Below are 114334 nucleotides of genomic sequence, written 5' to 3'. Positions count from 1 at the left end.
CCACATCACGCCATCCAGCAGCAGTAGCGCGGCGACAAACAGCAGGCTGTTACGCCATCCTCTGAGCACCGCCTGAAGGTAGATCCCATTCATCACCGCGCCAGACAGGCTGGCCGCCAGCCAGGCGGCGGTAAAACCAATGTGCTCTGAGAGCGCCAGCAGCACCAGGTAAAACAGCACCAGCGATAAGCCCACCAGCAGATATTGCATCGGATGCAGGGGACGACGGGTCAGGCTCTCGAACACGAAAAAAGCCATAAAGGTCAGCCCGATTAACAGGATGGCATATTTTGTCGCCCGATCGGTTAGCTGGTACTGGTCGGCAAGGGACATCACATCGGCACTGAACGCCGGCAGTCGCGACCACGGGATCTCCATATCATCCTTGAAATAGCTCCCCATATCGTTGGCGAACCAGCTGCTTTGCCAGTGGGCGCGATAGCCGGCAGCACTCACTTCCCGTTGCGTTGGCAGGAAGCTGCCGAGAAAACCGGGATGCGGCCAGTTACTGGTCAGCTGCAGCTCGCTGTTACGCCCGAGCGGCACCAGTGAAAACTCTCCCGTCCCGTTCAGATCGAGTGAAAAGGCAATCTCAAGCGGCTTGTTGTCCTCCGCCAGCGCAGGCATTGGCATATGAATACCTGCGCCATCGCCGCTTATCCCCAGCCCCGGCTCCACGCTTAATACGTTACCGTTGACCTCCGGGGCATGGATGGCGCCAATGCCGCGGGCATCGCCGACGCTCACCACCAGCCGCGGCTGGCCTAAGACGATATTCGTTTTTCTCAGCGCCGCCAGACGCAGCGGATCAAACGAGGCCTTAATCTGCAAGGCGTTATGCCAGACCTGGCCGCTGTAGATGCCCACCCTCCTCGACTCCACGGTCTGTTTGCCGGTGACCGCCAGCGACTCCGGCAGCCAGTAATACACCCAGTTCCGCTGATAGTTGACCTCTTTTTGGTTCTCCATGCGGGTCAGGGTCTCGGTTATCGGAATAGCGATCAGCGGTCCGGCGAGTTTTTGCGAGCCGCTGGTGCTTTGCTCAATGGCGTCCACCACTTCGCTACGATAATCCGCTCGCTCATTAATAAGCTCCCTGACCATCATTAACGGCAAAGATAGCAGCACAATACAGCCTATTAACGTGGTGATTTTCCAGAATAACGGTGATTTCAACATAGCCTTTCTCCCTATCGTGATGGCCTCACAATAGGACGGCTGTGTGGGGAGAATTTGAAGCTATGTGAAGGGACGGTGAAGTCGCAGCGTGGCGACCACGCCGCCTTCGGGCCGATTGTGCAGATTGATATCGCCGTGATGCAGGCGCGCGACTTCACGAACGAACGCCAGCCCAAGGCCGCTGCTCTTATGGCCGTCTTCGCGCGGCAGCGAATAGAATCGCTCAAAGATTCGTTCCAGGGCATAGTCCGGAATACCGCACCCGTTGTCGATAACGCTCAATTGCACCTCTTCATTTCGCTTCTCCGCAGCCAGGGCGATCTCACCGCCTTGGGGGGTAAAGTCAATCGCGTTGTCGAGCAGATTACCCAGCGCCTGGGCCAGCAGCTCGCCATCGCCATTGACCAGCATCCCACTCTCCCGCCAGCGCAGGGTGATAGCTTTCGCCGCCAGAGCGATGTTGCGCTCCTCCGTCAGCCGTTGGTATAGCGCATCTATCGACACCGGCTGCTGCTTTATCTCCAGCCTGCTTTCCAGTCGCGCCTGCTGGAGCAGCCGCTCCACCAGCAGTTGCATCCGGGAGTTTTGCGCGAGGATATTATCAGTAAACCGCGCCGCCACCTCAGGCGGCGGCCCTTCGCGCAGGATCTCCGCCGCGCCGCGGATGGCCGCCAGCGGGCTTTTCAGTTCATGGGTCAGGTCATAGACATAGTTTTCGATGGCATTCTTACCTTCGAGCTTTACCCGCATGCTCTCCAGAGCCTGGGCCAGCTTGCGCAATTCGCTGCTGCCAACCTCCGGCAGCGGCAGCGGGCGCTCAGCGGTCACCGAGTCCGCATAGCGCACCAGCTTGCCGATAGAGAAATTGATCCACCAGACGACGCCGCCGCCAATCAACAGCGCAATGCCCAGCAGGGCGCCGCCGGCCCAGAGGATCCGCCGCTCGCTGCGCTTAATGACCGGCGTCATCGCCAGGTTGGGTTTACCGACGCTCAGCACGCCGATAATCCGCCCCTTATCCATCACCGGCGCGGCGATATACATCACCGAGCTGGCTTCATCATGCGGATCGCTGCGCGTACTGCGCGCGCCGTACTGGCCGCGCAGGGTGAGCCAGACATCGTTCCAGCGCGAATAGTCCTGCCCTGTCGCCTGCCCGCTGGAGTCAAACACCACCTTGCCCCGGGCATCGGTCAGATAGACGCGGTACTCATTACGTACCTTTTTAATTCCGCCAATATTGGCGTTGAGCGGCTGCTGGTTGAGCTGGTGAAAGGCCTGCGCCAGCCTGCCCTGCTGCGGGTTTGCCGCCAGCAGATCCTCACGCGCCAGCGCCGCCAACAGGGTAGCGGTATCATTGAGGGTCCCCTCTGTCGCCCGGCGCACGCCCGGCTTCACTTCCTGGACAAAGATCGACAGCACAAACCACGCGGCGATCGCGACGATAAGAAAATAGCCCAGCAGCAGGCGCATGCCGATACGCATCAGCCGCGCCCCAGGCTGTAGCCCATACCGCGATGGGTATTGATTGGCGCCTTTTCAGGATTCACAGCCCGCAGCTTAGCGCGCAGGGTTTTGATATGGGTATCGACGGTACGGTCGAGGCTTTCCCAGGCATCGATCCACACCAGCTCCATCAGCTGCTGACGGGAGAAGACGCGACCGGGCGCGTGAAGCAGGGTTTTCAACAGCAGAAATTCGTAGCGCGTCAGATTCAGCGGCTGGCCGAACCAGCTGATCGCCGCCGCCTGCTCATCGAGCACAAACTCGCCGACGCGTACCACCGGCGATGGCGCGGCAAACTTCTGCAGCCGCCGCAGTACGGTTCGCACCCGCGCGCAGACTTCGCGTGGTGAAAACGGCTTGGCGATATAATCGTCAGCGCCGATTTCCAGCCCCAGCAGCTTATCGACCTCGTCGCTACGCGCCGTCAAAAACAGCACCGGCAGCGCCGGATAACGCGTCAGCAGACGCCGACAGAGCTCGAAGCCGCTGATATCCGGCAAGCCGACGTCGAGGATGGCGACATCTGGCGCCTGATGCGCCGCCGCCTCCAGCGCGGGCAAACCGCGGCCAAAGACGCTGACCTGGAAGCCCTCCTGCTGCAGCATGTAAACCAGGGTATCAGCGATACTCTGTTCATCCTCAACTAACCAAATCCGTGGCTGCTGCATGCGCACTCCCGTTTATTTATTCCATGGCATGATCGGCACGGCGCTGATGGCGTTCTTCGGCGAGCCATCAACCACTTTATCCGAGTAGGTCAGATAGACCAGCGCATTGCGCTTCGCATCATAGAAACGCACGACCTGCAGTTTTTTAAACACCAGCGAGGTGCGCTTCTGGAACACCACGTCGCCCTGGCTTTTACCGTTTTTGATTTTGTCCGTTAGCTCAATCGGCCCGACCTGCTGGCAGGAAATCGCCGCGTCAGAGGTATCTTCCGCCAGCCCCAGCCCGCCTTTGATGCCACCGGTTTTCGCCCGGCTGATATAGCAGGTCACGTTCTGTACATCCGGATCGTCAAAGGCTTCGACGACGATTTTGTGATCCGGCCCTAACCATTTGAAGACCGTATCCACGGAACCAATCTGCTCCGCCTGAGCCAGCTGGCTACCGGCCAGCAGGAGCAGCCCCATCGCAAACTTCTTGTATTTCATATTGTTACCATTATTAAAAAATATAGCTGAGTGATTATCACGCACTTAGCAGAAAAGGTTTATAGATCACAGCTTTACAAAATTATCGTTCAAATCCCCTGACCTACCGCATTTAAAAGCAAAAAAAACACTGAATGCTAAAACATCAAAAAATGCTATTATCCGCTACTTTAATATCAGGCACCTGTGTTTAAGGATGGGGACATTTTATGGATCAAGCAGGGATTATTCGCGATCTCCTTAGCTGGCTGGAAGGTCACCTGGATCAGCCGCTTTCTCTGGATAATGTGGCGGCGAAGGCAGGTTATTCCAAGTGGCATTTGCAGCGAATGTTTAAGGATGTCACCGGCCATGCCATCGGTGCCTATATTCGCGCGCGCCGCTTGTCGAAATCTGCTGTCGCATTACGCCTGACCGCCCGTCCAATCCTTGATATTGCGCTGCAGTACCGTTTCGACTCCCAGCAGACCTTCACCCGAGCGTTTAAGAAACAATTCTCGCTGACGCCGGCGCTCTACCGCCGCTCGCCGGACTGGAGTTCGTTCGGTATGCGCCCGCCGCTGCGTCTTGGCGAATTTACCCTGCCGAAACATGAGTTTATCACTCTGCCCCCTACTCAGCTGCTTGGCGTGACCCAGAGCTATACCTGTAAGCTCGAGGAAATCTCCGATTTTCGTAACCAGATGCGGGTCCAGTTCTGGCGAGACTTCCTCGGCAACTCACCGTCAATCCCCCCGGTGCTCTACGGGCTGCATGAGCCGCGTCCGAGCCTGGAAAAAGACGATGAGCAGGAAGTATTCTATACCACCGCGCTGACGCCGGAGATGGCTAACGGCCACCTGCAGCATGCCCATCCAGTGACCCTGGAGGGCGGCGAGTATGTCATGTTTACGTATGAAGGGCTGGGTACCGGTCTGCAGGAATTCATCCTGACCGTCTACGGCACCTGCATGCCGATGCTGAACCTGACGCGTCGCAAGGGGCTGGATATTGAACGCTTCTACCCTGAAGATGAAAGCCGGGATCAGGCCACGCCGATTCAGTTGCGCTGCGAGTATCTGATCCCGATCCGCCGTTAACGCTGCAGCTCGTCCATTGCGGGGGCGTCAAGATGCGAGACGTCGCCCGCCGTTTCCACCACCCAGCCGGAAGCCAGCCACGGGCTTTGCTGATAGTCGACGCGCGAAATAGAGCAGTTGCGCAGCCGCAGACGACGCTCAGCGTACGCCGGCAGCCCTAATATCGTGCTCACCAGGCAGCCCAGCGCGATCCCATGACTCACCAGCAGCGGCCGGCTACCGGCGGGTAATTCCAGACAGGATGCCAGCGCCGCATGCATACGCTCGCTGAGCTCCTGCATCGATTCGCCCTGCGGAATACGACCGTCCGGTGTGCCGTTGACCAGCTGGCGACGCCAGCCTTCTTCTTCTTCGCTGAGCGAGTCGATATGGCGCTTCTCCAGCACCCCCATATCCAGTTCGCGCAGGCGCGCATCGGCGATCACGCTGCAGCCGCAGGCTTCGGCGATAATCTCTGCTGTGCGGCGGGTTCGCCCCAGATCGCTGGTAATGATATGGGTGATCCCCAGCGTTCTGGCGCGCTCGCCCACCTGCCAGGCCTGGCGCTCACCATGGGCGGTCAGCGGGCTGTCGGACTGACCCTGAATACGTCGCTCGGCGTTCCACTGCGTTTCACCGTGGCGAACAAGGTATACTTGTAACATGCTTTTTTTCCGTTCTGGACTCGTTATCAACCGCTTTCGGGCATTACCGCCTGCCCTCGGGGTGATTTAGAGTATACTGCGATGACGTTAGTTTATTCTGAGTTGTTTTGATTATGCACCATGTTGTCTCAGCGACCACTAATCCCGCCAAAATTCAGGCAATTCTGCAGGCTTTTGACGAGATTTTCGGCGAAGGATCCTGCCACATTGAGTCCGTCGCCGTCGAGAGCGGCGTGCCGGAACAGCCCTTCGGCAGCGAGGAAACGCGCGCTGGCGCACGAAATCGCGTCGCCAATGCGCGCCTTGCCCAGCCAAATGCCGATTTCTGGGTAGCCATCGAAGCCGGTATCGACGATGACAGCACCTTTAGCTGGGTGGTCATCGAAAGCGCCAGCCAGCGCGGAGAAGCGCGCTCAGCCACGCTGCCGTTGCCTGACGTTATTCTTGAGCAGGTTCGCGCTGGCGAAGCCCTCGGCCCGGTCATGTCGCAGTATACCGGCATCGATCAGATCGGTCGTAAAGAGGGGGCGATTGGGGTTTTCACCGGCGGCAGATTAACCCGCAGCAGCGTTTACCACCAGGCGGTCGTGCTGGCGCTAAGCCCGTTCCATAACGCTATTTATCGCTAGCCAGCAGCGTCTGCTCCAGCCACTGGCGCAGCTCTACCGGCGCCGATTTCAGGCTGTTCGACCCGCGGGTAATGGTCGCAATTCCGGCGCCGAGCTCATTTTTCAGCTCACGCTGGCTCATCTCGCCGCGCAGCAACTCTTCGATAATGCGCACCCGGGTACCCAGGGCTTCGCGCTCGTCGGGCGTCAGCATCAGCTGCAGCAACGGCAGATGCAGATCCTCAGCATAGGCCTGCTGAAGCAGGGCAACAAAGCGCAGCCACTCCTGATGACGTTGTTCGGCAACGGCCGCGGAATAGGGAGATTGTTGGGTCATATCGCGCCACCATATTGAGACGGGCAGCTTACGCTGCCCGTCGAATGTACTCTTCAACGAGTACAAAGCATAACATACTTCCCGGCGATCAGTAACGCTGGCGCCACTCCGCATCGCTGAGGATCTTATCCTGCTGCCCCATAAAGTAGCGGTAGTAGGCGTCATAGGAGAGGACATTCTTCACGTAGCCGCGGGTTTCCGAAAACGGAATACTCTCGACAAACGCCACGGCGTCGATCCGTCCGGCGCTGTTCCCCTGCCAGCTGCGTACCCGGCCCGGCCCGGCGTTATAGGCCGCTGAGGCGTAGATACGGTTATTGCCGAACTGCTGATAAACGTACTGCAGATAGCTGGTGCCGATGTTGATGTTGGTTTCCGGATCCAACAGCTGCGACGGGCCGCTGTAGCCGGGAATGCTGAACATACTGACGGTATGCGTCGCGGTGCCCGGCATAATCTGCATCAGTCCGCTGGCGCCGACCGGCGAGCGCACTTTCGGGTTCCAGGCGCTCTCCTGACGGGCAATCGCCATCGCGTAGCTCTGCGGAATATCTTTGCCGCTAACATAGCGGGCAAACAGGTCGTTATAGGCCAGCGGGAAACGTTCTTCCAGCTGATCCCACAGCTTACCGGCGATCGTCGCCTGCACGCTCAGATCCCACCAGTGCTGATCGAAGGCATAGCGCGCCAGCTGCGCCTGCTGGGATTTGGTGCGACTAGTGACCAGGTTGGCCCATTCGGTGCGCGCGGTGTTATCCATATTCCAGTACATCAGCTCACGTACCCGCGCCATCTCCGGCCCGGAGGCCAGCGCCGGATCGATGGTGCCCGAGGCTTTATCGATGCGGAAGGTATACTCCTCGCCAAGACGCTGCGCGGCGACCATCGGGTAGAAGCCTCGCTGTTGCATCAACGAGCGAAGGATCGCCTGCGCCTCCTCATCCCTGCCGCGCTCCAGCAGCAGATCCGCCTGCCAGTAGCGCCATTCGTCTTTCTCTTTCGCCTCCATCGGCAGACGCGCCAGCCAGGTGTTGAGGCCATGGCGATCGCCCGTCCCCAACGCCATCCGTACCCGCCGCTCCACCAGCGGCGTGGACTGCGAACGCATGATTGCGTCATCGCGCCAGATGGCCTGCTCTTCGGTTACATCGCTACCCATCAGGCGCCAGGCGACAATATCGCGCAGTTCCTGGGTCTGATCCTCATTGAGCTGCTGAGCCTGTACCAGCGAAGGGATCATCAGGCGGGCATTTTCCACGTCCTGGCGGGCGACGCTGGCGAAGGCGACGGCGGCCATCTGACGGGTAAAGTCCGTCGCCCCGGTGGTGCGGGCGAAGGTGAGGACGCTGTTTGGATCGTTAGCCAGGGCGACCACGGCGCTGGCGATGCTCTGGTAGTTGGCGGGCATTTGCTGGGCCAGCGATTTCACCAGCCCGATATTGCCGGCCTTCATCGCCAGGCGGATCCGTTCGAGATAGGCCAGCGGATCCTGCTGACCGGAGTCGCGCCAGGCGCTGAACAGCGGTTCACAGGCGCCGGGCTGATTCTTGCCCGTCAGCCACAGCTCTTTCGCCCCGCTCCAGGCCTCCTGCGACTGCCCCACGCTCAGCTTGGCGTAGTAATAGTTGCACTGCGCCTCGGTGCTGGTCGGCTTATCCGGGCTAAACGCCAGCAAGCCGCGCCAGTCGCTGCGCCGGGCCAGTTCATTCACGAAGCGCGAACGTAATGAACGCGCAGGGGGCAGCGTCGGATTGGCGTCAATAAAGTTTTTCACCACCAGCGCCGGCTGGTTCATCAGATCGTCGGTGATCTGTCGGTACTGCAAATAGGGATAAAGGGGATAGGTGCTTAACGTGGGCATCAGCTGGTCGACTACATCCATCTGCCGGTTATCCCACGCCTGCTTAATTTGTGCGTAGCGGCTGCGCTGTTCATCCAGTGAATCCGCATGCGCCAGCTGACTCAACGTCAACAAACCAACGCTGGCAGCCAAAAGATGCCACGCCATTTTTTTGGCTTTTTCCACAAGCTCTTCCTCTTTCCGGTGCATTTTCGCAGCATCGTGCCGCTTAAAAACCCCTGCCGGTTCGGCAGGCGGCTTTACTTATGCTAATCAGACAACGCTAAACGCGCCATGTCCTGGACATTTTTTTACGCTTCTGTGAATCCTGTCGCCTCGCTGGGATTAGCGCGCGAAAAAGGCTACACTTCGGCTTTGAACTATCTATCAAAATAGAAAGAGGCGAAGTCCAACGTGGCTCAATTCGTTTATACCATGCATCGTGTCGGCAAAGTGGTACCGCCGAAACGTCATATTTTGAAAAATATCTCCCTCAGCTTTTTCCCTGGCGCGAAAATCGGTGTGCTCGGTCTGAACGGCGCCGGTAAATCTACCCTGCTGCGCATCATGGCCGGTATCGACACCGAGATCGAAGGTGAAGCGCGTCCGCAGCCCGGCATCAAAATCGGCTACCTGCCGCAGGAGCCGCAGCTCAACCCGGAACACACCGTGCGCGAGTCCGTGGAAGAAGCGGTCGCCGAAGTGGTTAACGCGCTGAAGGGGCTGGACGAAGTCTATGCCAAATACGCCGAGCCGGATGCGGACTTCGATAAGCTTGCCGCACAGCAAGGCAAGTTCGAAGAGATTATCCAGGCGCACGACGGCCACAACCTGAACGTCCAGCTGGAGCGCGCGGCCGACGCCCTGCGCCTGCCGGACTGGGATGCGAAAATCGCTAATCTTTCCGGTGGTGAACGCCGCCGCGTCGCGCTGTGCCGTCTGCTGCTGGAAAAACCGGATATGCTGCTGCTCGACGAACCGACCAACCACCTCGACGCCGAGTCCGTCGCCTGGCTGGAACGCTTCCTGCACGACTTCGAAGGCACCGTGGTGGCGATTACCCACGACCGTTACTTCCTTGATAACGTCGCCGGCTGGATCCTCGAGCTTGACCGCGGCGAAGGTATTCCGTGGGAAGGCAACTACTCCTCCTGGCTGGAGCAGAAAGACCAGCGTCTGGCGCAGGAAGCTTCTCAGGAAGCCGCACGCCGCAAATCTATCGAGAAAGAACTCGAGTGGGTTCGCCAGGGCGCGAAAGGCCGTCAGTCTAAGGGCAAAGCCCGCCTGGCGCGCTTTGAAGAGCTTAACAACGTTGAATATCAGAAACGTAACGAGACTAACGAACTGTTCATTCCGCCAGGCCCGCGTCTGGGCGATAAAGTTCTGGAAGTCAGCCATCTGCGCAAATCCTACGGCGACCGCGTTCTGATTGACGATCTGAGCTTCTCGGTACCGAAAGGCGCTATCGTCGGCATCATCGGTCCGAACGGCGCGGGTAAATCCACCCTCTTCCGCATGATGTCCGGCCAGGAACAGCCTGATTCCGGCACCATCACCCTGGGTGAAACCGTTAAGCTGGCTTCCGTCGATCAGTTCCGCGACGCGATGGACAACAGTAAGACCGTGTGGGAAGAAGTGTCTGGCGGCCTGGATATCATGAAGATCGGCAACACCGAGATGCCGAGCCGCGCCTACGTGGGCCGCTTTAACTTCAAAGGCGTCGACCAGGGTAAACGCGTTGGCGAGCTGTCCGGCGGTGAACGTGGTCGTCTGCACCTGGCGAAACTGCTGCAGGTCGGCGGTAACGTCCTGCTGCTCGATGAACCAACCAACGACCTGGATATCGAAACCCTGCGCGCGCTGGAAAACGCCCTGCTGGAGTTCCCGGGCTGCGCGATGGTTATCTCGCACGACCGCTGGTTCCTTGACCGTATTGCCACCCACATTCTGGATTACCAGGATGAAGGTAAGGTTGAGTTCTTCGAAGGTAACTTTACCGAGTACGAAGAGTACAAGAAACGCACTCTCGGCGCCGACGCGCTGGAGCCGAAGCGAATCAAGTACAAACGTATCGCGAAATAAAACGCAAAAAGGCAACGCAAGTTGCCTTTTTTAATGTTTGCTCCCTCTCCCATTGGGAGAGGGTTGGGGTGAGGGCAACAGCCCGCAGAGCCCCTACCCCTGCTCGCCCATCAGCTGTTTCACCAGCTCGACGCAGCGCAGGAACCGGGCATCGTAGTCCGACTCCTTCACATGGACGAATTCGATCTCGTTCTCTTTCAGCAGCGATACCAGCAACGACTGAAACTCTTTACGATCCACCGAGCTCCCAAGACTGCGCAGTCCATCGGCCACCCACGGGGTATTGTTCTCCAGCAGGATCACCAGGTCGAAACGGTATTCATCAATCAGCGCCTGCACGAACGGGTGCTCACGCCCCTCGTACTTCAGGCAGAAGGCCTGAGTGCTGACGAAGTCGGTATCGATAAACGCCACCTTGTTGGCGTATTTCACTGCAAAATCAATATACTGCGCATGCCCGAGGGCAATTTTATCGTAATCCGAATACTGGAGCGCCATCTCATCACCGCCGAGATGCGAAAAGACATAATCGCGGCCATACTCCCAGGCGCTGGTGGTGTTGAAGATATTGGCGAGCTTATTGACCAGCGTCGATTTACCGCTCGACTCGCCGCCGAGGATCGCCACCGTCCGCACAAAGAACGGTTTCACTTCCGTCGGAATATATTCCCAGTAGCGGAACGGGTTCTCACGGATCTGCCCGCCGCTAATATTCATAAAGGTCCGCTTAGGATCGATAAGCACCGTCTCGATCCCCAGATGCTCAAGGTACTGCGGCGCATCGGCCTCTTCCGAGGTATAGATCCGGTTCGGCTCAATCCCTTTTTCACTCATGAACGCGCGGATCCCATGGCTCCAGACATCCCAGCCGTGCGGATAGGGCTCCATCCCCTCTTCATTGAAGGCGTGGATGCGAATATTCTTCTGATATTTAAAGGTCTGCAGCAGCCAGCGCAGGCGGTCAGGCACCGTCGGCTGCTGCGACATGGCGCTCTCTTCGAACAGCTCGCGGTCGCGGGTATCGTCATAGCCCATAATGATATGCAGCTCGTCGACCTGGCTACAGGCGCGCTGTATCAGATAGATATGCCCGGTATGCAGCGGGTAAAACTTACCAAACACCACCCCGACGCTTTTCTGTCGGCGGGGAAACTCCAGCCCGAGGAAACGATGCAGCGCTTCAAGCTTCTGCGCGCTCGGGCTTTTGATTTTGGCATTCAGCAACTGGCTGAGATACCCCTTGGTCATTCCGCTGGCTTCCGCCACCTGCTGCAGGGTACAGCCTTTCTGCTTAATGGCGCTTTTTAAATAGTCAAATGACGACATCGCTAATCTCCTTTTAACTTATTATAAGTCGTCAAAAACGCTTAGCGCGTCTGAAAGCTTTTTCACGCCAAAGATTTGCATGCCTTCCGGCACTTTTTTCGGCACATTGGCCGCCGGGACGATGGCGCGGCGGAAGCCGTGCTTCGCCGCTTCGGAGATACGCTCCTGACCGCTCGGTACCGGGCGAATTTCCCCGGCCAGCCCCACTTCGCCAAAGACCACCAGATCCTGCGGCAGAGGACGGTCGCGCAGGCTGGAGACCATCGCCAGCAGCAGCGCCAGGTCGGCGCTGGTTTCCGTGACCTTCACCCCGCCGACCACATTGACGAAGACGTCCTGATCGGCCATCTGTAGGCCGCCGTGACGGTGCAGCACCGCCAGCAGGATCGCCAGACGGTTCTGTTCCAGCCCCACCGCAACGCGGCGCGGGTTGGACATCATTGAGTGATCGACCAGCGCCTGGATCTCCACCAGCAGCGGGCGGGTCCCTTCCCAGACCACCATCACCGAGCTACCGGAGGTGATTTCATCTCCCCGGCTGAGGAAGATAGCGGACGGGTTGCTCACTTCGCGCAGGCCCTGCTCGGTCATGGCGAAGACGCCCAGCTCGTTCACCGCGCCAAAGCGGTTTTTATGGCTGCGCAACGTGCGGAAGCGGGAGTCGGCATCCCCGTCCAGCAGCACCGAGCAGTCGATACAGTGCTCCAGCACCTTCGGACCGGCCAGCGAGCCGTCTTTGGTGACGTGGCCGACCATCACAATCGCCACGCCGCGAGTTTTAGCAAAGCGCGTCAAATAGGCCGCGGTTTCCCGTACCTGGGCGACGCTGCCCGGCGACGACTGCACGTCGGCCATATGCATCACCTGGATGGAGTCGATCACCATCAGCTGCGGCTTTTCTTCATCGGCGATCTGACAGATCTGCTCAATGCTGGTTTCCGAGAGCATGTTCAGGTTGGCCGTTGGCAACCCGAGACGATGGGCGCGCATCGCCACCTGCTGCAGGGACTCCTCCCCGGTGACGTACAGGGTTTTCATCCCTTCCGCCAGTTTGCAGAGGGTTTGCAGCAGCAGCGTCGATTTGCCCGCGCCGGGGTTGCCGCCAATCAGGATCGCGCTGCCCGGCACCACGCCGCCGCCCAGCACGCGGTCAAATTCTTTAAAGCCGGTGGAGAAACGCGGCAGCGCCTCCAGGCTGATATCTGACAGCTTCTGCACCTTCGACACGCCGGCGTTACCGGCATAGCCTGAAAGACGCTCGTTTCTCGCCACCTGCGGCGACGCGGCGATGCGCATCTCGGTGATGGTGTTCCAGGCATGGCAGGCGCTGCACTGCCCCTGCCAGCGCGGATAATCCGCACCACATTCATTACAGACAAATGCGCGTTTTGGAGCTTTCGCCACGTTTACCTCTTACTTTTGGTTCATGCTGCCCGAGAGAATACAGAATACCCCCATCAGGTCAGCGTGGCGGATAGTCACTTCCGCCTGTTCATTCACTTTGGGCTTCGCGTGAAAGGCGATGCCAAGCCCTGCTGCCTTAATCATCGGCAGGTCGTTGGCGCCATCGCCGATAGCCACGGTTTGCGCCGTTGGGATCTCATACTTTTCCGCCAGCTTGCGCAACGTATTGGCTTTATATTTCGCATCGACGATATCGCCGAGCACGTTGCCGGTGAGCTTGCCGTCGCGGATCTCCAGCTCATTGGCGAATACCGCGTCGAGATGCAGTTTGTCGCGCAGATACTCGGCAAAGAAGGTGAAACCGCCGGAGGCGATCGCCACTTTCCAGCCCAGCGTTTCCAGCTTGAGCACCAGCTGCGCCAGGCCCGGCATCAGCGGCAGCGCGTCGCGAACCTGCAGCAAAATACTGGCATCGGCGTCTTTCAGCGTCGCCACGCGCTGGCGCAGGCTGGCGGTGAAGTCCAGCTCGCCACGCATCGCCCGCTCGGTCACTTCCGAGACCAGCTCGCCGGTGCCGGCCAGTTTCGCGATCTCATCGATGCATTCGATCTGAATCGCCGTGGAGTCCATGTCCATCACCAGCAGGCCCGGGGTGCGCAAATGGGGAATTTTACCCAATGGCGCGACGTCCAGCCCCGCCTCATGCGCCAGTCGCGTCGCACGGGGAGTCAGCGAACCGGCCAGACGGATCACCTGGTAATCCTCGACCACCCAGGAGGCAACGATCACTAACGCGGCGCCCAGCTCACGCTGCCACGCCGTCAGCCGACGTTTATCCAGACCGCGACCATACAGCAGCCAGCCGCTGCGCCCGGCGTGATAATCCAGCGGCATGACCTCGTCGCCGCTCAGGGAAAGCGGCAACCCAGGCCACAGGGAAACGTCTTCAGGCAGGTCGCACCAGGTCAAACTGTTAGGCATTACGGCTCCACATCTCTTCATTCAGGCGAGGAAAATAACGCATGAGGCTACCTTGTAACCAGCGCTTCTGGCAACATTAAGCTGCAAATTTTCAAAGGTGGAATATGGTTCGCGCAAAACTGAAATTCCGGCTGCATCGTGCGGTCATTGTTCTTATCTGTCTCGCCCTGCTCGTCGCGCTGATGCAGGGCGCTTCGTGGTTCAGTCAGAACAGTCAGAAACAACGCAATCCGCAGCTGGAAGAGCTGGCCCGCACGCTGGCGCAGCAGGTGGTGCTGAATCTCGCGCCGCTGATGCGCAGCGAGACGCCTGACGAGAAGCGCATCAATCAGCTGTTGACCCAGCTAACCCATAACAGCCGCGTCCTGGACGCCGGCGTATATGACGAACAGGGCGACCTGGTGGCGCGCTCTGGCGAAAGCGTCGAGGTTCGCGACCGGCTGGCGCTGGATGGTAAAAAAGCCGGCGGCTACTTCAACCAGCAGATTGTCGAACCGGTGCCAGGAAAAAACGGCCCGCTGGGCTACCTGCGTCTGACCCTAGATACTCATACCCTGGCGACCGAGGCGAAGCAGGTGGATAATACCACCAATATCTTACGCCTGATGCTGTTACTGTCCCTGGCTATCGGCGTGGTGCTGACCCGCACGCTGCTGCAGGGCAAACGCACCCGCTGGCAGCAATCTCCCTTCCTGCTCACCGCCAACAAGCCGGTTGAGGATGAAGACGATGAAAAGAAAGGAAATCTATAATGTCCACATTGCGCCTCCTGCTCTCTGACTCTTACGACCCGTGGTTCAACCTGGCGGTCGAGGAGTGCATTTTCCGCCAGATGCCCGCCACCCAGCGGGTGCTGTTCCTGTGGCGCAATGCCGATACCGTGGTCATCGGCCGCGCGCAGAACCCGTGGAAGGAGTGTAATACCCGCCGCATGGAAGAAGACCATGTGCGGCTGGCCCGTCGCAGCAGCGGCGGCGGCGCGGTGTTCCACGACCTCGGCAATACCTGCTTTACCTTTATGGCAGGCAAACCGGAGTACGACAAAACCGTCTCCACCGCTATTGTGCTGGCGGCGCTTAATTCACTCGGCGTAACCGCCGAAGCCTCCGGGCGCAACGATCTGGTGGTCAAAACCGACAGCGGCGACCGCAAAGTCTCCGGCTCCGCCTATCGTGAAACCATGGACCGCGGTTTTCATCACGGCACCCTGCTGCTCAACGCCGATTTAAGCCGTCTCGCCAACTACCTCAATCCGGACCAGAAAAAGCTGCAGGCTAAAGGCATTACCTCGGTGCGCGGACGGGTGGCGAACCTGGTTGAGCTGCTGCCGGGCATTACCCATCAGCAAGTTTGCGAGGCGATCCAGGAAGCATTCTTCAGCCATTACGGCGAACGGGTGGACGCCGAGGTGATCTCCCCGGACAACACGCCGGATCTACCAAATTTTGCTGAGACCTTCGCCCGTCAGAGCAGCTGGGAGTGGAACTTCGGCCAGGCGCCGGCCTTCTCTCATCTTCTGGACGAGCGCTTTCGCTGGGGCGGCGTTGAGCTGCATTTTGACGTCGAAAAAGGGCATATCACCCGCGCGCAGGCCTTTACCGATAGCCTGAACCCGGCGCCGCTGGAGGCCCTGGCGGCACGCTTAGTCGGCTGTCAGTATCGGGCAGAAGTATTACAGCAGCAGTGCGAGGCGCTGGTCGGCGATTTCCCGGAGCAGGAAGCGGAACTGAAAGAACTGTCGGCGTGGATTGCCGGCGCAGTGCGCTGATAAAAAAAGCCCGCTGCGCTTAGCGGGCCTGGAAAACCGTAGGCCGGGTCAGACGAAGCCGCCACCCGGCACAACAGCTCTTACTCTTTATCGCCCAGCAGCACGGATTCCAGCGCGATTTTGATCATGTCGTTGAAGGTCGTCTGACGTTCAGCGGCAGTGGTCTGCTCGTGGGTACGGATGTGGTCGGAGACGGTGCAGATGGTCAGCGCTTTCGCGCCGAACTCCGCCGCCACGCCGTAGATACCCGCCGCTTCCATTTCCACGCCCAGAATGCCGTATTTTTCCATCACGTCGAACATGGACGGGTCCGGCGTATAGAACAGGTCTGCGGAGAAGATGTTGCCGACGCGCGCGTCAACGCCTAGTGCTTTCGCCGCGTCTACCGCATTACGCACCATGCCGAAATCGGCAATCGCCGCAAAATCATGGTCTTTGAAACGCAGACGGTTCACTTTAGAGTCGGTGCACGCGCCCATGCCGATCACCACGTCACGCAGTTTGACATCTTCACGCACCGCGCCGCAGGAGCCCACGCGGATGATTTTCTTCACGCCGAAATCGGTGATCAGCTCTTTGGTGTAGATAGAGCAGGACGGGATACCCATCCCGTGGCCCATCACGGAGATTTTGCGGCCTTTATAGGTACCGGTGAAGCCCAGCATGCCGCGCACGTTGTTCACTTCACGCACGTCTTCGAGGAAGGTTTCTGCAATGTGCTTCGCGCGCAGCGGGTCGCCCGGCATCAAAACGACGTCAGCGAAATCGCCCATTTCTGCGTTAATGTGAGGAGTTGCCATCTTCAGTTCCTTTTACATTGTTGTTTTTGCCGGGTGGCGGCTACGCCTTACCCGGCCTACAAATCGTAGGCCCGGATCGCTGTGCGCCACCGGGCAATGACCTCAGAACATGGCTTTGCCATATTCCATGTCAGACGTACCAAAGTATTTCGCAATAGTCTGGCCGATGTCCGCGAAGGTTTCACGGTGACCGAGCGAACCTGGTTTCACTTTCGGGCCGTACACCAGCACCGGGATATGCTCGCGGGTGTGGTCAGTACCAGTCCAGGTCGGGTCGCAGCCGTGGTCGGCGGTAAGGATCAGGATGTCGTCCTCACCAACCAGCTCCATTAGCTCCGGCAGACGGCGGTCGAACAGCTCCAGACCCGCCGCATAGCCAGCGACGTCACGACGGTGGCCCCAGGAGGAGTCAAAATCGACGAAGTTAGTGAAGACGATAGTCTCGTCGCCCGCTTCCTTCATCTCTTTGATGGTCGCGTCGAACAGCGCGTCCAGCCCGGTGGCTTTCACTTTCTTAGTGATACCGCAGTTGGCATAGATATCGGCGATTTTACCCACGGACACCACGTGGCCGTTTTTCTCGTCGACCAGCTTCTGCAGCACGGTCGGCGCCGGCGGCTCTACCGCCAGGTCGTGACGGTTACCGGTACGCTGGAAGTTACCGGCTTTGTCGCCCACGAAAGGACGAGCAATCACGCGACCAATGTTATAGCCGCCTTCGGTCAGCTCTTCACGCGCGATTTCGCACAGCTCATACAGCTTGTCGAGGCCAAAGGTCTCTTCGTGACAGGCGATCTGGAACACCGAGTCAGCGGAGGTATAGAAGATCGGTTTCCCGGTTTTCATATGCTCTTCGCCGAGCTGATCGAGGATCACCGTCCCGGAGGAGTGGCAGTTGCCGAGATAGCCCGGCAGGTTGGCGCGTTTCACCAGCTTATCCAGCAGCTCCTGCGGGAAACTGTTTTCCTGGTCGCTGAAGTAGCCCCAGTCAAACAGCACCGGCACGCCGGCGATTTCCCAGTGGCCGGACGGGGTATCTTTACCGGAAGAAAGTTCATGCGCCCAGGCATAGGCGCCAATCACTTCGGCATTGCCATCCATACCCGCGGCAATTTTACCGGTGGAGCCTTCATGCGCTTTCACCAGACCCAGACGGGTCAGGTTCGGTAAATTCAGCGGGCCTTTGCGGCCGTGGTCAGCCTCGCCTTTGGCGCAGGCTTCTGCAATGTGGCCCAGCGTATCGGCGCCGACGTCGCCAAAGCGGTCTGCGTCTTCCGTTGCGCCAATCCCAAAGGAGTCCAGCACCATGATAAATGCACGTTTCATCTTGTTCTCCATACATCTTGCGCTGCAAAAAAGCGATCAGATCAGTATATCGCTATTCAGTGATACGGCGATAGACTGTCGGTGTAATTTCCGGGGCTTTATCGTCCAGTTTAATGGCCGCTTTGACCGCTTTCGCGGCCTCCTGCCAGCTGTTCTCGTCTTTGGCATGGATCACCGCCAGCGGACGCTGTCCGTCGACGCGGTCACCCAGACGCGCCATCTCGGTAAAGCCAACGCTATAGTCAATGGTGTCCGATGCCTGACGGCGGCCGCCGCCCATAGAAACCACTGCCATGCCCAGCGCGCGAGTATCCATCGCGCTGATAAAACCTTCGGTATCAGCATAGACTGCTTTGCTCAGCATCGCCGTCGGCAGATAATTAGCATAATTCTCGACAAAGTCGCTCGGCCCTTTCTGCGCCGCGACCATGCGGCCAAACACTTCCGCCGCTTTACCGTTATCCAGCACCGCCTGCAGCTTCGCGCGCGCCTCGGCATCGTCCGCCGCCAGCTTGCCGGAGATCAGCATTTCCACACACAGCGCCATTGTCACGTCGAACAGGCGCGGGTTGCGGTATTCGCCGGTCAGGAACTGCACCGCTTCGCGAACTTCAACGGCGTTGCCGGCGCTGGAGGCCAGTACCTGATTCATATCGGTCAGCAGCGCGGTGGTGCGCACGCCGGCACCGTTAGAGACGCCAACAATCGCTTCGGCAAGCGCTTCTGAAAGCTCATAGGTCGGCATAAAGGCGCCGCTGCCGACTTTAACGTCCATCACCAGCGCGTCCAGCCCTTCCGCCAGCTTCTTCGCCAGAATCGAGGCGGTAATCAGCGGGATGGAGTCCACCGTCGCGGTAATATCGCGGGTGGCATAGAAACGTTTGTCGGCCGGGGCAAGGGAGCTGGTCTGCCCGATAATTGCCACGCCAACATCTTTTATAATCTCGCGGAAGCGGTTGTCGTCCGGGAAGATATCGAAGCCCGGGATCGCTTCCAGTTTGTCCAGCGTACCGCCGGTATGGCCGAGGCCGCGGCCGGAGATCATCGGTACGTAACCACCGCAGGCGGCCACCATCGGCCCCAGCATCAGCGAAGTGACATCCCCGACGCCGCCGGTAGAGTGTTTATCGACGATCGGACCGTTAAGGTTGAGGCTTTTCCAGTCCAGAACGGTACCGGAATCCCGCATCGCCATGGTCAGCGAAACGCGCTCCGGCATAGACATATCGTGGAAGAAGATAGTCATCGCCAGCGCGGCGATCTGCCCTTCAGAGATAGTATTGTCGCGGATGCCGTTGATGAAAAAGCGGATCTCTTCATCGCTTAATGCCTGACCATCACGTTTTTTACGAATAATTTCTTGTGCGAGAAACACGGTAACCTCCCAAAGAGAATAAATTGCCGGATGACGGCGCGAGCGCCTTATCCGGCCTACAGGCATCAATTCGTAGGCCGGATAAGCGCAGCGCCATCCGGCAAATCAAGGGATTAGTAGCTGCTGGCGCTCTTGCCGTCGCCGTGACCCAGGGCTTTCAACAGGCTAGCCAGCAGGCTGGATGCGCCAAAACGATAGTGACGAGAATCGGCCCAGTCGGCGCCGAACAGTTCATCAGCGATCGCCAGGAACTGCTGCGCGTCTTCCGCGCTGCGCACGCCGCCCGCCGGTTTGAAGCCAACGGTTTTCTCAACGCCCATATCGCGGATCACTTCCATCATGATGCGCGCGCTTTCCGGCGTGGCATTCACCGGCACTTTACCGGTCGAGGTTTTGATGAAATCGGCCCCAGCTTTGATAGAGATTTCAGACGCTTTACGGATCAGCGCTTCTTCTTTCAGCTCACCGGTTTCGATGATCACTTTCAGCAGCACGTTAGCCGCCGCACAGGCTTCCTTACAGGCTTTCACCAGCTCGAAACCGACCTGCTCGTTGCCGGCGATCAGCGCGCGGTACGGGAAGACCACGTCCACTTCATCTGCTCCGTAAGCGATCGCCGCGCGGGTTTCCGCCAGCGCAATGTCGATATCGTCATTCCCGTGCGGGAAGTTGGTGACCGTGGCGATGCGAATATCCGGCGTCCCCTGCTCATTCAGCGTCTTACGGGCGATCGGGATGAAGCGCGGGTAGATGCAGACCGCCGCGGTGTTACCCACCGGCGTTTTCGCCTGATGACACAGGGCAATGACTTTCTCATTGGTGTCGTCGTCATTCAGAGTGGTCAGGTCCATCAGTTTTAACGCGCGCAGGCTGCTTGCTTTTAAATCAGTCATTTCATACTCCGCCGGCGTCATGCCGGATCAATAGTTTGTTCACCTTGCGAGTCTGTTACTATTGTAACATTCGCTCGTCGTTACACTTCGACATTCATCACAGTTAATGAAAACTACTTACTAATTTGCATTACTGTAACGTGATTAAAATCACAAATTAGCACTCAATACCGCAGCAATTATCGTTAGTCCCCTCTTAAGCATAATCGATACTATACCGCCGATGAGAATGTGATAATTCTAACACACAATAACAGATGCACTCGATAGCGTGGCGCACATTTTGCCCAACTTACGGGCAATAAAAACGCTACAAATTGAAATATAAACTATTTTTCAAAAAAGAGAGAGGTGATGGAATTATCACATTTACAGCAACACCAGCGGCACGGTGGCCGCTGGTTCAGGAGACAGGCTTACAGGGCGAGAAAAACCCCGGCGATGGTGGCGCTCATCAGGTTGGACAGCGTCCCCGCCGCTACCGCACGTAGCCCAAGCTGAGCGATATCCTGCCGCCGGTTGGGCGCCATTCCCCCGAGTCCGCCAATCAGAATGGCGATCGATGACAGGTTGGCAAAGCCGCACAGCGCGAAAGAGATAATGGCTTTGGTGTGATCTGAAATGACCTGCAGCCCGGCCGCCGCCACTTCGGCATCCGCCTTTAAATATTCGCCAAAGTTCATGTAGGCCACGAACTCGTTAATGATCAGCTTCTGGCCGATAAACGACCCCGCCACCGTCGCTTCGTGCCACGGCACGCCAATCACCCACGCCAGCGGTGAGAAGATCCGGCCGAGGATCATCTGCAGCGACAGCTCAGGATGGTTAAACCAGCCGCCGACGCCGGAGAGTATGCCGTTCAGCAGGGCGATCAGCGCAATAAACGCCAGCAGCATCGCGCCGACGTTGAGCGCCAGTTGCATACCAGACGCGGCGCCGGAGGCGGCAGCATCCAGCACGTTGGCCGGTTTATCCGCGTCAGCGCTTTGGCTGTCATGAGCCGGGTTATCGTCCGGTTTTTCCGTTTCCGGTACGATAATTTTGGCAAACAGCAGGCCTCCCGGCGCCGCCATAAACGACGCGGCAATAAGGTACTCCAGCGGAACGCCCATCTGCGCATAGCCCGCCAGTACCGAGCCCGCCACCGAGGCCAGGCCGCCGCACATGACCGCAAACAGCTCCGAGCGAGTCATGGTGGCGATATAAGGACGCACCACCAGCGGCGCTTCGGTCTGGCCAACAAAGATGTTCGCCGTGGCCGACAGCGATTCGGTACGTGAGGTCTTCAGCACTGCCCGCAGCGCGCCGCCGAGAATGCGAATGACCAGCTGCATAATGCCCAGGTAGTAAAGCACGGCAATCAGCGACGAGAAGAAGACGATCACCGGCAGCACGCGCAGGGCAAAGACGAAGCCGCCGCCGCCAAACACCTCGAACATTTTATCGGAGACCAGCCCACCGAAGATAAAGCTGATCCCTTCGTTACCATAGGCGATTACGCTGGCGACGCCATTCGACATCGCTAGCAGCGCCGAGCGCCCGGCCGGTACATATAATATCAATGCGCCGATACCCACCTGGATTATCCAGGCGCCGAGCACGGTGCGCAGGTTAATGGCTTTTCGGTTATTGGAGAGCAGCACAGCAATGGCCAACAGCACCACCATGCCGATAAGTCCCATGAGGATTTGCATACAGATTCCCTGTGTTTCGATAGTCCAGTACTAACGGCGTGATTATATCGGCCGGAAACTATCCTGCCCGTCTGGCTTCACACATTTTAAGCAAATCAATGATATGGATGGACAATTATGAGAAATTGATCACCATACAGAGACCGGGGGAAGGGAAAACAAGGCGAGCGTATTGTGCATGATCCCTTCTTCTATGGCTGCCGGCGACTCCGGACGCAGTTCACACAGCGCCTCAAATACCCGTGCAGCTTGTTCCGGTCGATTGGGCTGTCCCTGAAAGCCATTTAGCGGCATATCCGGCGCATCGGTCTCCAGCAGCAGAGCGGAAAGCGGCAGACGCGCCATCACTTCACGGGTTTTACTGGCGCGGGGATAGGTAATGGTGCCGCCAACGCCGATCTTATAGCCAAGCTGAACGAAGCGCTCGGCCTGCTGCAGGCTGCCGGCAAAGCCATGGATGACTCCGGTACGCGGCAGGGCATGTTTTTTCAGCAGCATCGCCAGCTTATCGTGGGTGCGTCTGGAGTGGAGGATCACCGGCAGATCGTAACGCTTCGCCAGCCTCAGCTGCGCTTCCAGCAGCGCCTGCTGACGATCAAACTGCGGATCGTCGCGATAAAGATCGAGGCCAATCTCTCCCACCGCCACCAGTTTAGGCGGCCGCTGCGCCATCAAGGCTTCCAGCTGCGCCAGTCCCTCATCAGTATGCTCTTCGATGACGATCGGATGCATACCCAGCGCGGCGTACAGCGCTTCGTGCTGAGCTGCCAGCGCCAGCACGCGGCTAAAACGCTCAGCAGAGATGGCTGGAACGATAATTCGCCCGACGCCGGCCTGCGCCGCACGCGCCAGGCTGGCGACCTCATCTGCCGCAAAGGGGGGAAAATCAAAGTGACAGTGGGTATCGATAAAACGGTGCGTCACGCCAGATCCTCATGATCAAAACTGGGGTCATTCGCCTGGGGCGCAGGAATGATGGTCGCCTGGGGCGCTTCATTGGCCACCGGCACCGGCGGCACCACCACCGGCGCGGGCCGGGCAATACGCGGCGCGTGGCGCAGCAGCGGCGGCTGGTCGGCCAGTAGTTTACCCACCGTTGCCAGGAAATAACGGCCGCACTGGCGCCCGGTTTTGTAGTCCTCCAGCAGCGCCGGTAGTCGGCTGCCAAGCGCCATGCTGCGCAGCGGCCGCTGCGGATAGATTTCGAAGATCCGCAACTTACCCGGCGGTTTCTCGATGAACTGCTGGATGGCGCGGTAGGTGGTTTCGTGATGATGCACCAAATTGACCAGCGGTTGCAGACTACTCTCTCCCAGCCAGCGCTCCATCCGCTTGAACCACTGCGGGGTATAAAACATCTGCGAAGGGACGGTACGGATCACCACGATGGTCTGGGCGCCGCGGCGGGCCGCCTCCTGCACCGGGATCGCATCGCTGACGCCGCCGTCCAGGTAGCTAACGCCGTCGAGCAACACGCCGCTGCGATAAAAGCCGGGGATGGCGCTGGAGGCGCGGATCAGATCCAGCCACGTTTGCGGCGTCGGCGAAAAATAGCTGGCGGAGTAATCGTCACCGCGGCAAGCGCATAGCCACAGCTCTTTGCCCAACGCGAACTGCGCTTCGGCATAGTTCATGGCAAGCGGCATTTGCTGCGAAGTGGCCTCAACCAGCCAGTCGAGATCGATAAGGTTGCCGCCGCGCACAAAGCGCATCGGATCGAAAAACTGGCGTGAAGTGGTGTAGCGGGTGATAACTTTGCGGGCATAGCCTTGCTGATTACACATGTAGGCGGAGAGGTTTTGCGCGCCGGCGGAAGTACCCAGCATCAGGTCAAAGGGGTTAAATCCGGCGCGCATAAATTCGTCCAGCACCCCGGCAGTAAAAATCCCTCGCTGTCCTCCGCCTTCGCATACCAGCGCCAGCTTGCCTGGTCGGAAGGGTTTAACCGCCAGCGGGGCGATATTGCCCAGCGTGACGGGAATGCGTTGCCCCACCCTGCTTTCCTGTTCGATTGATCTTCTCCTGACAAGGTAACGCAATTTGCCCGCCGCTTAAACCGCGAAAGCCAGTCCTCAGGACTGGCTTTGTGTAAGATGACGTGTCAGTAAAAATGCTTAGGCTTCAGTATCGCCCGCATCGCGGGCCGCCTAAGGACGTCTGCGTCCTGTAAACAGGCTCACCAGGAACAAGATAATCCCGACGACAAAGACGATTTTCGCAGCGCCAGCGGCCGTACCCGCCAGACCACCAAAGCCCAGAGCCGCAGCAATTAATGCAATGACCAGAAAAATAATTCCCCATCGAAACATACTTTTCTCCTTACCATAATGGACGGTGAACAGCGGTTTGCGCACCCTTTCTGTATAGCTCATCGCCCAGTGGATGCTGCTATTCGTTCGGCAACCTTGGCCAGACAACACTTTTGTTAATAACTCGGTTTACTTAACGCTAAGATCGTTGCGCACGCTTTTCACACCGGAGACCGCTTTCGCAATCTCTGCGGCACGCTCCGCCTGCGCCGCGGAAGCCACCGTACCGGTCAGATGTACCGCGCCGGCGTTGGTTTCGACTTTCACATTGCGCGAAGGGACAATGTCATCCGCCAGCAGCTTGGCTTTCACTTCGCTGGTAATGGCGGTATCCCCGGCATAGCCTTTCAGCGTCGCCGTCTCGCTCGATGATTTATGATGGACCGTCAGCTTGTCGTTAACGTGTGAGACGCCTTTGACCTCTTTCGCTACGCTCAGTGCCTGACTTTTCTGTTCAGCACTGGTGACGTCGCCGCTGAGGGTGACCACTTTATTCTCCGTTTTCACCGAAATATCGCCGGAGTTAATATCTTTATGGTCGATCAGCGCCGCTTTTACCCGTGCGGTAATGGTACTGTCATCCATAAAATCGCCGACTTTGTTAATCGAATTATCTACCGCCTCTCCCGCATTGCTGGCAGCCGACTTCGCACTGTCTACCGTTGTTTTTTCCGTCTCTGCCGAGGCGTTCAACGCGGCTAAGCCTAAGAAGAGCGCCAGCAACATATTGGCATTCTTTAGTCTGGTCATCGTTATGTCCTCGTTTTTTCACCAGCGCTGGCGTCTTATCGCAGTGAATTACGCCAGCATTTTTAAAAACACGAATTAAATATAGTAGACAGACGAAGGGGTTGCGGAGGATATGGATAAAAAACAGACGAATTAGCGGTGTTTTAAGAACTTTCCAGAAGGAAGGGAACGGGGGCGTAATCAGAAAAAAGCGCGGCCTGCGCCGCGCTTCGTCAGGGATTAGTGCTCGCGCGTTTTGCGGAACACCACGTCAGGGTAACGCTCCTGCGTCAGGTTCAGGTTGACCATTGTCGGGGCGATGTAGGTCAGGTTATCGCCGCCATCCAGCGCCAGCTGAACTTCATTTTTCCGCTTGAACTCTTCGAACTTCTTCACGTCAGTAGATTCAACCCAGCGCGCGGTGGCCACGTTGACCGATTCGTAAATCGCTTCCACGTTGTATTCGCTTTTCAGACGCGCTACCACCACGTCAAACTGCAGCACGCCGACGGCGCCAACGATCAGATCGTTATTAGCGATCGGGCGGAAGACCTGGACCGCGCCCTCTTCAGAGAGCTGAACCAGCCCTTTCAGCAGCTGTTTCTGCTTCAGCGGATCCTTCAGGCGAATACGACGGAACAGTTCCGGCGCGAAGTTCGGAATACCGGTGAACTTCATCATCTCGCCCTGGGTAAAGGTATCGCCAATCTGAATGGTGCCGTGGTTATGCAGGCCGATGATATCGCCTGGGTACGCTTCTTCAACGTGCGAGCGATCGCCCGCCATAAAGGTCAGCGCGTCGGAAATCACTACGTCCTTGCCGATACGCACCTGACGCAGCTTCATGCCTTTTTCATATTTGCCGGACACCACCCGCATGAAAGCCACGCGGTCGCGGTGTTTCGGATCCATGTTGGCCTGAATTTTAAACACGAAGCCGGTGAATTTCTCTTCCGTGGCGGTGACTTCACGCGTGTCGGTGTTGCGCGGCATCGGCGCCGGGGCCCACTCCACCAGGCCATCCAGCATATGGTCAACGCCGAAGTTACCTAACGCGGTTCCGAAGAAGACCGGGGTGATTTCCCCGGCCAGGAACAGATCTTTGTCGAACTCATTCGACGCTCCCTGCACCAGCTCCAGCTCGTCACGCAGCTGCTGCGCCAGGTCTTCCCCCACCGCCGCGTCGAGATCCGGGTTGTTGAGCCCCTTCACGATACGCACTTCCTGGATGGTGTGGCCTTTACCGGTCTGATACAGGTAGGTTTCGTCTTTGTAGAGATGATAAACGCCTTTGAACAGCTTGCCGCAGCCGATAGGCCAGGTAATCGGCGCGCAGCCGATTTTCAGCTCGTTCTCGACTTCATCCAGCAGCTCCATCGGATCGCGGATATCACGGTCGAGTTTGTTCATAAAGGTGAGGATCGGCGTATCGCGCAGACGGGTGACTTCCATCAGCTTACGGGTCCGATCTTCGACGCCTTTTGCCGCGTCAATCACCATCAGGCAGCAGTCCACCGCCGTCAGGGTACGGTAGGTATCTTCGGAGAAGTCTTCGTGCCCCGGGGTATCCAGCAGGTTCACCAGGCAGTCATGATACGGGAACTGCATTACCGAGGTGGTGATCGAGATACCACGCTGCTTTTCCATCTCCATCCAGTCGGATTTCGCGTGCTGGCTGGAACCACGACCTTTTACTGTACCGGCGGTCTGAATCGCCTGTCCGAACAGCAGCACCTTTTCGGTGATGGTGGTCTTACCGGCATCCGGGTGAGAAATAATGGCAAAAGTGCGGCGTTTGGCCACCTCTTGCAGATAAGGAGACAACGTCATAATTAATCTTCTAAGTAAACGCGGCCATGGGCCACGCATGTGGAATACGAAAAATTGCGGCTATTTTACCCATCAACGGGGGGGAGGCAATCAGTGTTTACACAGGAGCTGCTCCAGTTCGCTTAACGAGGTCACCGTCCAGTCCGGCTCGAGGTCCGCCGGCAGCTCGCGCTGATGCGCATTGAGCCAGCAGGTCGCCAGTCCGGCGTTCACGCCGCCGCGAATATCCGACTCGGCGGTATCGCCGACCATCAGCACCCGCGAGCGCGGTGGGTTACCCGCCTGCGCCAGCGCATAATCGAAAATACGCGCATCCGGCTTGGCGACACCCACCTGTTCAGAAATAATCAGCAAATCAAAGTGATCGCGTAAACCTGTCCGCTCCAGACGAGTCTGCTGCAGCGAGGTAAAGCCGTTGGTGATGATGCCCATTCTGACCTTGCCCTGCAGCGCGTTGAGCAGCGAGACCGCACCCGGCAACGGGGCACAGATTTCCGCCATCGCATTCATAAACGCGTCGTTGAGTTCCCCGGGCGGCACATTCAAACGTTCCGCCCAGCTATCAAAACGCTGATGCTGTAATTGTAGCGAGGTGATGGCGCCGTTTTGGTAATCCACCCATAGCGGCTTGTTCACGGCCTGATAGTCCTGAAAATCTTCGGCGGTAAAGGTCACGCTGTAGTCGAGAAACATCCGCTGCAAGCCGCTGAAAGAATCAAACGTAAACAGCGTTTCATCGGCATCAAAGAAAATCCAGTCCCATTTCATCGTATCACCTTGTGTTACATACTGATTGGCAGAGCCATAATAATGGCGTCTTCGCGTCCGTCGGTCGTAGGATAGTAGTTGCGGCGGATGGTTGCCTCATTGAAGCCTACGCTCTCATACAGCGCGATGGCGGCAACGTTGGATGCTCGCACCTCCAGCCACAGCGTGACGACGCCGAGTTTTTCGACTTCATCAATGACATGCTCCAGCAGCACTCGCCCCAGGCCGCGGCGCTGGTACGCGGGATCGACGGCGATATTGAACAGCGTCGCCTCATCCAGCACCACTTGCGTAATGGCGAAAGCCGCCATTTCGCCATCTACCGACAGCTGATAGTTGCGATAGCGCTCCCCCTGGTTAGTGGCCAGAGTCTGTTCGCTCCACGGGAAAGCGTGGGCGCGTTTTTCGATGTGCCAGGCTTTGGTTAAATCAGCCGTGCTGAGGGTAGAAATCGTGTTCATGTGCGCAGATTTGTTGCCAGAGCGCCCTGCGAGCCGGCGCGCTGGTCTGGAGTTCATCAAAAGCGGGGGTGGACACCTGGGCGCCCGCCAGCGGCAGCGACGCCTCTGTGCCCAACCGCCAGCTGTTGCAGCGGCTGTCCTGCGGCAGCATCGCCACCCACTCCGGGGTCAGCTGCAGGACCTGATCTGGCGTCACGGCCAGCGCGCGTAATATGTCGCCAATCAGCGGCTCTGTCAGCGACGGCGGGGTTTCCGCCACCATCACCAGACGAATATGGTCAGGAAGCGAGATAGCGATTTCGCCCTGCAACGCCCCCGGTCGGCGCAGCGACCACTGGGTAATGCCCAGCTGCTGTAATTGCCAGTCTCGTCGGGATGTCATAGCGAAACACTCCTGTTAAACAAGCGCGCAATATAGCAAATCCGTCGTATCTGCGCCAACAAACTACTATAATCGGCGCCAGTCTTAATGAAGGAGTGTTTCATGTCCGCTTTTACCCCGGCAAGTGAAGTCTTGCTGCGCCACAGTGATGATTTCGAGTCCGCCCGCGTTCTGTTTGCCGGTGACCTGCAGGATGACCTGCCTGCGCGTCTGGATACCGCGGCCAGCCGCGCCCACACCCAACAGTTCCACCACTGGCAGGTCCTCAACCGCCAGATGGGTGACACCGTCCGTTTTAGCTTAGTGGCTGAGGCCGCTGACGTCGCCGAATGCGACACCCTGATCTACTACTGGCCAAAGAACAAACCAGAGGCGCAGTTCCAGCTGATGAACCTGCTCTCTCTGCTGCCGGTGGGAAGCGACATTTTCGTCGTCGGTGAAAACCGCAGCGGCGTCCGCAGCGCGGAGCAGATGCTGGCTGAATACGCGCCATTAAACAAAGTGGATAGCGCCCGCCGCTGTGGCCTCTATCATGGCCGTCTGGAAAAGCAGCCGACCTTCGACGCCGACGCATTCTGGGGCGAATACACACTGGATAATCTGACGATAAAAACCCTGCCGGGCGTCTTCAGCCGCGACGGTCTGGACGTCGGCAGCCAGCTGCTGCTCTCCACCCTCGAGCCGCATACCAAAGGGAAAGTGCTCGACGTCGGCTGCGGCGCGGGCGTGCTGGCCGCCGCGCTGGCCAGCCATTCACCGAAAGTGCGCCTCACCCTGTGCGACGTCAGCGCCCCGGCGGTCGAAGCCAGCCGCGCGACGCTTGCCGCCAACGGCCTGGCTGGCGATGTGTTTGCCAGCAACGTCTTCTCCGAGGTCAATGGTCGCTTCGACATGATCATCTCCAACCCGCCATTCCATGACGGCCTGCAGACCAGTCTCGAAGCCGCCCAGGCGCTGATCCGCGGCGCAGTTCGCCATCTGAACAGCGGCGGCGAGCTGCGCATTGTCGCCAACGCCTTCCTGCCGTATCCGCAGGTGCTGGATGAGACGTTCGGCTTCCATGAGGTGATCGCTCAGACCGGGCGCTTTAAGGTCTATCGCACCATTATGACCCGTCAGGCGAAAAAATAATCGTCTTTTCACGCCGGCGGCCCGCTCCTGGTACCGCTGGCGCTTCCCGCGGGCAAATCCGCCCATTTTTGCAGCAATCGATACAACCTGCATAATTAACTATTGACGTGTCGCCGAAAACCACTAGAATGCGCCTCCGTGGTAACGATACTTTCAGAGTATCGATGGTATGCGAAGGTGGCGGAATTGGTAGACGCGCTAGCTTCAGGTGTTAGTGTCCTTACGGACGTGGGGGTTCAAGTCCCCCCCCTCGCACCAATATTCTTCCCTCTCCCGGCATTATCCTCTCAGTTTAATATCCACAATCATCAGCATTATTCCGCCAATCAATGCGACGCACGATGGCAGCAGGATAAAATGGCGCAATTGACGATGCCAGATCATCGCCGCGGACATCAGCATGCCCACCGCGACCAGTACCCGCCATACGTCAGCCGACACTCCGGCATACCCGAGAGCGACAATTAGCGCGCCGGGAATCATCACTCCCCAGCCGCTTCCTAATGCTCGCTGCAGCATGGTTTCACCTCTCACAACGATAATGATAACCAATATCATATGATAATCTTTATCATTTGTCATTTGCGACGTGCTCTGCCCCTTTTTCTTTACGTTCGCGGTAATGACATACATTCATGAAGGTGATAAATTAAGCGGATTATCGATATATATTAAATATTTTGCTTATTTTGCAAATAACCTTTTTTGCACATTGTTATCAGACTCTTCATTTTTGGCTTTCATCATTTTGAAATTTAACGACTAATAATGATTCTTCCGATATGACTGCACAAACCTGGCGAGCACACTACGCACAAAAATATCAATATTCCTTACGGCTTTTTTTACTGCTTAATTTCATTTCTTCCTCGCTGTCGCTGGTCACCCCCCTATTTACGGTAGTTCGTTTTACGCTGCCCTGCGCCCTGATCGTCGTCTGCAGCGGGCTGCTGCTGCTCTGGCACTGGAAATGGCCGCAATCGAAAATAAATATTCCCACTATCTCGTTGTTATTTGGCATGCTATGGGCATGGCACGTAGTGACAAAAGCGATGCTATTGACACCGCCGCATTTTAACTATCTGGTGATCGCCCTATTAAGCATTCTGTTTATCGGCACCATCGCTTTTTCCAATAATATCACTGCCTTTACCCTCCACTCTTTACCAACTTTCCTTGCCTGCCTGATAATGGCGGAGGGGGAACAATGGTTGCGTATGACTTACTGCTTTATGCTGCCTATAGCCGGTATTACCCTGCAAAATATTATCCAGAAGCGCAGCGATGCCTTTACGCAGGGTTTAATGGATAAACTGATGCATGAACGCAATACGCTCAACGATCTCAGTATGCTCGATCCCCTGACCGGTTTGTATAATCGCCGCGGACTGCAGAACCGCCTCGATACCCTGCTGGCGCTGGACGGCGACAACCACTACGTGCTGCTCCTCGATATCGATCACTTCAAGGCCTATAACGATCACTATGGTCATATGATGGGTGACCAGGCGCTTATTCGCGTCTCTGCTGCCATTCGCAACGCTGTACGCTCACGCGATATTGTCGCCCGCTTTGGTGGAGAGGAGTTTATGGTGCTGCTGACCAATAGCAGCGAAGAAACGGCCTGGAAGACAGCCGAACGTATACGTCAGCGGGTCTATGACCTGAAGATCCCGCATATGTTTAATGAAAGCGTCGCCACCAACGTCACCATCAGTATTGGCCTGACGCCGCTCATTAATGACAACATTGAACAAGCGCTGGCGCGCGCCGACGGCGCACTCTATGAGGCCAAAAATAAAGGCCGCAACATTATTCTTGCCAGTTGACCTGCGCGCGCTGCGACATCGCGGCGCCGATAAAAGCCTTGCCATGCCGCCTGCAAGCAACTAATATCAGTAATCATTATCATTTAGATTTGTATCTGGAAATCGAATGGCCTGGCGTTCCCTTCCTCTCAGCGATGAACTTATCTGGCGGGCTCCTTTGCCGACGGCTGAGCATGCCCTGGCGGAGAGTATTCGGGAAAAAATCGCCACCCTGCGTCCACACCTGCTTGATTTCCTGCGACTTGACGAACCCGCCCCACGGCACGCGTTAACGCTTGCCGAATGGTCGCAACCCATCGCCTTGCGCTCCCTGCTGGCCACCTGGTCCGATCATATCTATCGTCATCAGCCGACGCTGCCTCGGGAACAGAAGCCTCTGCTCTCGCTCTGGGCGCAATGGTATATCGGTCTGCTGGTGCCGCCGCTGATGCTGGCGCTGCTCAATGAACCGCAAGGCCTCAGCCTGGCGCCAGAACATTTCCATGTCGAATTTCATGAAAGCGGCCGGGCGGCCTGCTTCTGGATTGATGTGCATAGCGATGCCGACATCGAGAGGCTTTCACCGCAGGCGCGAATGGATGCCCTGGTAACGCGCACCCTGCAGCCGGTTGTTGAGGCGCTGGCAGCGACGGGCGAAATCAATAGCAAACTTATCTGGAGCAATACCGGCTATCTGATTAACTGGTATCTTGGGGAAATGCGCGCGCTGCTGGGTGATGAGCGGCTTGCCGCGCTACGTCAGCACTGTTTTTTTGAAAAACAACTCGCCGATGGCCAGGATAACCCGCTGTGGCGAACGGTGATGCTGCGTGAAGGGCAGTTAGTCCGACGCACCTGCTGTCAGCGCTATCGCCTGCCGGATGTCCAACAGTGCGGCGACTGTACGCTTAAATAATTACCACTTACCTGAAAAGTAACGGGCGGCCTTTACCGCCCGTTGCTATTTATGCGGTCTGTTGACTCTCCTGCTCCGCCCGCTCGGCCTCTTCCGCTTCCTGAGCAAGCAGCTGTTTCTCATATACCTTAAAGAATGGGAAGTAGATGATTGCCGACACGCAGGCCAGAACAATGACCAGAATCGCCGCCCGGAAATCCCAGCCCAGCGCCCAGGCGCCGCCAATTGGCGCTGGCGCCGTCCATGGTACGACGGAGATGACGCGGCCAATCAGATCCAGCTTCATTGCCGCCCAGGCCAGCACCGCGTTCACCATCGGCGCCAGCAGGAACGGAATAAAGAACACTGGGTTCATGACGATAGGCGTCCCAAAGATCACCGGCTCGTTGATATTGAACAGGCTTGGCACCACGCTCAAACGACCAATGGAGCGCAAATGCGCTGAACGGCTGCGCAGATAACAGAACACCAGTCCCATGGTCGCCCCGGAACCTCCGACCACGATAAAGAAGGTCCAGAACGCCTCCATAAAGATATGCGGCAGAGGCGCGCCCTGGGCCAGCGCCTGCTGGTTCATACCGAGGTTAGTCAGCCAGAACATCTGCAGCATCCCGGACACGATCGCCGCACCGTGGATCCCGGCAAACCACAGCAGGTGGCCGATCAGCACCGCCAACAGAATTGCCGGCAGAGAGTCGGCTGCCGAAACCAGCGGCTTGAAAATGGCCATAATGGCCTGCGGGATCAGCATGTCAAAATGGTGCTGGATAAACAGGCTCAGCGGATAGAGCGTCAGCACGACCACCAGCACCGGGATCAACAGATCAAACGAGTTTTTGATCATCGGCGGAACCTGGTCCGGCAAGCGGATCCCAATGTTGTGCGCTTTCAAGAAACGCATCATCTCCACGCAGTAGATCGCCACCAGGATGGCGGTAAAGATCCCGGTCCCCCCGAGGCTATCCACCGGCAGCGTGCCATTGGTCTTCGGCGCGGCAATCAGCAAAAAGGCCATGATCGACAGCATTGCGCACATAAAGGGATCGAGCTGATTGGATTTCTCGTAATGCTTACCGAGGTTATAGGAGATTGCCGCGCAAATGTAGATCGACATGATCCCCATCGTCATATCAAAGGGGGTCAGAATACGCCCCTCAAACTCTTTCGCCAGATCCAGCCAGGCGCGGGCAAAACCCCAGGTGGTATCCGGTGAGAACGGTGGATAAGCAAACACTAACAGGAACGATCCGACGATCATAAACGGCATCGCTGAGATAAATCCGTCACGGATAGCCATGACGTGGCGCTGCGACGAGATCCGCCCTGCTATGGGGCTTATGTAATTTTCTACAAAGCGAAATATCAAATTAAACGCAGCATGGTTAGCAGACATAGTAGCCCTCCTGACAGGCTATTGATACTGGCCCAACAACGATTACCCTGCCGTTACGATGACCGCTTTTTGACGCAGCAGGCCGCTGGCGGATTGTGCAACCGGCTATACTGCTCATGAGGCAACGATTCATACACGGCTCTTTTGTTATAAATAAAAGGAGAAGTGACTGTTCCAGTATTCATCTCAATGCAGATAACCGCAACCGGTTACAGTAACCGGTTACGGCGATTGTGAAGGAGATCGACAAAATAGAAAGAATCTGGATTGTCCGCGCTGATATTTACACTCCGCCAGGCTTGTGACAGATTTAACCAGGCTTAAATCAGGAGAATCCAATGAGTCTGCAGTCTGTACGGCAGTTTTTTGCCGAACACGCCCCCGATATCGAAATTATTGAGTTAAATCAGAGTACCGCCACCGTCGCACTTGCCGCTGCCGCACACAACGTTGAGCCGGGGCAAATTGCCAAAACGCTGTCGCTCAAGATCAAAGATAAGATTGTACTGATCGTCGCCAGGGGCGATGCGCGGCTGGATAATAAAAAGCTGAAAGAGACCTTTGGCGCGAAAGCACGCATGCTAAGCAGCGATGAAGTGGTTACCTGGACCGGTCATCCGGTCGGCGGCGTTTGCCCGTTTGGTCTGGAAAACCCGCTGGCAGTCTACTGCGACGTCTCTCTCAGACATTATCAGGAAGTACTACCCGCAGCGGGAGCCATCCATAGCGCGGTTCGCATTGAACCAGAACGCATGGCGCAGCTCACCGATGCAACATGGGTAGATGTGTGTTTATAGACGCATTACGCTACCTGTTTAACGGCGCTGGTCGTACTATTGAGCGGTAAATGCAACAGGATATCCGCCGCGTTTAATAAACCAATGTCTGAGCGAACTCCGAGCTTGGTCATGGCGTTAAACTTATGCGCGCGGATCGTTTTAATATTCCGGTTGAGCTGTATCGCAATATCAGAAAGCGAATATCCCCACGACATATACCGAAGGATGGCGTGCTCCGTCGGGCTTAGCGGATCGTTGCACGCCTCTCTGTCGCAAAATTGTTCGCTGCCGCTGAGATGATGATTGTCCAGTAGCTGCAGCAAACGCTCCTGTAGCCCGCGTCGCGGCGCGGATTTATTCAGTATGCCGTGCAAACAGGCCGGCATAAGATGGCCGATCAGGTGCATTTCACTTTCATTATTAGCCAGAATAATCGTTTGGACTTCCGGCCGGCACCGCGCCATTTCATGAACAAAGAGCAGACTCTCGGCTCGTGAAGAACGACTTCCCGAAAGAGAAAAAATAATGGTTGACCAGGGAAACGGTATTTCCGCCGCCCTGAGCATACTGACATTTTTAAACAGATGAATATGATAACGGCGATTATCTTCACGACTAAAGATATAGCGCCATGCCATTTCCGTCATCACGCATTTTTCTACGATGGCGACATGGCGGGTTGTACTATTTTTTTCCATTCCATTTGCTCCCCGTAAGCTGAATTGATATTCAGCTCTTGCATTCCCTGCGCGCTGTTGATCCAGGCATACATTTCAGCGTTGCTGCGTAGCGATAAGCGACGCATTGCGCTGTTTTTCTGCGCGCTGATCGTCTTATTACTCTTTTTCAACAGCGCGGCGATCTGGTTTATTCCCCAACCCTTCGCCAGAAGGCGCAGAACTTTACGCTCTGAAAGAGTGAGCATCGCCGCAGAGTGGTAGCTTGCGAAATCGCTGTCCTCATCCCCGGCAAACAGCGTACGGCTAATCTGTTCAGCCGCACGGCTACCGGCGCAAATCACCTCAATCAGCCGGTTAACCGGCTCGCTCTCGGAGATCAACGAGCTTTCAGGACGAATTAATAGCTCAACGGCCAACGGATAGAGGCTGTCGCTGACCATAAAAACCCAGTGAATATCACGGTACTGAGTCATGAGGGAGTAATAACGCTCGCAGACGGCTCGGGGGTGCGCAATCTCGCCGGAGATATCCGCGACAACCAGCACCGCCCGCCGCAGTTGTAAAAGGGTGAGCTCATCATGAGAACGACAAAAACTCAGTTCGTAATCAGGGAGGTTCTCATTGAAGATCACCTTTAACCCTGATTGCATGACGGGAATTTTACTAATAACGACGCCAAACTTACCTTGTCCTGGTAACATAACACCTCCGCTTCCTGTCGAAGTTCCTTCGCTTGCCTGCAAACGATCGGCGAGCGACTTTATCGCCATATCATTTCCTGGATGAATATTAAAATCATATTCATGGCCTGCGCACACGATATACGTAACGACCGAACCGTGGTCATACCGTGTAAAATATTATTGCCGTGTATACTTGCGATTAATATTAACACAGACGTTCCTGCGCTAATAAATTAGAAAAGATAAAAACATTATTTAGCAAAAATAATTTCAGTACTGAACATTATGAAGCATTATCTTTAATTGTTTCTCTAAATGCTTTGGGTGACATACCGCTATAGCGACGGAAAAAACGCGAAAAATAGGCTGCATCGCTAAACCCCAAATAATCAGAGAGTTGTGTAATCGTCATGCGGGTGTACTGCAGATTGCGTCGCGCTTCAAGCATCAACCGCTGATGCAATACTCCAAGAGCGCTACAGCCATAAAACTCACGACATAAATAATTTAAGTGCGTAACCGACAGTCCAATCAGCTTCGCATACTCCGCCAACGGGAGATGCTGTCGGTAGTGGCTCTCGATAAGGCGGGCGAAGTGGCGCATCATGCTGCGCTTCCGCTCCGCTTTATCTTCCGCGGGGGACGCGGGATGGCACTGTCGGTTCAGCCAGACCAACAGCGTCCCCAGCAGCGAATAGAGCATCATTTCTCGCGCATCGTGCTCTTCGCAGTACTCCTCGCGAAGCGCTGAAAACAGCGTATGCATGCGCCCGCGAGAACGGCCCACCGGCACACACTGCGGCACGCTAAGCACATCCAGAGGGCGACCGAACTGATTTTCAAACCGGCTCAGCAGCGGCAGCGCCAGAGAGAGCACAAACCCTTGCGTCCCGGGTGAAAAATTAAACCCGTGAATACAGAGGGCGGGAACCACCTGGATGCAGGACTCCGTCATCACCGCGGTGGCGCCTTCAATTTCGATCTCCGCCCGCCCCTGATGCAGATAGAGAAGCTGGACCATTTCCGCATGCTGATGGACGCGAATATGCCACTGATACAGGCTGCTGCGCTGTAAAATCGACTCACAGTGCAGCAGGTCCGGCGTCGGCCAGCCGCACTCTTCGCCATACAGCTTAAATACGGGCACGGTTTGAACGAACGGCATGATGACTCCTCTTAATTCAGGCGACACGCTCCATGGGCAAGCCCACGTAGTTTTCCGCGATAGTGGTCAGCCCGGCGCGCGAGCCCAGATAGTAGCGGCGGTCGGCGGCCTGCATTTTAGCGTCGAACGCGTTCTGATCCGGAAAATCATGCAGCAGGCGGGTCATAAACCAGCTAAAGCGTTCCCCTTTCCAGACCCGATCCAGCGCCAGTTGCGAGTAGGCCGCCAGCAGATCGCTGCGGCCACGATGGTAGTATTCGCGCAGAATCCGCCACAGATAGTTCACGTCCGATGCCGCCAGATTTAATCCTTTCGCCCCGGTTGGCGGAACGATATGCGCCGCATCCCCCACCAGGAACAACCGCCCATATTGCATCGGCTCCACGACGAAGCTACGCAGGGGGGGCAATGCTCTTCTCAAGTGAGTGACCAGTCACTAACCTGGATGCCAGCTCCTCCGGCAAGCGGCTTTTCAGCTCCTGCCAGAAGCGCTCGTCCGACCATGCTTCAACCTTATCGCTCAGCGGAACCTGCAGATAATAGCGGCTGCGAGTCAGTGAGCGTTGACTGCACAATACAAACCCCCGCTGATGGTGCGCATAAATAAGCTCCGGATTGACCGGCGGCGTATCCGCCAGCAGGCCTAGCCAGCCAAACGGCCACACGCTCTCGTAGGTCTGCAAAATGCCAGCTGGAATACTTTGCCGCGATACGCCGTGGAAACCGTCGCAACCGGCAATAAAATCGCACTCCAGACGGCAGGTTTCCCCTTCGCTGAGGTAGGTGATCGTCGGCCGGTCGCTTTTGGCGTCATGGATAGCCACCTCGCTCACGCCATAGACGATCGGCGCGCCGCTGGCGGCCCGGGCAGCCATCAGATCGCGGGTGACTTCGGTCTGGCCATAAACCATTACGCTCTTACCGTCGGTTAGCTCGCTCAGTGCGACGGGCACCCGCTGGCCGTCAAACAGAAACTCCACCCCATGATGCACCAGGCCTTCGGCATCCATCCGCTGCGCCACGCCCGCTTCGCGCAGCAGATCAACGGTACCGCTTTCCAGAATTCCCGCGCGGATGCGCCCCAGCACATACTGCGGCGTTTGACGCTCAAGGATCACGGTATGGATCCCGGCGTTGTGCAGCAACTGCCCCAGCAGCAGCCCGGAGGGGCCCGCGCCAATAATCGCGACCTGTGTCTTCATAGGGATGTCTCACTCTTGCAGGGTTAATTATTAGTATAATTTTTGTTTAATAAAAGTGCTTTTCTGCATTTTTGATAAGTCAGTGGGGAAAAAGAAGGGATGAATGGCGACAAAAATTGCACTTTTCACCATACTGGCAAAAGTGTGGGATGCTTCAAATTCTGCCGCCCCGCAGACCGGGAATTTTTGCACATTATTTGATCCCACCCCCCTCAGCCGCCACTGCGCTTCAGGTTAAAGTATCGGCAGATACCAGGCGTCGTGGACAATAGAGGAAGTATGCAGGTTGATCGGACACAGCAGCGGGCAATCACACGTTTATGCATCCAGTGTGGTCTTTTTCTGTTACAGCACGGCGCCGAGAGTGCGCTGGTGGAGGAACTGTCAACACGTCTCGGGCTGGCGTTGGGGATGGACAGCGTTGAAAGCGCCATCTCTTCGAATGCCATCGTCCTGACCACCATTAAAAATGGCGAATGTCTTACCTCTACGCGCAAAAATGTCGATCGCGGCATTAATATGCATGTGGTGACGGAAGTGCAGCACATTGTGATCCTCGCCGAGCATAAGCTGCTGGACTATCGCGACGTCGAGAAGCGTTTTGCGCAGATCGTTCCCCTGCGCTATCCGCGCTGGCTGCTGGTGCTGATGGTGGGTCTTTCCTGCGCCTGTTTCTGCAAACTGAATAACGGCGGTTGGGATGGGGCGCTGGTCAGCTTCTGCGCCAGCACGGTAGCCATGTACATTCGCCAGGTGCTGACCCATCGCTCCATGCATCCGCAGATCAACTTCTGCATCACCGCCTTTGTCGCCACCACCATCTCCGGGCTGCTGCTGCGCCTCCCGGCGTTTGCCAGCACGCCGACCATTGCCATGGCCGCCAGCGTCCTGCTGCTGGTCCCGGGTTTTCCATTAATCAATGCCGTCGCCGATATGTTTAAAGGGCATATCAATACCGGACTCGCCCGCTGGGCGATCGCCAGCCTGCTAACCCTAGCCACCTGCATTGGCGTGGTGATGGCCATGACCGTATGGGGGCTGCGCGGATGGGCATAATCTCATTTATTTTTGCGCTGGCGGAAGACATGCTGCTGGCGGCGATCCCCGCCGTCGGGTTTGCGATGGTCTTTAATGTCCCTCAGCGCGCTCTGCGCTGGTGCGCGCTGCTGGGGGCGATTGGCCATGGCTCGCGTATGATCATGATGAGCGCCGGTTTTAACATTGAATGGGCCACCTTTCTCGCCGCTCTGCTGGTGGGCAGCATTGGCATTCAATGGTCGCGCTGGTATCTGGCGCATCCGAAGATTTTTACCGTCGCCGCCGTGATCCCGATGTTTCCTGGCATCTCAGCCTACACGGCGATGATTTCCGCGGTAAAAATCAGTCATTTTGGTTATTCGGAAGAGATGATGATTTTGCTGCTGAGCAATTTTTTAAAGGCCTCTTCGATTGTGGGCGCCCTTTCGATTGGCCTGTCGATACCCGGCCTGTGGCTGTATCGTAAGCGTCCTCGCGTCTAACCCCGACGTCGCGGTTAATCCGCGACGCTCCTTCCGCGATGGCCTCTGTGCTACTATGTGCAGATCACCCCACTCTTTGCAGTTCAGAGTTGAGATAGAGTTATGTCTTCGCGAATTTTAACCTCCCATTTTAGCGGCCTGGAAGAGTTCCTCCAGCAGCACGCGGCGCTGCTGGCAAAATCGACTGACGGCACCGTTGCCGTTTTTGCCAATAACGCGCCGGCATTCTATGCGCTGACGCCAGCGCGGCTGGCGCAACTGCTGGAGCTGGAAGCCAGGCTGGCGCGCCCCGGCAGCGACATCGCGCTTGACCCGCAGTTTTTCGAGGAGCCCGCCGCGGCGCCGGTTGCGGTGCCGATGGGCAAATTTGCTATGTACGCCGGATGGCAGCCTGACGCCGATTTTCAGCGCCTGGCCGCGCTGTGGGGCATTGCCCTGAGCCAGCCAGTCACGCCGGAAGAGCTGGCCGCTTTCGTCGCTTACTGGCAGGCGGAAGGTAAAGTCTTTCACCACGTGCAGTGGCAGCAGAAGCTGGCGCGTAGCGTGCAAATCAGCCGCGCCAGCAACGGCGGACAGCCGAAGCGCGATGTGAACAGCGTTAGCGAACCCGACAGCCATATTCCGCGAGGTTTCCGAGGATGAGCATGAAAAACGTTGGCGACCTGATGAAACGCCTGCAGAAAATGATGCCGGCACATATTGAACCGGCGTTTAAAACCGGCGAAGAGCTGCTGGCCTGGCAAAAAGAGCAAGGCCGGCTGCGTTCCGAAGCGCTGGAGCGAGAGAATCGCGCGATGAAAATGCAGCGCACCTTCAACCGCTCGGGGATCCGCCCGCTGCATCAGAACTGCTCCTTTGATAACTATCGCGTCGAGTGCGAGGGGCAGATGAATGCGCTCGCCCGGGCGCGCCAGTACGTGGAAGAGTTCGATGGCAATATCGCCAGCTTTATCTTCTCCGGTAAACCGGGCACTGGCAAAAACCACCTGGCGGCAGCCATTTGCAACGAGCTGCTGCTGCGCGGGAAGTCGGTCTTAATCATCACCGTGGCCGATATTATGTCGGCGATGAAAGATACCTTCGGCAACCGGGAAACGAGCGAAGAACAGTTGCTTAACGACCTCAGCATGGTCGACCTGCTGGTGATCGATGAAATTGGTATGCAGACGGAGTCTCGCTATGAAAAAGTCATTATCAATCAGATAGTTGACCGGCGCTCATCCTCCAAACGACCTACCGGGATGCTCACCAACAGCAATATGGAAGAGATGAACAAACTGCTCGGCGAGCGGGTGATGGACCGTATGCGGCTCGGCAACAGCCTGTGGGTTATCTTCAATTGGGAAAGTTACCGGCACCGCGTTACAGGCAAGGAGTATTAAGAGATTTCCGGGCGACGACGGCGTTATACTAAAGCGATTATTCAGTCACGCTTATGAGTCCGTCTATGAAATCGTTTAAAAATAGCGTTATTGCCGCGCTTGCCGTTAGCGCGTTTACCCTCTCTGGCGCCCACGCCGCCTCCTGGCAGGATTCCCTTAACAGCGCTGCCAGCCAGCTCAGCGGCAATAACGCCCAGGCCAGCGGCGGCATGTCCGTCTCCTCGCTAACCAGCCTGCTCAACGGCAGCAGCCAATCCCTGACCGCCAGCAGCATGAATAATGCGGCCGGGATACTGTCATATTGCGCGAAACAGAAGCTGGCCTCCGTGACCAGCGCCGATAACGTCAAAAATCAGGTGCTGGATAAACTGGGGCTTAGCACGCCGGAAAAACAAAAACAGGACACCAGCTATCTGGATGGCCTGCAGGGGCTGCTCAACAGCAAAAACGGCCAGCAGTTGGACCTGAATACGCTCGGCAATAGCTCGCTGGCGAAACAGGTAAAAACCAAAGCCTGCGATCTGGTCTTAAAACAGGGTGTTAATTTCCTCTCCTGATCCTGACTGACAAGGCCGCATTTGTTGCCTTCGCGGCGGCGCCGCGGCCTGAAACGCTTTTTTTGCAGTTTTCCTGTTCCGTTTTCCCATTTCGCCCGATGCGATGCCGATCAAAAAAGGCAACTTCTAAGCCAATTCTGAATAACTGCACACTTTCATGACGCTAGAATTGCAGCAAGATGGCGCTGCAATTACAGTGGGGCTTGAAAAGTAATCTGTTCTGCCAGCCGATAACTGGCATTAATGAGGATGAGCTGTGTCAGAGTTGTTATCCATCGCCTTATTTTTAGCTTCGGTGGTGCTGTATGCCTGGAAAGCGGGTCGTAACACCTGGTGGTTTGCCGCCACGCTCACGGTGTTAGGCCTGTTCGTGGTGCTGAATATCACCCTCTACGCCAGTGACTACTTCACCGGCGACGGCATCAACGACGCGGTACTCTACACTCTGACCAACAGCCTGACCGGCGCCGGGATCGGCAAATATATACTGCCGGGGGTCGGCGTGGCCGTCGCACTGGTCGCCGTCTTTGGCGCCCTCGGCTGGGTGCTGCGCCGCCGTCGGCATCATCCTCATCACGTCGGTTACAGCCTGGCGGCGCTACTGCTGGCGCTGGCCTCCGTTGATGCCAGCCCGGCCTTCCATCAGATCAGCGAGCTGGTGAAATCCCAGTCACGCGAGGGCGATCCAGACTTTGCCGCGTACTATAAAGAGCCGTCGAAGCAAATCGACAATCCGCAGCTGAACCTGGTCTATATCTATGGCGAAAGTCTCGAGCGCACCTATTTTGATAACGACGCCTTCCCCAACCTCACCCCTGAGCTTGGCAGAATTAAAGCTGAGGCCATTGATTTCAGCAATACCATGCAGCTGCCGGGGACCGATTACACTATCGCCGGCATGGTCGCCTCACAGTGCGGCATTCCGCTGTTCGCGCCGTTCGAAGGTAATGCCTCAGCCTCAGTCTCCAGCTTCTTTCCACAGAATATTTGCCTTGGCGATATTCTGAAGAACTCCGGTTACGAGAATTACTTTGTGCAGGGGGCTAACCTGCGCTTTGCCGGCAAAGACGTGTTTCTTAAATCCCACGGCTTCGATCATCTGTACGGGGCGGAAGAGCTAAAAACTACGGTGGCGGATCCTACCTACCGCAACGACTGGGGCTTCTATGACGACACTGTGCTCGACGAGACCTGGAAAAAATTCGAAGAGCTGTCGCAGTCCGGGAAACGCTTCTCGCTCTTCGCCCTGACGGTGGATACCCACCATCCCGACGGTTTTATCTCACGCACCTGCGAGCGTAAACGCTATGATGTGGACGGCAAGAAAAACCTCTCTTTCAGCGCCGTTAGCTGCAGTCAGGAACATATCGCCGCGCTGATAGAAAAGATTAAAGCCTCACCCTATTTCAAAAACACGGTCATCGTGGTCTCTTCCGATCACCTGGCCATGAAGAACAGCGCCTGGGATTATCTCAACAAGCACGATCGCAGCAATCTGTTCTTCGTCCTGCGCGGCGATAAACCGCAGCAGGAGACCCTGGCGGTGAAACGCAACACCATGGATAACGGCGCGACGGTGCTGGATATTCTCGGCGGCGATAACTATATCGGCCTCGGGCGTAGCAGCCTCTCCGGCCAGTCGCTCTCCGGTATTTTCATGAATATGAAAGAGAAAGTCCTGGCATGGAAGCCTGACGTGATCCGCCTGTGGAATTTCCCCAAAGAAATGAAGAATTTCACCATCGACTCGCAAAAAAATATGATCGCTTTCTCCGGCAGCCATTTCCGCCTGCCGCTGCTGCTGCGGGTATCTGACCAGCGCGTAGAACCGCTGCCGGAGAGTGAATACTCTGCGCCGCTGCGCTTCCAGCTGGCCGATTTCGCGCCACGGGATAATTTCGTGTGGGTCGATCGCTGCTATAAAATGGGCCAGCTGTGGTCGCCTGAGCTGGCGCTCTCCACCGACTGGTGCGTCTCGCAGGGACAGCTGGGGGGTGAGCAGAAGGTCCAGCACGTTGATAAGCCGCAGTGGCACGGCAAGACCGCCTTCAGGGACACCCTTATCGATATGGAGCGCTATAAGGGCAACGTCGATACGCTGAAAATTGTCGACAACGATATTCGCTATAAGGCCGACAGCTTCGTGTTTAACGTCGCTGGCGCCCCGGAAGAGGTTAAACAGTTCAGCGGTATTTCGCGTCCCGAGTCGTGGGGGCGGTGGTCCAATGCTCAGTTGGGCAGCGACGTGAAGATTGAATATAAAGAGCCGCTGCCGGAGAAATTTGATCTGGTGATCACCGCCAAAGCTTATGGCCCAAACGCTAATAAGCCGATTCCGGTGCGAGTTGGAGAAAGTGAGCAAGTGCTCACTCTGGATAATGACGTGACTACCACGACGCTGCACTTTGACAACCCAACGCGCAGCAACACGCTGATCATCACCCCGCCGGACCCGCAAACCACTAACGAGGGCAATATCCTCGGCCACTCCCCGCGTCAGTTGGGGATCGGCATGGTGGAGATCAAAGTGGTGAAAAGCGAAGGCTAACGCAATCCTGCCCGGCGAATTTTCGCGCCGGGCAGCGGTTGTCGTGGCAGGACGTTAACCACACAGCGGCTGTAGTTCATCAGCCGACAGTCCGGTGATCTTCTGTACCATCTCTTTGTCGAGGCCATTCTGTAACATACTGCCGGCAATGCGCAGCGCCTCGCGTCGGCTGCCTTCCTGCAAGCCCTCCAGGTGCCCTTCTTCCCGGCCTTCCAGTCGGCCTTGTTGCCGACCTTCCTGCTTAAGCTTTTGCGCGATAGACATCAATGTCTCCTCATACTGTGGCAGACGGCGGGCCAGCCGGCGGAGAAACACGCCCGGCTCGGCCGTATTACCGTACTGCAGCATATAGTGAAACAGCATTCTCAACTGCCGACGGTTAGTGTATCCCAGCATCACAACGGCCGCCAACGACTCCGTTATGCCGCTGAGATCGCGCTGGCGAATATGTTTTTGCATCAGCTCCAGCAAGGCGACTCGCCGATGTTGCACGATGTCATCGTCCGGCATCACCGTCACGTCGATCAATGGAAACGGACAGCCATACAGCGTCTTCGCCAGCTGCGGGTCGGCAAATTCATCCAGCCAGTTGAGGGAAAAAGGATACGGACTGGTTGCACCGTGATAAAAAAGCATCGGCACCACCAGCGGCAGCGTTTTGTGCCCGGCATCCAGGTGGCGCTGCATTGCGGCAATCGCATAGCGCATCAGGCGAAAGGCCATATGGCTATCCGGTGAGCTCTGGTGCTCTATCACCACGTAAACATACCCCGTGCCGCAGGTGGTCTGCACCGACCAGAGGACATCTGAATACCAGGCGCGCAGATCCTCATCGATAAAGCTCGCCGACTGCAGCCTCAGGGTAGAGAAATCGCACCGCTGACGGATCGCTTCGGGAAGGTAGAGGGTGAGGAAATCAGTCGCTGTCTCCGGGTGACGAAGAAATCGCTTAAAGACCGCATCGTGCGGCGTCGAGGTCATCCGTTTTTTCATGGCCATCCGCTTGCCTGAAAGAGAAGGTAAGCCGGACTCTATCACCGGTTTTTACCCGGTTGGGTTTGACGACAATTTTCTGGGAAGCGCCTCGGAGAATAGCATGGCGGCCAGCCCGGCTGGCCGCCATCAACACGGCTTAGTAATCAAACTGCCGGTAGTAACGGCGGATATTGAGGTCGTGGCCGGTATGGTGTTCAAAGTGGGCCGCCAGCCGGTCCACCAGCAGAGTGGACACCACGCACGGCGCCATAACCCAGCGGAACGCGTCATCAATGCCGTTCAGCGGATAGTCGCGCGGGTCGATAACCACCAGATGGTCAGTTATTTTTTCGGCAAAACGCTCGACGCGTTCGTCCAGCGCCCGGCATCTCCCCTCGCCTTTCACCAGAAACAGCGGAACCTCTTTTTCCAGCAGCTCCAGGGTGCCGTGGAAAAATTCAGCGGAGCTCACCGACTTCGTCCGCTTCCACTGCATCTCTTCGAGAATACACATTGAGAACAGATAGACCTCGCCCCACATTTCCGCGCCGCCAATCCACATCATATAGTCGCAGTCATGGTATTGCGCGGCAATGCTATCCGCTCGGGGATCGAACTGGCGTTTCGCCTGCAGGAGATTTTCCGGCAGTAACTCGAGCTGGCTGGCAAATCGCGCATAATCAGCAAACTCGCCGTGACGAAAAATGACGCGGAAGAATAACCAGTACAGCAGCATATATTCATATTCCACGCCATTTTTGTGGCACATCGGAATATGCCAACTGGCGGCGGCAGCCAATGGCGAGTCGGCGTGACGAGTAATAGCTACCACGCGGATCCCCTGTGCCTTGCACCATTCGGCAATGGCGACCGACTCTTTGGTATCGCCGGATTTAGATAACGTAACGACAACCGCATCTTTATTTAATTTTTTATGTCCGCGATGGATTAACTCCGCGGCCTGTTCAAGATATACCGGCACGCTGGTTAATTCCTTGGCAAATTCATTAATTGCCATCATCGGCGCCAGGGAACCACCTACCGAAGCAAAAAATAATGCGCTACAGCCGCTGTCATAAATATCGTCGGCTACGGTTTCAGCCTGTTTACGCGCAGCGATGATCTCGCGAGCACTGGTCAGGTACTCGTCCTGATTAAAACCCAACATAGTTTTCTCCTGAATATTCAGATTTTACTTTTTAAGACGCGGTCAAAATCGTCGAAAATACGTTTAGCCAGATCGATGCCTTTCAGTCCTGCGGTATGCCAGGCGAGCATCTGCACTGGGACAATCAGCAGCAGAGGCGCCAGGTGATGCTCGCACGGACAGTTTAGCGCCAGCGTTTGAGCATCCTCTTCGTCACCCAGCGTCAGGGTAAAGGCCCGGCCAATGGACGGCGCCAGATAGTCGCGCAGCGCCCGGGTTCGCGCGTCCGGCGTATCTTCAATAAACAGCATCACATGGCGGGCATTGGCTTCCAGATAGGGGCCATGCATATAGGCTTCCAGCTCAAAGCCGCTGGAAGGCACGCGCACCGTCTCGGTAAATTTGGTTTCGAACTCCTTCGCCACGCCAACCAGCGCGCCGTAGCCGGTGGCGACAAAGCGCTCGCCGCTGCGCAGCGTTTCGCTATGGCGGTCAATAAAGCGCGAGGTACGGACGATAACCTCCGGGATCGCCGCTACCAGCCGCTGCAATTCAGCGAGATAGTGCTGCTCCTCGACCTCGCTGGCTTTCTCCTGCTTACGAGCAATGATCAGCGCTATCAGCAACAGGTTGAGCACCGTCGCGCTAAAGCCGCGGGTCACAAACCCTACGCTCTCGATCCCGGTATTAATATCCAGAACGCCATCGCTGGCGCATCCTATCGGGCTTTGCGGATCTGAGGTCAGGGCGAAAACCGACTTGCCGGAAGCCTGTACCTTACGCATCGCCTCCAGCGTCGACGCGCTTTTTCCGCTCTGTGAAATCGCCACCACCAGATCGGCATGCGGGTCGATCGCGTCGTAATGGGTGAAGTTGTACGGCTCTTTAATGTCAAGCAGCACACCGAAGCGTTGCTCAAAGAAATAGCGCGCGCACAGCGCGGCATTCAGCGACGATCCGGTCGCGAGCAATAATATCCGCCGTACCGGGTGCTGGCGGGCGAAGGTTTCAATCGGCGCCAGCTTTTGCCGGTAGTCGCGCAGGATCTGCGCCAGGCAGGCTGGCTCTTCACTGATATATGTCATCATTGTTGGTCGCATAGCTCACTCCCGTTAAAACAATCCGATCCACGAACCCAGAATGCCCACCAGTGCCATGCCGCCAATAATTGAGAGCGGTTTAACTTTCCGTCCCAGTAGCCAGTAGACGATGCCAAAACTCACCAACGGCAGCATGCAGGGCAGAATGTCGTTGATAATGTCCTGTACCTGGGTTTTGGCCTCCCCGGCGCCGAAGGAGAGAGGAATGGTGATATCGATCATTGAAGCGGTCATCGCCCCGACTACCATCAGACCGATAATCGACGCCCCGTAGGTCAGGCTCTCCATCATTCCGCTCTTCTGGATCCGCTGCAGGACCCCGGTGCCCAGTACGTAGCCCCAGCGGGTAAAACACCAGCGCACCAGAATGTGCGGCACGTTAAACACCAGCAGAAACAGGATCGGCCCGAGGATGTTGCCCTTCAGCGCCAGGCTGGTGCCGATCCCGGTGGCGATGAGGCGCAGCGTCCCCCAAAAGAAAGAGTCACCCAGCCCGGCTAACGGTCCCATCAGTGAGGCTTTGACGTTATCAATCGCAGTGGCATCCATGTTTTTCTGCTGACTGTTTTTCTCTTCCATCGCCGTGGTGATCCCCAGCAGCAGGGTGACGATATGCGGCGTGGTATTGAAAAAAACCAGATGCCGCTTCAGCGCTGCGGCCAGCTCCTCTCTGCGCGGATAGAGCTTCTTCAGCACCGGGATCAACGCGTAAACAAAGGCGAGATTCATCTGCCGCTCATAGTTCCACGAGAACTCCATCTGGAAAGAGCGCCAGAACACCCGGCGTAAATCGCGCGGCGTAATCCGGGTTTCTTCCTGCGCCTGCGGCTGCAGGGTCTCTTCAGAAATCATCTTCGTCGTCATCGCTGACTCCTTGTTCTGTCGTGATACGAGGTGAATTCAATGCGGTGACGTTAACCATGACCACCGCCACGATGGCGCCGAGAATGGCGATACCGGTCACCGGGATTTTCAAATAGGCCATCAGCACAAAACCGAGGAAAAAATACGGCGCCACTTTCTTGTTAATCAGCAGCCTGGCGAGCATCGCGAAGCCGAGGGCCGGGATGATGCCGGTGGCGACGCTGAGCCCATGTTTGATGAATTCCGGGATCGTATCGAGCAGGGATTTCACCGCGTTGCTGCCCACCAGGAATGAGACGGTGACCACCGCGGCAAGCATCAGCGACAGGCCGAATCCGGCAATCAAATGCATCCGCTCAATGCCGCGGAGATCCGCCCGTTCCGCATACCCGTCCGCCCTCTGGCTAAGCATTGGAATGAACATCCCCAGATAGATATTTTTCAGGATCAAAGTCAGCGTGGCGATAGGCAGGCCAAGCAGCAACGCCGTTTCTGTGCCTGCGCCAGAGGTAATGGCGAACGCCACGCCGAGAATACCGCCGGTCACGACGTCGGGCGGGATCGAGGCGCCAACGGAGAAAGAGCCGATAAACGCCAGCTCCAGCGTCGCGCCCATAATGACGCCGGTCTGTACATCCCCCAGCACCAGCCCGGTCAACAGCCCGGTGACGATAGGCCGTGAAATTAGCGACGTCCCTAAGGCATATTCCGATTGCGCGATAAACGCCACCAGACCCAGTAAGAGAGCCTCTACCATAATCTGTCCTCCGGAATTACACGCATTCCGCAAAAAGCTGTTTGCGATCGTTCGGGACCTGGCGAATCTCCACTTCGACGCCCTTGCCCACCAGTTGTTGTAGCTGTTCTATTTCTGTCGGCAGTAAATTAATCGCCTTAGAGATATTTTTACTGCCCTCTTTAGCCTTTATTCCGCCAAGATTTATGCTTTTTATTTCGTCGATGGCGCTGGCAATACGCCAGGCGTCATTAACCGACTCCACAACAATAAATAAATTATATTTATCGGTAACCCCGCTTTTTATTGCCTCAATAGAATCATTTACATTTTTAATCACCAGCTTCACCGAGGGCGGTTTGGCAAGCTTAATGGTGGTTTTCCGCAGCTCATCACCAGGGACGCTATCGTTGGCGATTAAAATACAATCGGCGCCGACATATTGGGTCCAGGAAAAGGCCACCTGGCCGTGAAGTAATCGATGGTCTACCCTTAATAATGTAATCATCATGCTTCCTCATTTCAGAAGTCTTTATCCATAGTCATCGCGCTGGCAATCGTTTGATTGCAGTACTGAATGCTCTCTTTGGCGTTTGTTAATGCCTCGGTAATTAATTTTTCGGTATCGTCTTCCGCTGCGGAAATCAGCAAGTCAATAATTAACGGCAGATTTAAACCGGATAATAAATGGAAATGTGGGCGAGATAAAAAACGAACAAACTCGTTATTCACGCTACCGGCAAAAATATCCGTAATTACGATCAGCTCATCCTGCGCCGGGAAACGCGCCACTAGCGCTTCCACCTGCTGCGTCAGATCGACCTCTTCTTCCACGTAGGCACACAAGGTATGTATATCGGGTTGTTTACCGAGGATCAGTTCCACGGAGTTCAACAAACCGTTAGCAAAGCTGCCATGGCTGGCAAAAATATAGTGTCGTTTCATCCTTACCTCGAAAGCGCATTCCACTGCTTTCTTAATTGCAACCGACGTGCCAGAAACAGTGGCGCGTCGGCTAACGTAAGGATAAAAAAGAAGAGATGTGTTAAAAGTCTTGATCTTCCTGAATAAATTCCGTTTCCCGCGTCAGGATATCGTGAATGTAGCAGAGCTCTACAACGGGAATTTTGACACTATACCCGCTCTCTATGACACTAAAGGCCTCGCGTAGCGTAGCCAGCTCGCGATCCGGACACTGCCCTCCAGTGTATTGGGCTGGGGAAGCGTGACGAATTAATCGCTCTATCAAACAGCTTATATGCACATACAGCGCGACCTTACGATCGTTAGGTACATCGCGCCCGGCCAGATGCTCATAGCGCAGCAAAAACTGCTCAACCTGGTTGATCACCTTAGCCGTATCGAGGATCGTCACCGACTCGATCACCCGGCGCAGCGAAAAGTTTTTCAGGATCAGGTTGTTGATCTCGCTGACCTGCTCCGCCGTCGCCAGTTCGCCAAAAATGCGCATCAGCGGACGACTCCCTTCGCCAGAGATCAGCGAATCCAGCGAGATCCATGGTAGATCGGCAAGATGCGGATCCAGGGTGCCGACGATCGCCAGCACCTCATAGCGGCTTAGCATCGGCTCCCGTCGCGCGGGATCGGCAAGGGTCTCCACATCGCAGGCCACAATATCAATGCCAAGCGCTTCAGGAATGCTGGCTTTTAACAGCGCCGACAGATTCGCCGCCGCGCCCAGACCGGTCGCGCAGGTGGTTAAAATCGCCCGCGGCTTATCGGTTTGCGGGTAATAGAGCTGGTGCTCAATCGCAAGGTCATCGCCGATCTCGCGGACGATATCTTCCAGCATAACGCCCTGCAAAATGCGCTCCCCGACGTACATCGCCATACCGGTGGAGACATTGTTGATGATCGCCATCGGCGTACTCAGGCGACGATTAAAATGGCGGTGAATGGCGTTCAGCGATCCCATGTCGACCAGGATTATCAATCCTGATGCCAGGGCATGGCTCTCTATGTAGGCCATCACCTGGTTAGCGATAGCCTCCGGCGTCACGTCCAGCGGCATATCGAATGACTCAAAGAGCTGGCTTTTCAGCAAGCGGTTCGCCACGTTGGCGATGCTGCTGGCGGTAGCGTAACCGTGAGCGAGAATTATCGCCCGGGTCACCTGCTGCTGGCTGATGGCGCCATTCTTGTGGAACCACAGCACTAACAGCAGCAGGTCGATACGCTGGGGTTCAATATCCAGCTTCAGCGTCAACGCACCGAGGATCGCTTCGCAAAAGCGATACAGCAGCGGAAACTTCTGTACCAGGAAGTCCTCCAGCTGGCGGGCTTTTTCATTGTTTATCGTGGACTGCGGCTGTCGGGATCGGTGGATCAGGTAGTGGCTCAGCGCGTAGAGGCAGTTGCCGTTAAACTGGATATTGAAGCGCTTTTCCAGGCGATAATACTCCTCCCGAACCTGATGAGCGATCAGCAGCAGCATCTGCGAGCTACTGGAGTCATGATTATCAAAGATCAGCCGATCGAAGAGGGTTTCAATCTCTTCCCCCATGCTCCTTTGCGCCTCTTCCCAGACCGTTTTTTTATTCAGCACCGCTTCATACTGCGCCAGAACCCGACACTGAACGTCATAGATCAGCCCCTGTACCGGGTCGCGCGCGCGCAGCAGCCAGACCAGGCTGGTCTGCGGCTCGATAAGCAGCGGCTCCTGCTGGCCCATCGCTTCGCTGAGCGCTGGCGTCGCGGCCATGACATTTTCCGGCAGATCGTGCAGCGTCACGGTCAACATTTCGCGGCCCGGAGACCTGGCCCAGGCTGACGCCACGGCGTACTTCACCACATTCTTCAGCTCGCCGACGTTGCCCCGATAAACATACTGCGTCAGGACCTGCAACAGTCGCGGCGTTAGTTGCAGCCGGGCGGCAAGCGTGCGCGCCTCCTGCCAGAAAAACTGTAGCGTTAGCGCCTCCTTCTCCTCGCGGCTACGGTGTTGAAGATCGGGCAAGCTAACCAGGATCGGAATTCGGCGCAGGAAGGTGGTGAGAAAAGTGCTGTGAATATCTTCGGTGGTGGCAAACACCAACCGCAGCGAAATCGGCAAGCCTTGCGCGGTCTCCCCCACCCGGTAGATCTCCTTACGATCCAGCCAGGTGAACAGCTTCTCCTGTCCCTGAGCATCCAGGCGATGGACCTCATCGAGAAACAGCATCCCGCCGTTTGCCGCCTCAAACGCCCCCGCTTTATCGCTCTGCGCACCGGTAAACGCGCCTTTGACGTAGCCAAACAGGTTGGCGGCCAGCAGCTCCGGATTACTCGCATACTGCGCGCAGTTAAAGCTCACAAAGGGGGCATCGGGCGCCAGCAGCCCCTGGGCGATGGCGAACTCATGCATCAGCTCAGCCATATAGCTTTTGCCGGTCCCGCTGTCGCCGGTGATCAGCAGCGGTAGCCCGCCGTTAGGATAAAACAGCGCGGTTTTCATCTGCTCAATCGGTTTACGCAGGCTGCCGTCATGCCCGGTCAGCAACGAAAAATGGTCCGCCTGCTCCGGCTGGCGGTCGCTCTCCGCGAGTAACTCCGCCATGCTGGCATACTCACTGCGGGAAAGCGGGTAGAACTGCTGGCAAAAGGCTTTTTTATGCAGAAAATAGACCGGCCGGGTGTTGATTTTCACCAGCACGTCCTGAGCGACCAGCTGATTGAGATAATGGCTGGCGGTATTTCTTTGCATCGCGAAACGCCGGGCCAGCCAGCTGGCGGTAAAGACCTCGCTCAGGTTATCCGGATCGAAAAAATCGGTCTGATTTTGCAAAAAAGCCAACAGTTCCGTTTTACGCATCGCATCCCCCTCTTCGCCATTACGAAGGGATATGATGCGGGAAAAGAGAGGCTTATCGACGGCCCGTGCTGTTTTTTTGCGGTCCAGCGCACACTCCTGGCTAAGCCGACTTCGCGTCGGCCAGATCCATCGTCATTTCATACTGCTGCAGCGAGAGCGGCGTATAGCCGGCCGCGGCAAACAGCGGCGTAAAAGTTTCCGGGACCGTCACCGAAGTACCAATGCCCGGGAACTGCTGCGCCAGTGCCATCAGCAGCTCACGCGCCAGCCCCTGGCGGCGGGCGGAGGGCTCCACCCACAAAAACGACAGTACAGGGCGCGAGCCCGCCGTCGTTAGAACAGCGAAGGCGCGCTGTTCCAGCGTCACGACCTGACATGGCAGAGTGGCGAAGGTAAGCGGATCCAGCAGCCAGGGAAGCTGGCTGTTACTCTCCTCAATGGCGCGCCGAAGCAGGGACAGGGTGGGATAAAGCTGCAATACGCCCGGCACCGGGGGCAGAAGTTCTGTACTCAGGTAGCCGCAGAGCCCATAGCGTCGCGTAAAGCCCAGCGACTGATACAGCGCGACGGCCGCATGGTTATCGCGGATCACCTCCAGGAATACCGTCTCGATCCCCTGCTGTTGCAAAAGCATCAGCAGCTCCTGCATCAGTTTCCGGCCCAGGCCTTTGCCGCGCCAGGCCGGGCGCAGGGCAAAGGCCGCCAGGCGAGCGGCACTCCCCCGGCGCGCGACGATCGCGATCGCCGCCGGTTCATCTCCGGCCAGCCAGACGCGGGAATCGACCAGGCTCATCCCCTCGGCGCTAAAACGCTGAACAAATCCCTCTACCGACTGGGTAACAGGCACCAGGTAGGCTTCAAAACAGGCGTTGAGAATATCCGTTAACTGCACGCTGCTGAACTGCGTGGCGGGAACGGCGGTCAGCTCCATACTTTTCTCCCGAAGGCTGCTATGCTGAGGTGATGAAAACTAACACTATAACTGCCGGTGCCGTATTACGCCTGACTCAGGAGAGCGATATCGCCCTTCTGCCCGCCATTGAACGTTCTGCCGCCCAGGCATTTCGCCAGATCCCTTCTCTCGCCTGGCTGGCGGACAGCGAGGTGATTAGCGTTGCGCGCCATCATGATTATCTGGAAACGGAGCATAGCCTGCTGGCGGTAGCCGCCGGGCAACCCGTTGGCTTTATTCTGACCGAACCGCTCGACGATGCGTTATTTATCGTCGAAGTCGCCGTCCACCAGGCCTGGCAGCAACAGGGCATCGGCCGGATGCTGCTGGAGCGGGTTATCGAGAGCGCACGGCAGATGGGCTACCCGGCGGTAACCCTCACCACCTTCCGCGAGGTGCCGTGGAATGCGCCGTTTTATACCCGTCTGGGATTCGCCATGCTCGATGAGCTGACCCTGCCCGCCGGGCTGGCGGCAAAAAGGGAACAGGAGACCCGGCACGGCCTGCCGCCCGAGTCGCGCTGCGCCATGCGCCTGGCGTTGTAGACTTCAGCACTGATTTCAGCGGCGCAATATGGTACAAAGTACCATTCAAAACTTACCCGTTGTTACCGTATGTCCTGGTCAATCGATATTATTTCCTGCATAACCGATCGCTTTGTGGAACTCACGGCGACCGAAAAACGCATTGCGCAGTTTATTCTCGATGATGTCGCGGCGGCGGCGGAGCTGCCCATCGCCGAGATAGCGCGTCTGACGCAAACCAGCCAGGCTTCGGTCACCCGTTTTGCCCGGGCGCTCGGCTGTAAAGACGTCCGCGAGCTGAAGATGAAGCTTGCGCAATCTCTTGCGGTCGGCCAGCGGTTTATCCTCGATGTTCCGGATCTCGAAGGCGTCCAGGGGATCTATGAGTCAATCATCAGCGTACTGGAGACCAACCGGCGGGCGCTGGATATCGAGGCGCTGAAGCGCGCGGTGAGCTGGCTGAGCGATGCGCGGCAGATCCTCGCCCTGGGGATGGGCGGCGGTTCGACCATCTGCGCTCAGGAAATTCAGTATCGCCTGTTTCGCCTCGGTCTGCCGGTAGTCAGCCAGAGCGATGGTCTGCTGGTACGCATGATGAGCTCGGCGGTGACGCCGCAGGATGTGGTGATCGTGCTGTCTCTGGGCGGCTATACCCGGGAAATCATCGAGAGCGCGGCGATTGCCAGCCAGTACGGCGCGAAGGTTATTGCGATTACCCCCGCCGGAACGCCGCTGGCTGAACAGGCGGATCTGGTGCTACCGCTGCTGGTACGGGAAAACGACTATATCTTTAAGCCCAGCACTTCCCGTTACGCGATGCTGGCGATGGTCGATGTGCTGGCCACCGAACTGGCGATGGCCAACAAAACCCAGGCAAAAGGCAAATTACGCCGTATTAAGCTGGCGCTCGACAGCCACCGCGGCGGCGTCGATCGGCAGCCGCTGGGGGACTAACTTTTACTGGCGGAGATAAACCTCTCCGCCTGCTCGCGGGTACGTTCCACGGCCTGTCCGGCGCGATAAAGATCGCTGCCCAGACCGGCACCGGCGCACCCCGCCTGTATCCAGGTCGCCAGACTTTCCGGCGTCACGCCGCCGACCGCCAGCACCGGAACCTCCGGCGGCAACACCGCTTTCAGCGCGCGAATATAGTCCGCGCCGAATGCTGATGACGGAAAGATTTTCAGCCATTGCGCCCCGGCATCCTGCGCGCTAAACGCCTCGGAGGCCGTCGCGCAGCCGGCGCACACCAGCATCCCCTTATCTACCGCGCGGCGGATCACCGCCGGGGCCGTATTGGGCGTCACGATAAGTTTCGCCCCAGCTTCAGCGAGAAAATCAACCTGTTCAACCTTCAGCACCGTTCCCGCGCCAATCATCGCCCGCTCGCCAAACTGACGCACCATCGCCGGAATACTTTGCTGCCAGTCCGGCGAATTGAGCGGGATTTCGATATAGCGAAAGCCTGCATTTATTAGCGTCTCAATATGATCTGCCGCCTCAGCGGGTTGAATGCCGCGTAAAATCGCCACCAGCTTAATCTTGTCCATCAATCATCCTCGCTATACCCGAAAGAAACGCCGCCTCGCCGGAGCAACAGGAAACGGCTAACCCACGCGCCGCCATCGCCTGCTGATAACGGGCGTTGAGCGAGTGCTCACCAACCAGCACCACGCGGCTGGCGCGATAGCGTTCGCTGAATGTCGCCACCTCCGCGCCAATCAACAGCCCGGAGAGATAATCGCTCACCGAAGTCGCCGCCAGCGCGCCTAACACCCGCGCGGCGCGGGCGCTAAAAAGCCCGGACAATAACGCCGGCTGATTTAACCCTTTTTCTATACCGAGGGCGAAAGCGGCTTCATCCGGCAACTGCGCAGGCAGTTGCTGGCCGAGCAGCGAATGGTTAAGCAGCAGGTGATGCAGTTCGCCGGTCATCGCCGTGGCGAACTGGCGCACCACGCCGTTTTGCACCTGCACCCATTTGCAGTGGGTGCCGGGCATCACGTAACACTCCGCGGGCATCAGTTGCCAGGCGCCCAGCAGCTGCGTTTCTTCACCGCGCATTACGTCGTAATCTGCAGCCTGCGCCACTTTCAGCCCCGGCACGATCCACACTTTTTCCGCCACCTCATATAACTGACCGTTGAGTGCCTCCAGCGCCAGCGGGCAGGCCAGATAAGGCACCGGTTGCCAACCGGCATCGCTGCCGATCATGCCCGCCATCACCACCGGCAGCGCGGGGTCGCCGCGCCACGGCGCCAGCTGCTGCTGAAATACCGCTTCGGCGCGCTGCCCGTTCAGACGCGTGACGCCGCAGGGCAGTTTCAGCTTGTCGATGCATTCGCCATCACGCATCCGCCATGCCCGCAGCTGGGTGGAGCCCCAATCGACGGCAATATACTCGTTCATGATTGCCCCTTACCCGCGTGAGGTATGACGTTTGCCAATCGGCAGCGGCGGCGGCGTTGGGCGGCTTTCACGCTCGCGGGTAATCATCTCCAGCGCCTGCTCGCGGCTCATGCTGCTGGCCGGGGTCAGTAACGTCACCACAACCGAGGCCACCAGGCTCGTCAGCACCGCCGGAATACACGGGTTGCCCCAGAACGCCAGCCAGTCGCTATCCACCAGCACCGCAACCGATGCCCCGGCGCCGCCGGCCAGCGCGGCGACCGCGCCCTGCCAGTTAAAGCGTGTCCAGAAACGGCCAAGCATGGTGCAGATAAACATCCCGGACATAATCATCGAGATCATTTTGGTGATGTAGCTGATGATGTCGTTGGAGGTCAGGGCAAACAGCAGCGCCAGCGCAATCACCAGAACCAGGAAGATCCGCGACAGGCGAATCGCTTTCTCCGGCGCGGGCATATGGCCGGTCACCAGGGTGTAGAGGTCGCGCAGCATAATGGACACCGCGGCGATGGCATCAGAGCTGCCGGAAGACATATTGGCCGACATGCCGGCAATCAGGATCGCCATCGCCAGCACCGGCGGCAGCACCTGGGTGGCAAACAAGAAGGCGAAGCCGCTGTTCTCCAACTGCGGGTTCATGGTCCATACCGCCATACCGATGATCGCCGGCAGGAAGGAGAATCCCAGATACAGCAGGCCGGTAATCGTGAAAGAGTGGCGTACCGAAGAGACGGTCTTCGCTGAGTAAATACGCTGGCGATAAGAAGGCGTCGCCAGCACGCCGACGCCGATCACCATCGCCAATGATAGCGCCGGCAGCACGCCTAATTTATCGACCGCGAACAGGCTTTGCGCCGCCGGATCGACGGCCTGCTGAATATGGCTCCAGCCGCCAACGTGATGAACCGCCAGTATCGCCATTAAAATAAAGCCCACGAACAGCACGATCGATTGAATGGTATCGATCCACACCACCGCGGAATAGCCGCCGATACCGACATAAACCACAAAAGCCAGCGCGATAATAATTTTCGCGACATTAATATCAATGCCGCTGGCCCACGCCAGATATAATCCGCCGCCTAATATATGCGCCCCCAGCCAGCCGATAGAGGCAATAAAAATAAGTATCGCGACGAGGTTTTTAATAATTTTACTGCCGCCGGTGTAATACGACATTTCTTCACTCATGGTCATGAAGCGAAGTTTACGTACCGGTGCGAATAACCATGCCACCAGCAGGATCCCCACCGCGCCGCCGAGGCCGTAAAGCATCCCGGCCCAGCCGTTGCTGTAGCCAAAGCCGACGGCGCCGACGCTGGAGCCGGTCCCCACCATGGTGCCGACCGTCGAACCGAGAGTGAGGATCATCGGCAGCGAACGACCGCCAAGTAAAAAGTCTTCGCCGGTTTTCTGTTTGCGCGAAACGTACCAGCCTAAGGTAATCATCGCGCAGGCATAAACGGAAAACCAAATCATAAATGACATATTATTCATGGCTCACATCCAGACGTAATAAATAATATTCGTGCCGCTGAATATTATGAGTTAACAGGAACCATGCCTGAAAAAAGGCATAGCGAACCCAGTGGCACCGATTTATTTATTCACTCTGGTGCCGATATCACACTTTTTTGATGCTCCCTCCCGCAAAGGGAGGGATTTATTTTAGGTTTCGAGCGTTATTGTCGCGCAGCGTTAAAACAGGTCACATCCACTTCGACTTTACAATCCACCACCAGGTCCGCTACGCAGCAGATGCGGGCAGGCGGGTTGTCGCCAAAGAACTCGCGAAATACCTTATTGAACGACTGAAAATAGCGCGCATCGGTGAGGATCACTTTAACATGCACCACGTCGGCCAGGGTGTAGCCCGCTTCGGTCATGATATCTACGCAGTTCTGAATCGCCAGACGCGACTGGTCGACAATCCCGCCTTCCACCACTTCCCCGTCCTTCATCGGCGTCTGGCCGGAAACGTACAGCCAGCCTCCCGCTTCCACCGCCCGCGCGAACGGCAGGTGCTGCCCGCCGGTACCGGTACCGCCTTCTACGCCATAACGCTTGATACTCATACTCAACTCCTTAGTCCATCCGACGACGCAGGAAACGCCCTGCCCGTCCGGTAATTTTCTTATCACTGCCGTAGCTCATCACGCCGTTGACCATCACCGCCTCAATGCCGTCCGCCGGTCGTTTCGGGTCGGAGAAACTGGCGACATCGCGCACCGTCTGCGGGTCAAACAGCACCAGGTCGGCAAAGTAGCCAATTTTCACCAGCCCGCGATCCGCCAGCTGGAAGCGCGCCGCCGACAGCCCGGTCATCTTGTGTACCGCGGTAGTCAGCGGGAATAGCTGCTCGTCGCGGCTATAGTGGCCGAGCACCCGCGGGAAGGCGCCCCACAGGCGCGGATGCGGCATCGGATCGTTCGGCAGCCCGTCAGAGCCAATCATGGTGACCGGATAGCGCATCACCCGCCGTACGTCCTGCTCATCCATGTTGTGATAAATAGCGCCCGCCGGCATCAGCCGCGCCGCGGCGTCGTGCAGGCTCACCTGCCACTCATCGGCGATCTGCTGCAGCGTTTTCCCCGCCTGCTCCGGCTGCGCTTCGGACCAGGTGATCACGATATCAAACTCGTCGGTCACCTGCTTCATATCCAGCGTCGACGAGCTGGCGGAGTAGGGATAACAGTCGCAGGCGATATCCTGCTGCTGGCGCATCTCATCGAAAAAGGCCAGCGTCTCTTTGGTACGCCCCCAGTTTTTCGCCCCGGCGCACTTGTGGTGCGAAACCACCACCGGCACGTTGCCGTGGCGACCAATACGGAAGGCTTCGTCCAGCGCCTCGAGAATCGGCTCAAACTCTGAACGTAAATGGGTGGTATAGACGCCCTTCCCGGCCGCCAGCTCTTCCGCCAGCGCCATCACCTCCTCGGTGGTCGACTGGAAGGCGCTGGCGTAGGCCAGCCCGGTACTGAGCCCTAATGCTCCCTGGCGCAGCGCATCGCGTAGCTGTACGCGCATGCCGGCGATTTCCGTCTCGTTCGCCGGACGAAACAGATCGTCCATATGGTTATTACGCAGCGCGGTGTGACCGATTAACGTGCCGACATTCAGCGACGGTCGCGCCGCCTCCACCGCATGGGCATAAGCCTCCACGGTGGGATAGATAAAGTGTTGCTGCTCGCCGAGGAGATTCATCGGGTCCGGCACTTCCCCCCGCATGGTGGCGGTCGCCGCACTGATCCCGCAGTTGCCGACGATCACCGTCGTCACCCCCTGGCTGAGCTTCGGCAAGTACTCCGGCATGCGGATCACGTTGATATCATCATGGGTATGCACATCAATAAAGCCCGGCGCCAGTACCCGCCCCTGGCCATCAATCACCTGCTCCGCCGCAACGTCCAGCGCCGGGGCGATAGCCATAATTCGATCGCCCTTCACCGCCACATCAGCACGGTATTGCGGCCCGCCGCTCCCGTCGATCACCGTGACGTTTTTGAAAAGCCAGTCAACTTTCATAGCAATTACTCCCTTTCGACATGCCGATAAGTTAACCATTTACAAGCGCAAAAAACAGTGGAAAACTACGCAAAACTCAGATCGTTTTGTGATACTTTTATTCAAAACGAATAACATTTTTATATTAAAAATATATTTATCAAATAGTTATAAATGATACCCAGCGACTAACCGATTATAAACCCTGAAAGGATAGTGTTATGAAATACCATTCAGCACCGATCATCCCGCACAAATCCGCCCTCATGTCCGCGCCGGCTAATCTGCTGGCGGAAGAGGTCTGTCTACCCGCCGCGCTGCTAAAAAAGTCGGCGCTGGAAAATAATATTTCATGGATGCAGCGCTACGCCGACGCCCGCGGCGTATCGCTGGCGCCGCATGGTAAAACGACAATGACGCCATGGATATTTCAGGCGCAGCAGCGAGCGGGGGCGTGGGGGATCGGCGTGGGCAGCGCCTGGCAGGCTAGCGCGGCAATGGCCAGCGGCATCCAACGCGTCCTGATGGTTAATCAGCTGGTCGGCAAAGCCAATATGCAGGTGGTCGCGCAGCTAAAAGCCCACTATCGGGCGGTGGATTTTATCTGCTGCGTCGATAGCGAGGTCAACGTGCGCGCCCTCTCCGCATTCTTCGCAGACCAGGGACAAACGCTGGATGTACTGATTGAACTTGGCGTGCCCGGCGGGCGCTGCGGCTGTCGTAGCGTTGATGACGCGCTGGCGCTGGCGCAGCGGGTAAGCGACCTGCCGGGGCTACGGCTACGCGGACTGGAATTGTATGAAGGGGTGCTGCACGGCGACGATCCGCAGCCGCAGGTGGAAGCGCTGCTACAGCAGGCCGCGGCGCTTGCCTGCCGCATGGAGCCGCTGGTTGACGGCGAATTTATTCTCACCGGCGCAGGCACCGTCTGGTATGACGTGGTATGCAACATCTGGCTGGCGGCGGCAAAACCGCGTCGCTGCCGTATCGTCATCCGCCCTGGCTGTTATATCACCCACGATCGCGGGATCTACGATCTCGCCCAACAAGAGCTGATCGCCCGCGATCCGATTGCCTGCGATCTCGCCGGCGATCTTACATCAGCGCTGGAGCTGATGGCGATGGTGCAATCGGTGCCGGAGGCGGATCGCGCGGTGGTAAACTTCGGCAAGCGCGACTGCGCTTTCGACGCCGGGCTGCCGCAGCCGATCGCCCATTATCGTAACGGCCAGGAGTTAGCGCTGCGCGCGGAGTCGATCGTCAGCACCGGCATCATGGATCAGCACTGTATGCTGCGCCTGGCGCCGGGCAGCGATGTGCAGGTCGGCGATATTCTGCTGTTCGGCACCTCGCACCCGTGTCTGACCTTTGATAAGTGGAAGACGTTGCTGCTGGTCGATGACGACTACAACGTGCTGGACGAGCTCGACACGCTGTTTTGACAGGCATCCGGATAGCGGCGCTTCGCGCCTTACCCGGGCTACACAACCCGCGACGTTCGGTAGCCCGGCTAAGCGTAGCGCGAGCCGGGGGATGTATCGGGTAGCGGCGCTTCGCGCCTTACCCGCCCCGGCGCAAGGCGCAAATCTCATCATGCAATGAACGACTGATAATGACCCCCTGCCGTTCACTCTGCTGGCGGCAGGCAAAACGCCGCTCGCCCGGTAGACGCGCCCCTTGTTCCTGCATACCCATGAACAGCGTTTCGGCGCGCGCCAGCTGCTCTGGTGCCTGCGCGCCGAGAAAACGCTGCGGATCCAGCGCCAGAATCAGCTCGCCGCCGTAGGGGAGACCGCCCGCGCCGTTATCCCACGCCAGCGATTCGGCGCTGGTCATATCGCCGATAAGCGGCCCGGCCAACAGCTCAACCATTGCCGCCAGCGCCGAGCCCTTATGGCCGCCGAAAGTCAACATCGCGCCGTTCAGCACCTCTGCGGCATCGGTCGTTGGCTGTCCCTGACTGTCGATTCCCCAGCCTTCCGGTAGCGCTTTGCCGGCGCGCTGATGCAGCTGGATCTCGCCGCGCGCCGCGGCGCTGGTCGCCATATCAACAATAAACGGCGGCTTATCCTGCCGCGGCCAGCCGAAGGCGATGGGGTTGGTGCCGAACAGCGGACGTGTGCCGCCCGCCGGGGCGACCCAGGCGTGGCTTGGCGTACAGGCCAGCCCTACCAGCCCTGCCTCGGTCAACGGCTCAATATCGGCAAACAGCGCGGAAAAATGAACGCAGCGATTGATTGCCAGCGCCGCAATGCCATTGTGGCGCGCCTTCTCCAGCAGCAGCGGCAGCGCGCGCTCGTAGGCCAGCAGTGAAAAAGCGCCCCCGGCGTCCGCCCGCGCAATCCCCGGCGCCTGGTCATGGATCTGCGGCTCGGCATCGGGCGATACCTTACCTTTGCGCAGGGTATCGACAATGCCCAACAGCCGCCACAGGCCGTGGGAAGCGCAGCCGTCGCGCTCCCCGGCGGTCACATTGCGGGCAATCGCCGCCGCGTGGTCGGCGCTAAATCCATTGGCGCTGAGTACCTCCAGCGCCAGGTCATAAGCTTCAGGTAACGATAGAGTTACCGACTCCATACTGTTCTCCTTTACTCTTCTTCGTCTCCGCTAAAGTTAGCCTGCGGCAGGCAGCTGCGCGCGCCCCAGTAGTAAATCCCCAACGACATCGCCGCCATCCGGGAGGTGAACGACGCGCGGCTGATTGCCCGCCCCTCCGCGCACAGCGTGCTGTTTGAAACCGCCGACGGCGGCGGCGTGGTTTACTGGCAGAAACTGATCCTCTGCTGCAGCGCGGGCGGCCTGCAGGCGGTGGCGGATACGATGAACCAGGCCGGAGGCGACGTGACGAATATCATTGAGCAAGCGCCGCTCCCGGCGCTGGCAGCACTTCGCCGACGCCATAAACCGCGCCTTCCGGCTGGCGGAATCTTTGAAAAACGCGGCGACGCCGGAGAGCCTGCTGTGCCGCTGCGAGGATGTGCGCTGCGGCGACGTGGCTGCCGCCGACGACTGGCTGCAGGCCAAACTGACCCAGCGCCCGCTGGCTGTATGGCTGGCCGCTGCCGCAGCCGAGAGAGCCGCTGTCCCCCGCCCGCGCGGAAACGCTTATTGCCCTCGCCAGGCTGAGCGCCGAGCCGTAACCGCTACTCTTCTTCATCACCGCGCCCGGCAGGGACGCCAAGCGCAATAAACTCCTCCAGCAGGGAGGTCAGTTGCTGCAGCTTTTCCGTGGTGAACTGGGCCTCCAGCAGGCGATAGGTCTCTTCCACCTCCGCCTGGGCGCTTTCGTACAGCGCAGTTCCGGCAGGCGTCAGCGAGACGTACAGCTTGCGCTGATCGTTAACTGGCTTTAAGCGCAGCACCAGCCCATCCCGCTCCATACGCGTCAAAATACCGGTCAGACTGGGGCGCAGGATACAGGCGCGAAAGGCCAGATCGTGAAAGTCCATCGATGGACGTTCGGCGAGAATTCGCACGATCCGCCACTGCTGTTCGGTGAGATTGTGTCGTTTGACGATCGGTCGAAAGTAGGCCATCGCCGCTTCACGCGCCTGCAACAAGGCAATGGTTAATGAATCATGCATAGTATCCCCTCAACAGCCTCACCAAAAACTTATTAATAACTTAATAATTAGCGTTAATCCTGCCATGTACAACCGGTTTCTGCACCTGAAAAGTACCAGTCTTTTCCTGAAAAATATTCAATCTATTGATTTATAACAAATAAGTAATTGTTATGTAAATATTGTGTTAATCCGATCACAAAACATTCACTTCTATTTGCCAAACCGGCGCGCAAAGAATAAAAGATGATCATTAACATATTAATGAAATCCCTTTGAACCGAAATCTGTCCCAGAGGAGTGGTGAATGAAAGGTACCATCTTCGCCGTTGCGCTCAATCATCGCAACCAGCTCGACGCCTGGCGCGAGGCGTTTCAACAGGCCCCCTACAAGACGCCGCCGAAAACCGCGGTCTGGTTTATCAAGCCGCGCAATACCGTAATTGGCGATGGCGAAGCGATCCCGTATCCGCAGGGCGAGACCGTACAAAGCGGCGCAACGGTGGCGCTGATTGTCGGCAAAACCGCGCGTAAAGTGGCGGCGGAAGAGGCGGCGAACTATATCGCTGGCTACGCGCTGGCTAACGATGTGAGTCTGCCGGAAGAGAGTTTTTATCGCCCGGCGATCAAAGCCAAGTGCCGCGATGGCTTCTGCCCCATCGGCACGCTATCGGCGGTACGCAACGTCGACGATCTGACCATCATCACCGAAATCAACGGCCGCGAGGCGGATAGCTGGCATACCGGCGATCTGCAGCGTAATGCCGCGCAGCTGCTGAGCGCCTTGAGCGAATTCGCCACCCTCAATCCCGGCGACGCGATCCTTATCGGCACGCCCCACTCCCGCGTCACGCTGCGCCCCGGCGACCGGGTACGTATTCTCGCCGACGGTTTCCCGGCGCTCGAAAACCCGGTTGTCGCAGAAGGAGAGCTGGCATGAAACAGGCACGCATTGAATGGCAAGGACAGGTACGCGACGTGCTGGTCAATGAACGCGACCAGGTGCGCCTGGACGATGGCACGGTATTAAAAGAAGGTGAATTCCGCTGGCTGCCGCCCGCCAACGGCACGCTGTTCGCGCTGGGGCTGAATTACGCCGACCACGCCAGCGAGCTGGAATTTAAACCGCCAACTGAGCCGTTGGTGTTTATCAAAGCGCCAAACACTTTTATTGGCCACCAGCAGCAGTCGGTACGCCCGGATAACGTCGAATACATGCACTACGAAGCCGAACTGGTGGTGGTGATCGGGAAAACCGCGCGCCGCGTCAGCGAAGCCGAGGCCATGGACTATGTCGCTGGCTATACCCTGTGCAACGACTACGCGATCCGCGACTATCTGGAAAACTACTACCGCCCGAACCTGCGGGTGAAAAGCCGCGACACCCTGACGCCGATCGGCCCGTGGATCGTCGCCAAAGAGGCGATCCCGGATCCGCATAATCTGGCCCTACGCACCTGGGTCAACGGCGAACTGCGCCAGCAGGGCACCACCGCCGATCTGATCTTCAGCATCCCGTTCCTCATCGCTTATTTAAGCGAATTTATGACCCTGCAACCGGGCGACATGATCGCCACCGGCACGCCGAAAGGGCTATCCGACGTGGTACCGGGCGACGAGGTGATCGTTGAAGTCGAGGGCGTGGGCCGCCTGGTCAACCATATCATCAGCCAGCAAGCGTATGAGGAGACACTGTCATGAAAAAGATTAACCATTGGATCAACGGTAAAAACGTTGCCGGCGCAGACTATTTTCATACCACCAACCCGGCCACCGGCGAGGTACTGGCGGAAGTCGCCTCCGGCGGTGAAGCCGAAATAAACCAGGCGGTGGCGGCGGCGAAAGAGGCCTTCCCGAAGTGGGCTAACCTGCCGATGAAAGAGCGCGCGCGCCTGATGCGCCGCCTGGGGGATCTGATCGATCAGAACGTCCCGGAGATCGCGGCGATGGAAACCGCCGATACCGGCCTGCCGATCCACCAGACCAAAAACGTGTTGATCCCGCGCGCCTCACACAATTTCGAATTTTTCGCCGAAGTATGTCAGCAGATGAACGGCAAGACCTATCCGGTCGACGACAAGATGCTCAACTACACCCTCGTGCAGCCGGTTGGCGTCTGCGCGCTGGTGTCGCCGTGGAACGTGCCGTTTATGACCGCCACCTGGAAGGTGGCGCCGTGCCTGGCGCTGGGGAATACCGCGGTGCTGAAAATGTCCGAACTGTCGCCGCTGACCGCCGATCGTCTGGGCGAGCTGGCGCTGGAAGCCGGGATCCCGGCTGGCGTACTCAATGTGGTGCAGGGCTACGGCGCCACCGCCGGCGACGCGCTGGTGCGCCATCATGATGTGCGCGCCGTCTCCTTCACCGGCGGCACCGCCACCGGCCGCAACATCATGAAAAACGCCGGTCTGAAAAAGTACTCCATGGAGCTGGGCGGAAAATCGCCGGTGCTGATTTTTGAAGATGCCGATATCGAGCGCGCGCTTGACGCCGCGCTGTTCACCATCTTCTCGATCAACGGCGAACGCTGCACCGCCGGCTCGCGCATCTTTATTCAGCAGAGTATCTACCCCGAGTTCGTTAAACGCTTCGCCGAGCGCGCCAATCGCCTGCGCGTAGGCGATCCGACCGATCCGAACACCCAGGTCGGCGCGCTGATTAGCCAGCAGCACTGGGAGAAAGTGTCCGGCTACATTCGCCTCGGCATCGAAGAGGGGGCCACCCTGCTGGCCGGCGGCGCGGATAAACCGTCCGACCTGCCGGCGCATCTGAAAGCCGGCAACTTCCTGCGCCCGACGGTGCTGGCGGATGTCGACAACCGTATGCGCGTCGCCCAGGAAGAAATTTTTGGCCCGGTCGCCTGCCTGCTGCCGTTCAAAGACGAAGCGGAAGGGCTGCGCCTGGCGAACGATGTGGAATACGGCCTGGCGTCGTATATCTGGACCCAGGACGTCAGCAAAGTGCTGCGTCTGGCGCGCGGTATTGAAGCCGGGATGGTGTTCGTCAACACCCAGAACGTGCGCGACCTGCGTCAGCCGTTCGGCGGCGTGAAGGCCTCCGGCACCGGCCGCGAAGGCGGCGAGTACAGCTTTGAAGTGTTCGCCGAAATGAAAAACGTCTGCATCTCGATGGGCGACCATCCGATCCCGAAATGGGGAGTCTGATATGGGTAAGTTAGCGTTAGCAGCAAAAATCACTCACGTGCCGTCGATGTATCTGTCTGAGCTGCCGGGGAAAAACCACGGCTGCCGTCAGGGCGCGATCGACGGGCATAAAGAAATTGGCAAGCGCTGCCGTGAAATGGGCGTCGATACCATTATCGTGTTTGATACCCACTGGCTGGTCAACAGCGCCTACCACATCAACTGCGCCGACCATTTTCAGGGCGTCTACACCAGTAACGAACTGCCGCATTTTATTCGCGACATGACCTACGACTACGACGGCAACCCGGAGCTGGGCCAGCTTATCGCCGACGAGGCGGTGAAGCTCGGGGTGCGTGCCAAAGCGCACAATATTCCCAGCCTGAAGCTGGAGTACGGCACCCTGGTGCCGATGCGCTACATGAATAGCGATAAGCATTTCAAAGTGGTATCCATTTCCGCCTTCTGTACCGTTCACGATTTTGCCGACAGCCGCAAGCTGGGCGAGGCCATCCTCAAGGCCATCGACAAATATGACGGCACCGTGGCGGTGCTGGCCAGCGGTTCGCTGTCGCACCGCTTTATCGACGACCAGCGCGCCGAAGAGGGGATGAACAGCTACACCCGCGAATTTGACCATCAAATGGATGAGCGGGTGGTGAAGCTATGGCGCGAGGGCAAATTCAAAGAGTTCTGCACCATGCTGCCGGAGTATGCCGACTACTGCTACGGCGAAGGCAACATGCACGACACGGTGATGCTGCTCGGCCTGCTGGGTTGGGATAAATACGACGGCAAGGTGGAGTTTATCACCGAGCTATTCGCCAGCTCCGGTACCGGCCAGGTTAACGCCGTGTTCCCGTTGCCAGCGCAGGCGTAAGGGGGCCCCATGCCGCATTTTATCGCCGAATGTACCGACAACATCCGCGAGCAGGCCGATCTGCCTGGGCTGTTCGCCAAAGTCAACGAGGCGCTGGCCGCCACCGGCATCTTTCCGATCGGCGGGATCCGCAGCCGCGCCCACTGGCTGGATACCTGGCAGATGGCCGACGGCAGGCAGGATTACGCCTTCGTGCATATGACCCTGAAGATCGGCGCCGGGCGCAGCCTGGAGAGCCGTCAGGACGTGGGAGATATGCTGTTCGCGCTGATCAAATCCCACTTCGCGACGCTAATGGAGAGCCGCTATCTGGCGCTGTCGTTCGCCATGGAAGAGCTCGACCCGACGCTGAACTACAAACAAAACAACGTGCACGCGTTATTTAAATAATGTGCAAATTGCCCGGTGGCGCTGCGCTTACCGGGCCTACAACGGCCATGAATTTGTAGGCCGGATAAGCGAAGCGCCATCCGGCAATACAATGCCACAGGAATCACTATGCTCGATAAACAGACCCGTACCCTGATTGCCCAGCGGCTGAACCAGGCCGAAAAGCAGCGTGAACAGATCCGCGCGATCTCGCTGGATTATCCGTCGATCACCATTGAGGACGCCTACGCCGTCCAGCGCGAGTGGGTCGAGATGAAGATCGCCGAAGGCCGCGTGCTCAAAGGCCACAAGATCGGCCTGACCTCTAAAGCGATGCAGGCCAGTTCGCAGATCAGCGAGCCGGACTACGGCGCGCTGCTCGACGATATGTTCTTCCACGACGGCAGCGATATTCCCACCGACCGCTTTATCGTTCCGCGTATCGAAGTCGAGCTGGCCTTCGTGCTGGCCAAACCGCTGCGCGGCCCGAACTGCACGCTGTTTGATGTCTACAACGCCACCGACTACGTTATCCCGGCGCTGGAGCTTATCGACGCACGCTGCCACAACATCGACCCGGAAACCCAGCGTCCACGCAAAGTGTTCGACACCATCTCCGACAACGCCGCCAACGCCGGGGTGATCCTCGGCGGCCGGCCGATTAAACCGGACGAGCTCGACCTGCGCTGGATCTCCGCCCTGCTGTATCGCAACGGCGTAATTGAAGAGACCGGCGTCGCCGCGGGCGTACTCAATCATCCGGCCAACGGCGTGGCCTGGCTGGCCAACAAGCTGGCGCCGTACGATGTCCAGCTCGAAGCCGGGCAGATTATCCTCGGCGGCTCGTTCACCCGCCCGGTCCCGGCGCGCAAGGGCGATACCTTCCACGTCGACTACGGCAACATGGGCGCCATCAGCTGCCGGTTTGTCTAGGAGAAACACCATGAATAATGCCTTTAAAGACGCCTTAAAAGCGGGCCGTCCGCAAATCGGCCTGTGGCTTGGGCTGTGCAGCAGCTACAGCGCCGAACTGCTGGCCGGCGCGGGCTTCGACTGGCTGCTGATCGACGGCGAACACGCGCCCAACAATGTACCAACGGTGCTGACCCAGCTGCAGGCCATTGCGCCCTACCCCAGCCAGCCGGTGGTGCGTCCGTCGTGGAACGATCCGGTACAAATTAAACAACTGCTGGACGTCGGCGTGCAAACCCTGCTGGTGCCGATGGTGCAGAACGCCGAAGAAGCGCGGCTGGCGGTCAGAGCCACCCGCTACCCGCCTGCCGGCATCCGCGGCGTCGGCAGCGCGCTGGCCCGCGCCTCACGCTGGAATCGCGTCCCGGATTATATCCACCAGGCCAATGACGCCATGTGCGTCCTGGTACAGATTGAGACCCGCGAAGCGCTGAAAAATCTGCCGCAGATCCTCGATGTCGAAGGGGTGGACGGCGTGTTTATCGGCCCGGCGGATCTCAGCGCTGATATGGGCCACGGCGGCAATCCGCAGCACCCGGAAGTGCAGGCCGCCATTGAAGATGCCATCCAGCAAATCCGTCAGGCCGGCAAGGCGCCGGGGATCCTGATGGCCAATGAACAGCTGGCGAAACGCTATCTCGAACTGGGCGCGCTGTTCGTCGCCGTCGGCGTCGATACCACCCTGCTGGCCCGCGGCGCAGAAGCGCTGGCGGCCCGTTTTACCCACACCGCAACCACCACAACCGATAACAATAAATCCGTCTATTGAACGGATAATGTGGAGCGCAACATGACTACCTCTACCCTGCAACACAATGATAATAAAGCCGTTGAAGTAGAAAACCGGGTGATCAAAAAGCTGTTCCGCCGCCTGATTACCTTCCTGTTTGTTCTCTTTGTTTTCTCATTTTTGGATCGAATTAATATCGGCTTCGCCGGTCTGACGATGGGTAAAGATCTCGGCCTGACCTCCACCATGTTCGGCCTGGCGGCGACGCTGTTCTACGTCACCTACGTGCTGTGCGGGATCCCCAGCAATATCATGCTGGCGAAAGTTGGCGCGCGCCGCTGGATCGCCGGGATCATGGTGGTCTGGGGGATCGCCTCGACCTGCACCATGTTCGCCACCAACCCGCATACGCTGTACATCCTGCGCATGCTGGTCGGCATCGCCGAGGCCGGTTTTCTACCGGGGATCCTCGTCTATCTGACCTGGTGGTTCCCGGCCTACCATCGCGCCCGCGCCAACGCCCTGTTTATGATCGCCATGCCGGTGACCATGATGCTCGGCTCGATACTTTCCGGCTATATCCTGGCGCTCGACGGCCTGTGGAACCTGAAAGGCTGGCAGTGGCTGTTTCTGCTGGAAGGCCTGCCGTCGGTGGTGCTCGGCGTCGTCACCTGGTTCTTCCTCAACGACACGCCGGATAAAGCCAACTGGCTGGATAACGAAGAGAAACAGGCGCTGAAGGCGATGATCGATCGCGAACGGGAACATGCGGCGATCGTCCCGGCTTCGCCGCGCTCCACGCTGCGCGAAGTACTGACGCCAGCGGTGCTGATGTATACCCTCGCCTACTTCTGCCTGACCAATACCCTCAGCGCCATTAATATCTGGACGCCGCAGATCCTGCAGAGCTTTAACACCGGCAGCAGCAATATCATGATTGGCCTGCTGGCGGCGATCCCGCAGTTCTGCACCATTTTCGGTATGATCTGGTGGAGCCGCCGCTCCGACCGGCGCAAAGAGCGCAAGATGCATACCATCCTGCCCTACCTGTTCGCCGCGGCGGGTTGGCTGCTGGCTTCGGCAACGCACCACAGCCTGATCCAACTGATCGGCATTATTATGGCTTCGGTGGGATCCTTTACCGCGATGGCCATTTTCTGGACCACCCCGGATCGGGTGATCAGCCTGCAATCGCGTGCGGTAGCGCTGGCGGTGATCAATGCCATCGGCAACGTCGGCTCTGCCGTCAGCCCGCTGTTGATCGGCATATTACGCGATACCACCGGCAGCTTTAGCTCCGGGCTGTGGTTTGTCGCCGGGCTGCTGATCGTCGGCGCGCTGGTGCTCACCCGCATTCCGATGAGCCAGCGCGAGGACGCCGCCGCCGCACCGGGCTTAGCGGCGCAAAAAGGCCACTAAGGAGCGGGTATGTGCCAGCATCCAATCGCCAACATCGACATCAATAAAGATTACGACGAGAGTCTGGGCACCGAAGAGGTGCACTACCAGTCGTTCTCCCGCATGGCGGCCTTTTTTGGCCGCGACATGCAGGCGCATCGTCACGACCGCTATTTCCAGATGCACTACCTTGATACCGGGCAGATTGAGCTGCAGCTTGATGACCATCGCTATTCGGTGCAGGCGCCGCTGTTTGTGTTAACGCCGCCCTCGGTGCCGCACGCCTTTATTACCGAGTCCGATAGCGATGGTCATGTGTTGACGGTCCATGAGGAGCTGATCTGGCCGCTGCTGGAGGTGCTCTATCCCGGTACACGGGAGACCTTCGGCCTGCCGGGGATCTGTCTGTCGCTGGCAGATAAATCCGACGAGCTGGCGGCGCTGGCCCACTACTGGCAGCTGATCCGCCGCGAGTCCACCGCCCAGTTGCCCGGGCGGGAACACACCCTGGCGCTGCTGGCGCAGGCGGTATTTACCCTGCTGCTGCGCAACGCCAGGCTCGACGATCATGCCGCCAGCGGGATGCGCGGCGAGCTGAAGTTATTCCAGCGCTTTAACCAGATGATCGACAGCCACTACCATCAGCACTGGACGGTACCGGATTACGCCAGGGAGCTGCATCTGACCGAATCGCGGCTGACCGATATCTGCCGCCGCTTCGCCAACCGTTCGCCGAAGCGGCTGATATTCGACCGCCAGCTACGCGAGGCAAAGCGGCTGCTGCTGTTCTCCGATAGCGCGGTGAATGAGATTGCCTGGCAGCTGGGGTTTAAAGACCCCGCCTATTTTGCGCGCTTTTTTAGCCGCCAGGTCGGCTGCTCGCCCAGCAGCTACCGGGCGCAAAAAGTACCGGTGTCGTAATACCCCGGCGGCGCTGCGCTTGCCTGGGCTACAGTCCACAGGACGGGTCAGCGCCGCGCCACCCGCCAAAAGCTGCCGAGATCACAAAATTTAATCCCGCCTGAAAAGTACCCGCCGTTGTCGCAAACGTCCCTTCACGGCAAGCGCAATAACCGCTTCAATTAAACAACAAAAACAAAGCATATATTTAACATTATTTTTCCGATAAATACTGAAGAGGCCCCTATGAAACCTGAAGATTTCCGCGCCGACGCGAAACGCCCGTTAACTGGCGAAGAGTATTTAAAAAGCCTGCAGGATGGCCGCGAAATTTATATCTACGGCGAGCGCGTGAAGGATGTCACCACCCACCCGGCCTTCCGTAACGCCGCGGCTTCTGTCGCGCAGCTGTACGATGCGCTGCACAAACCGGAGATGCAGGATTCCCTGTGCTGGGGCACCGATACCGGCAGCGGCGGCTACACCCATAAATTCTTCCGCGTGGCGAAAAGCGCCGACGACCTGCGCCAGCAGCGCGACGCCATCGCCGAGTGGTCGCGCTTAAGCTACGGCTGGATGGGCCGCACCCCGGACTACAAAGCCGCCTTCGGCTGCGCGCTGGGCGCCAACCCGGCGTTTTACGGCCAGTTCGAGCAGAACGCCCGCAACTGGTACACCCGCATTCAGGAAACCGGCCTGTACTTTAACCACGCTATCGTCAACCCGCCGATTGACCGCCACAAGCCAGCTGATGAAGTGAAGGATGTCTACATCAAGCTGGAAAAAGAGACCGATGCCGGGATCATCGTCAGCGGCGCGAAAGTGGTCGCCACCAACTCGGCGCTGACCCACTACAACATGATCGGCTTCGGCTCCGCACAGGTGATGGGCGAGAACCCGGACTTCGCGCTGATGTTCGTCGCGCCGATGGATGCCGAAGGCGTCAAGCTTATCTCCCGCGCCTCCTATGAGATGGTCGCCGGCGCGACCGGATCGCCGTACGACTATCCGCTTTCCAGCCGTTTCGACGAGAACGACGCGATTCTGGTAATGGATAAGGTGCTGATCCCCTGGGAGAACGTACTGATTTATCGCGACTTTGACCGCTGCCGCCGCTGGACCATGGAAGGTGGTTTCGCCCGCATGTATCCCCTGCAGGCCTGCGTGCGCCTGGCGGTAAAACTGGACTTTATCACCGCCCTGCTGAAGCGCTCTCTGGAATGTACCGGCACCCTCGAATTCCGCGGCGTGCAGGCCGACCTTGGCGAAGTGGTGGCGTGGCGCAACATGTTCTGGGCGTTAAGCGATTCCATGTGCTCGGAAGCGACGCCGTGGGTCAACGGCGCATGGCTGCCGGATCACGCCGCGCTGCAGACCTATCGCGTGATGGCCCCGATGGCCTACGCCAAGATCAAGAACATCATCGAGCGTAACGTCACCAGCGGCCTGATTTATCTGCCGTCCAGCGCCCGCGATCTGAACAACCCGCAGATCGACCAGTATCTGGCGAAGTACGTGCGCGGCTCCAACGGTATGGATCACGTTGAACGTATCAAGATCCTCAAACTGATGTGGGACGCCATCGGCAGCGAATTCGGCGGCCGCCATGAACTGTATGAGATCAACTACTCCGGTAGCCAGGATGAAATTCGCCTGCAGTGTCTGCGCCAGGCGCAGAGCTCCGGCAATATGGACAAAATGATGGCGATGGTCGACCGCTGCCTGTCCGAGTACGACCAGAACGGCTGGACGGTGCCGCATCTGCACAATAACGCTGATATCAACATGTTGGATAAGCTGCTGAAGTAATTCACAGCGGGAGGTCATAATGCAATTAGATGAACAACGCCTGCGTTTTCGCGATGCCATGGCCAGCCTGTCGGCGGCGGTTAACGTTGTCACCACCGCAGGCGAAGCCGGCCGCTGCGGCATTACCGCCACGGCGGTATGCTCGGTGACGGATACGCCGCCATCGGTGATGGTTTGTATCAACGCCAACAGCGCGATGAACCCGGTGTTTCAGGGTAACGGCAAGTTGTGCATCAACGTGCTGAACCACGAACAGGAAATCATGGCCCGTCATTTCGCCGGGATGACCGGGGTGACGATGGAAGAGCGGTTTGCCCTCAGCGGCTGGCAGCAGGGCGCGCTCGGACAGCCGGTGCTGAAAGGTTCGCTGGCCAGTCTCGAAGGCGAGATTAGCCAGGTGCAAACCATTGGTACCCACCTGGTGTATCTGGTGGAGATCCGCAATATTACCCTGAGCCCGCAAGGGCACGGCCTGATTTACTTTAAACGCCGTTTCCACCCGGTGATGATGGAAATGGAAGTGGCAGTCTAAAATCCGCGCCCAGGTTTACTTATCGCCCGATGCGTAAACCTGGCGCTTAATATGCGTCATCTCACCCGCCAGCCTTATTCAACAGCGCGACATGAAGCCCAATCAAAACGTCCACCGCCGCGGAAATTTTGTTCCCGGTAGTCAGCAGGTAATGTTAAGTGCCAGCCTTTTCGCCTGGCGGTACAGGCAATAACCGGAAATTGAGAATAATCTATAGCGTCATGAATAAATTGTTGTTTACCTATATTTGTTAAAAAGGCATCTCCCCGATTCCAGATAGCTTTTTTTAACTTGATATTCCAGGTCTGATAGCTTTCGCCAGCAATTGTATAACCTTCACCTTCAGGCGCTTTTTTGGTCCAGTCAATCTCGCCGCCATCGTATAAATATTGCCATACAGCATAGCGCTCAAGGGTAAACTGGCTGGGTAAAGTACTGACATTTTTAGAATCGATTTTATCGAGTAATTGCGAATTCGCTAACAGTAGCGCCATGGCTTTATGCATGTAACCCAACATAATATCGGGACGTTCGGGCACTCCCTCTTCTGCTTCAAACAAAGAGATATAAGCGAGATAGAGCGCATCATCACGCACTTTTTGACCGTTCGCCGCGGCGTTGGCGACGATTTTCGCCGCCCGATATTGTAAACTTCCCCAAGATTCCTCACCGCTAACAGGCCTGTAGCGATTATTGTATTTTTCTCCCGTCAGGTAGCCCTGAGCTGCGTTTAAATCGTTAGCGTTTAACGCCGATTTAGCGCGCTGATGGTCGGATAAGGTCATTATATTGCGCCCCGTATTTCTGGCAATATAATACGACTGACGACAATCAGAAAGGAGCATAACCATAATGACCATGGCAATAATTCTAAAAAAAATCTTATATATTCTCACCGTGAAGTCCTTTAATTTATTTATAAATATAATGTTTGGAAACTTGTCTCGGTTCGATGTATAGCAAAACGGTTACCCGACCTTTTTTATAAGTACGTTGCCAGGTAGAACAATTTGTTATTTTATTCAGATCTAATCTTTTACTATACCACTCCTGCTGTTTTGCAATGCAGGCGGAAAGACTTTGATAGAATTTCCCTTTGTCTGCAATGAACTCTTCTTTGATTGTCGCTGGCCCATATTCTCGATCAAGGACCTTAACTTCCTCATTATATAAGGCGAGTGCTTCCCGGCCATCATCAACTTTATAGGCCTGCTGACTGGAATCAACATCAGCGCTAACAAAAACACTTTTCAGCCCTTTATTCTTATCGAAATAAAGCTTCATCTCCTGATATTTCAATGCCCCCACTTCCTGGGGAGTCAGCGTTGAGATAATCAGATCCGGGTCTTTTCCGGCATAATTGATATCTGATACCTCAAGAGAATATAAAGGCGTGTTTCTGGCTTCATCGTAACTCATCCCCCAGCGCAAATTATAAGGGGCTGCCGGCTCATCAACAGCCTGATGTATCTCTCTTGCATGAGCAAATGTTAAATAAAAAGCACTGGCGACGATCATTATCTTTACAAATTTCATAACACGAATTCCCTTTGCTAAACGCTATCCATACGACATGACAAAGCCAGCATAATATCAAAATACCTCTATTTGAAATAAAGATAGTAATCTGCGGGTGATAAAAACCGTTATCCTCAGTTTGAAAGCATATCTTTGAGATGCGCAGAATAATATTGTGAACTTAATCACACATTTACGCGCTCTCGTACTCATATCTAACCGCTTACCCCTTCCAGTAACCGCTTAACCCCCTATACAACCACTCACCCATTTACCCAACTTTACGCGCGCGCTGTTCTGGCAAGATCGAAGGCAGCCTAGCTAATCAATACCTCCATCAACCCTTACTTAAAACCAGACGGCTTCGGCCAATTATTCATCTAATTAACGCCAGGTTTTACTATGGATACCAAAAAACTATTCAAGCACATACCCTGGGTGATTCTCGGAATCATCGGGGCATTTTGCCTCTCAGTCGTCGCGTTGCGCCGCGGTGAGCACGTCAGTGCCCTGTGGATCGTCGTCGCCTCGGTTTCTGTGTACCTCGTCGCCTACCGTTATTACAGCCTGTACATCGCGCAGAAGGTGATGAAGCTTGACCCAACGCGCTCGACGCCGGCGGTTATTAATAACGATGGCCTGAACTACGTGCCAACCAACCGCTACGTGCTGTTTGGCCACCACTTTGCCGCCATTGCCGGCGCCGGCCCGCTGGTTGGCCCGGTGCTGGCCGCGCAGATGGGCTATCTGCCGGGCACCCTGTGGCTGCTGGCCGGCGTGGTGCTGGCGGGCGCGGTACAGGACTTCATGGTGCTGTTTATCTCCTCACGGCGTAACGGCGCCTCGCTGGGCGAGATGATCAAGCAGGAAATGGGGCCGGTTCCGGGCTCTATCGCGCTGTTCGGCTGCTTCCTGATTATGATCATCATCCTCGCGGTGCTGGCGCTCATCGTGGTGAAAGCGCTGGCGGAAAGCCCGTGGGGCGTCTTTACCGTCTGCTCGACGGTACCTATTGCCCTGTTTATGGGGATCTACATGCGCTTCCTGCGCCCTGGCCGCGTGGGTGAAGTCTCGGTTATCGGTATCGTGCTGCTGGTGGCGTCCATCTGGTTTGGCGGCATCATTGCCCACGACCCATACTGGGGCCCGGCGCTGACCTTTAAAGACACCACCATCACCTTTACCCTGATTGGCTACGCGTTTATTTCCGCCCTGCTGCCGGTATGGCTGATTCTGGCGCCGCGTGACTATCTGGCCACCTTCCTGAAAATCGGCGTGATCGTCGGCCTGGCGCTGGGGATCGTTATCCTCAACCCGGACCTGAAAATGCCGGCGGTGACCCAGTACATTGATGGTACCGGCCCGCTGTGGAAAGGCGCGCTGTTCCCGTTCCTGTTTATCACCATCGCCTGCGGCGCGGTCTCCGGCTTCCACGCGCTGATCGCCTCCGGCACCACGCCGAAGCTGCTGGCCAACGAAACCGATGCCCGCTTTATCGGCTACGGTGCGATGCTGATGGAGTCGTTCGTGGCCATCATGGCGCTGGTCGCCGCCTCGATTATCGAACCGGGTCTCTACTTCGCGATGAACACCCCGCCAGCGGGCCTTGGCATCGTCATGCCGAACCTGCATGAAATGGGCGGTGAAAACGCGGCGATGATCGCCGCGCAGCTGAAAGAAGTGACCGTCCATGCGGCGGCGACCGTCAGCTCCTGGGGCTTCGTGATCTCCCCTGAGCAGATCCTGCAGACGGCGAAAGATATCGGCGAACCTTCGGTACTGAACCGCGCCGGCGGCGCGCCGACGCTGGCCGTCGGTATCGCCCATGTGTTCCATAAAATCATCCCGATGGCGGATATGGGCTTCTGGTACCACTTTGGTATCCTGTTTGAAGCGCTGTTTATCCTCACCGCGCTGGATGCCGGTACCCGCGCAGGCCGCTTTATGCTGCAGGATCTGCTGGGTAACTTCGTGCCGTTCCTGAAAAAAACCGACTCACTGGTCGCCGGGATTATCGGTACCGCGGGCTGCGTCGGCCTGTGGGGCTACCTGCTGTATCAGGGCGTGGTCGACCCGCTGGGCGGTGTGAAGAGCCTGTGGCCGCTGTTCGGTATCTCTAACCAGATGCTGGCCGCCGTGGCGCTGGTGCTTGGCACCGTGGTGCTGGTCAAAATGCAGCGCACCAAATATATCTGGGTCACCGTTATCCCGGCAGCGTGGCTGCTGCTGTGCACCACCTGGGCGCTGGGTCTGAAGCTGTTCAGCAGCAATCCGCAGATGGAAGGCTTCTTCTTTATGGCTCAGCAGTATAAAGAGAAGATTGCCGCCGGCGGCGAGCTGACCGCGCAGCAGATTGCCAACATGAATCATATCGTGGTCAACAACTACACCAACGCCGGGCTGAGTATCCTGTTCCTGGTGGTGGTGTACAGCATCATCTTCTACGGCATCAAAACCTGGCTCAACGTGCGCAACAATAAGGTGCGTACCGACAAAGAGACCCCGTACGTGCCGGTACCGGAAGGCGGCGTGAAGACCTCGTCACATCATTAACCCTGATGCCGGATAGTGCTACGCGTATCCGGCCTACAGAAAAGTGCATCAACGTAGGCCGGATAAGGCGCTAGCCGCCATCCGGCTTTATTCGTTATCTGGAACTTACAATGTTTGGTAACTTAGGTCAGGCAAAAAAATATCTCGGTCAGGCGGCAAAAATGCTGATTGGCATTCCGGATTACGACAACTACGTCACGCATATGCAAACCAACCATCCGGATCAGCCCTACATGACTTATGAAGAATTCTTCCGCGAACGCCAGCAGGCCCGCTACGGCGGAGACGGCAAAGGCGGCGTACGCTGCTGTTAATGGAGGCAATAATGGCACCGATTGCAGTCACCCTACTCACCGGTTTTCTCGGCGCAGGAAAAACCACCCTCCTGCGCCATATCCTGAATGAGCAGCACGGTTTCAAAATCGCCGTGATTGAAAATGAATTTGGCGAAGTCTCCGTTGACGATCAGCTGATCGGCGACCGCGCCACGCAGATCAAAACCCTGACCAACGGCTGTATCTGCTGTACGCGCTCCAACGAACTGGAAGACGCCCTGCTCGATCTCCTCGACAGTCGCGATCGCGGCGAAATCGAGTTTGACCGGCTGGTGATTGAGTGCACCGGCATGGCCGACCCGGGGCCGATTATCCAGACCTTTTTCTCCCATGAGGTGCTCTGCGAGCGCTATCTGCTGGACGGCGTGATCGCCCTGGTGGATGCCGTCCATGCCGACCAGCAGATGGATCAGTTCACCATCGCCCAGTCGCAGGTCGGCTATGCGGACCGCATTTTGCTAACCAAAACCGATGTTGCCGGCGCCACCGAGAAGCTGCGCGAACGGCTGGCGCGCATCAATGCGCGGGCGCCGGTTTATACCGTCATTCACGGCGATATCGATCTAAGCCAGCTGTTTAACACCAGCGGCTTTATGCTGGAAGAAAAGGTTGTCAGCGCCACACCGCGTTTTCATTTTGTTGCAGAAAAGCAGAACGACGTCTCGTCGATTGTGGTCGAGCTCGACTATCCGGTGGATATCAGTGAAGTTTCACGGGTAATGGAAAATCTGCTGCTCTCCTTCGCCGAGCAACTGATGCGCTATAAAGGCATGCTGTGGATCGACGGCGAGCCAAATCGCCTGCTGTTCCAGGGCGTGCAGCGCCTCTACAGCGCCGACTGGGATCGCCCGTGGGGCGATGAAACGCCGCACAGCACGCTGGTATTTATCGGCATTCAGCTGCCGGAAGAGGAAATTCGCGCCGCATTTGCCGGGTTACGACGCTAACCTGCCCGCCTGCGCCCCAAGGCGCAGGCACCATCCTCTCTCTGACACCTCGCCAAAAACAGGGACCAAACGTCGGCAGCGCGTCGAAAAATGTAAAGCAACGTTTTAATAAGTAACAGCAGAAACACTTTTGGAAATAATAAGAAACTAAATGAATAGGATCCTTAATAATTAATGCCCGCCCTGTTCAGTTTCTGTTTAGCCCACCCATTAAACCGCGGCTAAACAGACCAAATTTGCTGATTGACCTCGCCGTAACCCAACGTCATTACAACATTTTCAAAACACCGCCCTGACAAAACCAGCATAAAAAATTGACGTAAGTCACATTTGCAGAGGTAAACATCGATTGTTAAGGTGCGCTCAGACAAATTTAATGACGAGGAGCAAACCATGAAAAAGCTTAACATCCTGATTGTTGCTGCCCTGACCGCGGTCTCTGGTTCCGCCATGGCGATGGGATTTACCGTTGAACAAGGTAAAAACTTCACCAATCTGAATATGGAAATGGGTAAATCCTCTTCTGGCCTGTACGCCGAAAGCCACTGGCTGAAGAATACCGATGATGGTAGCCAGACCGGCGGCGTTGGCGCGGGTTACAATCTGGAAGTAGGTCCGGTTATGCTCAACGCTGGCGCGAAAGCTATCTACCTCGGGCCGAAAAAAGGCGATAACGGCGTCGCGTTTCCGGTCGGCGGCGGGGTGAACGTGGCCCTGACCGACAGCATCCACGTGTTTGGCGAAGGGTATGTCGCGCCGGACGGCCTGAACAACAGCGTAAAAAACTATGTCGAAGCGAACGGCGGCGTAAGCTGGTCCCCGATTGGTCCAGTGACCCTGAAAGTGGGTTACCGTCACGTGAGCGTTGACGGCAAAGAGGGTCGCCCAAACCACACCCTGATTGATGGCGCCTACGTGGACGGCGGAGTCACCTTCTGATGAAACCACGTCTCGCCGCGCTCTCTGCGCTGAGCCTGGCGTTGCTGCTGACCGGCTGCACTCAGTATACCTGGGTGAAGCCGGGTTTAAGCGATGCCGAAATGCATAAAAAGCTCACCGAATGTGAAGCGCAGGCCCTGGTCGATCTCCCTCCGGATAACGTGGTGACCGGGTCCAGTTCAGAAAAAACGGACAAAAAACATAAGAAACAGGATGTTGAAACAAGCTATACGGTAGAAGACGCGAATGAATATCAGCGGGAGACCTTAGTCGACAGCTGTATGTTCAAAAGCGGCTGGGATAAAGTCGAAGTGCAATGAATCTATTATAAAAAAACCTGCCGAATGGCAGGTTTTTTTATGGCCGGGCTTAGTGGCGCACCACCACCAGCTTCTGGTTCACAAACTCTTTGATGCCGAGATCGGAGAGCTCCCGTCCGTAACCGGAACGCTTCACGCCGCCAAACGGCAGCTCCGGCGCGGTATCGGTAAGCCAGTTGATATAAACCATCCCGGTTTCAATGGCGGAGGCCATCCGTTTGGCGCGTTCGATATCCTGACTGAAGACCGCGCCGCCCAGACCATAGTGGGAATCATTGGCCAGCTGGATTGCCTCCTCGTCATTTTTCACCACGTAGATCTGCGCCACCGGGCCAAAGAACTCTTCGAAGTACGCCGGGTTGTCACGGGTGATACCGGTCAAAATGGTGGGTTCAAAGAAATTGCCTTCTCGTGCCACCGCTTTGCCGCCCAGATGCAGCGTAGCGCCATTTTTCACCGCCTCGTCCACCTGTTTGCTTAGGGTGTCCAGCGCATCTTTGGAAGAGAGCGGCCCCAGCGTGGTGCTTTCATCCAGCGGATCGCCGATTTTCACCTGGCGAAACGCCTCACTAAATTTCGCCAGAAACGACTCAGCGATATTTTCGTGCAGGATAAAACGCTTGGCAGCGGTACACACCTGGCCGGCGTTATTCAGCCGCGCCTGGACGCCGATTTTCACCGCGCGTTCCAGGTCGGCATCGTCCAGTACCACAAATACATCGTTACCGCCCAGTTCCAGCGTCGATTTCTTAATATGCTTCGCCGCCTGCGCCGCCACCACGCTGCCGGCTTTCTCCGACCCCGTTAGCGCCGCGCCCTGCACGCGATCGTCGGCGATAATCTTCGCCACCTGATCCTGGGAGATAAACAGGTTAGTCCACGCCCCCTCCGGAGCGCCGGCCTCACGCACCAGATGGGCAAAGGTCTCCGCGCAGTGCGGCACAATGCTGGCGTGTTTGGCGATAACCGGGTTACCGGCCGCCAGGTTTGGCGCAAGGACGCGCATCAGCTGGTAATAGGGGAAGTTCCACGGCTCCACCGCCAGTAAGACGCCAATGGGATGGTGCTCAACCCAGGCTTCACCCAGTTCGGAGGGATACTTCACCGGCGCCAGGAACGATTTGGCGTTATCGGCGTAATAGCGGGCGATCTGCGCGCAAAGTTTCACTTCGCCGCGGCTCTGCTTAATGAGTTTCCCCATCTCCTGGCTAGCGATTTTTGCCAGCTCCTCCGCCCGGCTATCGATCAGATCCGCCAGCTTATGCAGTACCGCCAGCCGCGGTTCAATATCGCCTTTTGCCCAGGCAGAATGGTAGAGCGCATCCGCCTGCTGCAGCGCCGCCTCCACATCCGCATCGCTGTGCGCCGGGTACGTTTTAATAAGCTGATTGTTCGCAGGATTCACCGTCTGATAGGCCATATCGCATGTCTCCTTGTTATCGCTACTAAGGCAGTCAAAAATGCCGTTAAGGATATTAAGGGTAGTCGAGATGGCTGGCGATGCGGGTAAAGTTAGGTATATCCGGAATATTCCATAACGAGGCTAACCGGGGCGACCGTCAGTCCGCCCCGGCGTTATCAATGCGCCAGCGCGGCGATCTCGTCGGCGGTCAGGCCGGTGATTTTCACCACCGTCTCGCGGGCAATGCCGTCGGCCAGCATCCTCTGGGCAATGCGCAGCGCCTCGGCATGCTGTCCTTCACGCTTGCCTTTTCTGCGGCCCACTTCCTGTAATCTTTCAGCAATAGTCATCAATCTCTCCCTGTGCTGAGGAACCCGTTGCGCCACTTCGTGGATAAACCGGCCAAAGCGGCGCGCGTTGCCAGTCTGCAGCAGATAATTAAACAGCGTTTTTAGCTGTCTGTCATTAGCGTCCCCGCTAAGTAAAATCGTCGTCAGTTGCTCAACAATGCCCATTAAATCGCGCTGGCGAATATGCTTCTGTATCAGCTCGAGTAATGCCACGCGCCGGTGGCGAACGATCTCATCGTCGGGGATCACCGTGACATCCACCAGCGGAAAGGGCGAGATATAAAGCTCACTCGCCAGCTGTGGATCGGCAAAACAGTCCAGCCAGTTGAGTGACCACGGGTATGGCGTGGTCGCTCCGTGATAGAACAGCATCGGCACCACCAGCGGCAGTTTTGTATGACCGCCATCAAGATGGCGCTGCATCGCGGCGATGGCGTAGCGCATCAGGCGGAAGGCCATCTGCGCATCCGGCGAGCTCTGATGTTCGATAACCACATAAATGTAGCCCTCGCCAGACGCGGTTTTGAGTGACCACAGCACATCGGAGTACCAGGCCCGCAGGCTCTCCTCGATAAAGCTTGCCGATTCCAGCTGTAAGGTATCGAGGTCGCAGCGCTGACGCAGCGCAGGCGTTAGATGGATCGCCAGAAAATCGCGCGCGGTGTCGGCCTGAGTGAGGAACTGTTTAAACACCGCATCATGCGGCGTCGAGGTGGTGCCCTTTGCCATCGGCTCATCCCTGCCTGCTTATCCTGCAGGGACTCTACATCCCATGAATGTCTCTGGCACCCCGGAAACCGGGATTTTACATTCCGCTACGAAAACATATTTCCCCGGACTGCAAGCGTGACATCCTTTTTCGACGCGGTACGCAAATCCAGGCGGGCGACAGCCTCGGCACAGCATGCTATAAACGGCTTATCCCCGCAGCAAAGGCCAAAGCAGTGAACCATACCCGAGATATTCCCCAAACCTTCTGGCGAGACGATCGTCTGCCGTGGCTGGAGCTGCGCAGCACCTGGCGCAGCCGCCAGGCCTATAAGCGCCACAGCCACCCCCAGCTTTCCGTAGGGGCGATTATCGAGGGGGAAACGCGCTGCCTGTGCGCTGGCCAGGAGTACCTGCTGCAGCCCGGGGATCTGATCGTGATCCCGCCGCACGCGCCGCATAGCTGTAATCCGCTGCATGGCAGGCCGCGCAGCTATCACATGCTTTACCTGGACGCGACATGGTGCCACGCGCAGCGCCCGGATATTCCCCCTGGCGCCAGTATCACCTCGCCGCAGCCGCTGCTGCGCGACAGCCCTCTCTTTGCCAGTTTCCAGCAGGTTGTCGCCCTGATGAGCCGCGGGAGCCTTGAACAACTGCCCGCCCGGCTGGCGCAACTCCTGCACGCGCTGCCGCTGTGCGCCGCCGCGCCGCAGGCGCCACATCACGCCAGCGCCCTGCTGTTTCAGCGCCTGGCGATGGATCTGCCGGCGTCGCCGTCGCTGGATAAGCTGGCCCACGACAGCGCGCTTCGTAAAGAGACCGTTATCCGCGCCGTGAAACAAGATACCGGCCTGACGCCTGCCAGTTTGATCAACATGGCGCGCATCGAATATGCGAAAACGCGCTTACGCGCCGGGGATCCTATCGCCGACGTTGGCTATCAGGCTGGCTTTGCCGATCAGAGCCATTTCCATAAAACCTTTGTCAGCTATACCGCCGCCACGCCGCGGCAGTATGCGCAAAGCAGATCAATATCTGACAATAAGTAATAGGCCACCTGGCGTAGGGTGGCCTCTGCACCATTATCGAGGCCACTATGCATACCTTATCGACGCTCTTTCCCGCCGCCTGCCCGGCGTTAGCCCTGTCCCACTTTGTCGCTCTGCTCAGTCCGGGCCCTGATTTTTTTCTGCTGGTCGGCTACGCCGTGCGCTACCGGATCCGCGGCAGCATCGGATTGTGTCTCGGCATCGCCGCAGGCAATGCGCTGTATATTGTGCTCGCCATCGTCGGCTGGGGGCTTCTGCGCCAGGCGCCGCTGCTTTTTTTGCTCATCGAACTGCTGGGGGCGGGCTATTTATTGTGGATTGGCAGCCTGCTGATACGCAGCCGTCCCGCGACGCTGGCGATGGAGAGCGTTCGCGCAGCGCGTCCGGGGTTCGGCAGGCAGCTGCTGCTGGGGCTGGGGTCATCGCTGCTCAACCCCAAAAACGCCCTGTTTTATCTGGCGCTGATGACTTCCCTGCTCGGGCCGGCTGTGACCCTGCTTCAGCAAACGGTGAGCGGGCTGTGGATGGTCAGCGTGGTGTTCTTCTGGGATTTACTGCTGGTGAGCGCGATTGCGCTGCCGCAGATACAGCGCCGCCTGGGCGCCATCGTCTGGCGAGTCGAGCGGGCGGCGGGGGCGATCCTGATGCTCTTCGGCCTGGGGATTATCTGGCGATTTTTGCACGACCTCGCCGTCAGGCTATATGCTTAAGCATATGGAAAAACTCGCTGAACTGAAACGCGCCAAACTGCTGGCGCTGTCGCTGCTGCTGATTGCAGCCGCCATTTTTATCACTACCCTCGCGCTACCACCGTCGCCTTGGGTCGGTGCGCTAAAAGCTATTTCCGAAGCGGCGATGGTCGGGGCGCTGGCCGACTGGTTTGCGGTCGTGGCTCTGTTTCGCCGTATTCCGCTGCCCTTTGTCGCCCGCCATACGGCGATTATTCCGCGCAATAAAGACCGCATCGCCGACAACCTCGGCCGCTTTGTCGAGGAAAAGTTCCTTGATACCCCGTCGCTGGTCGCGCTGATCCGCCGCTATCAGCCAGCCCTGATGCTCGGCAACTGGTTCAGCCAGCCGGAGAACGCCCGACGCGTCGGCCAGCACCTGCTGCAGGTGATGAGCGGTTTTCTCGAACTGACCGATGACGCGCGCATTCAACGTCTGCTGCGACGCGCGGTGCATAAGGCTATCGATAAGGTCGACCTGACGCAGACCAGCGCCATGATGCTGGAGGGACTGACCCGCGACAATCGCCATCAAAAGCTGCTCGATTCGCTGATAAACCAACTGATCGCCCTGCTGCAGCGCGACAGCTCCCGCGCCTTTATCGCCCGCGGCATCGTACACTGGCTGGAGACCGAACACCCGCTGAAGGCCAAACTCCTACCCACCGAGTGGCTCGGCGAGCACAGCGCTGAGATGGTCACCGACGCGGTGAATACCCTGCTGGACGAGGTGACTCACGACCGTACGCATCAGATCCGTCAGGCTTTTGACCGCGCCGTGCAAAAGCTTATCGATAACCTGAAATCCGACCCGGATATGGCGCAGAAGGCCGATAACATCAAAGCCTGGCTAAAAAATGATGAGACCTTTAACCACTATCTTGGCGAAGTATGGGGCGACCTGCGCGGCTGGGTAAAAAACGATATCAGCAGCGACGACTCACGTATTAAGCAGCGTATCGCCGAGGCGGGGCAGTGGTTCGGTGAAACCTTACTCCGCGACGACGCGCTGCGCGAATCGCTTAACGAACACCTGGAGCAGGCGGCGCACCGGGTGGCGCCGGAGTTCGCCGCCTTCCTCACCCGCCATATCAGCGACACAGTGAAGAGCTGGGACGCCCGCGATATGTCGCGGCAGATCGAGCTCAATATCGGTAAAGATCTGCAGTTCATCCGCATCAACGGTACCCTGGTGGGGGGAACCATCGGCCTGTTGTTGTGGCTGCTCTCGCAGATCCCCTCGCTGCTGCATCTGCATATTGGTTAGCAATGATACTATCCGAACAATAGCGCTGATAAATATTCCACAGGGAGGGCGAGATGATGCACAGGATTTCCCACTGGCTGAGCCGACACGCCGCCGCGCTGTTCTTCCCGGCGGCGTTAATTCTGTATGATTTTTCCGCTTATCTCACTACCGATCTGATCCAGCCGGGGATCCTGCACGTGGTGCGGGATTTCAATGCTGATGTGGCGCTGGCTCCGGCCTCGGTGAGCCTGTATATGGCCGGCGGCATGGCGCTACAGTGGCTGCTGGGGCCGCTCTCTGACCGGATAGGACGGCGTCCGGTGCTGCTCACCGGCGCGCTGATTTTCACCCTCGCATGCCTGGCGACCCTGTTCACCACCTCCATGACGCAGTTCCTGATTGCCCGCTTCGTGCAGGGCACCAGCATCTGCTTTATCGCCACCGTCGGCTACGTCACCGTACAGGAGGCCTTTGAGGAAAAAAGGTCGATCAGGCTGATGGCAGTGATCACCTCCGTCGTGCTGGTGGCGCCGATCGTCGGCCCGCTCTCCGGCGCGGCGCTGATGCATTTCATCCACTGGAAAGCGCTGTTCGGCATTATCGCCGCCATGGGATTGGTGGCCTGGCTCGGCCTGCTGTTGACCATGCCGGAGACGGTGCGCCGCGGCGATGTGCCGTTCAGCCCCCTGGGCGTGCTGCGCGATTTTCGCAACGTCTTTCGCAACCGCATCTTTTTACTCGGCGCCGCCACGCTGTCGCTGAGCTATATTCCGCTGATGAGCTGGGTGGCGGTATCGCCAGTGATTTTAATGGACGCCGGCGGACTGACCACCAGCGAGTTCGCCTGGAGCCAGGTGCCGGTCTTCAGCGCCGTTATCATCGCCAACCTGTCGGTGGCGCGCTGGGTAAAAGACCCTACCCGCCCGCGCTTTGTCCTCAGCGCGGTGCCGGTACAGATGCTCGGCCTGGCCATCCTGATCGTTGGCAATCTGGTATGGCCCCACGTCTGGCTGTGGTCGGTGCTCGGCACCTGCTTCTACGCCTTCGGCATCGGGCTGATTTTCCCGACGCTGTTTCGCTTTACCCTCTTTTCCAACGACCTGCCGAAAGGCACGGTCTCCGCCTCGCTGAATATCGTGATCCTCAGCGTCAGCGCGTTATCAATTGAAGGCGCGCGCTGGCTGTGGTTCCATGGCGGCAGACTCCCCTTCCACCTGTTGGCGGTGGCCGCCGGGATTGTCGCCGCCTGCTGCCTGGCCGGACTGTTACGCCACCAGCGCGGACAAGCGGTGATCGAAGCCCGGCAGTCGTGAGCCCTTTTACGGAGAAAGCCCCATCATGAATGACATTGAACTCAGCCAGGCGCAGCGCGACCTGCTGCGCGACAGGCTCAGCAAGTACTGCGCAGAGACCTTCGACCTCGAACTGGAGCAGTTTGACGCCGAATTTTTCGTCGACTTTATCGCCAAAGAGCTGGGGCCGCTGTTTTACAACGCCGGTATCGAAGAGGCCATCCGCACCCATCAGGCATGGAGCGAGCGTATCCAGGAAGAGATGGATTTGAAAAAGGTCTATTAACACCGCGTACAGACGCAGGAGATCAATAAAACCCTGCATACACCATGGCTATAATGGCGACTCTTTCAGCATCTCCCGTGTACGGGGAAGGAAAACCATGTCGCTTATCACCGATCTACCCGCCATTTTTGACCAGTTCTCAGAAGCTCGCCAGAAGGGCTTTCTCACCGTCATGGATCTTAAAGAGCAGAACGTACCGCTGGTGGGCACTTACTGCACCTTTATGCCCCAGGAGATCGCCATGGCGGCGGGCGCCGTTGTCGTCTCGCTGTGCTCAACCTCCGATGAAACCATCGAGGAAGCGGAAAAAGATCTCCCGCGCAACCTCTGCCCGCTTATCAAAAGCAGCTACGGCTTCGGCAAAACCGATAAATGTCCCTACTTCTATTTCTCTGACCTGGTGGTTGGGGAAACCACCTGCGACGGCAAAAAGAAAATGTATGAGTACATGGCCGAGTTCAAGGCGGTCCACGTCATGCAGTTGCCGAACAGCGCCAGCGATGCCGCCTCGCGCGCACTGTGGAAAACGGAGATCCTGCGCCTGCAGCAGGTAATTGAGGCCCGGTTTGGCACGCCGATTAGCGAGGCGGCGCTGCGCGAAGCCATCGTGTTGAAAAATCGCGAGCGCCGGGCGCTGGCCCACTTTTATCGTCTCGGGCAGCTCAATCCGCCGGCGCTCAGCGGCGGCGACATCCTGAAAGTGGTGTACGGCGCCACTTTTCGTTTCGACAAAACCGCCCTGATTGATGAACTGCATGCCATGGCGGAGCGCATCCATCAGGAGTGGCAGCAGGGTAAACGGCTGGAACCTCGTCCGCGGATCCTGATCACCGGCTGCCCGATCGGCGGCGCGGCGGAAAAAGTGGTCCGCGCCATCGAGGAAAACGGCGGCTGGGTGGTCGGCTATGAGAACTGCACCGGCGCGAAAGCGACCGAGCGCTGCGTGGCGGAAGAGGGTGACGTCTACGACGCCTTAACCGATAAATATCTCGCCATCGGCTGCTCCTGTATCTCCCCCAACGACCAGCGTCTGCAGCTGCTGAGCCAGATGGTGGAGGAGTATCAGGCCGACGGGGTGATCGACGTCATTTTGCAGGCCTGCCATACCTATGCCGTGGAATCGCTGGCGATTAAACGCCATCTGCGCCAACAGCATGATCTTCCTTACATGGCGATTGAAACCGACTATTCGACAGCGGACCTCGGCCAGCTCAGCACCCGCGTCGCCGCCTTTATCGAAATGCTGTAAGGAGCTGGCGTGAACTATACGGTTGGCATTGATTCCGGCTCCACCGCCACAAAAGGCATCCTGTTGGCGGACGGCGTCATCGTGCGCCGCTTCCTCTGCCCCACCCCCTTTCGCCCCGCCGACGCCATCCACGAGGCCTGGGAGACACTGCGCGCTGGCCTCACGGAGACGCCTTTTTTAACCCTCACCGGCTATGGCCGCCAGCTGGTGGATTTTGCCGATAAGCAGGTGACGGAGATCTCTTGTCACGGCCTCGGCGCCCGCCTGCTGGCGCCGGACACCCGCACGGTGATTGATATCGGCGGCCAGGACAGCAAAGTTATCCAGCTGGACGCCGGGGGCAACCTCAGCGACTTCCTGATGAATGACAAATGCGCCGCCGGCACCGGCCGCTTTCTGGAAGTCATTTCACGCACCCTCGGCGCCAGCGTCGAACAACTGGACGCCATTACCGACGGCGTGGAACCGCACGCCATTACCAGTATGTGCACGGTGTTTGCCGAATCGGAGGTCATTAGCCTGCGGTCGGCCGGTGTCGCGCCGGAGGCGATTCTGGCCGGGGTGATTAACGCCATGGCCCGGCGCAGCGCGAACTTTATTGGCCGCTTATCGGCGCAGGGGCCGCTGCTGTTTACCGGCGGCGTCAGCCACTGCGCCGCCTTTGCCCGGATGCTGGAAAGCCATGTCGGCATGGCGGTGACAACCCATCCCGACGCCCAGTTTGCCGGGGCGATCGGCGCGGCGCTGATCGGCCAGCGCCAGCGGAGGCGCGGATGACAACGTTTCTGTTTTTATTTCACTCCACGGTGGGGGTGGTGCGGATGCGCAAAGCCCTGCAGGCGGCGGGAGTGGCCTTCGAGGTCAAAGATATACCCCGCCAGCTGCGCAGCGGCTGCGGGCTGTGCATCCTGCTGGAGGGGACGGAAGCCGATGCGCGAGGCTGGATCGTCCCGGAACAGACGGCGGCGCTGTATCAGCAGAACGGGGAAGCATGGCGCTGTCTCGCCACCTTCCCACCTGCAGGTTAATCGCTCACCACAAAACGCGTCGCCGCGAAACAGTTCAGCAGGCGGTGCATGAGAAAAACCAGGGTCAGCGTCACCACCAGCGAGACCGTCACCGAGGTGATGCGGTACAGATCGCTGAACACCAGATCCTGATACGGATGCAGATTCTGGCCGAACATAATGCCGATGGTAGTGATGCTGGCGAAGCCCACCCCGGCGCCCACTTTCTCCATCACGTGTAGGCGGGCGCTGAAGGCCAGCCCGAGGCCAATCAGCGGCATCATCAGGATCATGTGGTTGCTGAAATCATAGATAATCAGCTGCACCACCAGTATATAGAGACAGGCCAGCACCACCCCGACGACGCGCCAGATCGAGCTGATCACCGCCCCGCGATAGTGCATCGGGAACAGGATCAGAATCCCGGCCATCAGCGCCGACAGCGAGTCGCTGAGATCGCAGATCTGAAACACCACAAAGATGATCGTCGCTACCGTACCGGAGAGCAGCGACTCATGACGGATGCGGGCGGCGTCTTTCTCAATCCGCGGCGGCGGCTTGCGCGGTTCGACGTCCGGGATCAGGTAATGCAGCAGCGCGCTCAGCGCCACGGCCATCACGCAGGCTTCCATATTGGAGAACATCAGGGTGTGCCAGTTGCTGGTGGGATAGCTCATAAAGTTGAGCATCGTGCTCTGGCACACCACCCCCATCGATCCCAACAGGAACAGCGGTCCCTGGCTCATAAAGCGGAAACGCATCACGTACAGGGCAAACACCACCAGGGTCATGATCACCGGCCACTGCGACAAATAGCCGACAATTAGCACCATTTCGACACAGTTTACCGCCGCGCTAAATATAAACTGGCGGGCGACGTGCAGGTTGAACATCGGTACCAGCGACATCAGCATCAGCGGATAAACGACGAAAAATACGCCGTACTGCACGTCGTAGAAGGTGGAGATGCTGAGCGCAATGGTCCCGGCCACGGCGATACGCACCGTCTGGCGAAAATCATTCGCCGTGTAGACGATATTGCCGTGCGGGGTAAAGACATGCGCCAGGGTATTAATAGACATAGTGCAACCAGCTCACCAGGTGGATCTGCAGGCCGGCGAAGGTGCGGGCGAAAGGTCCCTCGCTATTGTACAGCTGCACCGTAGCGCGGGCGCCGGTCGGCAGCGGTTTGTCCAGCGGCTGATCCAGCGCGACGTGAATGCGCATCCGCTGGGCGTCGCGCACCCAGCGGGTGGACTGCTCGGGCTGCGACAGCTGGCCGTTCACCGCCTCCTGTCCCGCCAGAATCCCGGCGTCGCTGCTGGTCACGTGCGCCGGGAAGACTTGACCCGGCAGGGCGTCAAAGACCACCGCCGCATCGGTATTCACCGCGGTGTGGCGCAGGCTTTTTTCGCGGAAGTCGGCGACGATGTCAGTGTTGTTGTTAACCAATGCCAGCACAGCCGTCGCCGCGGTGGCGTAGATCCCCGGGTTCAGCTGCAGGTTGCTGACCATGCCGTCAGTTTCCGCACGCACTTTGGTCCAGGCCAGGTTCAGCTGCGCCTCCTCCAGCGCATTGCGGTATTTTTGCAGGGTGACGTTGCGCTTATCGTCGCGCTCGCCGCGCTGGATCAGCAGGTTCTGGATCTGCGCGTTCAGCGCCGAGACCGACTGCTCGCTGGTCTGCCAGGTGGTTCGCACCTTATCGAGGTCGGACTGCGAGACGTTCTGCATCGTACTCAAGCGCTGGTAGCGATCGAGCGTGACCTTATCGTTACGCGCGGTGTACTGCGCGGTGCGCAGGTTGGCGCGGGCGGCGGCGATTTGCGCGTCCAGCTGCTGGTTGCTCAGTTTCGCCTGCTCGAGGGCGATCTGCGCCGCTTCAACTTTATTAATGAATGGCGTTGGGTCGAGCTCATACAGCAGGTCGCCCTTTTTCACCTGGCTGTTGTTGTGCACGTAGACGTGCGAGACATAGCCGGAGACCCGCGACGAAACCGGGGTCACCACGCGCATGACGGTGGAGTCCGGCGTCAGCGGGATCCAGATATCGGCAACGATAAACCAGGCGAATATTCCCAGAAAAGCGGCAATACTCACCCGTACCCAGCGGGCAAATTTTTGTTCAGGCGTCATCATAGTGTGTTAGATCTTGTTATCTTCTTCGCGGATATTCCGCAAACGGCAGGCGATTTGATTTAACGTGGCGCTGAAGGTGGCGAGATCGGCCTCCGGGATGGTCTGGGTTACGCGCTCCTGATAGGTCTCGATCACGCAGCTCAGTTTTTCCAGAATAGCCCGCCCCTCAGCGGTCAGCGTCAGCAGGCGAATGCGTTTGTCATATGGCGATGTGGAACGCACCAGATAGCCCTGCTTTTCCAGTAATGAGAGGGTGCGCATTAGCGGCGGCAGTTCAATGCCCTGCACCTCCGCCAGTTCGCTGACCGAGACGTTGTCTCCCAGCTGATGCAGTTGCATCAGCACCGTCCAGCTGGACTGGGTGAGTCCGGTATCGGTGATAGCGGAGTCAATAATGGCGCGCCACTGGCGCACCACCATAGCCATCCGCATCCCCAGCGGGCGGCGGGCAAACAGTTCGTCTTCAGTCACGGGTCTTCCTCTCATTATTGAGAAGAAAATAATACTTATCAGGGTAAGTATCAAGAAACGGAAGCTCGTGCCGCATCAATTGATAAATTTCGTGAATGTATCCCGGCGGCACTTTGCGCTCACCGGGATAATGAAGAAGGTTTGCCTGTAAAAAACTGCACGTTTTAATTGATCTGGTCCCGACGCAGGCCGATATCTTTCAGCTGTTCGTCGCTCATTTGCTGCAAAACTCTGCGCGTTTGCTCCTGAAGCCACCATTTTTTGATAAACCGCACCAGCAGTACGAAACCGATAAATGGCTGTCTTGCCCTGTTCTCGTGAAATTCCATCCTCTACCTCCTCACCTTGCCAGAGGCTTTATCTTCACGGATTTGGGGGTAAGGAATACAGATTCACAAAACGCTTTTCTTTAACATACAGATTAGCTAAAACGTACACCAGAGCCCAATTTTTACGCCCATCTGTACTGGTTATTCCATCTGTATGGCGGCAATTAAGGATACAGCATGACCCGCTACCAACATCTCGCTACGCTGCTGGCCGAACGCATCGAACAGGGCCTGTATCGCCATGGCGAAAAGCTGCCGTCGGTGCGCAGCCTGAGCCAGGAGCACGGCGTCAGCATCAGCACTGTCCAGCAGGCCTATCAGCTGCTTGAGCAGCAGCAGATGATTGTGCCGCAGCCGCGATCGGGCTATTTCGTCGCCCCGCGCAAAGCCCAGCCGCCGGTGCCGCCGATGTCGCGTCCGGTCCAGCGCCCGGTGGAGATAACCCAGTGGGATCAGGTGCTGACCATGCTTGACGCCCGCTACGATAAATCGATCATCCCCTTCGGCGGCGGCTCGCCGGACGTGACGCAGCCAAGCCTGAAGCCAATCTGGCGTGAACTGAGCCGGGCTATCCAGCACAACCTCACTGAGGTGTTGAACTATGACGAACTGGCCGGGCGTCGCGAGCTACGGGAGCAGATCGCCCGCCTGATGCTCGACGGCGGATCGGTGGTAACTGCCGACGATCTGGTGCTCACCAGTGGCTGCCACAGCGCGCTGTCGCTGGCCCTGCTGTCGGTGTGCCAGCCAGGGGACATCATCGCCGTGGAATCCCCCTGCTACTACGGCACCATGCAGATGCTGCGTGGGCTGGGATTAAAGACGATTGAGATCCCCACCGATCCGGAAACCGGGATCAGCATCGAGGCCCTGGAGCTGGCGCTGGATCAGTGGCCGATCAAAGGGGTGATCCTCGTGCCAAACTGCAATAACCCGCTGGGCTTTATCATGCCGGACGCCCGCAAGCGCGCGGTGCTGAACCTTGCCCAACGCTACGATATCGTTATTTTCGAGGATGATATTTACGGCGAGCTGGCCACCGAATACCCGCGCCCGCGCACGATCCACTCCTGGGATATCGACGGCCGGGTGATGCTCTGCAGCTCCTTTACCAAAACCATCGCCCCCGGGCTGCGTATCGGCTGGATCGCCCCCGGGCGCTACTACGACAAGCTGCTACAGATGAAGTACGCCGCCAGCGGGACCAACGTCCCCTCCACTCAGCTGGCGGCCTGCAATTTTATTCGCGAAGGCCACTACCACCGCCACGTGCGGCGGATGCGGCAGATCTATCAGCGCAATATCGAGATCTACACCTGCTGGCTGCGGGAATTTTTCCCCTGCGGGATCTGCGTCACCCGGCCGAAGGGCGGTTTTATGCTGTGGGTTGAGCTCCCGGAGCAGGTAGATATGGTCTGCGTCGCCAAGCAGCTGTGCCGGCTGAAGATCCAGGTCGCGCCGGGCTCGCTGTTTTCGGCAGCGGGCAAGTATCGCAACTGCGTCAGGATCAACTGCGCCCTGCCGCCGACCGAGAAACATAAAGCGGTGATGGTGAAGCTGGGAGAAGCGGTGAAGGTGGCGATGGAGTGATTATTTTAACTAAAAGCAGCAAGTAATATATCATATATGCCCCAAAATATCGGGGCCTTATATTTTAATTACACCATTATCTTTTATTCGTCACACCAAATGGTATATGCACAGAAGGTAAAACAGATGCTGAAGGTTCAAGATGGAGACGCTGATCATCAAAGAACATATGTGGCTGCATAATTTCAAGGATTTTGTTCTTTTCTACCCCGCCCATAAAGAATGCTTCATTAACATTGATCCCCCACGCTCTCATCGTATTGATCATTCTCTTGTGTGAAGGCGCGTTTCTCGCCGTTACAATTGAAATGCGAAGAATACGTCTATACGCTGGATCTTCTCTCTCTAATTCCTCTTCCATCTTCTGAATATCAGATATACGTTGAAGAAAATCTTTCAATGGTCCGGGATTATGAGTCTCATTGACATGTTGAGCTTCATAATTATGAAAATCTGCAAGCACATGGCTTTTTTGGTATACAGCTTCCGCAGAATCATCTGCGATAACTCCATCAAAGTCGAATGCAATTCTGAGTTCATGATCCTGAACATCATCCTTAATATTCCCCTTAAGAATCTGACCTGCCGGATACCCAGCCATAACGGCCTGATTCACATCTTGAGAATTTGCGGAAAGAAATAGCTCAATATCCAATGCTGGTATATATTTATGGGGCGAACGGCCTTGCAGGAAAACAGCTCGTGTTATACCTAAATTATGGCTTTCGATTGAATTCATAACCCGCAAACCTGTATCGGGATCGTTTCTCGATAAAAGAATAACCTCAACAGGAGGGTTGCTTTTATTGATTTTATTCAAAGTTAACAGGCGCCTAATAAATGGGAATGCAACGCCTTTCCCTAATGGTACATCTTGATTTTCACGCTGAAATTTCCTGTACTCATCCTCACCTTTCGTTCGAAATATTTCATCTGATTCATCTAAATCAAAAAGCGCACTTGATGCTAAACCTATAACCAATCGAGACGATAAATCATAAGGCATACCCAGCCTCCGAATATAAAATTCATACTATTTATTATTACACACAGATATATATCAGCAAAGAATGTAAGCTATTCTTATTTCACTAATATAACGCTAAATGTCGTTAGATGTATAGTTCATCAAAATCAACATATATTCTGATCTGCATCGTCTAAAGCGGCTCGTATTAGCTATTTTTTATGTAGAATCAGAGTCATCCGGTTCTATCGAGAATACCCGGTGACTGGAACAACACGACGAAAATCTGCCAAGAGGTCATACTTCGGGACGGCAAAGCCATCGTGCGCGGTAAGATAGTGGAGCGGAGACCGGTAAAATCCGGGGGATATAGTGCTGTATCACAAGGCAGGCACTCCTCTGGTGGTTATTTAAGCCAACACCAATAAACATGAAATCGGCAAAGAATACGTAGTAGAGGTATGAGTACACACGTCTGCTGAACGTTCCTTTCGTCTGCGCCACCAACGGCGAAGGTTATATTTTTCACGATGCCACAGCGGCATTGGCGAGCTTCACGTAAAACATATTTTGCACTGACGTCTACCAATACAAAATATGCCAGCCACAAGTAGATCCTGCCTCGTAGGAAAGGTAACACAGGAGACTTTCTTCCACAACGCCATAGCACCGAGAGCCCCCTGTCACTCAGCAAAAAACACCATCCCCTTATACGGCTGTTCGCGGCAGGCGGCCAGCCGCTGGGCAAGACTGCCGACGTGCAGCTCCAGCTTATGGCCATCGGGATCGAGGAAATAGTGCGAGGCACCTTCGCTACGGTTCAGCTTCCAGATCGCCACGCCGGCAGCCTCAAGGCGGGCGGCGAAGCTAGCAAAATCGGCTTCGCTAATACTAAACGCATAATGGGTGTAGTCGCTCTCTTCCGGCGGAGTAACGCGCCGCTGCGGATCCAGCGACAGGCACAGCCACAAATCGCCGCAGGAGAGATAGGCCCCACTGTCCCAGCGGGCGTGCAGCGTCATGCCCAGCAGCTGCTGATAAAACGCCACGCTCGGCGCCAGCTGGCTGACTGCCAGGGTCAGGTGATTCAGTCCACTCAGCATGTCTGTTCCTCCAGTGAATTCACAATGAACTGACGCAGCCATTGATGCGCCGGGTCGCGGTGCCAGCGCTCGTGCCACAGCATCAGCATCTCAAAGCCGGCGACCGCCAGCGGCGGCTCGACGACCACCAGCCCGCTCTGCCCGCGCCCCAGCCGCTCCGGCAGGACCGCCACCAGATCGCTATTGCGCAGGGTCTCCAGCATAAACAGGAAATGTGGCACGGAAAGGACAACCCGCCGCATCAATCCGAGGTTCGCCAGCGCGATATCGGTCGCCGCGCTGAAGCCGCCCCCGTCCGGGGAGACGATCACGTGCTCCAGCTGACAGAACGTTTCCAGGCTAAGCCCAGGCCGCAGCGCCGAATGTTCCGCCCGGCCAGCCAGCACGTAGCGTTCGCGAAACAGCAGGCGCTGATGCAGCCCCGGCGGCGCGCCCTCGCGGGTATGAAAGAAAAGATCTACTGTATCGCTGGCCGCCTGCTGCTCCAGCCGCGCCGGCTGCAGTTCGAATACCGCCAGCCGACTGCCGGGAGAGGCCTGGCGTAACCCAGCCAGCATCGGCAGGAGGATCGCCGAGGCCATATAGTCCGTCGCCGCCACCCGCCAGGTCTCCGCCGCCGTGGCCGGATCAAAAGGGCTGACCGGCGCCACCGCCTGCTCCAGCGCGGCTAACGCAGCGCGCAACGGCTGACGAAGCTCATCGGCGCGGGCGGTGGGCTGCATGCCGCGCGGGCCCGGCATCAGCAGCGGATCGGCGAAAATCTCCCGCAGCCTGGCGAGCTGAATACTCACCGAGGGCTGCGACAGATTCAGCCGCTGCGCCGCCCGGGTAACGTTGTTTTCGCTAAGCAGCACATCCAGGGTGCGCAACAGATTGAGATCCAGACGCTGTAAATTAATCACGACTATACCGGGAATTTAAGTAATTAATTTCTACTATAGCGTCAGCTTTCCTACTCTGCAGCTCTCCATACGCCAGAGGTGATATTATGAAAGTACTGCTGATTTACGCCCATCCGGAACCGCGCTCGCTCAATGGCGCGCTGAAAAATTTCGCCATTCGCCATCTGCAGCAGGCCGGGCATGAAGTGCAGGTTTCTGATCTCTATGCCATGCGCTGGAAGGCCGGGTATGACGCCGACGACAGCGGCGCGCCGCCGGTCGGCGAGTTCTGGCGGCCGACCCTCGATTCCAAACAGGCCTTTGCCCAGGGCACCCAAAGTGCGGATATCGTAGCCGAGCAGGAAAAGCTGCTGTGGGCCGATACAGTGATTTTCCAGTTCCCGCTATGGTGGTTCTCGATGCCCGCCATCATGAAGGGCTGGATCGACCGGGTGTACGCCTGGGGCTTTGCCTATGGCGTCGGCGAGCACAGCGACCGCCACTGGGGCGATCGCTACGGGGAAGGCACTTTCGTCGGCAAACGGGCGATGCTGATCGTCACCGCCGGCGGCTGGGCAGAACACTATTCACCGCGCGGGATCAATGGCCCCATCGACGACATCCTGTTCCCCATTCAGCACGGTATGCTGTTCTATCCCGGCTTTGAGGTGCTTCCCCCGCTAGTGTTCTACCGCACGGATAAAACCGATGCCGGGCAGTTCGCCGATCAGTGCGCCGCCCTGGCCGAGCGGCTGGACACGCTGTGGCAAACCGAGCCCATTCCATTCCGCCGGCAGAATCATGGCGATTATCTGATCCCGTCGCTGACGCTGCGCCCGGAGCTGGCGCCGGGGCAAAGCGGCCTGGCGGTGCATTTGCGTAGCGAATAACTGGCTATCCCGTCTTCGCCCCCGAGGACGGGTCATTTACCCGGCTCTCTCCAGTCCCAGCATGCCTCGCGCCTGGATAAAGCACAGCAGCAATACGCCCCACAGCGCCATCGTCAAATAGGGGCTGATACCGAGGATATTGAACCCACTCTCAATAATCTGCAGCAGGAACAGCGCGAGCACCATCCCAACGATGCGCCCACTACCGCCATCCGGATTCACGCCGCCAAGCACCGCCGCGAGGATCGACACCAGCAAATACGATTCCCCATAAGATGCTTTGGCTGAGTTCAGCTTCGACATCATCAGAAACGCAGCCACCGCGCAGAGCAGGGCCGAGATGACATATACCCACATCAACACCCGCCGGGTATTGATCCCGGAATAATGGGTCGCCCGTTCGTTGGATCCGATCAACATGATCGCCCGACCCAGCGGGCTTTTCTCCAGCAGCACCCACAGCCCGGCCGCCACCACCGCAAAAAGCCACATTGGCAGCGGAATACCGAACCACTGGGCGTGATTCAGCCACAGCACCCACTGCGGATAGTTAGCGATGGCGCTGCCGCCGGTGATCAGAATATTTATCCCTTTGAGCAGGGTCATCATGCCAAGGGTAGCCAGGATCGGCGAAACGCGGATCCCGGCGATCAATATCCCGTTGCACAGGCCAATGATCATCGCCGCCCCTCCGCCGGCCAGCAGCGTCGCCAGCGCGGTAGCGCCCCCAGGCGGATAGCTCGTCGCCACCCAGGCCATCACCAGCGAGCAGGCGTTAGCCGTCGCGATAATTGACAAATTAATGCCGCCGCAAAGCATAGTCATGGCCATCGCCAGCGCCAGGATCCCCAGCACCGGCATTTGCGAGGCAATCGACTGGAAATTGCTGACAGACCAGAAGATGTTTGGCATGGCGATGCTAAAGGCGATAACCATCAGCAGCAGCAGGCCGATCAGGTAAAACTCAACGTTGTTGCGCCACGATTTTTTCATAACAAGCTCCGGTTCTGATGCTGGCTCCATGCCGTTACGCTGATGCTGACGACGATGATCGCCCCAGTGATCAGGGTCTGCCAGTAGGAGGAGACCCCTAGCAGGTTCAGGCCGTTCTGCATCACCGCCAGTAAAATCACCCCCAGCAGCGTACCGGTGAGAGTTCCGCGCCCGCCAATCAGGCTGGTGCCGCCCAGCACCACCGCCGCCAGCACCGTCAGCTCATAGCCCAGCAGTGAATCCGGCGCAACGGTCATCACTGTCCACGCCTGCACGACACCTGCGGCCCCCGACATTAGCCCCATATAGCCATAAACGAACAGCTGCAGGCGGAGCACGCTGAAGCCGACGCGGCTGGCGGATTCCCGGTTGCCGCCCATGGCATAGATCTTGCGGCCAACGGTGGTGAAATTCATGATAAACGCGGTCAACAGCACCACGGCGATCATCGTCAGCAGCGGCAGCCCCAGACCGTAATCGTAACCATCGGCATCGGTATATTTGAACAGCATAACCCCCTTTTCAAACCACGGAGGGAAGTCGTAGAGCCAGACACCTTTGCTTAACCACAGCAGCAAACCGTAGAAAATGTTGAGCGTAGAAATGGTGATAATGATCGAGGGGACCCGCAGACGATTAACCAACAGCGCGTTCACCAGCCCCAGCAGCACGCCGATGCCGCCGGCAAGCACAAAAGCCACCGCGAAGTTGCCGCCTACTTTTTGCAGCATCACCACCATGCCGTACTGGGCGATAATGGTCATAGCCGGGAAGGAGATATCAATCCCGCCGGCGATCAGCACCACGAACAGACCACAGGCGAGAATGGTCAGCATCGCATAGTTATTAGCGAGGTCGTAAATATTGCCGAAAGTGAAAAATTCCTCACTGCGCCAGCCCAGCAGCAGGCACAGCGCAATAATGAACATGCCTAACCAGAATTCATGTCGTTTCAACAGATTATCCATTGACCACCTCCGCTATCTGCTGCTGGGTACTGCTGTCCGGCAGGAAGCTATGGGTCAACTCGCCCTGCTTCATCACCAGGATGCGATGACTCTGGTACCACGCCTCTTCGATCTCGTCGCAAATCATCAGCACGGCGATACCATGGGCAGCCAAATCGCTGATGATATGATAGATCCCGGCTTTGTTTGCGATATCCACCCCCACGGTTGGGCTATCGAGGATCAGCAGCTTAGGAGAGATCGCCAGCCATTTGGCGATAGAAACGCGCTGGGCATTACCACCGGAGAGGGTATTCACCGGCAGATGCGTATCCGGCGCCTTAATGGTCAACGCGTTGACCATTCTTGCGACCAGCTGCTGAGCTTTACTATCACTCAATAGTCCGCAAGCGCCTTTCACTTTATGAAACACGGTGCTGATAATGTTGTTTTCAATCGACTGACTCATCACCAGGCCGCGCGACATACGGTCCTCGGAGACATAGCCGATACCGTGGCGGATAGCGTCCTGATTGCTACGCAACCGCACCGGCTGGCCATTTATCAGGATCTCGCCGCTGTCAGGGCGGGTCATGCCGAAAAGGCTCAGGCACAGCTCTGTTCGCCCGGCGCCCAACAGGCCGACTATCGACACCACTTCTCCGGCTTCGACCTTCAGGGAGACGTTATGATATTCCCCCTTGCGGCTGAGATTGCGCACCTCCAGCACCGGCGTACTGCCCTGCCCCTGCCACAGATCGCGCACCTGATAGTCAAACTCCTGGCCCGTCATCAGAAAACCGAGCCGGCGGGTGGTTACCTCTGCCGCCGGCATGGTGCCGACCAGATTGCCATCCTTCAGCACGCTGATGCGGTCCGATACGGCCATGACCTCTTCCAGACGGTGGCTTACGAAGACGATGCAGATCCCCCTCTCACGCAGCTGGCGCACCACATGCAATAGTCCCTCCACTTCCTGATGGGTCAATGAGGCCGTGGGTTCATCCATAATGATAAGCCGGGCATCCTGCGCCAGCGCGCGGCAGATAGCCACCAGCTGACAGCGAGCGATGGAGAGCGATTCCACGGCGGCATCCAGCGGCAGCGAGACGTTAATACTGCGCATCGCCTGCTCCGCACTGCGTCGCAGTTCGCTGCGCCTCACCAGCACGCCGCGATGATAGTGGTTTATAGCAATGTTCTCCCACACGCTGAGATTGGGAAACAGCGACAGATCCTGATAAATCACCTGGATCCCATGGGCGACAGAGGCCGCTGGCGTCAGTTTTGGCCACGTCTTGCCGCCCAGCGTCATCGCTGCGCCCTCATCCGGGCGATAGACGCCAGAGATAATTTTGATCAACGTCGACTTCCCGCAACCATTCTGCCCGGCCAGGCAGTGCACTTCTCCGGGCATAAAGTCGATGCTGATATCATTGAGCGCGCGGTTGGCGTGGAAGGTTTTGCTGACGTGTCGAAGGGAAAGGAAAGGTTCCATAGCATCCCCTGGCTGGTTAAGCCGGGGCGGCAGGCGCCCCGGAAGGTGGATTAGTAGAGCGAATCAATATTGTCTTTATTTACCAGCAGCACTTTATGGAAGCGGATAATATGCTTGTCGCTATCGACTTCCGCTTTACCGAGCTCTTTCAGTTCAAATCCCGGCTCAATGGTTTTGCCGTTCAGCAGGGTGCTGGCGACGGCCGCGAGGGCATAGCCGGCTGTCGCCGGATCGTAGGTGATCCCTTCGGTAATATCGCCGCTCTTAATAAGAGAAGCCGCCTGCGAGGGGATCATCATCCCGTAGACCGCGACTTTATTTTTCGCACGCTTCTCTTTCACCGCGCGCCCCGCGCCAATCGGGCCATTCGAACCAAAAGAGACCACCGCTTTCAGATCCGGATAAGTTTTCATCAGATCGAGCGTGGTACGGCGGGAATCATCAACACTTTCCGCCACCGGCATTCGGCGGGTGACTTCATGCATGTCCGGGTAATGTTCTTTTTGGTATTTCACCAGCAGATCGGCCCACAGGTTGTGCTGCGGTACCGTAAGGCTACCGACATAGATAACGTAGCCGCCTTTGCCACCCATCCGCTTGGCCATATGCTCCACGTATTCAGCAGCGAACTTCTCGTTATCGATGATCTCCACATCCCAGTTGGCGCTCGGCTGCCCGGGCGATTCGTTGGTCAGCACCACGATGCCGGCGTCACGGGCTTTTTTGAATACCGGCTCCAGCACGTTGGCATCGTTAGGCACGATAGTGATGGCATCCACTTTACGTGCAATCAGGTCCTCAATAATTTTCACCTGCTGCGGCGCATCGGTGCTGGACGGCCCTACCTGGGAGGCGTTGAGGTTAAACTCTTTCCCGGCCTGGACTACCCCTTCACCCATCCGGTTAAACCATGGCATGCCGTCCACTTTTGAAATATTGACTACGGTTTTTTCCGCCGCATATACCGGCGCGGAAATAAGCGCAGCCCCCAACAGCAAGGATGAAAAAATATTAACGACCAGACGTTTATGCATAATAATTAGCCTCAATACGTTGTAGTCAGACAGGGGTATGACGCAAAGCGGAAAAATAGATAGAAATTGTAATAATGTTAATAATTTAGAAGAGAATAAACACAAGCTGTAACAGCAGACAGGTAATATCCAGCTATAAACATGGATAATAATACTATAATCCTGTGGCGTGAGCTTTTTCACAAAAAAAATGCAACATAGTTTGTTGTTCCAGAATAATGTTCGGGTCGCAGAAAAATATATTTTTCCCGCTTCGTTATTTACCGAAAAACAATCACATAAATAACATCAGGAAAAGTATGTGATTTTTGATTGCGCCTCCAGCCCCTTCCGTGGCAGGATACTCCCTATGAACAGAAACGTTATCGTTACCTATCCCCGCCGTTGGTGGCTGCCTGCATAACAGGCGGCACGATACACGTTTCCATTTTCAAAGCCGCCGGAAGGCGGCTTTGGTGTTTTCAGGACGTCTTTCGGCTGAACAGTCTGATAAGGAGTCCCTGATGAACCATCCACAAACCATCCTCACTGGCGACCGCCCGACCGGCCAACTTCATCTTGGCCACTACGTCGGCTCGCTGCGCCAGCGCGTCGCGCTGCAGCATAACCACCAGCAATTTATCCTGATCGCCGACCTGCAAGGGCTCACGGACAACGGCAGCAATCCGCAAAAAATCAGCCACCATATCCTCGAAGTCATGGCCGATTATCTGGCCGTCGGCATCGACCCCAGGCTCACCACTATTTGCCTGCAGTCCGCCCTGCCGGCGCTGGCGGAGCTCAGCGCGCTGTATATGAATATCGTCACCGTCGCCCGCGTAGAACGTAATCCGACGGTCAAAAATGAGATTGCCCAGAAGGGATTCGCCCGCTCGCTGCCGGTGGGTTTTCTTGCCTATCCGATTAGCCAGGCGGCCGATATCACCGCGTTCAAGGCCGAACTGGTGCCGGTGGGCGACGATCAGCTACCGATGATTGAGCAGACCAACGAGATCGTCCACAAGATGAATAGCCTCACCGGCGAGCCGGTGCTGCGCCACTGCAAGGCGCTACTCAGCGAAGTGAGTCGCCTGCCGGGCGTCGATGGCAACGCCAAAATGTCGAAATCGCTGGGCAATACGCTGACGTTATCGGCCACAGAGGAGGAGATCCACCACGCGGTCAGCGCGATGTATACCGACCCGACGCACCTGAGAGTCAGCGATCCGGGGCATGTCGAGGGCAACGTGGTGTTTACCTATCTCGATGCATTCCACAGCGATAAGGCGCGGGTGGCAGAGATGAAAGCCCACTATCAGCGCGGCGGGCTGGGCGATCGCCAGTGTAAGAATGAGCTGGAGACCTGCTTGCAGACGCTACTGGCGCCGATCCGCGAACGCAGGGCCACTTTTATTCAGGATAAAGGGATGCTGCTGGATCTGCTGCGCCAGGGCAGCGAACGCGCCCACCACCTCACACAGCAGACGCTGCATGAGGTGAAGCGTGGGCTGGGTCTGCCGGTGCTGTTCTGAGATGGTGAAATACTCCCTGTGCGGATAATTTTGTTAACACGCCGACAAGACCCTGTCTTTCGTATGGACAATATCGCCCCGGCTGTTACTATCGCGTTAACGGTAGCTCTCACTATGCGTGTTTGATTAAGGCCAGGATCGCTGATGATGACCACATAAGTAGCCCAGCGAGCGGCTGCGCATCGGCGCGGCAGAGCGCGGCGTCAGCGGCCCTCCCTCCACTTTTTCGTCCTTTGCAAGAAGGACGCTCCGCCCGCCGGAGGAAACACGCGCACCACTCAGCACAGGGAATCAAGCGAGTCGCGTATGGACAAAATAAAGAAACGTTGGGCAGGGTATTTTGTCGGCTTACTGGTGGTGCTCGCCGCCGCCGCATGGTGGCTGCTGCGCCCGCCGGGACTCCCGGCGGGGTTTGCCAGCAGCAACGGCCGAATCGAAGCCACCGAAGTCGATATTGCCAGTAAAATCGCCGGGCGTATCGACACCATTCTGGTCAAAGAGGGTCAGTTCGTGCACCAGGGAGAGGTGCTGGCGAGAATGGATACCCGGGTACTGAACGAGCAGCGTCTTGAAGCCGCCGCGCAAATCAAGGAAGCGGAAAGCGCGGTCCTGGCCGCCAGAGCCTTGCTCGATCAGCGACAAAGTGAAATGCGCGCCAGCGAAGCGGTAGTGAAGCAGCGCCAGGCGGAGCTGGATTCCACGGCGAAACGCCATGTTCGCTCCAACACCCTCTCCCAGCGTGGCGCCGTCTCCGCCCAGCAGCTGGATGACGATCGCGCGGCCGCAGAGAGCGCCCGCGCGGCGCTGGAATCGGCGAAAGCCCAGGTCTCCGCCGCCCGCGCCGCCATCGAAGCTGCCCGCACCAGCATTATTCAGGCGCAAACCCGCGTCGAAGCCGCCCAGGCGACCGAGCGGCGGATCCTCGCCGATATTGACGATAGCGAGCTGAAAGCCCCTCGCAACGGCCGCATTCAGTATCGCGTCGCTGAGCCAGGCGAAGTCCTGGCCGCCGGTGGCCGGGTACTGAACATGGTCGATCTCGCCGATGTCTATATGACCTTCTTTCTGCCCACCGAACAGGCAGGTCTGCTGGCGCTCGGCAGCGAAGCGCGCTTGGTCCTTGATGCCGCGCCGGATCTGGTGATCCCGGCCAATATCAGCTTTGTCGCCAGCGTCGCCCAGTTCACGCCGAAAACGGTCGAGACCAGCGACGAGCGCCTTAAGCTAATGTTCCGCGTCAAAGCGCGTATCCCGCCGGAGCTGCTGGCGCAGCACCTGGAGTATGTCAAAACCGGCCTGCCCGGTATGGCTTACGTACGGCTGGATAAACAACAACCCTGGCCTGAAGCCCTGGCGGTGAGGTTGCCGCAATGAAACTAACGCCGCAGGATACCTCGCCCCCCGTCGCCCTGCTGGAACACGTTGGTCAGCAGTTTGGCGCCACCATCGCGCTGCGCGATATCAGTCTGGCGATCCCGGCACGGCGTATGGTTGGCCTGATTGGCCCGGACGGCGTCGGCAAATCGAGCCTGCTTTCGCTGATCGCCGGGGCGCGGATCATCGAGCAGGGGAACGTGATGGTGCTTGGCGGCGATATGCGCGATGTGCATCACCGCCGCGAGGTGTGTCCGAAAATCGCGTGGATGCCGCAGGGGCTGGGGAAAAACCTCTATCACACTCTCTCGGTGTATGAAAACGTCGACTTCTTCGCCCGCCTGTTCGGCCACGATAAAGCCGAGCGCGAACTGCGCATCAACGAGCTGCTGCAGAGTACCGGGCTGGCGCCGTTTCGCGATCGCCCCGCCGGAAAACTCTCCGGTGGGATGAAGCAAAAGCTCGGCCTGTGCTGCGCGCTGATCCACGATCCGCAGTTGCTGATCCTTGATGAACCGACCACCGGCGTCGATCCCCTCTCCCGGGCGCAGTTCTGGGAGCTTATCGACAGTATTCGCCAGCGCCAGCCGGCGATGAGCGTGCTGGTGGCCACCGCCTACATGGAAGAGGCCGAGCGATTTGACTGGCTGGTGGCGATGAACGCCGGCGAGGTGCTGGCGACCGGCAGCGCCGCAGAGCTCAAAGCCCAGACCGGCAGCCAGACCCTGGAGCAGGCGTTTATCGCCCTGCTGCCAGAAGCACAGCGTCAGGCGCATAGGGCGGTAGTTATCCCATCGCGCGACAGCCGTGAGGAAGAGATCGCCATCGAAGCGCGCGGCCTGACCATGCGCTTCGGCAACTTTGTTGCCGTCGACCACGTTAATTTCCGCATCGCCCGCGGTGAAATCTTCGGCTTCCTCGGCTCCAACGGCTGCGGCAAATCCACCACCATGAAGATGCTCACCGGCCTGCTGCCCGCCAGCGAAGGTGAAGCCTGGCTGTTCGGCCAGCCGGTCGACCCGAAGGATATCGCCACCCGCCAGCGGGTGGGCTATATGTCGCAGGCCTTCTCGCTCTATAGCGAACTGACCGTCCGGCAAAACCTCGAGCTGCACGCCCGCCTGTTCCATATTCCGGACGGCGAAATCCCCGGCCGGGTGGCGGAAATGTGCGAGCGCTTTATGCTGACCGAGGTTGAAGACGCGCTTCCCGCCGATCTGCCGCTGGGGATCCGTCAGCGCCTGTCGTTAGCGGTGGCGGTCATCCATCGCCCGGAGATGCTGATCCTCGACGAGCCGACCTCCGGCGTCGACCCGGTGGCGCGGGATATGTTCTGGCAGCTGATGGTAGACCTCGCGCGGCAGGATCAGGTGACCATTTTTATCTCCACCCACTTTATGAATGAGGCGGAACGCTGCGATCGTATCTCCCTGATGCACGCCGGCAAAGTGCTGGCCAGCGATACGCCGCAGGCGCTGGTCGAGCAGCGCGGTTCAAACAGCCTGGAAGAGGCGTTTATCGCCTGGCTTAAAGAGGCCCAGCCGTCCTCTCCAGTACCAGAAGAACCCACGTCTGCTGTGGCATCGCATTCCGGACATACGGCTCCACGGCAGGCCTTCAGTCTTCGCCGGCTGTTTAGCTATAGCCGCCGCGAGGCGCTGGAGCTGCGCCGCGATCCGGTACGATCGACGCTGGCGCTGCTGGGGACGGTGATCCTGATGTTTATCATGGGGTATGGGATCAGCATGGACGTTGAGGATCTGCGCTTTGCCGTCCTCGACCGCGATCAAACCCTCAGCAGCCAGGGCTGGTCGCAGAATCTCGCTGGCTCACGCTACTTTATCGAACAGGCGCCGCTGCACAGCTATGACGAACTGGACCGCCGGATGCGCGACGGCGAGCTGGCGGTGGCGATAGAGATCCCGCCGAACTTTGGTCGCGATATCGCCCGCGGCACGCCGGTGCAAATCGGCGTGTGGGTGGACGGCGCGATGCCCAACCGCGCGGAAACCGTGCGCGGCTACGTACAGGCGATGCATCTGGCCTGGCTGCAGGAGATGGCCGGCCGGCAGAGCAGCCCGCAGCGCGATACCTCGCTCATCTCCATCGAGACCCGCTATCGCTACAATCCAGACGTGAAGAGCCTGCCGGCCATCGTCCCGGCGGTGATCCCGCTGCTGCTGATGATGATCCCGGCGATGCTCAGCGCCCTGAGCGTAGTACGTGAGAAAGAGCTCGGGTCGATTATCAACTTGTACGTGACGCCGACCACCCGTAGCGAGTTCCTGCTCGGCAAGCAGCTGCCTTACATCGTACTGGGGATGTTTAACTTCTTCCTGCTGTGCGCGCTGTCGGTCTTTGTCTTTGGCGTCGCGCATAAGGGGAGTTTCCTGACGCTGACCCTGGCGGCGCTGCTGTATGTCACCATCGCCACTGGTCTGGGGCTGCTGATCTCAACCTTTATGAAGAGCCAAATCGCCGCTATTTTCGGTACCGCGATTATTACGCTGATCCCGGCAACCCAGTTTTCCGGAATGATCGATCCGGTGGCCTCGCTGGAAGGTCCCGGGCGCTGGATTGGGCAAATCTACCCGACCAGCCACTTCCTGACTATCGCCCGCGGGACCTTTTCGAAAGCGCTGAATATTAGCGATTTGTGGGGCTCATTCATTCCGCTACTGATTGCGGTGCCGCTGGTGCTCGGGTTGAGCGTGCTGCTGCTGAAGAAACAGGAGGGATGATGCGCGGATTACGCAATATTTATAATCTTGGCGTCAAAGAGCTGCGCAGCCTGCTCGGTGATAAAGCGATGCTGGCGCTGATCGTGTTTGCGTTTACCGTGTCGGTGTACTCCTCGGCCACGGTGATGCCCGGTTCGCTGCACCTGGCGCCGATCGCGGTTGCTGATATGGATAAATCACAGCTCTCCTCACGCATTATTAACGCTTTTTACCGTCCCTGGTTTCTTGAGCCGGAGCTGATCACCGCTGATGAGATGGACGCCGGGCTGGATGCCGGGCGCTACACGTTCGCCATCAACATCCCGCCTAACTTCCAGCGCGATATACTGGCCGGTCGGCAGCCGGAAATCCAGGTCAACGTCGACGCCACGCGCATGAGTCAGGCCTTTACCGGCAACGGTTACATCCAGAATATTATCACCGGCGAAGTAAACAGTTTTATCGCCCGCTATCGGGATAACAGCGTGCTGCCGGTAGAGCTGGCGGTCAGGATGCGTTTTAATCCTAACCTTGAGCAGGAGCGCTTTGGCGCGGTGATGGCGATCATCAACAATATCACCATGCTGGCCATTGTCCTCACCGGTTCGGCGCTGATCCGCGAGCGAGAACATGGCACCATTGAGCATCTGCTGGTGATGCCGGTCACGCCGTTTGAAATTATGCTGGCCAAGATCTGGTCGATGGGTCTGGTGGTGCTGGTGGTGTCCGGGCTGTCGCTGGTGCTGATGGTGCAGGGGATTTTGCAGGTACCCATTGAAGGGTCGATTACCCTGTTTATGCTGGGGGTGGCGCTCAGCCTGTTCGCCACTACCTCGATCGGCATTTTTATGGGCACCCTCGCCCGCTCGATGCCGCAGCTGGGGCTGCTGATGATCCTGGTCTTACTTCCGCTGCAGATGCTCTCCGGCGGATCCACGCCGCGAGAAAGTATGCCGCAGCTGGTACAGGATATTATGTTGACCATGCCGACCACCCACTTCGTCAGCCTGGCGCAGGCGATATTGTATCGAGGCGCCAGCTTCGCCATCGTCTGGCCGCAGTTCTTAACCTTGCTGGCTATCGGCGGAGTGTTCTTTACTATCGCGTTGCTGCGTTTTCGTAAGACTATCGGTGAGATGGCATAAAGGCTTAAGAAGGGCCGTCGACTTACGGCGGCCGAATGGTTTATTTATGGCGATTCATAAAGCGACGTAAACCCCAGGTGAAGGCCATCGCCATACTGAAGAGAATGAACAGCAACACCACCCAGCTGATGGAGATGCGCAGCAGCGTGCCGGGGGTCATAAACGGCTGCAGGTAGACGGTGAACGACTGGGCGGGTGATTTTCCCAGCAGTTCATAAACGTTATCGGTGAGCCACACGCCGACCCGGCAGAACAACCAGATAATCGCTGGCCAGCAGAGCAGCACCAGAAAGGTAAAGCGCTCCTGAATGTAAGTGAAGAGCTGGCGCAATGGCGACCAGTTAAGCAGGATTTTCATTTCTATTCTCATTTGCCAGCCGAGAACCTGCATATGTCTCGCAAGGTATTTCGGGCAGCATCCATACAGGCAATCATCCCCCTTTGTATATCAAATTTGCTGCCATATAAACCAGATCAAGTTAACAAAGTGTTAATGATAAAGCTCATTTAGACAAAAGCAGGGAGGAAGCATACCGTTCGCTACAATACATCCAGAAGCGAAGTATCCAGTCACGGAAATATTTTTTCTGAAGCGTAAACGCGTTATTTTGTGGGAGGAAGAGGCCGTATCATTATTTTACCGGGACACAATATAATGGCGCTGAAATAAAGAAATAATATTAATCGTAGCTGCTGATAATTATTTTCCGACTTGTATCATCCGGTAAATTCACTATCCGGTTGACCATGCCACAAGCATTCGTCACGCTATTTTGCGAAGCAATAAAGGCGGTGCTGCGCACTTTGTCCGGCCACAGGGACGTAGCCCCGTGTCGGATCCGTAGCCCCGGTAAGCGCAGCGCCACCGGGGAGACATACCGGCACGCTGGCCGGACGACAGAAACGCAAAAAGCCCATCCGGCAGGATGGGCTCTTCACTTGTTTGATGCCTGGCAGTTTATGGCGGGCGTCCTGCCCGCCACCCTCCGGGCCGTTGCTGCGCAACGTTCAAATCCGCTCCCGGCGGATTTGTCCTACTCTGGAGAGCGCTCACCGACAAACAACAGATAAAACAAAAAGCCCGGTCTTTCGACCGGGCTTTCTGCTTTATTTGATGCCTGGCAGTTCCCTACTCTCACATGGGGAGACCCCACACTACCATCGGCGCTACGGCGTTTCACTTCTGAGTTCGGCATGGGGTCAGGTGGGACCACCGCGCTAGTGCCGCCAGGCAAATTCTGTTTTATCAACACGTCTCACCAACGTATCGATTAATCTGTATCAGAGCTGAAAATTCTCTCAATCCGCCAAAACATCTTCGGCGTTGTAAGGTTAAGCCTCACGGTTCATTAGTACCGGTTAGCTCAACGCATCGCTGCGCTTACACACCCGGCCTATCAACGTCGTCGTCTTCAACGTTCCTTCAGGAGACTTAAAGTCTCAGGGAGAACTCATCTCGGGGCAAGTTTCGTGCTTAGATGCTTTCAGCACTTATCTCTTCCGCATTTAGCTACCGGGCAGTGCCATTGGCATGACAACCCGAACACCAGTGATGCGTCCACTCCGGTCCTCTCGTACTAGGAGCAGCCCCCCTCAATTCTCCAGCGCCCACGGCAGATAGGGACCGAACTGTCTCACGACGTTCTAAACCCAGCTCGCGTACCACTTTAAATGGCGAACAGCCATACCCTTGGGACCTACTTCAGCCCCAGGATGTGATGAGCCGACATCGAGGTGCCAAACACCGCCGTCGATATGAACTCTTGGGCGGTATCAGCCTGTTATCCCCGGAGTACCTTTTATCCGTTGAGCGATGGCCCTTCCATTCAGAACCACCGGATCACTATGACCTGCTTTCGCACCTGCTCGCGCCGTCACGCTCGCAGTCAAGCTAGCTTATGCCATTGCACTAACCTCCTGATGTCCGACCAGGATTAGCTAACCTTCGTGCTCCTCCGTTACGCTTTGGGAGGAGACCGCCCCAGTCAAACTACCCACCAGACACTGTCCGCAACCCCGGTAAGGGGCCAACGTTAGAACATCAAACATTAAAGGGTGGTATTTCAAGGTTGGCTCCACGCAGACTGGCGTCCACGCTTCAAAGCCTCCCACCTATCCTACACATCAAGGCTCAATGTTCAGTGTCAAGCTATAGTAAAGGTTCACGGGGTCTTTCCGTCTTGCCGCGGGTACACTGCATCTTCACAGCGAGTTCAATTTCACTGAGTCTCGGGTGGAGACAGCCTGGCCATCATTACGCCATTCGTGCAGGTCGGAACTTACCCGACAAGGAATTTCGCTACCTTAGGACCGTTATAGTTACGGCCGCCGTTTACCGGGGCTTCGATCAAGAGCTTCTCCTTACGGATAACCCCATCAATTAACCTTCCGGCACCGGGCAGGCGTCACACCGTATACGTCCACTTTCGTGTTTGCACAGTGCTGTGTTTTTAATAAACAGTTGCAGCCAGCTGGTATCTTCGACTGGTCTCAGCTCCATCCGCAGGGACTTCACCTACACACCAGCGTGCCTTCTCCCGAAGTTACGGCACCATTTTGCCTAGTTCCTTCACCCGAGTTCTCTCAAGCGCCTTGGTATTCTCTACCTGACCACCTGTGTCGGTTTGGGGTACGATTTGATGTTACCTGATGCTTAGAGGCTTTTCCTGGAAGCAGGGCATTTGTTACTTCAGCACCGTAGTGCCTCGTCATCACACCTCAGCCTTGATTATCCGGATTTGCCTGGACAACCAGCCTACATGCTTAAACCGGGACAACCGTCGCCCGGCTAACATAGCCTTCTCCGTCCCCCCTTCGCAGTAACACCAAGTACAGGAATATTAACCTGTTTCCCATCGACTACGCCTTTCGGCCTCGCCTTAGGGGTCGACTCACCCTGCCCCGATTAACGTTGGACAGGAACCCTTGGTCTTCCGGCGAGCGGGCTTTTCACCCGCTTTATCGTTACTTATGTCAGCATTCGCACTTCTGATACCTCCAGCATGCCTCACAGCACACCTTCGCAGGCTTACAGAACGCTCCCCTACCCAACAACACATAGTGTCGCTGCCGCAGCTTCGGTGCATGGTTTAGCCCCGTTACATCTTCCGCGCAGGCCGACTCGACCAGTGAGCTATTACGCTTTCTTTAAATGATGGCTGCTTCTAAGCCAACATCCTGGCTGTCTGTGCCTTCCCACATCGTTTCCCACTTAACCATGACTTTGGGACCTTAGCTGGCGGTCTGGGTTGTTTCCCTCTTCACGACGGACGTTAGCACCCGCCGTGTGTCTCCCGTGATAACATTCTTCGGTATTCGTAGTTTGCATCGGGTTGGTAAGTCGGGATGACCCCCTAGCCGAAACAGTGCTCTACCCCCGAAGATGAATTCACGAGGCGCTACCTAAATAGCTTTCGGGGAGAACCAGCTATCTCCCGGTTTGATTGGCCTTTCACCCCCAGCCACAAGTCATCCGCTAATTTTTCAACATTAGTCGGTTCGGTCCTCCAGTTAGTGTTACCCAACCTTCAACCTGCCCATGGCTAGATCACCGGGTTTCGGGTCTATACCCTGCAACTTAACGCCCAGTTAAGACTCGGTTTCCCTGCGGCTCCCCTATACGGTTAACCTTGCTACAGAATATAAGTCGCTGACCCATTATACAAAAGGTACGCAGTCACACCCGAAGGTGCTCCCACTGCTTGTACGTACACGGTTTCAGGTTCTTTTTCACTCCCCTCGCCGGGGTTCTTTTCGCCTTTCCCTCACGGTACTGGTTCACTATCGGTCAGTCAGGAGTATTTAGCCTTGGAGGATGGTCCCCCCATATTCAGACAGGATACCACGTGTCCCGCCCTACTCTTCGAGTTCACAACCTGTGCATTTTGGTGTACGGGACTATCACCCTGTACCGTCGGACTTTCCAGACCGTTCCACTAACACACAAGCTGATTCAGACTCTGGGCTGCTCCCCGTTCGCTCGCCGCTACTGGGGGAATCTCGGTTGATTTCTTTTCCTCGGGGTACTTAGATGTTTCAGTTCCCCCGGTTCGCCTCGTTAACCTATGTATTCAGTTAACGATAGTGTGACGAATCACACTGGGTTTCCCCATTCGGACATCGCCGGTTATAACGGTTCATATCACCTTACCGACGCTTTTCGCAGATTAGCACGTCCTTCATCGCCTCTGACTGCCAGGGCATCCACCGTGTACGCTTAGTCGCTTAACCTCACAACCCGAAGATGTTTC

At 57.3% G+C, this 114334-nt stretch carries 109 protein-coding genes, 1 tRNA gene, 2 rRNA genes and 5 pseudogenes (1 of these 117 cut by a window edge); 54 read left to right on the top strand and 63 right to left on the bottom strand.

Annotation, left to right across the window (positions count from 1 at the left end; genetic code table 11):
- The 4 genes in view from creD to creA are tightly spaced (at most 60 nt apart) and all read right to left on the bottom strand, a layout consistent with a single transcriptional unit that may run on beyond the window.
- Positions 1 to 1179 carry the 5' portion of a cell envelope integrity protein CreD gene (creD, locus tag BHE81_RS00575; protein WP_004214415.1) on the bottom strand. Its footprint begins 180 nt before the window's first position, so the window shows 1179 of its 1359 coding nt (coding positions 1-1179); the start codon lies at positions 1177 to 1179; its stop codon lies off the left edge, out of view.
- A 60-nt stretch (positions 1180 to 1239) separates the two neighbouring features.
- A complete protein-coding gene (creC, locus tag BHE81_RS00570) occupies positions 1240 to 2664 on the bottom strand; it encodes a two-component system sensor histidine kinase CreC (protein ID WP_023343073.1) in 1425 nt (474 codons plus the stop codon).
- Positions 2664 to 3353 carry a two-component system response regulator CreB gene (creB, locus tag BHE81_RS00565; RefSeq protein ID WP_002887820.1) on the bottom strand — a complete coding sequence of 230 codons (690 nt, stop codon included), beginning with the start codon at positions 3351 to 3353 and terminating at the stop codon, positions 2664 to 2666. Before creB ends, creC begins: the two co-directional genes overlap by 1 nt.
- Positions 3354 to 3365: 12 nt before the next feature.
- Positions 3366 to 3839 (bottom strand): protein CreA, encoded by a 474-nt coding sequence (gene creA / locus BHE81_RS00560; RefSeq protein WP_002887814.1) that lies wholly within the window; start codon positions 3837 to 3839, stop codon positions 3366 to 3368.
- Between the two features lie 209 nt (positions 3840 to 4048).
- On the opposite strand from creA, the gene robA reads away from it, so the two are divergent.
- Positions 4049 to 4918 (top strand): MDR efflux pump AcrAB transcriptional activator RobA, encoded by an 870-nt coding sequence (robA, locus tag BHE81_RS00555; protein ID WP_002887812.1) that lies wholly within the window; start codon positions 4049 to 4051, stop codon positions 4916 to 4918.
- Here robA and gpmB read toward each other — a convergent pair.
- Positions 4915 to 5562 carry a 2,3-diphosphoglycerate-dependent phosphoglycerate mutase GpmB gene (gene gpmB / locus BHE81_RS00550; RefSeq protein ID WP_002887811.1) on the bottom strand — a complete coding sequence of 216 codons (648 nt, stop codon included), beginning with the start codon at positions 5560 to 5562 and terminating at the stop codon, positions 4915 to 4917. The two genes, robA and gpmB, sit on opposite strands and share 4 nt — an antisense overlap.
- A 113-nt stretch (positions 5563 to 5675) precedes the next feature.
- Between gpmB and yjjX the strand changes: the two genes are divergently transcribed.
- The gene (gene yjjX / locus BHE81_RS00545) at positions 5676 to 6191 is read left to right on the top strand and encodes an inosine/xanthosine triphosphatase (protein WP_002887810.1); all 516 of its coding nucleotides are present in this window, start codon (positions 5676 to 5678) and stop codon (positions 6189 to 6191) included.
- On the opposite strand, the gene trpR is transcribed toward yjjX, so the two are convergent.
- Together trpR and sltY are read right to left on the bottom strand one after the other, a co-directional pair.
- The gene (gene trpR / locus BHE81_RS00540) at positions 6178 to 6507 is read right to left on the bottom strand and encodes a trp operon repressor (RefSeq protein WP_002887809.1); all 330 of its coding nucleotides are present in this window, start codon (positions 6505 to 6507) and stop codon (positions 6178 to 6180) included. The genes yjjX and trpR overlap by 14 nt on opposite strands.
- Positions 6508 to 6595: 88 nt before the next feature.
- Positions 6596 to 8533 carry a murein transglycosylase gene (gene sltY / locus BHE81_RS00535; protein ID WP_004182874.1) on the bottom strand — a complete coding sequence of 646 codons (1938 nt, stop codon included), beginning with the start codon at positions 8531 to 8533 and terminating at the stop codon, positions 6596 to 6598.
- A gap of 228 nt (positions 8534 to 8761) precedes the next feature.
- Here sltY and ettA point away from each other — a divergent pair, with 228 nt between their 5' ends.
- Positions 8762 to 10429, top strand: coding sequence for an energy-dependent translational throttle protein EttA (ettA, locus tag BHE81_RS00530; RefSeq protein WP_002887805.1), 1668 nt, complete (start codon positions 8762 to 8764; stop codon positions 10427 to 10429).
- A gap of 93 nt (positions 10430 to 10522) precedes the next feature.
- On the opposite strand, the gene nadR is transcribed toward ettA, so the two are convergent.
- Genes nadR through serB form a run of 3 tightly spaced genes read right to left on the bottom strand, consistent with a single transcriptional unit; the run spans position 10523 to position 14140 of the window.
- Positions 10523 to 11755, bottom strand: coding sequence for a multifunctional transcriptional regulator/nicotinamide-nucleotide adenylyltransferase/ribosylnicotinamide kinase NadR (gene nadR / locus BHE81_RS00525; RefSeq protein ID WP_002887802.1), 1233 nt, complete (start codon positions 11753 to 11755; stop codon positions 10523 to 10525).
- 21 nt (positions 11756 to 11776) lie between these two features.
- Complete coding sequence (radA, locus tag BHE81_RS00520; RefSeq protein WP_002887800.1) at positions 11777 to 13159, bottom strand: DNA repair protein RadA; 1383 nt, start codon at positions 13157 to 13159, stop codon at positions 11777 to 11779.
- Between the two features lie 9 nt (positions 13160 to 13168).
- Positions 13169 to 14140: a phosphoserine phosphatase gene (gene serB / locus BHE81_RS00515; RefSeq protein ID WP_004146029.1), complete on the bottom strand. Its 972-nt coding sequence runs from the start codon at positions 14138 to 14140 to the stop codon at positions 13169 to 13171.
- 104 nt (positions 14141 to 14244) lie between these two features.
- Between serB and BHE81_RS00510 the strand changes: the two genes are divergently transcribed.
- Together BHE81_RS00510 and lplA are read left to right on the top strand one after the other, a co-directional pair.
- Positions 14245 to 14892 (top strand): YtjB family periplasmic protein, encoded by a 648-nt coding sequence (locus BHE81_RS00510; RefSeq protein WP_002887794.1) that lies wholly within the window; start codon positions 14245 to 14247, stop codon positions 14890 to 14892.
- Entirely contained in the window at positions 14892 to 15908 is a 1017-nt protein-coding gene (lplA, locus tag BHE81_RS00505) for a lipoate--protein ligase LplA (protein WP_002887791.1), read from the top strand. Before BHE81_RS00510 ends, lplA begins: the two co-directional genes overlap by 1 nt.
- An 80-nt stretch (positions 15909 to 15988) precedes the next feature.
- Here lplA and deoD read toward each other — a convergent pair whose 3' ends face one another.
- The 13 genes from deoD to BHE81_RS00440 all read right to left on the bottom strand — a co-directional run bounded on the left by deoD (position 15989) and on the right by BHE81_RS00440 (position 28475).
- Complete coding sequence (gene deoD, locus BHE81_RS00500; protein WP_002887789.1) at positions 15989 to 16708, bottom strand: purine-nucleoside phosphorylase; 720 nt, start codon at positions 16706 to 16708, stop codon at positions 15989 to 15991.
- A gap of 102 nt (positions 16709 to 16810) precedes the next feature.
- On the bottom strand, positions 16811 to 18034 hold the full coding sequence (gene deoB / locus BHE81_RS00495) for a phosphopentomutase (RefSeq protein WP_004151380.1): 1224 nt from the start codon (positions 18032 to 18034) through the stop codon (positions 16811 to 16813).
- Between the two features lie 52 nt (positions 18035 to 18086).
- Positions 18087 to 19409, bottom strand: a complete 1323-nt coding sequence (gene deoA, locus BHE81_RS00490) for a thymidine phosphorylase (RefSeq protein WP_020802798.1) — start codon at positions 19407 to 19409, stop codon at positions 18087 to 18089.
- Between the two features lie 113 nt (positions 19410 to 19522).
- Entirely contained in the window at positions 19523 to 20302 is a 780-nt protein-coding gene (gene deoC / locus BHE81_RS00485; RefSeq protein WP_002887784.1) for a deoxyribose-phosphate aldolase, read from the bottom strand.
- A 416-nt stretch (positions 20303 to 20718) separates the two neighbouring features.
- Entirely contained in the window at positions 20719 to 21996 is a 1278-nt protein-coding gene (locus BHE81_RS00480) for a NupC/NupG family nucleoside CNT transporter (protein ID WP_023343072.1), read from the bottom strand.
- A gap of 129 nt (positions 21997 to 22125) precedes the next feature.
- The gene (locus BHE81_RS00475; protein WP_004192101.1) at positions 22126 to 22920 is read right to left on the bottom strand and encodes a metal-dependent hydrolase; all 795 of its coding nucleotides are present in this window, start codon (positions 22918 to 22920) and stop codon (positions 22126 to 22128) included.
- A complete protein-coding gene (locus tag BHE81_RS00470; protein ID WP_004146038.1) occupies positions 22917 to 23990 on the bottom strand; it encodes a patatin-like phospholipase family protein in 1074 nt (357 codons plus the stop codon). The genes BHE81_RS00475 and BHE81_RS00470 overlap by 4 nt, the downstream gene beginning before the upstream one ends.
- 153 nt (positions 23991 to 24143) lie before the next feature.
- Entirely contained in the window at positions 24144 to 24305 is a 162-nt protein-coding gene (locus tag BHE81_RS00465) for a DUF1328 domain-containing protein (RefSeq protein ID WP_002887716.1), read from the bottom strand.
- 129 nt (positions 24306 to 24434) lie between these two features.
- A complete protein-coding gene (osmY, locus tag BHE81_RS00460; protein ID WP_004146042.1) occupies positions 24435 to 25055 on the bottom strand; it encodes a molecular chaperone OsmY in 621 nt (206 codons plus the stop codon).
- A 219-nt stretch (positions 25056 to 25274) separates the two neighbouring features.
- Positions 25275 to 26864, bottom strand: a complete 1590-nt coding sequence (gene prfC / locus BHE81_RS00455; protein ID WP_002887711.1) for a peptide chain release factor 3 — start codon at positions 26862 to 26864, stop codon at positions 25275 to 25277.
- A 90-nt stretch (positions 26865 to 26954) separates the two neighbouring features.
- The gene (gene yjjG, locus BHE81_RS00450; protein WP_004146044.1) at positions 26955 to 27632 is read right to left on the bottom strand and encodes a pyrimidine 5'-nucleotidase; all 678 of its coding nucleotides are present in this window, start codon (positions 27630 to 27632) and stop codon (positions 26955 to 26957) included.
- A 14-nt stretch (positions 27633 to 27646) separates the two neighbouring features.
- Positions 27647 to 28093, bottom strand: coding sequence for a ribosomal protein S18-alanine N-acetyltransferase (gene rimI / locus BHE81_RS00445; protein ID WP_021441160.1), 447 nt, complete (start codon positions 28091 to 28093; stop codon positions 27647 to 27649).
- Positions 28062 to 28475 (bottom strand): DNA polymerase III subunit psi, encoded by a 414-nt coding sequence (locus tag BHE81_RS00440; RefSeq protein ID WP_023343071.1) that lies wholly within the window; start codon positions 28473 to 28475, stop codon positions 28062 to 28064. The genes rimI and BHE81_RS00440 overlap by 32 nt, the downstream gene beginning before the upstream one ends.
- A gap of 102 nt (positions 28476 to 28577) precedes the next feature.
- Here BHE81_RS00440 and rsmC point away from each other — a divergent pair, with 102 nt between their 5' ends.
- Positions 28578 to 29606, top strand: coding sequence for a 16S rRNA (guanine(1207)-N(2))-methyltransferase RsmC (gene rsmC / locus BHE81_RS00435; RefSeq protein ID WP_004177499.1), 1029 nt, complete (start codon positions 28578 to 28580; stop codon positions 29604 to 29606).
- Between the two features lie 171 nt (positions 29607 to 29777).
- Positions 29778 to 29864: transfer RNA gene (locus BHE81_RS00430), tRNA-Leu, on the top strand.
- Positions 29865 to 29885: 21 nt separating this feature from the next.
- Here the strand turns inward: BHE81_RS00430 and BHE81_RS00425 are convergent.
- The gene (locus BHE81_RS00425) at positions 29886 to 30125 is read right to left on the bottom strand and encodes a DUF1435 domain-containing protein (protein WP_002887654.1); all 240 of its coding nucleotides are present in this window, start codon (positions 30123 to 30125) and stop codon (positions 29886 to 29888) included.
- Between the two features lie 70 nt (positions 30126 to 30195).
- Here BHE81_RS00425 and BHE81_RS27980 point away from each other — a divergent pair.
- From BHE81_RS27980 to fhuF, 3 genes and pseudogenes are all read left to right on the top strand, one after another.
- Positions 30196 to 30365, top strand: a pseudogene (locus tag BHE81_RS27980) (hypothetical protein).
- A 23-nt stretch (positions 30366 to 30388) separates the two neighbouring features.
- Positions 30389 to 31435, top strand: a complete 1047-nt coding sequence (locus BHE81_RS00420; RefSeq protein ID WP_002887653.1) for a GGDEF domain-containing protein — start codon at positions 30389 to 30391, stop codon at positions 31433 to 31435.
- 106 nt (positions 31436 to 31541) lie between these two features.
- Positions 31542 to 32330, top strand: a complete 789-nt coding sequence (gene fhuF / locus BHE81_RS00415) for a siderophore-iron reductase FhuF (RefSeq protein WP_002887652.1) — start codon at positions 31542 to 31544, stop codon at positions 32328 to 32330.
- Positions 32331 to 32379: 49 nt separating this feature from the next.
- Here the strand turns inward: fhuF and BHE81_RS00410 are convergent, their stop codons facing one another.
- Positions 32380 to 33723 carry a PTS cellobiose transporter subunit IIC gene (locus BHE81_RS00410; RefSeq protein WP_002887650.1) on the bottom strand — a complete coding sequence of 448 codons (1344 nt, stop codon included), beginning with the start codon at positions 33721 to 33723 and terminating at the stop codon, positions 32380 to 32382.
- 338 nt (positions 33724 to 34061) lie between these two features.
- On the opposite strand from BHE81_RS00410, the gene BHE81_RS00405 reads away from it, so the two are divergent.
- Positions 34062 to 34520, top strand: coding sequence for a YbaK/EbsC family protein (locus BHE81_RS00405; protein WP_004151383.1), 459 nt, complete (start codon positions 34062 to 34064; stop codon positions 34518 to 34520).
- Positions 34521 to 34525: 5 nt separating this feature from the next.
- On the opposite strand, the gene bglJ is transcribed toward BHE81_RS00405, so the two are convergent.
- From bglJ to pobA, 4 genes and pseudogenes are all read right to left on the bottom strand, one after another.
- Complete coding sequence (gene bglJ / locus BHE81_RS00400) at positions 34526 to 35200, bottom strand: DNA-binding transcriptional activator BglJ (RefSeq protein ID WP_002887647.1); 675 nt, start codon at positions 35198 to 35200, stop codon at positions 34526 to 34528.
- Positions 35161 to 35883 (bottom strand): helix-turn-helix transcriptional regulator, encoded by a 723-nt coding sequence (locus tag BHE81_RS00395; RefSeq protein ID WP_002887645.1) that lies wholly within the window; start codon positions 35881 to 35883, stop codon positions 35161 to 35163. The genes bglJ and BHE81_RS00395 overlap by 40 nt, the downstream gene beginning before the upstream one ends.
- A gap of 265 nt (positions 35884 to 36148) precedes the next feature.
- Complete coding sequence (locus BHE81_RS00390; RefSeq protein ID WP_002887643.1) at positions 36149 to 37030, bottom strand: helix-turn-helix domain-containing protein; 882 nt, start codon at positions 37028 to 37030, stop codon at positions 36149 to 36151.
- Between the two features lie 16 nt (positions 37031 to 37046).
- Positions 37047 to 38232 (bottom strand): annotated as a pseudogene (gene pobA, locus BHE81_RS00385) (4-hydroxybenzoate 3-monooxygenase).
- A gap of 279 nt (positions 38233 to 38511) precedes the next feature.
- Here pobA and BHE81_RS00380 point away from each other — a divergent pair.
- The 6 genes from BHE81_RS00380 to opgB all read left to right on the top strand — a co-directional run bounded on the left by BHE81_RS00380 (position 38512) and on the right by opgB (position 44239).
- Positions 38512 to 39288 carry a threonine/serine ThrE exporter family protein gene (locus BHE81_RS00380; protein WP_004146059.1) on the top strand — a complete coding sequence of 259 codons (777 nt, stop codon included), beginning with the start codon at positions 38512 to 38514 and terminating at the stop codon, positions 39286 to 39288.
- On the top strand, positions 39279 to 39752 hold the full coding sequence (locus tag BHE81_RS00375; protein WP_002887631.1) for a threonine/serine exporter: 474 nt from the start codon (positions 39279 to 39281) through the stop codon (positions 39750 to 39752). The genes BHE81_RS00380 and BHE81_RS00375 overlap by 10 nt, the downstream gene beginning before the upstream one ends.
- 102 nt (positions 39753 to 39854) lie before the next feature.
- The gene (gene dnaT / locus BHE81_RS00370; protein WP_002887624.1) at positions 39855 to 40394 is read left to right on the top strand and encodes a primosomal protein DnaT; all 540 of its coding nucleotides are present in this window, start codon (positions 39855 to 39857) and stop codon (positions 40392 to 40394) included.
- A 2-nt stretch (positions 40395 to 40396) separates the two neighbouring features.
- Complete coding sequence (gene dnaC / locus BHE81_RS00365; protein WP_002887623.1) at positions 40397 to 41134, top strand: DNA replication protein DnaC; 738 nt, start codon at positions 40397 to 40399, stop codon at positions 41132 to 41134.
- A gap of 65 nt (positions 41135 to 41199) precedes the next feature.
- A complete protein-coding gene (locus BHE81_RS00360) occupies positions 41200 to 41691 on the top strand; it encodes a DUF2501 domain-containing protein (protein ID WP_023343070.1) in 492 nt (163 codons plus the stop codon).
- 256 nt (positions 41692 to 41947) lie between these two features.
- Positions 41948 to 44239, top strand: coding sequence for a phosphatidylglycerol--membrane-oligosaccharide glycerophosphotransferase (gene opgB / locus BHE81_RS00355; RefSeq protein WP_004222503.1), 2292 nt, complete (start codon positions 41948 to 41950; stop codon positions 44237 to 44239).
- A gap of 54 nt (positions 44240 to 44293) precedes the next feature.
- On the opposite strand, the gene BHE81_RS00350 is transcribed toward opgB, so the two are convergent.
- The 9 genes from BHE81_RS00350 to BHE81_RS00310 all read right to left on the bottom strand — a co-directional run bounded on the left by BHE81_RS00350 (position 44294) and on the right by BHE81_RS00310 (position 53803).
- A complete protein-coding gene (locus BHE81_RS00350) occupies positions 44294 to 45238 on the bottom strand; it encodes an Rpn family recombination-promoting nuclease/putative transposase (RefSeq protein ID WP_016831532.1) in 945 nt (314 codons plus the stop codon).
- A 133-nt stretch (positions 45239 to 45371) separates the two neighbouring features.
- Entirely contained in the window at positions 45372 to 46382 is a 1011-nt protein-coding gene (locus BHE81_RS00345) for an SIS domain-containing protein (protein WP_015959384.1), read from the bottom strand.
- 17 nt (positions 46383 to 46399) lie between these two features.
- Positions 46400 to 47461, bottom strand: coding sequence for an SIS domain-containing protein (locus BHE81_RS00340; RefSeq protein WP_004888694.1), 1062 nt, complete (start codon positions 47459 to 47461; stop codon positions 46400 to 46402).
- Positions 47462 to 47473: 12 nt separating this feature from the next.
- Positions 47474 to 48325 carry a PTS system mannose/fructose/sorbose family transporter subunit IID gene (locus tag BHE81_RS00335; RefSeq protein ID WP_004146068.1) on the bottom strand — a complete coding sequence of 284 codons (852 nt, stop codon included), beginning with the start codon at positions 48323 to 48325 and terminating at the stop codon, positions 47474 to 47476.
- The gene (locus tag BHE81_RS00330; RefSeq protein ID WP_004177513.1) at positions 48303 to 49082 is read right to left on the bottom strand and encodes a PTS mannose/fructose/sorbose/N-acetylgalactosamine transporter subunit IIC; all 780 of its coding nucleotides are present in this window, start codon (positions 49080 to 49082) and stop codon (positions 48303 to 48305) included. Before BHE81_RS00330 ends, BHE81_RS00335 begins: the two co-directional genes overlap by 23 nt.
- A 16-nt stretch (positions 49083 to 49098) precedes the next feature.
- A complete protein-coding gene (locus BHE81_RS00325) occupies positions 49099 to 49569 on the bottom strand; it encodes a PTS sugar transporter subunit IIB (protein WP_004177515.1) in 471 nt (156 codons plus the stop codon).
- A 14-nt stretch (positions 49570 to 49583) separates the two neighbouring features.
- On the bottom strand, positions 49584 to 50006 hold the full coding sequence (locus BHE81_RS00320) for a PTS sugar transporter subunit IIA (protein WP_004177518.1): 423 nt from the start codon (positions 50004 to 50006) through the stop codon (positions 49584 to 49586).
- 100 nt (positions 50007 to 50106) lie between these two features.
- A complete protein-coding gene (locus BHE81_RS00315) occupies positions 50107 to 52872 on the bottom strand; it encodes a sigma 54-interacting transcriptional regulator (protein WP_023343067.1) in 2766 nt (921 codons plus the stop codon).
- 100 nt (positions 52873 to 52972) lie between these two features.
- On the bottom strand, positions 52973 to 53803 hold the full coding sequence (locus tag BHE81_RS00310; protein WP_004177523.1) for a GNAT family N-acetyltransferase: 831 nt from the start codon (positions 53801 to 53803) through the stop codon (positions 52973 to 52975).
- 32 nt (positions 53804 to 53835) lie between these two features.
- Between BHE81_RS00310 and BHE81_RS00305 the strand changes: the two genes are divergently transcribed.
- On the top strand, positions 53836 to 54369 hold the full coding sequence (locus BHE81_RS00305) for a GNAT family N-acetyltransferase (protein ID WP_002887560.1): 534 nt from the start codon (positions 53836 to 53838) through the stop codon (positions 54367 to 54369).
- 69 nt (positions 54370 to 54438) lie between these two features.
- A complete protein-coding gene (locus BHE81_RS00300) occupies positions 54439 to 55302 on the top strand; it encodes a MurR/RpiR family transcriptional regulator (protein WP_004177525.1) in 864 nt (287 codons plus the stop codon).
- On the opposite strand, the gene BHE81_RS00295 is transcribed toward BHE81_RS00300, so the two are convergent.
- The 5 genes from BHE81_RS00295 to BHE81_RS00275 form a co-directional block, all read right to left on the bottom strand.
- A complete protein-coding gene (locus BHE81_RS00295; RefSeq protein ID WP_004177527.1) occupies positions 55299 to 55898 on the bottom strand; it encodes a 2-dehydro-3-deoxy-6-phosphogalactonate aldolase in 600 nt (199 codons plus the stop codon). The genes BHE81_RS00300 and BHE81_RS00295 overlap by 4 nt on opposite strands.
- Complete coding sequence (locus BHE81_RS00290) at positions 55885 to 56757, bottom strand: 2-dehydro-3-deoxygalactonokinase (protein WP_004177528.1); 873 nt, start codon at positions 56755 to 56757, stop codon at positions 55885 to 55887. The genes BHE81_RS00295 and BHE81_RS00290 overlap by 14 nt, the downstream gene beginning before the upstream one ends.
- A gap of 9 nt (positions 56758 to 56766) precedes the next feature.
- A complete protein-coding gene (locus BHE81_RS00285; protein WP_004182852.1) occupies positions 56767 to 58254 on the bottom strand; it encodes a sodium:solute symporter family protein in 1488 nt (495 codons plus the stop codon).
- A 185-nt stretch (positions 58255 to 58439) separates the two neighbouring features.
- Complete coding sequence (locus tag BHE81_RS00280) at positions 58440 to 58832, bottom strand: RidA family protein (RefSeq protein WP_004177530.1); 393 nt, start codon at positions 58830 to 58832, stop codon at positions 58440 to 58442.
- Positions 58833 to 58842: 10 nt separating this feature from the next.
- On the bottom strand, positions 58843 to 60282 hold the full coding sequence (locus tag BHE81_RS00275; RefSeq protein WP_002887553.1) for an N-acyl-D-amino-acid deacylase family protein: 1440 nt from the start codon (positions 60280 to 60282) through the stop codon (positions 58843 to 58845).
- Between BHE81_RS00275 and BHE81_RS00270 the strand changes: the two genes are divergently transcribed.
- Complete coding sequence (locus BHE81_RS00270; protein ID WP_009485350.1) at positions 60260 to 60439, top strand: hypothetical protein; 180 nt, start codon at positions 60260 to 60262, stop codon at positions 60437 to 60439. The genes BHE81_RS00275 and BHE81_RS00270 overlap by 23 nt on opposite strands.
- 43 nt (positions 60440 to 60482) lie before the next feature.
- Entirely contained in the window at positions 60483 to 61703 is a 1221-nt protein-coding gene (locus BHE81_RS00265) for an amino acid deaminase (protein ID WP_023343066.1), read from the top strand.
- Positions 61704 to 61821: 118 nt separating this feature from the next.
- On the opposite strand, the gene BHE81_RS00260 is transcribed toward BHE81_RS00265, so the two are convergent.
- Entirely contained in the window at positions 61822 to 62838 is a 1017-nt protein-coding gene (locus BHE81_RS00260; RefSeq protein WP_032414121.1) for an Ldh family oxidoreductase, read from the bottom strand.
- A 90-nt stretch (positions 62839 to 62928) separates the two neighbouring features.
- Between BHE81_RS00260 and BHE81_RS28520 the strand changes: the two are divergent.
- Positions 62929 to 63401, top strand: a pseudogene (locus BHE81_RS28520) (hypothetical protein); the annotation flags it as partial.
- 3 nt (positions 63402 to 63404) lie between these two features.
- On the opposite strand, the gene hpaR reads toward BHE81_RS28520, so the two are convergent.
- Positions 63405 to 63845: a homoprotocatechuate degradation operon regulator HpaR gene (gene hpaR / locus BHE81_RS00245; RefSeq protein WP_002887503.1), complete on the bottom strand. Its 441-nt coding sequence runs from the start codon at positions 63843 to 63845 to the stop codon at positions 63405 to 63407.
- Between the two features lie 64 nt (positions 63846 to 63909).
- On the opposite strand from hpaR, the pseudogene BHE81_RS27965 reads away from it, so the two are divergent.
- From BHE81_RS27965 to BHE81_RS00190, 12 genes and pseudogenes are all read left to right on the top strand, one after another.
- Positions 63910 to 64074: pseudogene (locus BHE81_RS27965) on the top strand (hypothetical protein).
- Positions 64075 to 64131: 57 nt separating this feature from the next.
- A complete protein-coding gene (locus BHE81_RS00240; RefSeq protein WP_023343063.1) occupies positions 64132 to 64764 on the top strand; it encodes a fumarylacetoacetate hydrolase family protein in 633 nt (210 codons plus the stop codon).
- On the top strand, positions 64761 to 65525 hold the full coding sequence (locus BHE81_RS00235; RefSeq protein ID WP_023343062.1) for a fumarylacetoacetate hydrolase family protein: 765 nt from the start codon (positions 64761 to 64763) through the stop codon (positions 65523 to 65525). Before BHE81_RS00240 ends, BHE81_RS00235 begins: the two co-directional genes overlap by 4 nt.
- On the top strand, positions 65522 to 66988 hold the full coding sequence (hpaE, locus tag BHE81_RS00230) for a 5-carboxymethyl-2-hydroxymuconate semialdehyde dehydrogenase (protein WP_002887494.1): 1467 nt from the start codon (positions 65522 to 65524) through the stop codon (positions 66986 to 66988). Before BHE81_RS00235 ends, hpaE begins: the two co-directional genes overlap by 4 nt.
- Before the next feature lies 1 nt (position 66989).
- Positions 66990 to 67847, top strand: a complete 858-nt coding sequence (gene hpaD / locus BHE81_RS00225) for a 3,4-dihydroxyphenylacetate 2,3-dioxygenase (protein WP_004178507.1) — start codon at positions 66990 to 66992, stop codon at positions 67845 to 67847.
- Positions 67848 to 67856: 9 nt separating this feature from the next.
- Positions 67857 to 68237: a 5-carboxymethyl-2-hydroxymuconate Delta-isomerase gene (locus BHE81_RS00220; protein WP_004151392.1), complete on the top strand. Its 381-nt coding sequence runs from the start codon at positions 67857 to 67859 to the stop codon at positions 68235 to 68237.
- 108 nt (positions 68238 to 68345) lie between these two features.
- Positions 68346 to 69149 carry a 2-oxo-hept-4-ene-1,7-dioate hydratase gene (hpaH, locus tag BHE81_RS00215; RefSeq protein WP_002887487.1) on the top strand — a complete coding sequence of 268 codons (804 nt, stop codon included), beginning with the start codon at positions 68346 to 68348 and terminating at the stop codon, positions 69147 to 69149.
- Positions 69150 to 69159: 10 nt separating this feature from the next.
- Complete coding sequence (gene hpaI, locus BHE81_RS00210) at positions 69160 to 69957, top strand: 4-hydroxy-2-oxoheptanedioate aldolase (RefSeq protein ID WP_023302452.1); 798 nt, start codon at positions 69160 to 69162, stop codon at positions 69955 to 69957.
- A gap of 21 nt (positions 69958 to 69978) precedes the next feature.
- Entirely contained in the window at positions 69979 to 71337 is a 1359-nt protein-coding gene (gene hpaX / locus BHE81_RS00205) for a 4-hydroxyphenylacetate permease (protein ID WP_004222447.1), read from the top strand.
- A 9-nt stretch (positions 71338 to 71346) separates the two neighbouring features.
- Entirely contained in the window at positions 71347 to 72237 is an 891-nt protein-coding gene (hpaA, locus tag BHE81_RS00200; protein WP_023302451.1) for a 4-hydroxyphenylacetate catabolism regulatory protein HpaA, read from the top strand.
- Between the two features lie 225 nt (positions 72238 to 72462).
- The gene (gene hpaB, locus BHE81_RS00195; RefSeq protein ID WP_002887473.1) at positions 72463 to 74025 is read left to right on the top strand and encodes a 4-hydroxyphenylacetate 3-monooxygenase, oxygenase component; all 1563 of its coding nucleotides are present in this window, start codon (positions 72463 to 72465) and stop codon (positions 74023 to 74025) included.
- A gap of 19 nt (positions 74026 to 74044) precedes the next feature.
- Positions 74045 to 74557 (top strand): 4-hydroxyphenylacetate 3-monooxygenase reductase subunit, encoded by a 513-nt coding sequence (locus tag BHE81_RS00190; protein WP_002887467.1) that lies wholly within the window; start codon positions 74045 to 74047, stop codon positions 74555 to 74557.
- A gap of 74 nt (positions 74558 to 74631) precedes the next feature.
- Here BHE81_RS00190 and BHE81_RS00185 read toward each other — a convergent pair whose 3' ends face one another.
- Positions 74632 to 75342, bottom strand: coding sequence for a transcriptional regulator (locus tag BHE81_RS00185; protein WP_074183194.1), 711 nt, complete (start codon positions 75340 to 75342; stop codon positions 74632 to 74634).
- A 127-nt stretch (positions 75343 to 75469) separates the two neighbouring features.
- Positions 75470 to 76093, bottom strand: a complete 624-nt coding sequence (locus BHE81_RS00180) for a hypothetical protein (RefSeq protein WP_008807579.1) — start codon at positions 76091 to 76093, stop codon at positions 75470 to 75472.
- Positions 76094 to 76477: 384 nt separating this feature from the next.
- On the opposite strand from BHE81_RS00180, the gene BHE81_RS00175 reads away from it, so the two are divergent.
- The 5 genes from BHE81_RS00175 (at position 76478) to BHE81_RS00155 (ending at position 81169) form a co-directional block, all read left to right on the top strand.
- Positions 76478 to 78628: a carbon starvation CstA family protein gene (locus tag BHE81_RS00175; protein WP_008807580.1), complete on the top strand. Its 2151-nt coding sequence runs from the start codon at positions 76478 to 76480 to the stop codon at positions 78626 to 78628.
- A 110-nt stretch (positions 78629 to 78738) separates the two neighbouring features.
- Entirely contained in the window at positions 78739 to 78942 is a 204-nt protein-coding gene (locus tag BHE81_RS00170; RefSeq protein WP_002887451.1) for a YbdD/YjiX family protein, read from the top strand.
- A gap of 11 nt (positions 78943 to 78953) precedes the next feature.
- The gene (gene yjiA / locus BHE81_RS00165) at positions 78954 to 79910 is read left to right on the top strand and encodes a GTPase (RefSeq protein WP_023302449.1); all 957 of its coding nucleotides are present in this window, start codon (positions 78954 to 78956) and stop codon (positions 79908 to 79910) included.
- A gap of 393 nt (positions 79911 to 80303) precedes the next feature.
- On the top strand, positions 80304 to 80849 hold the full coding sequence (locus tag BHE81_RS00160; protein ID WP_073545770.1) for a YfaZ family outer membrane protein: 546 nt from the start codon (positions 80304 to 80306) through the stop codon (positions 80847 to 80849).
- Positions 80849 to 81169 (top strand): hypothetical protein, encoded by a 321-nt coding sequence (locus BHE81_RS00155; RefSeq protein WP_016160232.1) that lies wholly within the window; start codon positions 80849 to 80851, stop codon positions 81167 to 81169. Before BHE81_RS00160 ends, BHE81_RS00155 begins: the two co-directional genes overlap by 1 nt.
- A 49-nt stretch (positions 81170 to 81218) precedes the next feature.
- Here the strand turns inward: BHE81_RS00155 and BHE81_RS00150 are convergent, their stop codons facing one another.
- Together BHE81_RS00150 and BHE81_RS00145 are read right to left on the bottom strand one after the other, a co-directional pair.
- Complete coding sequence (locus BHE81_RS00150) at positions 81219 to 82589, bottom strand: NAD-dependent succinate-semialdehyde dehydrogenase (RefSeq protein ID WP_023302448.1); 1371 nt, start codon at positions 82587 to 82589, stop codon at positions 81219 to 81221.
- Between the two features lie 158 nt (positions 82590 to 82747).
- Positions 82748 to 83650: an Rpn family recombination-promoting nuclease/putative transposase gene (locus BHE81_RS00145; protein ID WP_023343060.1), complete on the bottom strand. Its 903-nt coding sequence runs from the start codon at positions 83648 to 83650 to the stop codon at positions 82748 to 82750.
- A 215-nt stretch (positions 83651 to 83865) separates the two neighbouring features.
- Between BHE81_RS00145 and BHE81_RS00140 the strand changes: the two genes are divergently transcribed.
- The 8 genes from BHE81_RS00140 to BHE81_RS00105 all read left to right on the top strand — a co-directional run bounded on the left by BHE81_RS00140 (position 83866) and on the right by BHE81_RS00105 (position 90513).
- Complete coding sequence (locus BHE81_RS00140; protein ID WP_019705891.1) at positions 83866 to 84681, top strand: AraC family transcriptional regulator; 816 nt, start codon at positions 83866 to 83868, stop codon at positions 84679 to 84681.
- Between the two features lie 47 nt (positions 84682 to 84728).
- Positions 84729 to 85391 carry a LysE family translocator gene (locus tag BHE81_RS00135; RefSeq protein WP_110246422.1) on the top strand — a complete coding sequence of 221 codons (663 nt, stop codon included), beginning with the start codon at positions 84729 to 84731 and terminating at the stop codon, positions 85389 to 85391.
- Positions 85384 to 86676: a DUF445 domain-containing protein gene (locus BHE81_RS00130; protein ID WP_023343059.1), complete on the top strand. Its 1293-nt coding sequence runs from the start codon at positions 85384 to 85386 to the stop codon at positions 86674 to 86676. Before BHE81_RS00135 ends, BHE81_RS00130 begins: the two co-directional genes overlap by 8 nt.
- 53 nt (positions 86677 to 86729) lie before the next feature.
- A complete protein-coding gene (gene mdtM, locus BHE81_RS00125) occupies positions 86730 to 87971 on the top strand; it encodes a multidrug efflux MFS transporter MdtM (protein ID WP_004146110.1) in 1242 nt (413 codons plus the stop codon).
- A gap of 25 nt (positions 87972 to 87996) precedes the next feature.
- Positions 87997 to 88236 (top strand): DUF2164 domain-containing protein, encoded by a 240-nt coding sequence (locus BHE81_RS00120; protein WP_002887416.1) that lies wholly within the window; start codon positions 87997 to 87999, stop codon positions 88234 to 88236.
- A 97-nt stretch (positions 88237 to 88333) separates the two neighbouring features.
- Positions 88334 to 89485, top strand: a complete 1152-nt coding sequence (locus BHE81_RS00115) for a double-cubane-cluster-containing anaerobic reductase (protein WP_002887414.1) — start codon at positions 88334 to 88336, stop codon at positions 89483 to 89485.
- 9 nt (positions 89486 to 89494) lie between these two features.
- Complete coding sequence (gene yjiL, locus BHE81_RS00110) at positions 89495 to 90262, top strand: putative 2-hydroxyacyl-CoA dehydratase activator YjiL (RefSeq protein WP_002887413.1); 768 nt, start codon at positions 89495 to 89497, stop codon at positions 90260 to 90262.
- On the top strand, positions 90259 to 90513 hold the full coding sequence (locus tag BHE81_RS00105) for a DUF3343 domain-containing protein (RefSeq protein ID WP_004177546.1): 255 nt from the start codon (positions 90259 to 90261) through the stop codon (positions 90511 to 90513). Before yjiL ends, BHE81_RS00105 begins: the two co-directional genes overlap by 4 nt.
- Here BHE81_RS00105 and BHE81_RS00100 read toward each other — a convergent pair.
- From BHE81_RS00100 to BHE81_RS00085, 4 genes are all read right to left on the bottom strand, one after another.
- On the bottom strand, positions 90510 to 91574 hold the full coding sequence (locus BHE81_RS00100) for a DUF2955 domain-containing protein (protein WP_002887411.1): 1065 nt from the start codon (positions 91572 to 91574) through the stop codon (positions 90510 to 90512). The genes BHE81_RS00105 and BHE81_RS00100 overlap by 4 nt on opposite strands.
- Positions 91564 to 92631 carry an HlyD family secretion protein gene (locus BHE81_RS00095; protein ID WP_002887394.1) on the bottom strand — a complete coding sequence of 356 codons (1068 nt, stop codon included), beginning with the start codon at positions 92629 to 92631 and terminating at the stop codon, positions 91564 to 91566. The genes BHE81_RS00100 and BHE81_RS00095 overlap by 11 nt, the downstream gene beginning before the upstream one ends.
- Before the next feature lie 6 nt (positions 92632 to 92637).
- The gene (locus BHE81_RS00090) at positions 92638 to 93102 is read right to left on the bottom strand and encodes a MarR family winged helix-turn-helix transcriptional regulator (protein WP_004177547.1); all 465 of its coding nucleotides are present in this window, start codon (positions 93100 to 93102) and stop codon (positions 92638 to 92640) included.
- 164 nt (positions 93103 to 93266) lie between these two features.
- Positions 93267 to 93431, bottom strand: a complete 165-nt coding sequence (locus BHE81_RS00085) for a DUF1127 domain-containing protein (RefSeq protein ID WP_002887388.1) — start codon at positions 93429 to 93431, stop codon at positions 93267 to 93269.
- A 177-nt stretch (positions 93432 to 93608) separates the two neighbouring features.
- On the opposite strand from BHE81_RS00085, the gene BHE81_RS00080 reads away from it, so the two are divergent.
- Complete coding sequence (locus BHE81_RS00080) at positions 93609 to 95021, top strand: PLP-dependent aminotransferase family protein (protein WP_002887384.1); 1413 nt, start codon at positions 93609 to 93611, stop codon at positions 95019 to 95021.
- A 76-nt stretch (positions 95022 to 95097) separates the two neighbouring features.
- Here the strand turns inward: BHE81_RS00080 and BHE81_RS00075 are convergent, their stop codons facing one another.
- Positions 95098 to 96027: a 5'-nucleotidase gene (locus BHE81_RS00075; protein WP_023343058.1), complete on the bottom strand. Its 930-nt coding sequence runs from the start codon at positions 96025 to 96027 to the stop codon at positions 95098 to 95100.
- Positions 96028 to 96254: 227 nt separating this feature from the next.
- On the opposite strand from BHE81_RS00075, the pseudogene BHE81_RS28515 reads away from it, so the two are divergent.
- Positions 96255 to 96529: pseudogene (locus BHE81_RS28515) on the top strand (restriction endonuclease subunit R); the annotation flags it as partial.
- A 142-nt stretch (positions 96530 to 96671) separates the two neighbouring features.
- Here the strand turns inward: BHE81_RS28515 and BHE81_RS00070 are convergent.
- Complete coding sequence (locus tag BHE81_RS00070) at positions 96672 to 97091, bottom strand: fosfomycin resistance glutathione transferase FosA10 (RefSeq protein WP_004214174.1); 420 nt, start codon at positions 97089 to 97091, stop codon at positions 96672 to 96674.
- Positions 97085 to 97993, bottom strand: coding sequence for a LysR family transcriptional regulator (locus BHE81_RS00065; RefSeq protein WP_149888777.1), 909 nt, complete (start codon positions 97991 to 97993; stop codon positions 97085 to 97087). Before BHE81_RS00065 ends, BHE81_RS00070 begins: the two co-directional genes overlap by 7 nt.
- An 86-nt stretch (positions 97994 to 98079) precedes the next feature.
- On the opposite strand from BHE81_RS00065, the gene BHE81_RS00060 reads away from it, so the two are divergent.
- A complete protein-coding gene (locus BHE81_RS00060; protein ID WP_004177550.1) occupies positions 98080 to 98862 on the top strand; it encodes an NAD(P)H-dependent oxidoreductase in 783 nt (260 codons plus the stop codon).
- Between the two features lie 36 nt (positions 98863 to 98898).
- Here BHE81_RS00060 and BHE81_RS00055 read toward each other — a convergent pair whose 3' ends face one another.
- Genes BHE81_RS00055 through BHE81_RS00040 form a run of 4 tightly spaced genes read right to left on the bottom strand, consistent with a single transcriptional unit; the run spans position 98899 to position 103334 of the window.
- Positions 98899 to 99855 carry an ABC transporter permease gene (locus BHE81_RS00055; protein ID WP_002887352.1) on the bottom strand — a complete coding sequence of 319 codons (957 nt, stop codon included), beginning with the start codon at positions 99853 to 99855 and terminating at the stop codon, positions 98899 to 98901.
- Positions 99852 to 100823, bottom strand: coding sequence for an ABC transporter permease (locus BHE81_RS00050; RefSeq protein ID WP_023343057.1), 972 nt, complete (start codon positions 100821 to 100823; stop codon positions 99852 to 99854). The genes BHE81_RS00055 and BHE81_RS00050 overlap by 4 nt, the downstream gene beginning before the upstream one ends.
- On the bottom strand, positions 100816 to 102300 hold the full coding sequence (locus tag BHE81_RS00045) for a sugar ABC transporter ATP-binding protein (RefSeq protein ID WP_016946160.1): 1485 nt from the start codon (positions 102298 to 102300) through the stop codon (positions 100816 to 100818). The genes BHE81_RS00050 and BHE81_RS00045 overlap by 8 nt, the downstream gene beginning before the upstream one ends.
- A gap of 50 nt (positions 102301 to 102350) precedes the next feature.
- Positions 102351 to 103334: an autoinducer 2 ABC transporter substrate-binding protein gene (locus BHE81_RS00040; RefSeq protein WP_002887349.1), complete on the bottom strand. Its 984-nt coding sequence runs from the start codon at positions 103332 to 103334 to the stop codon at positions 102351 to 102353.
- A gap of 503 nt (positions 103335 to 103837) precedes the next feature.
- Here BHE81_RS00040 and trpS point away from each other — a divergent pair.
- The 4 genes from trpS (at position 103838) to BHE81_RS00020 (ending at position 110084) form a co-directional block, all read left to right on the top strand.
- A complete protein-coding gene (gene trpS, locus BHE81_RS00035; RefSeq protein WP_023343056.1) occupies positions 103838 to 104845 on the top strand; it encodes a tryptophan--tRNA ligase in 1008 nt (335 codons plus the stop codon).
- Positions 104846 to 105151: 306 nt separating this feature from the next.
- Positions 105152 to 106219, top strand: a complete 1068-nt coding sequence (locus BHE81_RS00030) for an HlyD family secretion protein (RefSeq protein WP_023343055.1) — start codon at positions 105152 to 105154, stop codon at positions 106217 to 106219.
- Positions 106216 to 108960, top strand: a complete 2745-nt coding sequence (gene rbbA / locus BHE81_RS00025) for a ribosome-associated ATPase/putative transporter RbbA (protein WP_023343054.1) — start codon at positions 106216 to 106218, stop codon at positions 108958 to 108960. The genes BHE81_RS00030 and rbbA overlap by 4 nt, the downstream gene beginning before the upstream one ends.
- Entirely contained in the window at positions 108960 to 110084 is a 1125-nt protein-coding gene (locus BHE81_RS00020; protein WP_023343053.1) for an ABC transporter permease, read from the top strand. The genes rbbA and BHE81_RS00020 overlap by 1 nt, the downstream gene beginning before the upstream one ends.
- 40 nt (positions 110085 to 110124) lie before the next feature.
- Here the strand turns inward: BHE81_RS00020 and BHE81_RS00015 are convergent, their stop codons facing one another.
- The 3 genes from BHE81_RS00015 to BHE81_RS00005 form a co-directional block, all read right to left on the bottom strand.
- On the bottom strand, positions 110125 to 110442 hold the full coding sequence (locus tag BHE81_RS00015) for a hypothetical protein (protein WP_002887322.1): 318 nt from the start codon (positions 110440 to 110442) through the stop codon (positions 110125 to 110127).
- A gap of 758 nt (positions 110443 to 111200) precedes the next feature.
- Positions 111201 to 111316 (bottom strand): 5S ribosomal RNA (gene rrf / locus BHE81_RS00010).
- A gap of 96 nt (positions 111317 to 111412) precedes the next feature.
- A 23S ribosomal RNA gene (locus BHE81_RS00005) occupies positions 111413 to 114314 on the bottom strand.
- Positions 114315 to 114334 lie beyond the last annotated feature (20 nt).

Source organism: Klebsiella sp. AqSCr, from assembly GCF_008452795.1.
Lineage (GTDB): Bacteria > Pseudomonadota > Gammaproteobacteria > Enterobacterales > Enterobacteriaceae > Klebsiella > Klebsiella pneumoniae.
The sequence above is the reverse complement of the archived record's forward strand: the minus strand, read 5'-3'. Positions and strand labels throughout refer to the sequence as shown.

Bases quoted from the DNA above. Each gene is read 5' to 3' on its own strand.
- creC (WP_023343073.1), bottom strand. From the start codon at position 2,664: ATGCGTATCGGCATGCGCCTGCTGCTGGGCTATTTTCTTATCGTCGCG.
- creB (WP_002887820.1), bottom strand. From the start codon at position 3,353: ATGCAGCAGCCACGGATTTGGTTAGTTGAGGATGAACAGAGTATCGCT.
- creA (WP_002887814.1), bottom strand. From the start codon at position 3,839: ATGAAATACAAGAAGTTTGCGATGGGGCTGCTCCTGCTGGCCGGTAGC.
- robA (WP_002887812.1), top strand. From the start codon at position 4,049: ATGGATCAAGCAGGGATTATTCGCGATCTCCTTAGCTGGCTGGAAGGT.
- gpmB (WP_002887811.1), bottom strand. From the start codon at position 5,562: ATGTTACAAGTATACCTTGTTCGCCACGGTGAAACGCAGTGGAACGCC.
- yjjX (WP_002887810.1), top strand. From the start codon at position 5,676: ATGCACCATGTTGTCTCAGCGACCACTAATCCCGCCAAAATTCAGGCA.
- trpR (WP_002887809.1), bottom strand. From the start codon at position 6,507: ATGACCCAACAATCTCCCTATTCCGCGGCCGTTGCCGAACAACGTCAT.
- nadR (WP_002887802.1), bottom strand. From the start codon at position 11,755: ATGTCGTCATTTGACTATTTAAAAAGCGCCATTAAGCAGAAAGGCTGT.
- serB (WP_004146029.1), bottom strand. From the start codon at position 14,140: ATGCCTAACAGTTTGACCTGGTGCGACCTGCCTGAAGACGTTTCCCTG.
- BHE81_RS00510 (WP_002887794.1), top strand. From the start codon at position 14,245: ATGGTTCGCGCAAAACTGAAATTCCGGCTGCATCGTGCGGTCATTGTT.
- lplA (WP_002887791.1), top strand. From the start codon at position 14,892: ATGTCCACATTGCGCCTCCTGCTCTCTGACTCTTACGACCCGTGGTTC.
- deoD (WP_002887789.1), bottom strand. From the start codon at position 16,708: ATGGCAACTCCTCACATTAACGCAGAAATGGGCGATTTCGCTGACGTC.
- deoB (WP_004151380.1), bottom strand. From the start codon at position 18,034: ATGAAACGTGCATTTATCATGGTGCTGGACTCCTTTGGGATTGGCGCA.
- deoC (WP_002887784.1), bottom strand. From the start codon at position 20,302: ATGACTGATTTAAAAGCAAGCAGCCTGCGCGCGTTAAAACTGATGGAC.
- BHE81_RS00480 (WP_023343072.1), bottom strand. From the start codon at position 21,996: ATGCAAATCCTCATGGGACTTATCGGCATGGTGGTGCTGTTGGCCATT.
- BHE81_RS00465 (WP_002887716.1), bottom strand. From the start codon at position 24,305: ATGTTTCGATGGGGAATTATTTTTCTGGTCATTGCATTAATTGCTGCG.
- osmY (WP_004146042.1), bottom strand. From the start codon at position 25,055: ATGACCAGACTAAAGAATGCCAATATGTTGCTGGCGCTCTTCTTAGGC.
- prfC (WP_002887711.1), bottom strand. From the start codon at position 26,864: ATGACGTTGTCTCCTTATCTGCAAGAGGTGGCCAAACGCCGCACTTTT.
- yjjG (WP_004146044.1), bottom strand. From the start codon at position 27,632: ATGAAATGGGACTGGATTTTCTTTGATGCCGATGAAACGCTGTTTACG.
- rimI (WP_021441160.1), bottom strand. From the start codon at position 28,093: ATGAACACGATTTCTACCCTCAGCACGGCTGATTTAACCAAAGCCTGG.
- BHE81_RS00440 (WP_023343071.1), bottom strand. From the start codon at position 28,475: ATGACATCCCGACGAGACTGGCAATTACAGCAGCTGGGCATTACCCAG.
- rsmC (WP_004177499.1), top strand. From the start codon at position 28,578: ATGTCCGCTTTTACCCCGGCAAGTGAAGTCTTGCTGCGCCACAGTGAT.
- BHE81_RS00425 (WP_002887654.1), bottom strand. From the start codon at position 30,125: ATGCTGCAGCGAGCATTAGGAAGCGGCTGGGGAGTGATGATTCCCGGC.
- BHE81_RS00420 (WP_002887653.1), top strand. From the start codon at position 30,389: ATGACTGCACAAACCTGGCGAGCACACTACGCACAAAAATATCAATAT.
- fhuF (WP_002887652.1), top strand. From the start codon at position 31,542: ATGGCCTGGCGTTCCCTTCCTCTCAGCGATGAACTTATCTGGCGGGCT.
- BHE81_RS00410 (WP_002887650.1), bottom strand. From the start codon at position 33,723: ATGTCTGCTAACCATGCTGCGTTTAATTTGATATTTCGCTTTGTAGAA.
- BHE81_RS00405 (WP_004151383.1), top strand. From the start codon at position 34,062: ATGAGTCTGCAGTCTGTACGGCAGTTTTTTGCCGAACACGCCCCCGAT.
- bglJ (WP_002887647.1), bottom strand. From the start codon at position 35,200: ATGGAAAAAAATAGTACAACCCGCCATGTCGCCATCGTAGAAAAATGC.
- BHE81_RS00395 (WP_002887645.1), bottom strand. From the start codon at position 35,883: ATGTTACCAGGACAAGGTAAGTTTGGCGTCGTTATTAGTAAAATTCCC.
- BHE81_RS00390 (WP_002887643.1), bottom strand. From the start codon at position 37,030: ATGCCGTTCGTTCAAACCGTGCCCGTATTTAAGCTGTATGGCGAAGAG.
- BHE81_RS00380 (WP_004146059.1), top strand. From the start codon at position 38,512: ATGCAGGTTGATCGGACACAGCAGCGGGCAATCACACGTTTATGCATC.
- BHE81_RS00375 (WP_002887631.1), top strand. From the start codon at position 39,279: ATGGGCATAATCTCATTTATTTTTGCGCTGGCGGAAGACATGCTGCTG.
- dnaT (WP_002887624.1), top strand. From the start codon at position 39,855: ATGTCTTCGCGAATTTTAACCTCCCATTTTAGCGGCCTGGAAGAGTTC.
- dnaC (WP_002887623.1), top strand. From the start codon at position 40,397: ATGAAAAACGTTGGCGACCTGATGAAACGCCTGCAGAAAATGATGCCG.
- BHE81_RS00360 (WP_023343070.1), top strand. From the start codon at position 41,200: ATGAAATCGTTTAAAAATAGCGTTATTGCCGCGCTTGCCGTTAGCGCG.
- BHE81_RS00350 (WP_016831532.1), bottom strand. From the start codon at position 45,238: ATGGCCATGAAAAAACGGATGACCTCGACGCCGCACGATGCGGTCTTT.
- BHE81_RS00345 (WP_015959384.1), bottom strand. From the start codon at position 46,382: ATGTTGGGTTTTAATCAGGACGAGTACCTGACCAGTGCTCGCGAGATC.
- BHE81_RS00340 (WP_004888694.1), bottom strand. From the start codon at position 47,461: ATGCGACCAACAATGATGACATATATCAGTGAAGAGCCAGCCTGCCTG.
- BHE81_RS00335 (WP_004146068.1), bottom strand. From the start codon at position 48,325: ATGACGACGAAGATGATTTCTGAAGAGACCCTGCAGCCGCAGGCGCAG.
- BHE81_RS00330 (WP_004177513.1), bottom strand. From the start codon at position 49,082: ATGGTAGAGGCTCTCTTACTGGGTCTGGTGGCGTTTATCGCGCAATCG.
- BHE81_RS00325 (WP_004177515.1), bottom strand. From the start codon at position 49,569: ATGATTACATTATTAAGGGTAGACCATCGATTACTTCACGGCCAGGTG.
- BHE81_RS00320 (WP_004177518.1), bottom strand. From the start codon at position 50,006: ATGAAACGACACTATATTTTTGCCAGCCATGGCAGCTTTGCTAACGGT.
- BHE81_RS00315 (WP_023343067.1), bottom strand. From the start codon at position 52,872: ATGCGTAAAACGGAACTGTTGGCTTTTTTGCAAAATCAGACCGATTTT.
- BHE81_RS00310 (WP_004177523.1), bottom strand. From the start codon at position 53,803: ATGGAGCTGACCGCCGTTCCCGCCACGCAGTTCAGCAGCGTGCAGTTA.
- BHE81_RS00305 (WP_002887560.1), top strand. From the start codon at position 53,836: ATGAAAACTAACACTATAACTGCCGGTGCCGTATTACGCCTGACTCAG.
- BHE81_RS00300 (WP_004177525.1), top strand. From the start codon at position 54,439: ATGTCCTGGTCAATCGATATTATTTCCTGCATAACCGATCGCTTTGTG.
- BHE81_RS00295 (WP_004177527.1), bottom strand. From the start codon at position 55,898: ATGGACAAGATTAAGCTGGTGGCGATTTTACGCGGCATTCAACCCGCT.
- BHE81_RS00290 (WP_004177528.1), bottom strand. From the start codon at position 56,757: ATGAACGAGTATATTGCCGTCGATTGGGGCTCCACCCAGCTGCGGGCA.
- BHE81_RS00285 (WP_004182852.1), bottom strand. From the start codon at position 58,254: ATGAATAATATGTCATTTATGATTTGGTTTTCCGTTTATGCCTGCGCG.
- BHE81_RS00280 (WP_004177530.1), bottom strand. From the start codon at position 58,832: ATGAGTATCAAGCGTTATGGCGTAGAAGGCGGTACCGGTACCGGCGGG.
- BHE81_RS00275 (WP_002887553.1), bottom strand. From the start codon at position 60,282: ATGAAAGTTGACTGGCTTTTCAAAAACGTCACGGTGATCGACGGGAGC.
- BHE81_RS00265 (WP_023343066.1), top strand. From the start codon at position 60,483: ATGAAATACCATTCAGCACCGATCATCCCGCACAAATCCGCCCTCATG.
- BHE81_RS00260 (WP_032414121.1), bottom strand. From the start codon at position 62,838: ATGGAGTCGGTAACTCTATCGTTACCTGAAGCTTATGACCTGGCGCTG.
- hpaR (WP_002887503.1), bottom strand. From the start codon at position 63,845: ATGCATGATTCATTAACCATTGCCTTGTTGCAGGCGCGTGAAGCGGCG.
- BHE81_RS00240 (WP_023343063.1), top strand. From the start codon at position 64,132: ATGAAAGGTACCATCTTCGCCGTTGCGCTCAATCATCGCAACCAGCTC.
- BHE81_RS00235 (WP_023343062.1), top strand. From the start codon at position 64,761: ATGAAACAGGCACGCATTGAATGGCAAGGACAGGTACGCGACGTGCTG.
- hpaE (WP_002887494.1), top strand. From the start codon at position 65,522: ATGAAAAAGATTAACCATTGGATCAACGGTAAAAACGTTGCCGGCGCA.
- hpaD (WP_004178507.1), top strand. From the start codon at position 66,990: ATGGGTAAGTTAGCGTTAGCAGCAAAAATCACTCACGTGCCGTCGATG.
- BHE81_RS00220 (WP_004151392.1), top strand. From the start codon at position 67,857: ATGCCGCATTTTATCGCCGAATGTACCGACAACATCCGCGAGCAGGCC.
- hpaH (WP_002887487.1), top strand. From the start codon at position 68,346: ATGCTCGATAAACAGACCCGTACCCTGATTGCCCAGCGGCTGAACCAG.
- hpaI (WP_023302452.1), top strand. From the start codon at position 69,160: ATGAATAATGCCTTTAAAGACGCCTTAAAAGCGGGCCGTCCGCAAATC.
- hpaX (WP_004222447.1), top strand. From the start codon at position 69,979: ATGACTACCTCTACCCTGCAACACAATGATAATAAAGCCGTTGAAGTA.
- hpaA (WP_023302451.1), top strand. From the start codon at position 71,347: ATGTGCCAGCATCCAATCGCCAACATCGACATCAATAAAGATTACGAC.
- hpaB (WP_002887473.1), top strand. From the start codon at position 72,463: ATGAAACCTGAAGATTTCCGCGCCGACGCGAAACGCCCGTTAACTGGC.
- BHE81_RS00190 (WP_002887467.1), top strand. From the start codon at position 74,045: ATGCAATTAGATGAACAACGCCTGCGTTTTCGCGATGCCATGGCCAGC.
- BHE81_RS00185 (WP_074183194.1), bottom strand. From the start codon at position 75,342: ATGACCTTATCCGACCATCAGCGCGCTAAATCGGCGTTAAACGCTAAC.
- BHE81_RS00180 (WP_008807579.1), bottom strand. From the start codon at position 76,093: ATGAAATTTGTAAAGATAATGATCGTCGCCAGTGCTTTTTATTTAACA.
- BHE81_RS00175 (WP_008807580.1), top strand. From the start codon at position 76,478: ATGGATACCAAAAAACTATTCAAGCACATACCCTGGGTGATTCTCGGA.
- BHE81_RS00170 (WP_002887451.1), top strand. From the start codon at position 78,739: ATGTTTGGTAACTTAGGTCAGGCAAAAAAATATCTCGGTCAGGCGGCA.
- yjiA (WP_023302449.1), top strand. From the start codon at position 78,954: ATGGCACCGATTGCAGTCACCCTACTCACCGGTTTTCTCGGCGCAGGA.
- BHE81_RS00160 (WP_073545770.1), top strand. From the start codon at position 80,304: ATGAAAAAGCTTAACATCCTGATTGTTGCTGCCCTGACCGCGGTCTCT.
- BHE81_RS00155 (WP_016160232.1), top strand. From the start codon at position 80,849: ATGAAACCACGTCTCGCCGCGCTCTCTGCGCTGAGCCTGGCGTTGCTG.
- BHE81_RS00150 (WP_023302448.1), bottom strand. From the start codon at position 82,589: ATGGCCTATCAGACGGTGAATCCTGCGAACAATCAGCTTATTAAAACG.
- BHE81_RS00145 (WP_023343060.1), bottom strand. From the start codon at position 83,650: ATGGCAAAGGGCACCACCTCGACGCCGCATGATGCGGTGTTTAAACAG.
- BHE81_RS00135 (WP_110246422.1), top strand. From the start codon at position 84,729: ATGCATACCTTATCGACGCTCTTTCCCGCCGCCTGCCCGGCGTTAGCC.
- BHE81_RS00130 (WP_023343059.1), top strand. From the start codon at position 85,384: ATGCTTAAGCATATGGAAAAACTCGCTGAACTGAAACGCGCCAAACTG.
- mdtM (WP_004146110.1), top strand. From the start codon at position 86,730: ATGATGCACAGGATTTCCCACTGGCTGAGCCGACACGCCGCCGCGCTG.
- BHE81_RS00120 (WP_002887416.1), top strand. From the start codon at position 87,997: ATGAATGACATTGAACTCAGCCAGGCGCAGCGCGACCTGCTGCGCGAC.
- BHE81_RS00115 (WP_002887414.1), top strand. From the start codon at position 88,334: ATGTCGCTTATCACCGATCTACCCGCCATTTTTGACCAGTTCTCAGAA.
- BHE81_RS00105 (WP_004177546.1), top strand. From the start codon at position 90,259: ATGACAACGTTTCTGTTTTTATTTCACTCCACGGTGGGGGTGGTGCGG.
- BHE81_RS00100 (WP_002887411.1), bottom strand. From the start codon at position 91,574: ATGTCTATTAATACCCTGGCGCATGTCTTTACCCCGCACGGCAATATC.
- BHE81_RS00095 (WP_002887394.1), bottom strand. From the start codon at position 92,631: ATGATGACGCCTGAACAAAAATTTGCCCGCTGGGTACGGGTGAGTATT.
- BHE81_RS00085 (WP_002887388.1), bottom strand. From the start codon at position 93,431: ATGGAATTTCACGAGAACAGGGCAAGACAGCCATTTATCGGTTTCGTA.
- BHE81_RS00080 (WP_002887384.1), top strand. From the start codon at position 93,609: ATGACCCGCTACCAACATCTCGCTACGCTGCTGGCCGAACGCATCGAA.
- BHE81_RS00075 (WP_023343058.1), bottom strand. From the start codon at position 96,027: ATGCCTTATGATTTATCGTCTCGATTGGTTATAGGTTTAGCATCAAGT.
- BHE81_RS00070 (WP_004214174.1), bottom strand. From the start codon at position 97,091: ATGCTGAGTGGACTGAATCACCTGACCCTGGCAGTCAGCCAGCTGGCG.
- BHE81_RS00060 (WP_004177550.1), top strand. From the start codon at position 98,080: ATGAAAGTACTGCTGATTTACGCCCATCCGGAACCGCGCTCGCTCAAT.
- BHE81_RS00055 (WP_002887352.1), bottom strand. From the start codon at position 99,855: ATGAAAAAATCGTGGCGCAACAACGTTGAGTTTTACCTGATCGGCCTG.
- BHE81_RS00050 (WP_023343057.1), bottom strand. From the start codon at position 100,823: ATGGATAATCTGTTGAAACGACATGAATTCTGGTTAGGCATGTTCATT.
- BHE81_RS00045 (WP_016946160.1), bottom strand. From the start codon at position 102,300: ATGGAACCTTTCCTTTCCCTTCGACACGTCAGCAAAACCTTCCACGCC.
- BHE81_RS00040 (WP_002887349.1), bottom strand. From the start codon at position 103,334: ATGCATAAACGTCTGGTCGTTAATATTTTTTCATCCTTGCTGTTGGGG.
- trpS (WP_023343056.1), top strand. From the start codon at position 103,838: ATGAACCATCCACAAACCATCCTCACTGGCGACCGCCCGACCGGCCAA.
- BHE81_RS00030 (WP_023343055.1), top strand. From the start codon at position 105,152: ATGGACAAAATAAAGAAACGTTGGGCAGGGTATTTTGTCGGCTTACTG.
- rbbA (WP_023343054.1), top strand. From the start codon at position 106,216: ATGAAACTAACGCCGCAGGATACCTCGCCCCCCGTCGCCCTGCTGGAA.
- BHE81_RS00020 (WP_023343053.1), top strand. From the start codon at position 108,960: ATGCGCGGATTACGCAATATTTATAATCTTGGCGTCAAAGAGCTGCGC.
- BHE81_RS00015 (WP_002887322.1), bottom strand. From the start codon at position 110,442: ATGAAAATCCTGCTTAACTGGTCGCCATTGCGCCAGCTCTTCACTTAC.